Below are 109,396 nucleotides of genomic sequence, written 5' to 3' on the forward strand. Positions count from 1 at the left end.
CGTCAGTGATGGTCCACTTGCCGCCGCCGGCGTCCTTGATCGTCAGCTTCTCGCCCTGGACCGTGGTCAGCGTCGCCGTGCCGCCGTTCTTCTGGGCCTCGGCCGCGATATCCGCCGCCGTCAGGCGACCCGGTACGACGTGATAGGTCAGGATCTTGGTCAGGTCGGCCTTCTGGGCCGGCTGCATCAGGCCTTCACGCGTCGCGGCGGGAATTTTCTCGAAGGCCGCATTGTCGGGCGCGAAGACGGTGAACGGACCCGCGCCTTGCAGGGTGGTGGCCAGACCGGCGGCCTGAACCGCGGCGACCAGGGTCGTAAGGTTGGGCGCCTTGGAGGCGTTGGTGACGATGTTGTCCGCCGGGCTCATGGCCACGCCGCCGACCATGGGGTCGGTGGTGACCGGAGTCATGGCGGTCGTCTCGGCAGGCGTGGCCTCGGCCGGGGCCGTCTCGACCTTGTTGTCGTTGTTGCCGCATGCGGCCAGGGCCAGCAGGGCGGCGACGGATGCGGTGGCGAGGGTGGCGGTTCGGGTGATTTTCATGGCGTCTCTCCATCGACGTCCGCTCGGTTGGGGGGGGGGCGGCGTCGGGGAGAACTACGGGTGAGCCCGCCAAAAGGATGCGTCCTGCTTCAAATTATCCGGCGCGACCCGTGATCGGCTTCCGCTCCAGATAGGGCGCCAGAACGGACCAGGTCTGGCGTTTTTCCTCCAGCGGTCGTGCATGCGCCGGGCTCGAGGAGGGCAGGTCGATCAGGGCGACGTTGTCCAGTCCGGCGAGGATCCTGCGACCCATTCTGGCCGCCAGTCCGCCGTTGAAGGCCACGGCGCGCAGGCTTGTCAGGCGCGACGTCAGTCCTCGCAGATCGGCGGCTTCCGGCGACCGGATGGCGGCGTCCAGGCTGCCGGATCGCTCTGCGGATGCGATCACGTCCCACAGACCCACCCGACGGTCCTTGAGGCGGTTCAGGCGCGTCTCATAGGGCAGGGCGCCGAGGTCTTCCTCCAACACGCCGCCGATCAGAGGCCAGAAGGCGTTTCGCGGGTGCGCATAATACTGCGCCGCCTTCAGCGAGGCGTCGCCCGGCAGGCTGCCGAGGACGAGCACGCGCGTATGGTCGTCGACGATGGGAAGAAAGGCGGACTTGGGGTCGCTCACTTGACCGGCGGATTGACCCCGCGGCCAAGCCGAGGGGTCAGGCGGATGGCGCGCGCGGTCATGACGTCAGCTTCCGAAGACGCGCTTGAACACCACGTCGACGTTCTTGGTGTGGTAGCCGAGGTCGAAGAGAGCTTCCAACTGGTCTGTGGGCAGGGTGACGCGGGCGTCGGCCTTGAGGAAGTCGAGGAAGGCGCCTTCGCCGCGCCAGACCTTCATGGCGTTCTCCTGGACCGCGGCATAGGCGTCTTCGCGCGACACGCCGGCCTGGGTCAGGGCCAGCATGACCCGTTGCGAGTGCACCAGACCGCCCAGGCGGTCGATGTTCTTCTGCATGTTCTCGGGATAGACGTTCAGGCGCTCGATCACGCCCGCCATACGGTGCAGGGCGAAGTCGAGGTGGACCGTGGCGTCGGGGCCGATGCCGCGCTCGACCGAGGAGTGGCTGATGTCCCGCTCGTGCCACAGGGCGACGTTCTCCATCGCCGGGGTCACGGCCGAACGCACCAGACGGGCCAGGCCGGTCAGGTTCTCGGTCAGGATCGGGTTGCGCTTGTGCGGCATGGCCGACGAGCCCTTCTGGCCCTTGTCGAAGAACTCCTCGGCTTCGAGGACTTCGGTGCGCTGCAGGTGACGGATTTCCACGGCCAGGCGCTCGATCGACGAGGCGACGACGCCCAGGGCGGCGAAGTAGGCGGCGTGGCGGTCGCGCGGGATGACCTGGGTCGAGACCGGCTCGACGGCCAGACCCATCTGGTCGGCGACGTATTGCTCAACCGCCGGATCAACATTGGCGAAGGTGCCGACGGCGCCCGAGATGGCGCAGGTGGCGATCTCTTCCCGGGCGGTGATAAGGCGGCGCTTGGCGCGCTGGAACTCGGCGTGATAGCCGGCCAGCTTCAGGCCGAAGGTCACGGGCTCGGCGTGGATGCCGTGCGAGCGACCCACAGTCGGGGTGTATTTGTGTTCCTTGGCGCGGACTTCCAGTGCGGCCAGGACGCGGTCGACGCCGCCCAGCAGCAGGTCGGTCGAGCGGGCCAGCTGCACTGCGAAACAGGTGTCCAGCACGTCCGAGGAGGTCATGCCCTGGTGCAGGAAGCGGGCTTCCTCGCCGACGATTTCCGACACGTGGGTCAGGAAGGCGATGACGTCGTGCTTGGTGGTGCGCTCGATCTCGTCGATGCGGTCGGCATCGAACACGACGTCCTTGCCCTTGGCCCAGATAGCCTCGGCCGATTCCTTCGGGATCACGCCCAACTCGGCCATCTTGGTGGCGGCGTGGGCCTCGATCTCGAACCAGATCCTGTATTTGGTCTCTTGCGACCAGATGGCGACGGCTTCGGGGCGGGTATAGCGCGTGATCATGGATCGGTCGTGTCGTTCGCGACGGCCTGCGAGTCAAGGTTCGCCATTGACTTCGCATCCGCTTGTCCCAGATAGGAGCTTCAGAGGACGACCTCTCCCTTCATTGGGCATGACCGCCGGGACGACCCGGCTCGCCATGCAAGGGAGACTGTCATGGCCTGGATTTTCCTTCTTCTCGCCGGCGTGCTCGAGGTCGTCTGGGCCTTCCTGCTGAAGGCTTCCGACGGCTTCAGCAAGCCTTGGCCGACGGTCGGGATGATCGCCTTCATGATTCTCAGCTTCGGTTTGCTGTCGATGGCGATGAAGACCCTGCCGCTGGGCACGGCCTACGCCATCTGGACCGGGATCGGCGCGGTCGGCGCCTTCATCGTCGGGGTCGTGGTGCTGGGCGAGGCCCTGACGCCGATGCGCATCGGCGGGGTGGTCCTGATCGTGTCGGGCCTGGTTGTGCTGAAGCTGTCCTCCAGCCATTGATGGGGGGATAGTCCAACAGGAGCAACGACCATGGAACTGGTGATCGGCGACAAGCTCTACTCCACCTGGTCGTTGCGACCCTGGCTGGTGCTTAAGCGCTGCGGCGCGGACTTCACCGAGACGGTGGTGCGCCTGAACCGGCCCGATACGGCCGAACAGATCGCCCGCCACTCTCCCGCCGGTCGGGTGCCTGTGCTGAAGGTTGATGGTGAGACCATCTGGGACAGCCTGGCCATTTCGGTCTGGTGCGCGGAACGCTATCCCGAGGCTCGCCTCTGGCCGGTGGACGCTCACGCGCGCTGGCACGCCCGTTCCGCGGTCTGCGAGATGCATTCCGGCTTCATGGCGCTGCGTAACGAGTGCGCCATGGCGCCGGATCACGCCATGGTCGGCCCCGACCGCAGCGCCCCGCCGACGGGCGCAGACACCGCCGCCGACATTCGTCGTCTGGTGCAGATCTTCCGGGAGGCGCGCACCCGTTTTGGCGCAGGCGGCGACTATCTTTACGGCGAGTGGTCGATCGCCGACGCCTTCTTCACCCCTGTGGCGGCGCGCTTCCGGCATTTCCAGATCGATCTGGCGGCGCATGGCGACGTGGACGGCGTGGCCGGCGCCTATGTCGAGGCCCTGCTGGCCCAACCCGACTTCATCGCCTGGGGCGATCAGGCACTGGCTAATGCCGCTTAACCGAAGCGGAAAACCGGCGATTAACGAGTGACGTTCATTGTGTCCTCACGGCGGGGAGCCGTGGGGGATGGGCGATGCGGACGATCAGCAGAAACACGGACTGGGCCAAGACGGCGCGGGGCTATTTCCTCGCAGGTCTGGCCTTCGCCTTCGTCTGGGCCATGCTGCTGTCCAGCGTGGTCTGACGAGGACTAGCGCGTCCCGGCCACCGCAGCGGCCTCGGCCACCTGCATGGGGGCTGATGGCGGCGCGACGTAATCCAGCCTGATCGGCACGGCCTTGGCCCCGGACGCCACGGCGTCCAGCGTATTCAAAGGCGCGCCCATCATGCGCTGATAGATCCAGTAGGCGGCGACGACCTTTTCGACGTAGTCGCGGGCCTGCGGCACGTCGATGGTTTCGATCAGCAACAGCGGATCGGCGTCCGGCCCCAGTTTACGGATCGCCGCCAGCATCGGCCCGGGACCGGCGTTATAGGAGGCCACGGCCTTCAGGATGTCGCCCTGGAAGGACTCGATCTGGAACAGACGGTTCACGTAGTCCTGACCCAGCTTCATGTTGGTCGACGCCGACAACAGCCGCTCGGGGTTGCGGACATAGCCCTGATCCCCGGTCATATAGGCGGCGGTCGCCGGCATGACCTGCATCATGCCATAGGCGCCGGCCCCCGAACGGGCGCTGGGGTTGAAGTCGGTTTCCTTGCGCGCGATCGCATAGACCAGCGCCTTCTCGATCGTGAAGCCGCCCTCGGGCTCCAGCATGGGCATGGGATAGCGGGTGGCGTCGATGCGGCTGGCCTCGGCCTGGGCCGCGCGGTTCGGCGCTACGGTGCGATAAAGGCCCGCCCACAGGCGGCGGGCGGCGTCGCCGTCGGCGCTGCGCATGCCGGTTCGGGCGGATTCCTCGGCCTCGTTGCGGCGGCCGACTTCATAGAGGGCGACGGTGCGGCGCGCGGTTTCGTCGGATCGGATGAAGGCGTTCAGTTCACGTGCGTCCACGCCCGTCGGCTCGGGCGACAGGCTGGCGCGTTGCAGCGTCGTCCCATAGGCGCGCGGTCCCATGTTCTCGATCACCGGCTCTTCGCCCAACTGACGCAGGGCGACCTGACCATAGAAGGTCGCGGGCCATCGTGCGGCGAGGCGCAGGTTTTCGACCACCTTGTCCTGGCGACCCGACCGGCCGGCGGCGCGGGCGGTCCAGAAGGCGGCGCCGGCGCGGACCCAGGGGTCTTCGGTCGGGTCCTGGGCCACGCGCTCGAAGGCGCGATAGGCGTCGGAGAATTCGTTCAGACGCCAGGCGGCCAAACCGGCGCTCCACCAGTCGCCCATCTCGGCGCCGGTGCGATAGGCGCCCGCCAGGTCATCATTGTTCAGGGCCACGCGCGCGGCCTTGGCGGGATCGGTCACGCCGCCGTCGCCTGCGCCGGTGACGCTGGCCCAGGTGCGCTCCAGCAGATTTCCGGGACGTTTCGGCTCGGCGGCGCCGTCCGGGAGGCGGCGCATCGCGAGCGTATAGACCCGCTGGGCCATGGGCAGGTCGGAATAGGTCTCCAGCCAGGCCGCCAGTTCGTCATAGGTGGCGACGTGCGTTGGGTGGAACAGTCGCTCGAACTCGACCTGACCGAGAAGGATCCGATCCTGGGCCTGCCGAGCGGCGCTGCGGGCCAGCTCCAGATCGCCGCGCCGGAGGGCGTCGAAAGCGGTGGTGTAGCTGAGCCGGTCGGAACTGCTCAGCGCCGTCGGGGTTCTGTCAGAGTCGTTCGCCGTATAGGCGACCCCGCCGTCATCAGCCGCCAGGGCGGCAGGCGCAATCGTCGCGCAGAGCACAGCAGCGAGCAGGGGCGCGAAGGACGCGCGGCGGAAAAGGTACATACGCGGCGGCCCCCTTCGTCGGCGCCGCTCCCGTCTCGACTCGGGATTGTCAGCGCTCTGTGGACTGGTCGTCAGCAGACCAACATGCCCGAGTCAGGCGTTCGGCTCAACCTGGGCCGTATCCAGATGCGCGGCGAGATCCAGTAAATCGGCCCACACGACCCGCTTGGCCTGGGGCTGGCGCAGCAGGAAGGCGGGATGCAGGGTCGCAATCACAGGCGCGGACACGCCCCCCTCCGACAGCCGCCATTCGCGCCATTGGCCGCGAATTTTCATCAGACCTTCGTCCGTATTCAAGATCGCCTTCGCCGCCGCTGCGCCGACCAGAAGCACCGCTTTGGGCTGCATCAGGGCGAAGGCGCGCTCCAGGAAGGGGGCGCAGGCGGCCTGCTCCTGAGGTGTCGGCAGACGATTGCCGGGCGGCTTCCAGAAGACGGTGTTGGTCATGAAGACCTGATCGGCCAGTCCCGCCGCCGCCAGCATCCGGTCGGTCAGTTGCCCGGCCTGACCGACGAAGGGCTCGCCGCGCAGATCTTCGGTCTCGCCCGGCGCTTCGCCGACCAGCAGAACCGACCCCTTGGGATTGCCCCGCGCGAATACCGCCTGTTTGGCTCCCATGGCCCGCAACGGGCAGCCGCCGAAGGCGGCGATCGCCTCGGCCAACTCATCCATCGACGAGGCGGCGGCTGCGAGGCGACGAGCGTCGTCGACCGCCTCTGCGCCCGACATCCCGCCGTGAAGGGCCGTGACCTTGGCCGAGGCCTTCTGCACCATCTGGGCCGGGGGCGGCGCGACGAAGACCGTCCGGTCGACCGGAGCGTCCAGATAGCAGGCGTCCACGCCTGCATCGCGCCAGAAGGCGAGCAGGGCTTCGGTTGCGGCGGCGTCGAGGGGCTGGGGCGTCATTCCGTGACAGGGATAAGCCTTGACCGCCGCTGCGTCACCTCACGATAAGACAGATAACCACGACGACAACGAGGATTCAGGGGAAGATGGCAGAGCAAGCGATCGAAGGCGGCGCGATCAACGCCTGGCAGGAAGCCGTCATCGACAAGCTGCCGCCGCTGGAGGCCCTGGCCGGCGTCGAGCGCGAGGTCATGGAATACGATGTCGTCATCGTCGGCGGCGGTCCCGCCGGCCTGTCCGCCGCCATCCGCCTGAAGCAGCGCGCCGAGAAGGACGGGAAAGAGATTTCCGTCGCCGTTCTGGAGAAGTCGGCCGAGATCGGCGGCCACATTCTGTCGGGCGCCGTGATTGATCCCAAGGCGCTGAACGAGCTGTTTCCTGACTGGAAGGAACGCGGCGCGCCGCTGGAGACTCCGGTCAAGACGGACAAGTTCCTGGTGCTGGGTCCGGCCGGGCAGGCCTCGCTGCCGATGTTCGCCATGCCGCCCTTCATGCATAACCACGGCTGCTACATCGCCTCCCTGGGCAATGTCGCGCGCTGGCTGGCCGAGCAGGCCGAGGCCCTGGGCGTCGAGGTCTATCCCGGCATGGCCGCCAGCCATGTCGTCTGGGACGAACCTTCCGGCCGGGTGAAGGGCGTGGTCGCCGGCGTCTTCGGCATCGACCGCGAGGGCAGGCCGACGGGCGAATTCCAGCCGGGCCTGGAACTGCACGGCAAATATGTCTTCATCGCCGAGGGCGTGCGCGGTTCTCTGGCCAAGACCATCATGGCCCGCCACGACCTGACCGCTCACTCGGACCCGCAGAAGTTCGGCATCGGCCTGAAGGAGCTGTGGCAGATCCCGGCCGAGAAACACCAGCCCGGCCTGGTCCAGCACACGACCGGCTGGCCGCTGGACGACAAGACCGGCGGCGGGTCCTTCCTCTATCACTTCGGCGACCGCTATGTGTCGGTCGGCTTCGTCGTGCACCTGAACTATCAGAACCCCTATCTGTCGCCGTTCGACGAGTTCCAGCAGTTCAAGCACCACCCGGCCATCGCCGAGCATCTGGAGGGCGGCACGCGCATCTCCTACGGCGCTCGCGCCATCACCGAGGGCGGCTTCCAGTCGGTGCCCAAGCTGGCCTTCCCCGGCGGCGCCCTGATCGGCTGCTCGGCCGGATTTGTGAACGTGCCGCGCATCAAGGGCAGCCACAACGCCATGAAGACCGGCATGCTGGCCGCCGACGCTGCCTATGAGGCCGTGGTCGCGGGCCGCGAGGGCGACGTGCTGGAGGCCTACGAGGAGGCCTACAAGGCGTCGTGGGTCTACAAGGAACTGAAGGTCGTCCGTAACGCCAAGCCCATGCTTTCAAAGCTCGGCACCATGATGGGCGGCGCGGTTTCCATGTTCGACATGTGGGTCAACCACCTGACCGGCGGCTTCTCCTTCTTCGGCACGATGAAGCACACCAAGACGGACGCCGCCTCGACCGGTCTGGCCAAGGACTTCAAGCCGATCACCTATCCCAAGCCGGACGGCAAGCTGTCGTTCGACAAGCTGTCCAGCGTCTTCATCTCGAACACCAACCACGCCGAGGAGCAGCCGGCCCACCTGAAGCTGCTGGACCCGTCGGTGCCCATTATGGTCAACCTGCCCAGGTACGGCGAACCGGCCCGGCTCTATTGCCCGGCTGGCGTCTATGAGGTGCTGACCGACGAGCAGGGCCAGAACCCGCGCTTCCAGATCAACGCCCAGAACTGCGTCCACTGCAAAACCTGCGACATCAAGGACCCGTCGCAGAACATCGTCTGGACCACGCCGGAGGGCGGCGGCGGCCCCAACTACCCGAACATGTAAGCCTGAGGGGTTTCAGCCTCTTGCGGGCGGAGGGGAAAGCGTGAAGGGTCCGCCCATGCGCTTCCCCTTCCGTCGCTCCGCCCTGTTCGCCGCCGCCTCGCTGATCGCGTTGGGTCTGGCCACGCCGTCACTGGCGCAAGAGACGCCGCCCGCCGACGCCGCCCCCGTTCAGGTCGAACCTGGGGTCGAGGCTGAGCCGTCGCCCGAGGCCGATCCCGCGACGCCGGATACCGAAGGTCAGGATCCCGAGGTCATTATCGCCGAGGCGCCGACAACGCCGGAGGCTCCGCCCATTCCTGCGGTCTGGGCCCCGATCCCGACCGACGCCGAGGGCGGCAGCGCCTACGGCTACTACCTCGCAGGCCGCAACGCGCTGACCAGTGGCGAGAGCGAAACGGGCGCCGACTATCTGGCGCGGGTCGAGGCTCTGACCCCCGAGCAGCCGCGCGTGCGCGAACAGGCTTTCACCGCCTCGCTGCTGGCGGGCGACCTCGACGTCGCCGCCCGCATCGCGCCGGAAGGCGAGGAGGTCACGCCGGTCATCGTCCAGGCCGGTCGCCTGGTCGCGGCGGTGCAGACCTTTGTTCATGGCGATGCGCGCCGGGCGGACGCTCTGCTGAAGACCGCTCCGATCGGTCCGCCGCATGATCGCGCGGGCCTCTATCTTCACCCATGGATTGCGGCGGCGGCCGGCGACTGGGAACGCGCCTTGGCTGCGCCTCCGGCGGGCCTGGATCCGGTCAGCACCCTGGTGGCGCGCGCCAATCGCGCCCGGCTTCTCGAACTGCGTCGTCGTTATGATGAAGCCGACGCCGAATGGCGCGATCTGACCAGCCACGCCCTGGCCTCGCGCCTGTTCCGCCTGCCCTATGGCGAATTCCTGGAGCGCCGCCGCAAGCGCGACGAAGCCCTGGTCCAGTATGATGCCGCCGTCGCCGCAGGGGCGACCGATCGCGCCACGATGTCGGCGCGGGCCCGCGTGCTGGCCAAGGGGCGACCGCCGGCCGCGCCGACCTGGCGTCAGGGCGCGGCGCTGGCGCTGAAGACCGCCGCCGACCAGGCCATCGCCCAGCGCGCGCTGGAGTTCGGCGTGGTGTATCTGCGTCTGGCCCTGAACCTCGATCCCACGGACGAGAACCGTTTCCTGATCGGACAGACCTTACAGCAGGCGGAACTGGAGCCGGCGGCCCGCGCCGCTCTGGCCCAGGTCGGTCGTCAGGACATCGAGCTCTACGCCGCCGCCCGCGTTCAGAGCGCGCTGAGTTTCGAGAAGGACGGGCAGGCGGAGCAGGCCCTCGCCGAACTGAACCGCGCCGTCGAGGCGCGCCCGAACGAGGCCAGCATCGCCTATCTGCTGGCGGGGCAACTGGTGCAGATGAGCCGGTTCCAAGAGGCGGTGACGGTGCTGAACGGTCCGCTGCTGGCCACCGCCGACCAGGGCTTCGAGGTCAATTTCCTGCGCGGCGCCGCCTACGAGGCGCTGGACCGCAAGCCCGAGGCCGAGGCCGAGCTGTGGGCCGCCCTGCAGAAGCAACCCAACAATCCGACGGTGCTGAATTATCTCGGCTATCTGTGGGTCGACAGCGGAACCCGGGTGGAGCAGGGGGCCGAAATGATCGCCCGCGCCTTCGCCGCCGATCCGTCGGACGGCAATATCCAGGACTCCCTGGGCTGGGCCCAGTATCGCCGGGGTCAGTTCGACGTCGCCGTCGAGACCCTGGAGCAGGCCGTGGCCAAGGAGCCGGCCAACGCCGAGATCAACGACCATCTGGGCGACGCCTACTGGGCCGTGGGCCGTCAGCGCGAGGCGGGCTTCCAGTGGAACCGCGTCCTGACGCTGGACGTCGAGGCCGAGCGCAAGGCCGAGGTCGAGGCCAAGCTGCGAGACAAACTGGGCCAGGCGCCGACCGATGACACTGGCGCCGGCGCTGCGGACTGACCAGGTGATGCTGAGCGGCCTCGCGCCGGCCAAGATCAACCTCTTTTTGCACGTCGGGCCGGTGGTGGCCGATGGCTATCATCCGTTGGCGAGTCTGGTCGCCTTCGCCGACGTGGGCGACCGCGTGACCGTGATCCGCGCGGACGCCCTGTCTCTGACCGTGACCGGACCGTTCGGCGGCGCGCTGGCGGGGGAGGGCGACAACCTGATCCTGCGAGGGCTCAGGGCGCTGGGCGAGGCGGCCGGGATCGGCGTCCCGTCAGTCGCCGTGACGCTGGACAAGCAGCTTCCCATCGCGGCCGGTCTGGGCGGCGGATCAGCCGATGCCGGAACGGCCATCCGGCTGGCGGCGCAACTGCTGGATCTCGATCTGGACGAGGCGGCGCTCGAAGCCGTGGCGGCCGTGGTCGGGGCGGACGGACCCATGTGCCTGCGCGCCCGCACGGCCTGGGCGACGGGCCGGGGCGACGTCCTGCGCGACGAGCCGCGCCTGCCGCCGCTGCATGCTGTCCTGCTCAACCCCGGCCTGCCGTCGCCGACGGGAGCGGTATACCGCGCCTATGACGATGCGCCCGGTGGCGGGGCCGACTGTCCTGATGCTCCGGGCGGTTGGTCGCCTGTCGCCGTGATCGACTGGCTGTCGGCGCAGCGCAATGATCTGGAAGCGCCCGCCCTGCGCGTCACGCCTGGCATAGGCGAGGCGTTGTCAGCCATGCAGAGCGTGCCCGGCTGTCGTATGACGCGGATGTCCGGCTCGGGCGCGACGGTCTTTGGCCTGTTCGACGACGCGGCGGCGGCGAAGGCGGCGGCGACCGCGCTGCAACGCCCCGGCTGGTGGGTGCGCCCTTGCCTGTTGGGACATCCCACGTCCGGTTGAGTTTCCGGCCCGCGCGCCCTAGGGTCCGCGCTCAAATTTTGCGCTGCGAAAACGAGCCGTCGTGACGACCGAACCCCTATCCTTCCAGGACCTGATCCTGACCCTGCACAAATACTGGGGCGACCAGGGCTGCGCCATTCTGCAGCCCTATGACATCGAGGTCGGCGCCGGGACCCTGCACCCCGCCACGGTGCTGCGCGCGCTCGGTCCCAAGCCGTGGAAGGCCGCCTATGTCCAGCCGTCGCGTCGTCCGGGCGACGGCCGCTATGGCGAGAACCCCAACCGGCTGCAGCACTATTATCAGTATCAGGTCATCCTGAAGCCGAACCCGGACAACCTGCAGGAGCTGTACCTCGGCTCGCTGGCCGCCATCGGCATCGACCCCAAGCTGCACGACATCCGCTTCGTCGAGGACGACTGGGAAAACCCGACCGTCGGCGCTTGGGGGCTGGGCTGGGAGGTCTGGTGCGACGGCATGGAAGTGACGCAGTTCACCTATTTCCAGGGCGTCGGCGGCATCGAGGTCGACGTGGTCTCGGGCGAGCTGACCTACGGGCTGGAGCGTCTGGCCATGTATGTTCAGGGCGTCGACAACGTCTATGACCTGAAGTTCAACAAGGAAGGCCTGACCTACGGCGAGGTGTTCCTGGAGAACGAGCGCCAGCAGTCCGAAGCCAACTTCCATGGCTATGACGTCGCCGCGCTGAAGCGCCGCTTCGAGGACATGGAGCGCGAAGCCGCCCACTTCCTGACGCTGAAGGGACCGCAGGGCCAGCCTCTGGTCCTGCCCGCCTACGACCAGGTGCTGAAGGCCTCGCACCTGTTCAACCTGATGGACGCCCGCGGCGCCATCGCCGTCGCCGAACGCCAGAGCTACATCGGCCGCATCCGCGACCTCTGCAAAGCCTGCGCCCTCGCTCAAGTCGAACACGAGAAGGCGACGGCGTGAGCACTGTCTCCCTGCCGTCATTCCGGGGCGGCGCAGCCGAACCCGGAACCCAGGCGCCGGCGCTCCGCACGGCTCTTTCCGCTTTGAACTCCGCCGTCTGGGTCCCCGGATCGGCGTCGCTCCGCGACTTGTCCGGGGATGACGGAATTTAATCGAATGCCTCAGCTTCTCCTCGAAATCTTCTCCGAAGAAATCCCCGCCCGTATGCAGCAGGGGGCCGCGCGCGACCTGGAACGCATGGTCTCCGACCGTCTGAAGGCCGCCGGCCTGACCTGGGAGGCGCTGAACGTCTTCGCCGGTCCGCGTCGCCTGACCCTGGTGATCGACGGCCTGCCGACCGCCGCCGAAGACCGCAACGAAGAGGTCAAGGGACCCAAGACCTCGGCCCCCGCTCAGGCGCTGGAAGGCTTCCTGCGCAAGACCGGCCTGACGCCTGACCAGCTGGTCGAGCGCGACGGCGTCTGGTTCGCCGAGATCAGCAGCAAGGGCCGTCAGACGACCGAGGTCTTCGCCGAGGCTGTCGACCAGATCATCCGCAGCTTCCCCTGGCCCAAGTCGATGCGCTGGGGCACGGGAAGCCTGCGCTGGGTGCGCCCGATCAAGCGCATCATCGCCCTGTTCGACGGGGCGGTGGTCCCGTTCGAGATCGACGGGATCCACTCGGGCGACGTGACCGAGGGCCATCGCTTCCTCGGCTCGGGCAAGCCGTTCGCGGTCAAGGATTTCGCCGACTATCGCGCCAAGCTCGAGAAGGAATACGTCCTGCTGGACGTGGCCGACCGCAAGCTGCGCATCCTTGAAGCCGCCAAGGCCGCCTGCGCCGCGCGCGGTCTGGCTCTGGTCGATGACGACGGCCTGCTGGACGAGGTCGCCGGTCTGGCCGAATGGCCGACGCCGATCCTGGGCGACATGGACCCGCAGTTCCTGTCCCTGCCGCCCGAAGTGGTCCGCCTGTCGATGAAGGTGCACCAGAAGTATTTTGCCGTCCGCGACCCGGCCAAGGACGGCCTCGCCCCCAACTTCCTGGTCGTCGCTAACGTCGAGGCGACCGACGGCGGTCAGGCTCTGGCCGCTGGCAACAGCCGCGTCCTCTCGGCCCGCCTGAACGACGCCCGCTTCTTCTGGGAAGAGGACCAGAAGGTCGGTTTCGACGCCTGGAACGACAAGCTGAAGGGCGTCACCTTCCACGCCAAGCTGGGCACCCTGGCCGAGCGCGTCGACCGCATTGCGGCTCTGGCCCGCGAGATCGCCCCTCTGGTCGGCGCCGACGCCGATCAGGCCGAACAGGCCGCGCGTCTGTCCAAGGCTGATCTGGCCTCGGGCATGGTCAGCGAGTTCCCGGAACTGCAGGGGATCATGGGCGGCTACTACGCCCGTCTGGCCGGCTACCCCGACGCCGTCGCCGACGCCGTGCGCGACCACTACAAGCCGCAAGGTCCGGGCGACAGCGTCCCGACCGCCCCGGTCACGGTCGCCGTGGCTCTTGCCGATAAGCTGGACACTCTCGTTGGCTTCTTCGCCATCGACGAAAAGCCTACGGGGTCGAAGGATCCCTATGCCCTGCGCCGTGCGACGCTTGGCTTTACTCGCTCCGTTCTCGAGACCGGAAAGAGACTGTCGCTTGACCAGCTTGTTTGGAGTGCAGCGGCCAATTTGATCCGTCAGATGGCGGAGAGGCCCAACTTCTTGCTGACCGAAAAGGTGTCAGAGGAACAAACACAGTTGCTTCGCGACGCAGCCCTAGGCCGCGGATACGGTTTTGCCGATGAACTGGCTGCAAGCGAAGGGGTGAGGGCGGTTGAATTCGACTTGGAGAAGTGGCGACTAGGCTTTGCCAAAGCATGGCTTACGGTCGATCCCCTTCCTACCGGAAAGGAATGGCTTGCGGTCGATCTCGACCCTCAACTCGAGGTTTCATTCTCGAGCTGGAAAGCGCTCACGGGAACTTTGGTGCCATTCTTCGCCGACCGCCTAACCGTCCTGCTGCGCGATCAGGGCCAGCGCCACGACCTCGTGGCCGCCGTCTTCGCTCTGGGCGACGACGATCTGGTGCGGATCGTGCGTCGGGTGGAGGCGCTGGCCGCCTTCCTCGCCACGGACGACGGGGCCAACCTGCTGGCCGGCTACAAGCGCGCGTCCAACATCCTCAAGGCCGAGGAAAAGAAAGGCCCGCTGCCCGAGGGCGCCGTCGCCACCGGCCTGCCGAACCAGCCGGCGGAAGAAACCGCCCTGGCCTTCGCCGCCGCCGCCGCCGAGACCGCCGTGGACGCCGCGCTGGAGACCGAAGACTTCGCCGCGGCCATGACGGCGCTTGCCGCCCTGCGGGGCCCGGTGGACGCCTTCTTCACCAGCGTCATGGTCAACTCCGACGTGGCCGAGGAGCGGGAGAATCGCCTGAAGCTTCTGGGTCAGGTCCGCGCCGTCATGGGCCGCGTCGCCGACTTCGGCCAGATCGCGGGTTAATTTCTGACCCTTCTCCCCTTGTGGGAGAAGGTGGCTCGCGGAGCGAGACGGATGAGGGGTTGCGCGACGTCAAAGTCTCGCAACCCCTTTTTGTGTCGAGAGACCCCTCATCCGACCCTGCCGGGCCACCTTCTCCCGCAAGGGGAGAAGGCAACCGCGGGCTGGCGCCCAAACTCTACAAACCGTAGACCAACTCCATGACTGCACCGCTTCCGACGCCTCAGAAAGCCCGCGCCTGGGTCTGCGCGCCCGGCGTGCTGAAGGTGCCCTTCCTGGCGGCCTTCCTGCCGGATTATGACCTGTCGGCCCTGCCGGGGGCGCAGACCGAGGCCGTGCTGGGGTGGGGCATGAAGCCGACGGCGGCGACGGGACGACGCTGGGCGGAGAAGCACGGCAAACCCTACATCGCGCTGGAGGACGGCTTCCTGCGCTCGGTCGGCATAGGCGAGAGCGGGGCGACCAGCCTCAGCCTGATCGTCGACGACATCGGCGTCTATTACGACGCCACCCGGCCCAGTCGGCTGGAACACCTGATTGCGACCGCGCCCGGCTGGTGCGATGCCGCCATGAAGGCCCGCGCGCGCGATCTGATCGACCGTATCGTGGCCTCCGGCCTGTCCAAGACCAATATGGGCGGGGCGCTGGACCCGGCCCTGCTCAAGCCCGGTCGTCGGGTGCTGATCGTGGATCAGACCTTCGGCGACGCCTCCATCGGCTATGGGCTGGCCAGCGAACAAAGCTTCTCGGACATGCTGGTGACGGCGCGGCGGGACGAGCCGGACGCCCAGTTGATCGTCAAGCGCCACCCGGCCGTGGCGGCGGGGCGCAAGTCGGGATGCATTCCGGCCGGCGAGTTGAACGGCGTCACCCTGATCGACACCGACGTGCGGCCCGCTGACCTGCTGGCGGCGGTGGATGCGGTCTATGTCGTGACCTCGGCCCTGGGGTTCGAGGCCCTGCTGCGCGGTCTGCCGGTGCGCTGCTTCGGCGCCCCCTTCTATTCGGGCTGGGGCCTGACCACGGATGCGGTTTCGACCGGGCGGCGCGGCGCGGCGCGCGATCTGGAGCAGATCGCGGCGGCGGCCCTGATCGCCTATACTCGCTATGTCGATCCGGTGACGGGCCAACGGTGCGAGGCTGAGCAGGCGCTGGAGCGGCTGATCGCCCTGCGCGACCGCGCCGACCGTCTGGCGGGCGACTGGGCCGCCGTCGGCTTTGCTCCGGCCAAGCGCCCGCCGGTGCGCCGACTGCTGAACTCGCCCAAGGGCCGGGTGCGCTATTTTTGGCGTTCGTCCGCCGCCGTTGCCAATGCGCGGGCGACGGGCGGCAAGCTGATCTGGTGGGCCGGCAAGGAGACACCGCAGATTCGCGCCGCCGCCGACGCCTTCGAAGGGCCGGTCGTGCGGATGGAGGACGGCTTCATCCGCTCGCGGGGTCTGGGCTCCGACTTCTTCGGCGCCCTGTCCGTCGCCCTGGACGATCAGGGCGTCTACTACGATCCGACCCGGCCCAGCCGACTGGAAAGCCTGATCGAGGCGGGCGAACCCGAGCCGGATCAGGCCGCGCGGGCCGAACGCTTGCGCGCTCGCGTGGTCGATGCGGGCCTGTCGAAATACAATCTGAAGGGGGCGGGCGTCCCCGCCCACTGGCCGAAAGACCGACCGATCCTGCTGGTCGTGGGCCAGGTCGAGAACGACCGCTCGATCATGATGGGCTGCGGGCCCGACCTGCGGACCAACTCCGGTCTGGTGAAGGCGGCGCGGGCGGATCATCCCGAGGCCTTCCTCATCTATCGCAACCACCCGGACGTGACGGCGGGCAACCGCCCCGGCCTGCTGGACTATGCGGCGATGGAGGGGGTCGACGCCTCGGCCGACGACCTCGACATCATCGACTGCCTGAACGCCTGCGACCGGCTGGCGACCCTGACCTCGCTGACGGGGTTCGAGGCCCTGATGCGCGGCAAGGCGGTCAGCGTCTATGGCCGGCCCTTCTACGCGGGCTGGGGCCTGACCGACGACCGGCTGACCTTCGAGCGGCGCACCCGTCGCGCTTCCTTGCAGGGCGTAATCCACGCCGCCCTGATCGGCTATCCGGTCTATGTCACGCCCGATGGCTGGCCGTGCGAGGCCGAGGACCTGGTCGAGGCCCTGATCGCCGCCCGTGATCATCCCTTGCCCGCCCCGCCGCGCGGCCGGGTCAACAGATGGTGGCGCGGCGTCAAGGCCAGTCTCGACCGGAGCCTTCCACCGGCCTATTGAGGACGTTCGTCATCGCAACGGACTCGTCCGTGCGCAGGGTGCCCGAACTTCGCCGCGAGGCGCCGACATAATAGGCTTGTCGAGCGCCGGGAACCTGATGTTCCCTCACGCAGCGAGGTGCCGCGCGCCGAGCGTTAGGGAACTACACAGTGCAAAAAGCCGTCATTTCCGCCACCGGCCTGTTTACGCCGGAGCAGTCGATCTCGAACGCCGAACTGGTCGCCGCCTACAACGCCTGGGCCGAGGCCTGGAATGCTGAGAACGCCGAAGCCATCGCCGCCGGCGAGCTGGAGCTGAAGACGCCGTCCTCGGAAGCCTTCATCGAGAAAGCCTCGGGCATCAAGGCGCGCTTTGTCATGGACAAGTCGGGCATCATCGACCCCGAGCGGATGCTGCCGCACCTGGCCGCGCGCGGCGACGACGAACTGTCCATCCTGGCCGAGATGGCCGTGAAGGCCGCCCAGGACGCCATCAAGGCCTGGGGCAAGCCGGTCAGCGAGATCGGCGCCGTCATCTGCGCCGCGTCCAACATGCAGCGCCCCTATCCGGCCATGGCCATCGAGGTGCAGCAGGCTCTGGGGATCGAAGGCTTCGCCTTCGACATGAACGTGGCCTGTTCCTCGGCCACCTTCGGCATCAAGACGGCGGCGGACTTCGTGGCCTCGGGCTCGGTCAAGGCCGTGCTGATGGTCAACCCGGAGATCTGCTCGGCCCACCTGAACTTCAAGGATCGCGACAGTCACTTCATCTTCGGCGACGTGGCCACCGCCGTTATCATCGAAGCTGAGGATCAGGCCGGGCCGGGCGGCTGGGACATCGTCGGCACGAAACTGAAGACCAGCTTCTCGAACAATATCCGCAACAACTTCGGCTTCCTGAACCGCGCCGCCCTGCCGACCGGGGCAAGCGAGCCGATCTCGTCCGACGGCCTCAGCGACAAGATGTTCGTCCAGCAGGGCCGAAAGGTCTTCAAGGAGGTGGTGCCCATGGTCTCGGACATGATCCTGGACCACGCCGCCGAACTGAACCTCGATCCGCACGGCCTGAAGCGGATGTGGCTGCACCAGGCCAACATCAACATGAACACCCTGATCGGCAAGAAGGTGCTGGGCCGCGAGCCTGAGCCGGAAGAGAACGTCATCATTCTGGACGACTACGCCAACACCTCTTCGGCCGGGTCGATCATCGCCTTCCACCTGAAGCATGAAGGCTTCGCTCCGGGCGATCTCGGGCTGATCTGCAGTTTCGGCGCAGGCTATTCTGCGGGAACGGTTTTTGTTCGGAAGCGCCCCTGATTTGAGATAACGGGAATCATTATTTCCCGCGGCGCTTGCACTGTTCGCGTTTTTTTGCAAACCGTTACAGGTGTCGAGAACAAAGGGGGATGGCGCCCGAATGACTCAGACTGTTTCACCCTGGGCAGAAGAGCTCAGCGATCCGTTGGCCCATGACGTGGCGACGGTGCTGAAACATATGGGCGGCTCCGCCCACATGGACATCGTGGTCAACTGCGTGGCGGCGCTCAAACGCCAGCGCGGCGAGTCCGTTGCGCAGGATCTGAAAGCCCGGATCGTGGAAGTGTTCGAACGCTATCGGGACTTCTTCATCAAGCCGTTCGGCGAGAACTCGCTGCGTTGGGCGCTCGCTCCCGGCGTCGCCTGATTCTTTCCGGCCAACGAAAAGGCCCGCTCCTTCCGGAGCGGGCCTTCGTCGTATTCAGCGCCAGACTGTGAAGCGCAGGCCTTAGAAGCGACGCACGTAGCTGACCGAGTAGGCGTCGGCCTCGCCGGCGTTGTCGCGGAAGTCGCGGCGGGTCCAGTCGGCGCGGACGCCATTGACGCCATCGACGTAATAGTTGGCGCCGACGCCGTAGTTCCAGCTGTCGCCGCCCACGTCGGTGTTGGCGCCGGGGAACTCCTGCTTCAGTTCGGTGTGGCCGTAGCCGCCGCGCGCGAACAACTCCAGCTTGTCGCTGACCGGATACTTGCCCACGACGTAGCCTGCGGCGTCCCACTCATGCTTGGTCGAGCCATCCACGCCGCCGACCGTGAAGTCGTCGTCCTTGACGCCGACCGAAGCCTCGGTCTCGACGGCCAGGTACCGGTTGAGGTTGACGCCCAGGCGGCCGGTCACGGCGCCCGTCGTGGCGGAGTCGCCTTCAAGATGCGTGTAGCCCAGCGAGCCGTATCCACGGGCGTCCGGACCGGATTGCGCGAACGCCGGAGCGGCGATTGCAGAAATTGCGGCGGTGGCGAGAAGAATGTTACGCATTGTTTCTTTAACTCCTAGTATTACTAGATGCGGTGACTTCTTCGGCCACCGGCCCCATCCAGCGAGGAGTTAAATGGGTGTGCGGCCAAGCCGTTCCAGTGTTGATCAAATACTGAGGTTGATCTGTGTGCGCGCGGACACATACGGCGTTATGTTGATCGTGACCTTCTCCGGGCATGAAAAAGGCGGCCCCGAAGGGCCGCCTTTGCACGTTCAGTTCTGAACCAGGGTTCAGCGGTCTTTTTCGCGCTCCTCGCCCGAGCGGGCTGCCAGGGCCGCCTGGGCCGCCGCCAGACGGGCGATCGGCACGCGGTAGGGCGAGCAGGAGACGTAGTCGAGACCCACGCTCTCGCAGAAGGCGATGGAGGACGGATCGCCGCCATGCTCGCCGCAAATGCCCATCTTCATGCCTGGCTTGACGCCGCGACCGCGCTCGGCGGCGATGCGGATCAGGTCGCCCACGCCGTCCTGGTCCAGACGCACGAAGGGGTCGGTCTCGAAGATGCCCTTGTCCAGATAGGCCTGCAGGAAGTGACCCGAGTCGTCGCGGCTGATTCCGAACGTGGTCTGGGTCAGGTCGTTGGTGCCGAAGCTGAAGAACTCGGCGTGCGCCGCCAGATCGGCGGCGCGCAGGGCGGCGCGGGGCAGTTCGATCATGGTGCCGACCAGATAGTCCACGCTGTCGCCCGCGTCCGCGAACACAGCCTTGGCGGTGCGGTCGGTCAGTTCACGCAGGAACTTCATCTCCAGACCCAGGGCGACCAGCGGGTGCATGATCTCCGGGATCGGGGCCAGGCCCGACGCCTTCTTCACTTCCAGCGCCGCCTCGAGAATGGCGCGGACCTGCATCTCGTAGATCTCTGGATAGGCGACGCCCAGACGGCAGCCGCGGTGGCCCAGCATGGGGTTGGTCTCGTGCAGTTCCCGCGCGCGACGCTTCAGCTTGGCGGCGTCCAGACCCGAACCGGCGGCCAGGGCGTCGATGTCGGCGTCGGTGTGCGGGATGAACTCGTGCAGCGGCGGGTCCAGCAGGCGGATCGTGACCGGCAGGCCGGCCATGATGGTGAACAGGTCGGCGAAGTCGGCCTTCTGGAAGGGCGCGATCTTGGCCAGGGCCACGCGGCGGCCTTGCTCGTCATCGGCCAGGATCATCTCGCGCACGGCGGCGATGCGGGCCTCGTCGAAGAACATATGCTCGGTGCGCGACAGGCCGATGCCCTCGGCGCCGAAGCCGCGCGCGGTCTTGGCGTCCAGCGGGGTCTCGGCGTTGGCGCGGACCTTCAGACGACGCACGCCGTCGGCCCAAGCCATCAGGGTCTGGAAGTCGCCGGTCAGTTCAGGCTCGATCATGGCAACGGCTCCGTCGAGGACCTCGCCCTTGCCGCCGTCGATGGTGATGACCTCGCCGGCCTTGAAGGTGCGGCCGCGTGCGGTGAAGGTCCCGGCCTTCTCGTTGATCGAGATTTCACCGGCGCCGGAGACGCAAGGGCGCCCCATGCCGCGCGCCACGACGGCCGCGTGGCTGGTCATGCCGCCGCGCGCCGTGACGATGCCGCGCGCTGCGTGCATGCCGTGGATGTCTTCCGGGCTGGTTTCCTCGCGCACCAGGATGACGGCGTCGCCGATCTGCGACAGGCGCTCGGCCTCGTCGGCGTCGAAGACGATCTTGCCCGTGGCCGCGCCGGGCGAGGCCGGCAGGCCTGCTGCGATCACGGTGCGGGCGGCGTTGGGATCCAGCGTCGGGTGCAGCAACTGGTCCAGGGCGGCGGGCTCGACCCGCGACACGGCTTCTTCCTGCGAGATGACGCCTTCGGAGGCCAGGTCGACGGCGATCTTCAGCGCCGACTTGGCGGTGCGCTTGCCGTTGCGGGTCTGCAGCATCCACAGACGGCCCTGTTCGACCGTGAATTCGATGTCCTGCATGTCGCGATAGTGGCTTTCCAGCCGGTTCACGACTTCGACGAACTGGCCGAAGACTTCGGGCATGGCTTCTTCCATCGAGGGAGCGGTCTCGCCCATCTCCTCGCGGCCCGCCTTGGTCAGGGACTGCGGCGTGCGGATGCCCGCGACCACGTCCTCGCCCTGGGCGTTGATCAGGAACTCGCCGTACAGGCGCGCCTCGCCGGTCGAGGGGTTGCGGGTGAAGGCGACGCCGGTGGCGCTGGTTTCGCCCATGTTGCCGAACACCATGGACTGGATGTTGACGGCGGTGCCCCAGCTTTCCGGGATGTCGTGCATGCGGCGATAGAATTTCGCGCGGTCGTTCATCCAACTGGCGAAGACGGCCGAGACGGCGCCCCACAACTGGTCATGCGGGTCCTGCGGGAAGGGCTGGCCCAGCTCGCGCTCGACCAGGAGCTTGTAGTCGGCGACGACCTTTTCCCAGTTTTCGGCTGTCAGCTCGGTGTCGACCGAGACGCCCAGGCGATCCTTATGGTCGTCCAGAACTTCTTCGAACTGATCGTGGCCGATGCCCAGGACCACGTTGGAATACATGGTGATGAAACGACGATAGGAGTCGAAGGCGAAGCGGCGGTCGCCCGACAGCTTGGCCAGACCCTCGACCGTCTGGTCGTTCAGGCCCAGGTTCAGCACCGTGTCCATCATGCCCGGCATCGAGGCCCGCGCGCCCGAGCGCACCGAGACCAGCAGGGGATTGGACGCATCGCCGAAGGTCTTGCCGACGATGCCCTCGACCGTCTTCAGACCGGCGGCGGCCTGCGCGGCCAACTCGGCCGGATAGGTTTCGCCGTTGGAATAGTAGTGGACGCAGGCTTCCGTCGTGATCGTAAAGCCGGGCGGCACGGGCAGGCCGAGGGAGGACATCTCGGCGAGGTTCGCGCCCTTGCCGCCGAGAAGGTTCTTCATCGACGCATCACCGTCGGCGGAGCCTCCGCCGAAGCCGTACACCCACTTGGTCATCTTGCAGTCCCTGAGCCGTGGTCGTTGCGCGAGACTTTCATTGAGTCCCGCGTCCGGCAGCCTGACTAGCGCGCTGCAGGTGCGAAGGCCATGCCGGGGCCGTAACAATCCGTGAGACGATGTGTCGTTCCAGGCGGTCGTCCTTCTCTCTTTTCGGTCGAGAGACGTTAGATGCCCGCCAATAGCTCCTGCGCGGCCTGGAGGTGCAGTCGTTCCACCATCTCGCCTTTGACGCGGATCACCCCCAGGCCCGCGGCCTCAGGCGCGGCGAAGGCGGCCACCACTGACCTGGCCCAGGCGACTTCCTCCTGCGACGGCCCGAACGCCGCGTGGGCTTGGGCGATCTGCGTCGGGTGGATCAGACTCTTGCCGTCGAAACCGTAGAGCCGGCCCTGGGCGCACTCCGCCGCAAAGCCCGCCTCATCCGCGATGCGATTGAAGACGCCGTCGATCGCCGCCAGACCGTTTGCGCGGGCATGGGCCACGACCGCCGCCAGCCAGGGCTTCAGGGGTTCGCGGTCAGGTGCGGCGCCGGTCTTCAGGTCCTTGGCCAGATCATTGACGCCCAGCATCAGGCCACGGAGCGCGCCGTCCGCCTCGGCGATGTCACGCAGGTCCACCAGAGCGCGCGGCGTCTCGATCATGGCCCACAGTGCGACGCCCGGCTTCACGTCGCGCGACAGGGCGTGGACCATGGCGGCGCTCTCCACCTTGGGCGCAACGACCAGGTCGACCGGCGCATCCCGCAGGGCAGCCAGGTCGTCAGCTCCCCAGGGGGTGTCCAGGCCATTGATCCTGACGCCCAGCCGCGGGCCGAAGCCGCCCTGGTGCGCGGCCGCGACGGCGGCCTTCCGCGCTTCGGCCTTCATCTCCGGCGCGACGGCGTCCTCCAGGTCCAGGATCGCCACGTCGCACGACAGCGTCCGGGCCTTCTCGACCGCTCGCGCGTTGGAGGCCGGCAGATAGAGGACGCTGCGTATCGGCATCAGACCCGGCCCGTGACGGGCAGCAGGGCGCCGGTGATCGCCCGCGCCTGCGGCGAGGCCAGAAACAGGATGGTGGCCGCCAGATCGGCGGGCGCGACCCAGGCTCTCGGGTCGGCGTCGGGCATGTCCGCCCGGTTGGCCGCCGTGTCGATGATCGAGGGCAGCACGGCGTTGACCGTGACCGAGCTCGATTTCAGTTCTTCGGCGAGGGCTTCCGTCAGGCGATGCACCGCCGATTTCGACGCCGCATAGGCGCCCATGCCCGACGCAGCCTTCAACGCGCCGTTGGCGCCGACATTGACGATCCGGCCCTCGTCCGAGGCTTTCAGGTGGGGCAGGGCGGCGCGGCTGGCGTTCAGGGCCGTGGTCAGGTTCAGCGCGAACATCCGGCCCCATTCATTCTCGCCGTCTTCGACGGTGCGCCAGACGAAGCCGCCTGCGATGTTCAGCAGGGCGTCCAGGCGTCCGAAATGGGTCACGACCGCCGCGATCGCCTCCGCCGCCTCGGCCGGATCGGTCAGATCGACGCCGCCGACTTCCAGCACGCTATCGGGGGCGGCGTGGCCGGAGGCGTGGTCGATGACGGCGACCTTCAGCCCCTGGGCCAGCGCGGCCTCGACCACGGCCTGGCCCAGCGCGCCGTGTCCCCCGGTGATCGCTACGACCCGTTCGCTCATTGTCCCGCTCCCTGAAGATATGGCGCGGACCATAGCGGGGTGCGTGGCGCGATCAATCGTTCCAGAGCCGCGCGGCGCCCCGCACCCCCGATGAATCGCCCCACCGGGCCGCCACGATCCGGCCGTCCCAGTGATCGGCAAAGGCGTGCCGCGCGACAATGTCCGGCAGGCGGTCATACAGCTCGCTCACGTTCGACATGCCGCCGCCCAGAACGAAGACCTCGGGATCGACCAGATTGACCACCATGGCCAGCGCCCGTCCCAGCCGGTCGATGTAGCGGTCCAACGCCGTGGCGGCGTCCTCATCGCCGTCGCGCGCCGCCGCGACCACGGCCTGGGCGGTCCAGGCGCGCCCGGTGGTCGCTTCGTGATCGCGCTGGAAGCCCGAGCCGGAAACCCAGGTCTCCAGGCAGCCGCGCAGACCGCACCAGCAGGCCGGGCCGGGCGCCTCGTCAACAGAAGGCCAGGGCAGGGAGACGTGGCCGATCTCGGCCGCCACGCCATGGGCGCCCTCGACCAGTTCGCCCCCGACCACCAGTCCGCCGCCGCAACCCGTGCCCACAATGACGCCACACACGCTGGCGGCGCCGTTGCCCGCGCCGTCGAGGGCTTCCGACAGGGCCAGGCAGTTGGCGTCGTTGGCGAGGCGGACCGGCCGCCCGAGCGCGAGCGCAAGATCCTCGCCAAACCGGCGGTCGTTCAGATAGGTCGAGTTGGCGTTGCGGATCAGTCCGGTGCGCGGCGACGGCGATCCCGGTATCGCCAGTCCTACGGACCGGGCCGGGCCGGCTTCGGCCTCCACTCGGGCGATCAGTTGCGCGACGAGCGCCAGAGCCGCGTCATAGCTTCCCGGGTTGGGCTCGCGGATCCGGGCGACGAAAACGCCCGTGTCATCCAGCGCGGCGGCTTCGATCTTGGTGCCGCCGAAGTCGATCCCGATCCGCATCAGCTGGCGAACACCCTGGCCATCAGACGTTCCAGCGCCTCGGCGTCGACGGCGTCGAAGGCGGCGATCTCGGTGGCGTCCACGTCCAGCACGGCGATCAGGTCGCCCCGCGCGTCCAGCACAGGCGTGACGATCTCGCTGGCCGAGCGGCTGTCGCAGGCGATGTGCCCGGGGAAGGCGTGAACATCCGCCACCACCTGGGTTTCACGCGTCCGCGCCGCCGCGCCGCAAACGCCGCGCCCGAACGGAATCCTCAGGCAGCCGAGCGTGCCCTGATACGGGCCGACCACCAGTTCCTCGGGCTTGCTCGGGTCAACGACGTAGAAGCCGGTCCAGAAAAAGACGGGGAAGGCGTCGGCCAGCATGGACGCCACCGTCGCCATTCGCGCCGTCAGGTTCGGCTCGCCGTCCAGCACGGCCAGAATCTCCGCCTCGACCTCGGCATAGCATTCAGCCTTGTCGGCGGGGCGGTCGTTTCGGGCGACGTAGGACATGGCGGCTCTCCTTCAGGTTTGGCCATATAGGGCCAAGCCTCGCCCGACATAAGGGAGCAATGATCGGACGTTAGAACAAAAAGAGAACAATTGGCTTGAGGCGCCGTGGTCGGGCGCAGTAGGCTGGGCGCCGACAATCAGGGAGGATGAGGATGGAAGATCGGACGCAGGCGGACGAGCGTTTTGCGCGACAGCTGGCGTGGCTGGATCACGAGCTCGCCCGCAGGGTGGAGGAGGCGCGCGCGGGCGAACCGGGCAATCGCGCCCTGGCTGTGGGCCTGCTGATCGGCCTGGTCGCCGGCATGGCGCGCGGCGAGACGACGGCGTGACGCCGCTCGTTCATTCCGCGCAGGATATGAGCCGCCTGCTGGACAGCATCGATTGGACACGGTGCTCGGGCCGTGACCTGCATCGCCTCGCCGAGGGCGCGGTGCAGGCGACGTTACGGGGCAGGGACGGGGTGTCGGGACCACTTAAGAGTGGCTCATCGCGGCCTGAAAAACCGCGCGATTTTCCCACCCACCACTTAGCTGACCACCTAAGGGCGCCTCAATCGCATCCTGCACCATTGCGTGAGGGCCGAATGTCTGGTTCCCGGCCGACAGCCTGAGACGGTCTTCGACCCATGACGGACACTCAGTAGACCTGCGCGTTTGCCTCTACGACCAGAGTTATCCGGTTCCCGGCGCACCAACTCTGAAGCTCCATATGAAGCTGCGGCCATAGCTCCTGCGCCCAGCGGGGCACGCGGGCTCGCCAAACCGGTTCGGTCGGGAGGTAAACCGTTGCGGGGTTGCCGACTATCTCAAGCATGAACGACCCCTCTGTGCCGCCTACAATCTCGACAATCAGCTCTTCTTTCCAGCGTGGCTGAAACCTAAACATCTGGCTGGCCTCAGACTCGGCGATCCGCGCCGAAGGCCGCTTTGGCTGCTTTCGTCCAAACCAACCAAACATGCGTGGCGTCTCCGCGTTTAGGGCTTAGCGGCCCGACCCGACGTTAGCGTTCTGTGGAACGCCCGCCAACGTCCGCTAACCACCCTGAAACGACGCTTGAAGGGTCCGCTTTCGGCTGATCCCCGAACGCCAAGAGAGATGACTGCTCGGCGCCAATAGCCGACATTAGCGCACCGCCAGAAAGCAGACTGTCAGGCGCCCAGCTTTGAAGTCATCGCTGCCAGCCCCTTCTAGTTCGTTCGGAGGGCCCGTTGTCAGCGCCGCTTGGGCAGCGGCGCTGACTCACGGCGACCTGGGTTAGTCGACGGCCATCGCGGCGGCAGCCAGTTTCTCGAGATCGAGATACTGCTCCTTCTCGACCGTGACGCCGACGCCCCAGATGCGGCCGCTCTTGAACTCGCCGGGGGTCCGGTAGTCCTCGCTCACCGCGTCGCCGCTGTCGCGCCCGATGCACAGGCCGTCGCCGGCCAGAGTGAACTTCCCGAACTGGGTCTTCATATCACCGGAGGCGACTGGCTCCTCGTTCACGTAAAGCGTCGTCTTGCCGTGGGATTCGCCGTACTCGCCCGCCTTCTCGCGGATGAACTCCATGCCCAGCGTGTGCTTGCCCACGCCGAGCGGCTTGGAAATGAACTTCTGCTCCGGCTTTATGCCAAGGAAGTTGTACACGTAGTGCAGCTTGCGATCCTTGATGAACAGGGCGTGCCCGCCGAAGCGCGAGCCGTGAGCGAAGATCACGCCCTCGCTCTCGGCGGTCAGTTCGACATCGGCGATGATCTTGTACGAACGCCCGCGCACATTGGCCGCCACGCCTTCGGGAACCGGAGCGGTGCCAGGATAATAGACGTAGCGTTGGCGCGGCCCTTCGGTCGTGGGTCGCTCGGTGGTGAGCACCTCGGCCGCTGTCCTGTCGTCGAGCGGCAGCACGTTGTTGGCCTCGGCGTCCTCGAACCAGGCGTCGATAAGCGCCTTGAGCTTGTCAGGATGCTCCTTGGCCAGATTGATCGATTCCGACCGGTCCTTCTCGACGTGGTAGAGTTCCCACTCGTCCTTGTCGAAATGGCCCTTGCCAGTCAGCGGGGCGTGGATCGCGGCGGCCTTCCAGCCATCCATCCACATGCCCCGCGTGCCGAGCATGGCGTAGTACTGGCGCTTCTTCTGCGTCGGACCGTCCTTTTCGAAGCTGTACTTCATCGAGACGCCGGACAGCGGGCGCTGCTTCACACCCCGGAAGGTGTCGGGCATTTCGATGCCGATGCATTCCAGGATCGTCGGCACCAGGTCCACCGCGTGGTGGTACTGGTTGCGCACCTCGCCCCGCGCCTTGATGCCCTTGGGCCAGGAGATGATCATCGGGCAGGCGGTGCCGCCGGCGTATTCCGAATAGCGCTTGAACATCTTGTACGGGGCCGAGAAGGCCGCCGCCCAACCGGTCGGATAGTGGTTGTAGGTTTCTGGCCCACCGAGCACGTCGAGGTACTTGAGGTTCTCTTCCAACTCGTCGGGGTAGTTGTTGAAGAACTTGTTCTCGTTGACCGAGCCGTTCGGCCCGCCCTCGCCCGAGGCCCCGTTGTCGGCGCAGTACATGACGATGGTGTTCTCGAGCTGGCCGCTGTGTTCGAGATACTCGACGATCCTGCCGACCTGCTCATCGGCATATTCCGACATGCCGGCATAGACCTCGGCCATGCGGCTGAAGAGCTGGCGTTCCTTGTCGTTCAGCTCTTCCCACGGGCGGACGTAATCGCCTGGATTGGCCATGTTCTCGGGAATGGGATTGAAGTCCTCGAGCTTCGTATCCGCTGGCAGCATGCCCTTCTCGATCATGCGCGGCACGACCCATTTGCGATAGGCGTCGTAGCCGTCGTCGAACTTGCCCTTGTAGCGGTCGGCGTATTCCTTCGGCGTATGGTGCGGGGCGTGGTTGGCGCCGGGGCAGAACCACATGAACCACGGCTTGGAGGGGTTGCTGGCCTTCTGGTCGCGGATCATCTGCAGCGCCTGGTCAGCCAGATCCTTCGAAAGGTGATAGCCTTCTTCAGGACTGTAGGGCTGGTCGATGAAGTGGTTGTCCTCGGTCAGGTCGGGATACCAGTTGTTGGTCTCGCCGCCGAGGAAGCCGTAGAACCGGTCGAAGCCCTGCTGCAGCGGCCATTCGGAACGTACGCCGCCGCCGCAGATGTCCTGCTCGGGCACATTGTGCTCCTTGCCCAGCCAGAAGGTGCTGTAGCCGTTCTCCTGCAGCATGTAGCCGATCGACATGACGTCGTGGGGCAGCCGGCCGCTCCAGCCAGGGAAGCCGTTGGCGCCCTCGGTGATGCACGACATGGCGTTAAGGTGGTGATTGCGCCCCGTCAGGAAGCAGGAGCGCGTCGGCGAGCACAGCGCCGTCGTGTGCCAATGGGTATAGGTCAGGCCGTTGTCGGCCAGCTTCTGCAGGGTCGGCATGTTGACCCGCCCGCCGTAAGGCTGCCAGGCCGCTTGGCCCGTGTCGTCGTAGAGGACGATCAGCACGTTGGGCGCGTCCTTGGGCGCCTTGGGCGGCAGGAACGGCTCCCAGTCCGGTTTTGAATCGCGAATATCCAGCTTGATGACGCCATTAAACGGTTTCGTGGCCACGGGCTTGCTCCGCTAGGTTGTATGTCATGGCGGCAGGACAGGGCGCCGCTGCCCCAACCATCGACGAGCGAGGGTCTGAAACAATCAGGTCAATCCCCCAGGCTCGCGCCGAAAAACTGACGACGTCCGCGGCGTTGACCCCTCCACACAATGCATCTCCGGCTGACCTGAAGTTTGGGTGCGGGTTTCGCCCGATGCCGCCGAAATCACGCGGCTTCTATGGTCGGGGCGCTTTTAAAATGGAGCCGCGACGATGCCCGACCGCAAGCCCGAGTTCCCCGTCCATATCGACCGCAATCATCTGCCAGAACCGGAGTGGGGTTTCCCGAACGCCAAGATCGGGGTGTTCGCCACCGACTCTACGCCCGACTTCCCGCCGGTGAAGACGGCGCCGGAGGGGGCTCCCAACATCTTGCTGGTGTTGCTCGACGATGTCGGCTTCGGCTGGCCGAGCGTCAACGGCGGACTGGTGCGGATGCCGGTCGCGGAAAAGCTGGCCAAGCGCGGCCTCTTCTACAACCAGTTTCACACCACGGCCCTGTGTTCACCGACGCGGGCGGCCATGCTGACCGGGCGCAACCATCATTCCGTCGCGTCCGGCGTGATCCAGGAGATGGCCACAGGCTTTCCCGGCTATTGCGGCATCATTCCGAAAAGCTGCGCCACCTTCGCCGAGATGCTCAAGCAGACCGGCTACACCAACGCCTGGTTCGGCAAGAACCACAATGTGCCGGATAATCTGACGAGCCCCGCCGGCCCATTCGACAACTGGCCGACCAATCAGGGCTTCGACTATTTCTACGGCTTCATCTCGGGCGAGACCGACCAGTTCTATCCGTCGCTGCTGGAGAACACGACGCCGATCCAGGCGCCGAAGACGCCCGACGAGGGCTACCAGCTTACTCGCGACCTGGCCGACAAATGCATGGGCTGGATCCGGCAGCAGAAGGCGATCGCGCCGGATCGGCCGTTCTGCGCCTATCTGTCGACAGGCTCGGCCCACGCCCCGCACCAGCCGCCGCTCGACTGGCGCGGCCGAAACAAGGGCCGGTTCGACATGGGCTGGGACGAGTACCGCAAGATCGTCCACGCCAACCAGCTGAAGATGGGGATCATCCCCAAGGGCACGAAGCTGACCGAGCGTCCGGAGCAGATTCCCTCCTGGGACAGTCACCCGGAGGACCAGCGCGACCTGTTCGCGGTCCAGGCGGAAAACTACGCCGACTTCCTCGAACACGCGGACTATGAGGTCGGCCGCGTGGTCGACGCGATCGAGGGCCTGGGCGAGCTCGAGAACACCCTGATCATCTACATCCTTGGCGACAATGGTTCGAGCGGCGAGGGCTCACTGGTCGGCACGCCCAACGAGATCATGAGCCTGAACGGCCGCCAGCCCAGCATCGAGGAGGCCATCGGCTTCAAGGACCGCTGGGGCATGCCCGGCACGTCCCCGCACTATGCGGTTGGCTGGGCCTGGGCCGGCGACTGCCCGTTCCAGTGGACCAAGCAGGTCGCCTCCCACTTCGGCGGCACCCGCAACGCCATGATCGCGTCCTGGCCTGATCGCATCAAGGAACATGGCGTCGTCCGTTCGCAGTTCCACCACGTCATCGATCTGATGCCGACCCTGATGGAGGTGGCCGGCATCGCCGAAGCCAGGGAGGTCAATGGCCACATCCAGCGTCCGATCGAGGGCGTCAGCTTCGCCTACACCTTCGCCAAGGGCGGCGGCGATGCGCCGAGCACCCGGACCCAGCAGTATTTCGAGATGCTGGGCAACCGCGCCATGTACGCAGACGGCTGGATCGCCTCATGCCGTCATGGGCGCCTGCCTTGGGAAACCTCGGGGTCGTTCAGCTTCGACGACGACAAGTGGGAGCTCTACAACCTGAACGACGACTTCAGCCAGGCGGTCGATCTCGCCGACAAGCATCCCGAGAAGGTCGATTTCCTGAGGATGCTCTTCATGGGCGACGCTGCGAAATACAATGTGCTGCCCATCGACGACCGGTTCTCCGAACGGCTCGATACGACGCTGCGGCCCAGCTATTTCCACGGCCGCAAGCAGGTGACCTTCTATCCTGGACTGACGCGCCTGCCGGAAGGAAGCGGCCCGCGCCTGATCGGCATTCCCTTTACGCTGACGGCGCCGGTCGTCATCCCGGAAGGCGGCGCCGAAGGCGTGATCTTCGCCCTCGGCGGCGACGCGGCCGGCTTCTCGCTGTTCCTGTGGGAGGGAAAGGCGCGCTTCCATTACAACTTCTTCGGCATGAAGCGGCATGACGCTGTCTCGCCCGATCCGCTGGACCCGGGCGAGCACGAGATCAAGGTCACCTTTCTGCCTCACGGTACAGAAGCCGGAGGCCCCGCCACCGCGGTGCTGTCGGTCGACGGCAAGGCCGTGGCGCGGTGTGAGATCGACGAGCAGGTGCCCCAGCGCTGCGGGACCGAGACCATGGACGTCGGCATGGACTGCGTTTCACCGGTCTGCGCCGACTATGAGGACCGCGGCCTGTTCCCGTTCACCGGAGAGATCAGACACGTGGCCTTCGACTTCGAAGACGTCAAACAGCCTTCGGGAATGGATCGCCTGAAGATGGCCACGGCGATGGACTGAAAAGCGAGGATTTGGGCTCGCCCTATGACGGGGCCGCGTCTCAGTGGAGATCTCTGGTGAGGTCCAAAACCGGAGAAGGTCCGGCCAGTATGGATCGGGCCAATACAGGGGGTCCGGCCTGATCAGGCCGGACCCTTACTGTTGACGCGAAGCCTTCTTAGCGTGGTCGGCCGTCTTTAGCTGACATTCAGCTGGTCTGAACGCTGTCCGAGCTAGAAACCGTCCAGGCCTCATCAAAGAGTGATAATGTCAGGATATCCACCGGCAGGCGCGCCTCCGGTACTGAGGAGCAATCTTTAAGCCCCGGCCTGAGGCAGCATTATAGAACTACCAATCACGGATTCCCGTCCCGAAGCGGACATTCCAAACCGTCGCCTTGAGTCAAAGTCCGACACTTCAAGGCGAGCTCGATTGGGTGTAATCGGCGCGTGAGCCACTCTTAGCTGGTTTTGAGCCAGTTCTAAGTGGTCTCGACAGACAACGGGGTGGTAGGCCTGGAGGGACTCGAACCCCCAACCAGACCGTTATGAGCGGTCGGCTCTAACCATTGAGCTACAGGCCCCCGATGCGGGAGACGCTGCCTAGCAGGCGTCGGGCCTGCTGCAAAGACGCCCCGTACCTGTCGCGCTTTTCATGCCGATGAACGGAACCTGCACGGGGGCCTTCCGCGTTCGTTCAGCTTCAAACGGCCAAGTTGGGCCGTGGCTGGCGAACACGCCCGCCGATCGATTTCGACGGAGACTATGATGACCCGCACCGCACGCGCCCTGATGTTGGGCACGGCCCTGATGACGTTGACGGCGCCGGCCGTCGCGTCGGCACAATCACAACCCGGCGGCTCTTCGCCGATGCAGGTGCACGCCATGGCTCAACAACCCGCTCTGAACCTGTCCGCCTATGGCGAGGTCAAGGTCGTTCCCGATCAGGCCACCATCAACTTCGGCGTGGTCACCGAGGCCGCGACCGCCCAGGAGGCCATGGCTCAGAACGCCCAGCAGATGACCCGCGTGGTCGCCGCCCTGCGCCGCGCCGGGATCGCCGAGCGCGACATCCAGACCTCGGGCCTGAACCTGTCGGCGCAGTACGACTATCAGCAGAACGAACCGCCCAAGCTGCGCGGTTATCAGGCCCAGAACCGCGTCACGGTGATTATCAACGACCTGACCAAGGTCGGCTCGACCGCAGACGCTGTGGTGACGGCCGGCGTCAATCAGATCGACGGCATCGCCTTCGGCCTGAAGGACCCCAAGGCGGCCGAGGATCAGGCCCGTCAACAGGCCGTGCGCGCCCTGCAGGACAAGGCGCGGCTCTACGCCCAGGCCCTGGGCGTCCAGTTGGGCGGCGTCCGCTCGCTGACCGAGGGTGGCGGCTTCACGCCCGAACCGCCGCGTCCGATGTATGCTCGCGCCATGGCCATGGACGCCGGCGCGGCCTCGACCCCGGTGTCGGCGGGCGAGCTGACGGTCCGCATCGACATCACCGGAACCTACGACATCGTCCGCTGATCGAACGAGCTGAACTCCAGGAAGGGCCTGCCGGCGACGGCGGGCCCTTTTCCGCCCCTCATTACCGGGGCTTCATTTGACGGCGGCTCGCTGCGCCCTATGCTCGCGGCAGGCCGCGTTTGGCCACTGACGGGACGGCCGCCTTTTTCATGAAACAGTTCTTCCTGACCATGCTCGGCGTTTTCGCCGGGCTCGTGGCCTTCTTCATCGTCCTGCCGATCGTGGCCCTGCTGTTCTTCGCCGCCGCCGCCGGCGCCTCCAAGCCGACCACGCCCGCCAATTCCGTGCTGGAGCTGGACCTGCGCGAAGGGCTCAGCGATCAGCAACCGACCAATCCGTTTGCAGCGTTCGGCGGGTCGGGCCTGTCGGTGATCCATATCGTCGACACCCTGGCCCAGGCCGAGAAGGACGACAGCGTCAAGGTTCTGCTGGTGCGCGCGCCCGAGGCCGGGATGACCCCCGCCGCCGCCGACGAGGTGCGTCAGGCGATCAATCGGTTCCGCGCCTCCGGCAAGACCGTCATCGCCCACAGCCAGGGCTTCATGCCCGTCGGGGCGGTGGTGTCCAGCTACATGGTCGCGGCCAGCGCCGACCAGCTGTGGCTGCAGAACACAGCCAACTTCCAGGCGACCGGCCTGTCCAGCGACAGCGTCTTCCTGGGCCGCGCCTTCCAGAAATACGGCGTCCAGCCCGAGTTCGAGCAGCGCTACGAGTACAAGAACGCGGTCAACGAATATACGCAGAGCGACTACACCGCCCCGCACCGCGAGGCGATGCTGGCCTGGATGACCTCCATCTACGACAGCGCCCTGGCCAATACGGCGCGCGACCGCAAGACCACGCCCGAGGCGTTGAAGGCGACCCTTGAGGCCGGTCCCTATTCCGCAGAACAGGCCCTGTCGCTGAAGCTGGTCGACAAGATCGGCCAGGTCGAGGAGGCCGAAGCCGCCGCCAAGGCCAAGGCCGGCAAGGACGCCAGGATCATCGCCTTCGGCGACTACGCCTCGATGCAGGGCGCTCGCACCGGCTCGGGCAAGTCGGCCATCGCCATCGTCGGCGGCGAGGGCGCGATCATGACCGGGCGCGGCCAGAGCGCCTCGCCGTTCGGCTCGGGCTCGGACATCCGCTCGGACGACACGGCCAAGGCCATCTATGACGCCATCGAGGACAAGGCGGTGAAGGCCATCGTCTTCCGAGTCTCCTCGCCGGGCGGTTCGCCCGAAGCTTCGGAACAGATCCTGGCCGCCGTGCGCGCCGCCAAGGCCGCGGGCAAGCCGGTGGTGGTCTCCATGGGCGCCTATGCGGCCTCGGGCGGCTACTGGATCAGTTCGGAGGCCGACTGGATCGTGGCCCAGCCCTCCACCCTGACCGGCTCCATCGGCGTCTTCGGCGGCAAGTTCGTCCTGGCCGACGCCCTGGGCCGCTTCGGCGTCGACATGCGCGGCCTGTCGGTCGGCGGGGACTACGCCGACGCCTTCTCGCCGGCGCAGGGCTTTGATCAGGGCCAGCGCGCCGCCTTCGCCGCCTCGATGGATCGCGTCTACGAGGAGTTCGTCGCGCGCGTCTCGACGGGGCGCAAACTGCCGGTCGAGCGCGTGCGCGAGATCGCCAAGGGGCGGGTCTGGACCGGCGCCCAGGCCAAGGCCCTGGGTCTGGTCGATGAGTTGGGCGGTCTGAACGAGGCCATCATCAAGGCGCGCAAGCTGGCCAATATCCCGACCAGCGAGTCGGTGCGCTTCAAGCGCTTCCCGACGCCTCAGTCGCCGTGGGAAGCCCTGGCTTCGGCCTTCGGCGCTTCCGGTCAAGCCGCCGAGGCCATGGTCTCGGTCGGTCAGGTCATGGGCGATCCGGCGGCCCAGGCCATGCTGAATCGCGTCGAGGCCGAACGTCTTCGCAGCCGCGGGGCGGTGGTGCTGGCCGACCAGCCGGCTTTTTGAAGGCGGCCGGCCTGACTGATGCGTGATGTCGCACTCCATTGACCGTTCAGGTCGATGGACCGACATTGAGGTTCAGGCGTTCCTTCATCGGCGCGCCATGAAAGGCAGTTCCATGATCCAGTCCGACCCCTTCGCCCAGATCGAGTTCAACGCCCGGCGCCGCACCGGCGGCGGCCTGTTGACGCCGATCGTCTGGCTCGGCGGTCTGATCGCAACGGCCCTGGCCGTCACCGTGGGCGCCGTTCTGGCCGTCCTGACCGCCGCTGCGGTCGCCGTGATCGCCCTGATCGCAGGCGTGGTCGTCTTCTTCGCCGGTTTCGCCTTCCGTGCGCGCCGGGCCCGCAGCGCCCGCGCTCGCCAGGACGAAGGCGTGATCGACGCGCACAAGGTGGGCGACACCTGGGTCGCCTACGGCTGGGAACGCGAAGGGCGCTGATCGAGCGCCATGCTGAACTTCACCGACGCCCCGTCGCCTAATTTCAACGCCCGGCGCGGCCCGCCGGACATGCTGGTGCTGCACTACACCGGGATGAAGACGGCTGACGAAGCCGTCGCCCGGTTGCGCGATCCGGCGGCCGAGGTTTCGGCCCACTACGTCGTCAATGAGAACGGCGTGATCCTTCGCCTGGTGCCGGAGGAACGCCGCGCCTGGCACGCTGGTCGCGGCGTCTGGCAGGGCGAGACCGACTTGAACGCCGCCTCCATCGGGATCGAGATCGTCAATCCGGGTCACGAGTTCGGCTATCGCGCCTTTCCCGAGCCCCAGATCGCTGCGGTCATCGCCCTGATCACCGACATCCGTTCGCGCTGGTCCATTCCGGACGCCCGCATCATCGGTCACGCTGACGCCGCCCCCGATCGCAAGCAGGATCCGGGCGAGCTGTTTCCCTGGAAGCGCCTGGCCGAGGCCGGGCACGGGCTATGGTTCGATCCCGCCCCGGAACGCGTCGCCGCGCTCGGCGCCGATCTCTCGCCGGGTGATGAAGGGCTGGGCGTCATCGTCCTGCGCTCGGGCCTGCACCGGCTGGGCTACGGGCTGAAGCCGGGCGGTGACTATGATGACGAGACCCGCCTGACCGTCGAGGCCTTCCAGCGCCACTGGCGGCCTGACCGCGTTGACGGCGTGGCCGACGGCGAGACTCGCGCTCGCCTGGTCGGTCTGCTGCAACTGGCCTCGGTCGAGAGCGTCACCGGGGTTCTGGATTGACGGACGCGCCTTTCGCGCGCACTTAGCCCCCGCCAGACGGCCGGGCGGTCGCGGCGAGAGCTTGCTCTTGTCGAGGAAAGTCCGGGCTCCACGGTGAAGAGGCGGCGGGTAACTCCCGCCCGGGGCGACCCGAGGGATAGCGCCACAGAAAGCAAACCGCCTGGGCTCCGGCCCGGGGAAGGGTGAAAGGGTGGGGTAAGAGCCCACCGCGTCGGCGGCAACGTCGGCGGCATGGCAAGCCCCGCCTGGAGCAAGACCGAATAGGGACGTCGCGCGGGCTCGCTCGCAGGGTTCACCGCCCGAGGCGTCCGGGTAGGTCGCGAGAACCGCTCAGCAATGGGCGGTCCAGAGGAATGATCGTCGCCGCCTTTCGGGGCGGAACAGAACCCGGCTTACAGGCCGTCTGGCATTTTTTGAGGGCCTATCGCCCTTCGGGCTACTTGAGGCCCGCCATACTTCTCCCTCTCCCGGCGGGAGAGGGCTTGAGCCTCCAAGAGCGAAGCGATTGGTCAGGCGAAAGGGTGGGGGGTTAGGCTGTCAGTCGGCGGAAGCCGCAGTGCGACGGCTCGCGCCGACGACGCGCCCGGGGAACCCTCATCCGGTCCTGCGAACCGCCTTCTCCCATCGGGATAAGGGGCGAAGCGTTGCCTTCAGGCCTTGCCATTAACCCCTGCGTTGAAAACATGGCGGAAAATGCGGTCCGCAGGCTGTGAATACTCTTGATGTTGCCTGTATGTTCTCATTCTTGACTGTGTGAACCGTTCGGCGAACTGCAAATTTGGTTAAAGGGTGTCAACTAATCCCATTGAGGCCCATTTGATCCCATGCTATCCCACAACCTCATGAGTAGGGGCTGTGGCCCGGCGCGTGGTGTCATCAACGGATTTTCAGGGGCGGGCCGAGGGGCTCGATGGGGCAGGGCGTGTTTCTCTCGACCTACGAGAAGCAGCTGGACGGCAAGCGCCGTCTCTTGATCCCCCAGGAATTCCGCACGGCTGAAAACGGCGCCGAGCACGGCGTCTTCTGCTTCCCCTCCATTGAAGCCGACTGCCTGGAAGCGGGCGGCGACAAGCTGTTCGCCGAATATCGCGCCGTCATCGAAAGCCTGCCTTTCGGCGATCCCTATCGCTCGGCGCTGGAGGCTTCGATCTTCGGCGAGCAGAAGCCGCTGTCCTACGACTCGGCTGGTCGCATCACCCTGCCGGAACATCTCTGCGCCGAGGTCGATCTGTCCGAAACGGTCGTCATCTACGGCGTCGGCGAGCGCTTCCAGATCTGGAACAAGGACAAGTGGGCCGCGCACCGCGCCGAGCAGCGACGTATGGCGCGCGAGGGCCTGAAGCAGTTCGGCGAGATGCGCCGCCAGGCCTCGGCGGCGAAAGCCGGAGGCGCGGCATGACCTCGCCACACGCCCCCGTCCTGTTGGCTGAAGTCCTTGAGGCCCTGAACCCGCAGCCGGGCGACGTCGTCATTGACGCCACCTTCGGCGCCGGCGGCTACACCCGCGCCATTCTGGAGCGCGGCGCCCAGGTTATCGGTCTGGATCGGGATCCGACCGTCCAGCCGCACGCCGATGCGGTCGCCGCCGCCTACCCGGATCAGTTCCAGCTGATCCGCACCCCATTCTCGGGCCTGTCCGAAGCCTTCGCCGAAACCGGCAAGGCCCAGCTGAACGGCGCCGTCTTCGACATCGGCGTCTCGTCGATGCAGCTGGATCAGGCCGAGCGCGGCTTCTCCTTCATGCGCGACGGGCCGCTGGACATGCGCATGGGCGATACGGGGCCGACTGCCGCCGACATCGTCAACACCTGGGATCACGGGCCGCTGGCCCACATCTTCAAGCAGTACGGCGATGAGCGTCAGTCGGGCCGGGTCGCAACCGCCATCCTGCGCCGCCGCCTCGAGCAGCCGTTCAGCCGCACCCTGGATTTGGCCGAGGTGGTGGAGAAGGCTTTGGGCGGGCGCCGCGGCGCGCCGATCCATCCGGCCACCCGCGTGTTCCAGGCTCTGCGCATCGCCGTCAACGACGAACTGGGTCAGTTGGAGCGCGGTCTGGAAGCGGCCGAGGCGACCTTGGCGCCGGGTGGGCGTCTGGTCGTCGTCACCTTCCACTCGCTGGAAGACCGTATCGTCAAAGCCTTCATGACCGAGCGTACCGGCAATGCCCCGGGCGGTTCGCGCCACGCCCCGGTGGCCGTGGAAACCCGCAAACCCAGCTTCGATCTGATGTTCAAGGGCGCTCGGGAAGCGGGCGAGGCCGAGCTGGCCGCCAACCCCCGCGCCCGATCCGCCCGCCTGCGCGCGGCGGTCCGCACCACGGCTCCGGCCTGGGGCGCGATTGAAGGCCGGTCTGGCGGAGGGAGGCGCGCATGATCGCCGTTCCCGTTCCGGTGAAGCGCCTGTTCGACTGGAAGGTCCGCGGCGTGCGCTGCGTCGAGATCATCGGCGTGGTCTGCGTCGCCGCCCTGGTCTTCTCGGTCTACATCGCCAAGGCCGCCGCCGCCCGCGAAAGCGCCGAGATCAGCCGTATCGAGAGCGAGATCCGCGAGAACCGCCAGCGTGTCCGCCTGTTGCGCGCCGAGGCGACCCGGCTGGAGCAGCCGGCGCGGCTTGAGGCCCTGTCGCGCGGGATCGGCCTTGGGCCGGTCGACGTGCACCGTCAGGCGGTCGAGACGGGCTTGCCCGCCATCGCTCCGCCGCCCGCCGCCGCTGTGTCGCCGGCGCCAGCGCCCGCCGCCGTTGCGCCTGCCGCGCCTGTTGTTGAGCCGAACGCCGAGGAGAGCCTGCATTGAGCGTGCATGATCACCACGGCATGGACTATCGTCGTCCGGCTCCGGGCCGGCCGCAGTCAGGGTCGCAAGGCCCGTCGGTCGGCGGCCTGTTCGCCGCCTGGGGGCGCTGGGTCGCCAGCCGCGTCTGGTGGATGGAGCATTCGTTCGAGCGCGCCCGCGCTGACGGCCGCCCCGAGGAAGACACCCGCGTCCGCATCTTCCTGATCCTGGCGGTCTTCTCCGCTGTCTTTGCCTGCCTGGCCTTGGGCGCGGCCCACGCCGCCCTGTTCGCGCCGCGCGGCGGGGCCGGTGTAGGCTTCAATCCGAACGCCCTCACGCGCGCCGATCTGGTGGATCGCAATGGTCAGCTGCTGGCCACCAACATCACCCACTACGGCCTCTACATTGACCCGCGCGAGATCTGGGATCCGGCCACCGCCAAGGCGCAGTTGCGCCGCGCCTTGCCGCGGGTTTCCGCCGCACGCCTGGACCGCGTTCTGCGCGGCGAACGTCGACTGCTGGTGCTGAACGGCCTGACGCCGTCCGAACGCGGCGCGGTTCACGCCTTGGCTCTGGGCGGCGTCTCATTCGAGCCCGAGGACCGCCGCGTCTATCCGCTGGGCACCTCGGCCGCTCACCTGATCGGCCGGGCCGACACGGGCGGCGAGGGCGTGTCCGGCACGGAGCTGGCCTTCAACCAGGAAATCCGCGCGGCCGGCGCCGCCGGCGAGGACTTCCAGCTGTCGATCGACCTGCGCGTTCAGGGCGTGGTCGAGAATGAACTGGCCATCGCCGCCGAAGAGCATAAGGCCAAGGGCGCTGTCGCCGTGGTGGCCGACGCCCAGACCGGCGAGATTCTGGCCATGGCGTCCTGGCCGACCTATGACGCAAACCGTCGCAACAGCGCGCCCGAAGAGGCGCTGATGAACCGCGTCACCTCGGCCCACTATGAAATGGGCTCGGTATTCAAGAGCTTCACCGTCGCCGCCGGCATCGACACCGGCCGGGCCGACATGAACACCCTGTTCGACGCTTCTCAGGCCCTCCAGATCGGCAAGCGCCGCATCACCGACTTCCACGCCACCAACAAGGTGCTGACGCTGGAGGAGGTCTATCTGCACTCGTCCAACATCGGCACGTCGCGTCTGGCGGTCGAGATGGGCGGCGACGTCATGCGCGACTATTTCCGTCGCCTGGGCCTGCTGGACGCTGCTCCGATCGAACTGAAGGAATCGGCCAGCCCGCCCCGGGTGCGCAAGTGGGACGACACCACCCTGGCGTCGCTGTCCTTCGGCTATGGCATCATGATCACCCCGATCCAGTATGTCGCCGCCTATGGCGCGCTGGTGAACGGCGGCCGCTATGTGCAGCCGACCCTGCGCAAGGGCGGGCGACCCAATGCGCCGACCCATCAGGTCGTCTCGCCCGAGACCTCCGCCACCATGCTTGACCTGATGCGCCGCAATGTGACGCGCGGCTCGGGCGGCTTCGCCAACGCGCCGGGCCTGCGCATGGGCGGCAAGACGGGATCGGCCAACAAGCTGGTCAACGGGCGCTACAATCCGGCCGTGGCCGTGGGTTCTTTCGCCGGGGTCTTCCCCGCCGACGGTCCGGTGACGGCCAAGCGCTACACGGTCTTCGTGCTGATGGACGAGCCGGGCGTCTTCCCGCGCACCGGCGGCTATGTGGCGGCGCCGGCCGTCGGCCGGATCGCCGACCGCATCGCCCCCTTCCTCGGCGTCGAGCGCAAGGCCGACCGCTGGTCCACCGCCCTGGGCGAGAAGATCCCGCAGTATCAGGATGTCGAAGGGGACGGCCGATGAGCGCCCTTCGCCTGTCCGAACTGCTGCGTCGCGACCTTAGCTCGGATCCCGAGATCACCGCCGTGACCGCCGACAGCCGCAAGGTCGTTCCTGGCGCCCTTTTCGTGGCTCTGCCGGGGTCCAGCGCCGATGGCCGCGCCTTTATCCCGCAGGCCCTCGCCAAGGGCGCCGCCGCCATCCTGGCCCCGGCCGACACCCCGGCGGGCGCCGCGCCCCTGCTGGTCGCCTCGGGTGACGTGCACCGCGCCTACGCCCTGGCGGCGCGCAGCTTCTACGGCGCCCAGCCCAAGACCTGCGTCGCCATCACCGGCACCAACGGCAAGACCTCGGTCGCCAACTTCTGCCGCCAGATCTGGGCGGGGCTCGGCCTGAAGTCGGCCAGCATGGGCACGCTGGGCGTCGTCGGTCAGAAGGGCGACAAGACCTACGCCCTGACCGGCCCCGGCCTGACCAGTCCTGACGCCGCCGACGCCGCCCGCCTGCTGGCCGAGCTGGCCGCCAAGGAGGTGACCCACCTGGCGCTGGAAGCCTCGTCGCACGGCATCGAGCAGCGGCGTCTGGACGGCGTGGCCATTCGCGCCGCCGGTTTCACCAACCTGACCCAGGACCACCTCGACTATCACGGCACGATGGAGAGCTATCGCGCCGCCAAGCTGCGCTTGTTCGAGGCCCTGCTGCCGCGTGGCCGCACCGCCGTCCTGAACGCCGACTCCGACGCCTATTCGGCCTTCGCCTCGGCCTCGATCATGGCCGGTCTCGGCGTCATGGGCGTGGGCGAACGGGGGCGCGACCTGACGCTGCTGGCGCGCCGGGCGACGCCCGAAGGCCAGCGCCTGACCATCGACGCGCGCGGCCGCATCCATGACATCCTGCTGCCTCTGGCCGGGGCCTTCCAGGCCTCGAACGCCCTGGTCGCGGCGGGCCTCTGCATCGCCGGCGGCGAAGACCCCGACCGCGTCATCCTGGCCATGGAGCTCATCCAGGGCGCCCAGGGCCGCCTGCAGCGCATCCCTGGCGAAGGCTCGCGCGGTGGCGAGGTCTATGTCGACTACGCCCACACCCCCGACGGTCTGGAAACGGTGCTCAACGCGCTTCGTCCCCACGCGACGGGCAAGCTGATCGTCGTCTTCGGCGCCGGCGGCGACCGCGACCGCGCCAAGCGGCCGATGATGGGCGAGATCGCTGGCCGTCTGGCCGACGTGGCCATCGTCACCGACGACAATCCGCGCTCGGAAGACCCCGCCGCCATCCGCGCCCAGGTCCGCGCCGGCTGCCCCGACGCGCTCGAGATCGGCGACCGCCGCGAAGCCATCCGTCACGCCGTATCGCTGATGCGCGAAGGAGATGTGGTGGTGATCGCCGGAAAAGGGCATGAACAGGGACAGATCGTCGCCGGGGTGACCCACCCCTTCGACGACGCCACCGAAGCGACCGAAGCCCTGCGCGATCATGCCTGACACCCAAACGCCGCTCTGGACCGCCGAAGCCATCGCCTCGGCGACCGGCGGCCAGCTCCACGGACCCGATGCCGATGTCACGGGCCTGACCTACAACAGCCGCGAAATCCAGTCCGGCGACCTCTTCCTGGCCCTGCACGGCGCCCGCGACGGGCATGAGTTCGCCGCCGCCGCCTTCGCTGCGGGCGCGACCGTCGCCCTGGTCGACCGACCCATTGAGGGCGGGCCCTATGTTCTGGTCCCCGACACCCTGAAGGGGCTGGAGGCCATGGGCGTCGCCGCCCGTGAGCGCGCGCGCCTGCGCGGCGCCGTCACCGGCAGCGTCGGCAAGACCAGCGTGACCCAGGCGATCAAGGCGGGCCTTGATCTGGCCGGAACGGCTCACGCCTCGATCAAGAGCTACAACAACCATATCGGCGTGCCGCTGACGCTGGCGCGGATGCCACATGGCACGGACCGCGCCGTGTTCGAGATCGGCATGAACCATCCGGGCGAGATCGGGCCTCTGTCGGCCTTCGTCCGCCCCCACGCCGCCTGCGTCACCACGGTCGGCCCCGTCCACATCGAAGCCTTCGCCGACGGCGAGGCGGGCGTGGCGCGCGAAAAGGCCGCGATCTTTGAGGGTCTGGTCCCCGGCGGGATCGCCGTGGTCAACGCCGCCGACGCCCATGCGGACATCGTGCGTCAGGGCGCGCTGGACACCGGGGCGACGTTGCGCACCTTCGGCCATGACGCCGACTGCGACGCCCGCCTGTTGAGCTTCACGCCCGACAGCGAGGGCGCGACGGTCGTCGCCGAACTGGACGGTCAACGGATCGAATACCGCCTGGCCCAGTCGGGCGTGCATTGGGGCCTGAACAGCCTGTGCGTCATCCTGATGCTGCAGGCGCTGGACGTGTGTCTGGACACGGCGTTGCAGGCCCTGGCCGGCTTCCAGCCTCTGGCGGGACGCGGCCAGATGAAGACGGTCGCCATCCCCGGCGGCACCTTCACCCTGATCGACGAGAGCTACAACGCCAATCCGCTGTCGATGAAGGCCGGTTTCGTCAGCCTGGGCGCCAAGCCCGTGGGGCAGGGCGGTCGCCGCGTCGTCGTCCTGACCGACATGCTGGAGCTGGGCGAGCACAGCCGCGCCCTGCACGAAGGTCTGGCGCCCGCCATCGAAGCGGCGGGTCTGGACGTGGTCCACGCCGCCGGACCGCAGATGCGCCAGCTTTACGACATCCTTCCCCCGTCGCTGCGGGGCCAATGGCGCGAAACCGCCGCAGAATTGGCCGCAGAGGCCGTCGCCTTGGTCCAGCCCGGCGACGTGGTCATGGTCAAGGGATCGAACGGGTCGCGCGCCTCGCTGGTCGCGGCGGCCCTGGCTGGATTGCATGACGCCGAGCGCGGATCGATAGAGAAATGAGGAGAGACCCCCTCAAGCAGGACCGCGCCGCGCGCGGTCCGATAGGGGACTAAAAAGCCAATGTTCTACCTGCTCTATCTCTACTACGCGGACATCGCTCAGGAATATCCGCTGCTGCACCTGATCCAGTATCAGACGGTGCGCGTCGCCCTGGCCATGGCCACGGCCATGATCGTCGCGGTCGCCATGGGCAGCCGCTTCATCAACTGGATTCGCGCCAAGCAGGGCCGCGGCCAGCCGATCCGCGAGGACGGCCCGGTGTCGCACCTGTCCAAGGTCGGCACCCCGACCATGGGCGGCCTGATGATCCTGGCGGGCATCGGCGTGGCGGTCTTCCTCTGGGGCGACCTGACCAATCCCTATATCTGGATTGTCTCGGGCGTTACGGCGGCCTTCGGCGTCCTGGGCTTCATCGACGACTACGCCAAGGTGACCAAGCAGACCTCGGCGGGCCTGACCTCGAAACAGAAGCTGGCGGCCCAGGCGGTCGTGGCCGTGATCGCGGGCGTCCTGACCGTGGTCTGGATGACCTATTCTCCGACCTCGCCGGGTCTCGAAACCTCGATCGCCTTCCCCTTCCTGAAGGCCATCCTGCTCAACATCGGCTGGTTCTATGTGGCCTTTGCGGCCTTCACGATCATCGGCTTCTCCAACGCCGTGAACCTGACCGACGGTCTGGACGGCTTGGCCATCGTGCCGGTGATGATGGCGGCCGGCGCCTTCGGCATCATCTCCTACCTGGTCGGCAACTTCGTCTTCGCCGAGTATCTGCAGGTCCACCACGTGCCTGGCTCGGGCGAGCTGGCCATCTTCTGCGCCGCCATGATCGGCGGCGGCATGGGCTTCCTCTGGTACAACGCCCCTCCGGCCAAGATCTTCATGGGCGACACCGGCTCGCTGGCTCTGGGCGGCGCGCTGGGCTCGATCGCCGTGGCCACCAAGCACGAGCTGGTGCTGGGCATCGTCGGCGGCCTGTTCGTGGTCGAGGCGGCCTCGGTCATGATCCAGGTCGGCTACTTCAAGCTGACCGGCAAGCGCATCTTCCTGATGGCGCCCATCCACCACCATTTCGAGAAGATGGGCTGGCCGGAATCGACCGTGGTCATCCGCTTCTGGATCGTCGCCGCCATGCTGGCGCTGCTCGGTCTGGCCACGCTGAAGCTGCGCTGATCCCATGATCCCGGTTCCCGGCTTCGAGGGCAGACGCGTCGCGGTCTTCGGCCTGGGCCGGTCCGGGATCACCGCCGCGCGCGCGCTTCAGGCCGGCGGAGCCACCCCGATCCTGTGGGACGACGGCGTCTCGGGCCGGATGCAGGCCGAGGCCGAGGGCTTCGTGGTCGAGGACCTGACCCGCGCCGACTGGTCGGGCTTCGCCGCCCTGGTCCTGTCGCCCGGCGCGCCCCTGACCCACCCCAAGCCCCACTGGACCGTTGAGCGCGCCCATGCGGCGGGCGTCCCGGTCATCGGCGACGTGGAACTGTTCGCTCGCGCCCTTCACGCCTTGCCTGAAGGCCGGCGCCCCCGCGTCGTCGCCATCACCGGCACCAACGGCAAGTCCACCACCACGGCCCTGATCGGCTGGGTGCTGAAGTCGACGGGTCTGAGCGTCCACATCGGCGGCAACATCGGCATCGGCGTCCTGGCCCTGCCGGCCCCGACGCCGGACGCCGTCTATGTCATCGAGGTCTCGTCCTACCAACTGGACCTGACCACGACCTTCGCGCCCGACGTGGCCATCCTGACCAACATCAGCCCCGACCATCTGGACCGCCACGGCGGCATGGAGGGCTATGTCGCCGCCAAGCAGCGGATCTTCCAGACGCAGGGCGACGCCGCGCTGGCCTTGGTCGGCGTGGACGAAATCTGGGGGCGGGGGATCGCGGCGGACCTGCGCGGGCGGGGACGGCGCGTTTGCGCGGTTTCCACTCTTTCAGTCATCCCGGGGGCGGACGCGCAGCGTTCGGAGCCCGGGATCCAGACGGCTGCTCATGTCACCGAGGCCTGGGTTCAGGGTTCGGGTACGCCGCCCCGGAATGACGGCATTGAAGCGGCGCCCGGCTCTTTGACCTCCAACGGTCAGCTCGTCGCCGACCTCTCCACCGCCCGCTCGCTCCCCGGCCGCCACAACGCCCAGAACGCCGCCTTCGCCTACGCCGCCGCCCGCGCCCTGGGCGTGTCGCACGAGGCGGCGGTCGAGGGCCTGCTGACCTTCCCCGGTCTGGCGCACCGCATGGAGGCCGTGGGCCGTCTCGGGTCCGTCCGCTTCATCAACGACTCCAAGGGCACCAACGCCGACGCCGCGCGTCAGGCCCTGGCCTCCTATCCTTCCGTCTTCTGGATCGCGGGCGGCAAGGCCAAGGAGGGCGGCATCGACAGTCTCCGCGACCTCTTCCCCCACGTCGCCAAGGCCTATCTGATCGGCGAAGCTGCCGATGCCTTCTCTGTCACCCTGGCCGACACCCCCCACATCGTGGCCCACACCATGGAGCGCGCTGTCGAACTGGCGGCGGCCGACGCGGCTGCGGCCGGCGGCGAGCAGGTGGTCCTCTTGTCCCCCGCCTGCGCCAGCTTCGACCAGTTCCCTGACTTCGAGGTGCGGGGCGAAGCCTTCCGCGCCGCCGTCCTGGCGCTCGGCGCCAAGCCTGAGCCCGCCGCATGAGCCAGAGCTACAGCCACCCCTTTTCGCGCAATGATCAGAGCCTGATCGCGCGCTGGTTCTGGACCGTGGATCGCGGCCTCTTGGGCGCGGCCCTGACCCTGGTGGCGCTGGGCGTGTCGCTCAGCTTCGCCTCCAGCCCCGCCGCCATTCTGGCCGATGAATCGATCACCGATCCCTTCCACTATTCCTGGCGGATGATCGTCTGGGCCTCGATGGGCACGGGCCTGATGCTGACCACGTCCCTGCTATCGCCGCGCGGGGTGAGGCGGATCGCGGTCCTGGCCCTGTTCGGGGCCATTGTGGTCATGGCGGCCCTGCCCTTCATCGGCGACACGGTGAAGGGCGCCGCGCGCTGGATCAACCTCGGTCCGTTCAGCCTGCAACCGTCCGAGTTCGCCAAGCCCGGCCTGATCGTCTTCGCCGCCTGGATGTTCGCCGAGGCGCAGAAAGGGCAGGGCGTTCCGGGCGTCAGCATCGCTTTCGGCTTCTGGGCCCTGACCGTCGGCCTGCTGCTGATCCAGCCCGACATCGGCCAGACCCTGCTGATCACCACCACCTTCATGGCCGTCTTCTTCATGGCCGGGGTGCCGCTGAAGTGGGTGGCCGTCATCGCCGCCATGGGCGCGGGCGGGGTGGTGTCGCTGTATTTCACCTTCAGCCACATGCGCGACCGCCTCAGCCGTTTCCTGTCGCCCGAGACGACCGACACCCACCAGATCGACCGCGCTTCCGAGGCCATCCGCGCCGGCGGCCTGGTCGGGCGCGGCATCGGCGAGGGCGTCATGAAGCGCCGCGTGCCCGACCTGCACACCGACTTCATCTATTCGGTCGGCGCCGAGGAGTTCGGCCTGATCCTCAGCCTCTTCATGATCGGCCTCTACGCCTTCATCGTCATCCGCGGGATGAAGAAGGCGATGAAGCTGAACGACCCGTTCGAGCAGACGGCGGCGGCGGGCCTGTTCATGCTGATCGGGCTGCAGGCCTGCATCAATGTGGCGGTGAACCTGAACCTGATCCCGACCAAGGGCATGACGCTTCCCTTCATCAGCTATGGCGGATCGTCGATGATGGCCATGGGCCTGACCATGGGCTTTGCGCTGGCCCTGACGCGCCGTCGTCCGGGCGCCTATGAGCCGGGCTCCAACATCTCCCCGCCGCGTCGTCGCCTGCTGCCGTAAGAGAGTATCCGCCATGAACAAGGTCTGCGTCGTCGCCGCCGGGGGCACTGGCGGTCACATGTTCCCCGCCGAGGCTCTGGCCCGTGAGCTGGCCTCGCGCGGCTGGCGCGTGGTGCTGGCGACCGACACGCGTGGCGAACAATACGCTCACGCCTTTCCCGCCGAGGAACGTCTGGCGCTGGACGCCGCCACTGGCGCCGGCCCCGTCGGCCTGCTGAAAGCCGGTCTGGCGATCTGGCGCGGCGTAGGGCAGGCCAAGTCGGCCTTTGACCGCACCGGCGCGGATGTGGTCGTCGGCTTCGGCGGCTACCCTTCCGCTCCGGCCCTGGTCGCCGCCATCCTGCAAAAGCGCCCGACCCTGATCCACGAACAGAACGCGGTCCTGGGCCGCACCAACCGGATGCTCGCCCCGCGCGTCGGCGCCGTGGCCTCGGCCTTCCCGACGCTGGGCCGCGCGCCCGAGGCGGTGAAGGCCCGCGCCCAGGTCGTCGGCAACCCGGTCCGCCCCGACATCCGCGCCCTGTTCGATCGCGCCTATGTCGCGCCCGCACGCGACGGCCCGATCCACGTCCTCGTCACCGGCGGCAGCCAGGGCGCCCGCATCCTGTCCGAGACCGCGCCGCGCGCGCTGGCGGCTCTGCCTGAGGCCATCCGCAGCCGCCTGCACGTTCAGCAGCAGTCCCGCCCCGAAACCCTGGAAAGCGCCCGCCAGATCTATCTGGAGGCCGGTATCAACGCCGAGGTCGCCCCCTTCTTCCGCGACATGGCCGACCGCCTGTCGAAGGCCCATCTGGTCATCGGTCGCGCTGGCGCTTCGACCTGCTCGGAGTTGGCCGTCGCGGCCCTGCCGTCCGTCCTGATCCCTCTGAAGATCGCCATGGACGATCACCAGACCCTGAACGCCCGGGCTCTGTCCCAGGCCGGCGCCGCCCGCGTCATCGCCGAGGATGATCTGACGGTGGACAGTCTGACAGCCGCGCTGGCCGAGGTGCTGTCCGATCCGGCCGGGCTGGCGGCGATGTCCGCCGCCGCGCGTTCGGTCGCCATCCCCGACGCCGCCGCGCGTCTGGCCGATATGGTGGAGGCGGCGGCGCGCTGAAGCGACGCATGGCCTTGGGTCGCGGGGCGAAGGTGGCTAGGCTGACCTCATGCCCCAGTTCGTCATCAATCTGACCAACGATGTCTTCGCCCTGTGGGCGCAGTTTCACTGGCTGCCCGAATGGGCCGTGGTCACCATCATCACCGCCGTCTTCGTCTTCATCGGCTGGGCGGCCAACCAGGTCGTCTTCGCCCTGCTGAAGCTGGCGGTGCGCAAGCGCGACCTGTTCTGGAAGGGCATGGTCGGTCGCGCGCGGCTGAAGGTGCGGATCGCAGTGATGATCATCGCCCTGGCCCTGGCGGTGACAGTGTCTCCGCTGGACCCTGAACCCTCGCTCCTCATCCGGCGCACCCTGTTGTTCGGCTTCATCCTGGTCTGCGGCTGGATGATTGCGGGCGCGGTGGACATGGGCGCGATCGTCCATCTGCGTAAATTCAACATGGAGGCCGAGGACAACCTCTATGCGAGGAAGCACGTCACCCAGACGCGCATCCTGCAACGTGTCGCCGCCATCCTGATCGGGCTGATCACCCTGGGCCTGGCGCTGCTGACCATCCCGGGCGTGCGACAGTGGGGCATGTCGCTGCTGGCCTCCGCCGGTGTGGTCGGCATCGTCGCCGGTCTGGCCCTGCAACCCTTCCTGACCAATCTGATCGCCGGCATCCAGATCGCCACCGCCCAGCCGATCCGGCTGGACGACGCGGTCATCGTCGAGGGCGAATGGGGGCGGGTGGAGGAGATCACCTCCACCTATGTGGTGGTCAAGCTGTGGGACTGGCGGCGGATGATCCTGCCGCTGACCTACTTCATCCAGAAGCCGTTCCAGAACTGGACCCGCGACAACGCCAGCCTGATCGGGGTCGCCTTCCTCTATGTGGACTACGAGGCCCCGATCGACCGCCTGCGCGTCAGGCTCGAGGCCATCGCCCACGCCTCGCCCCTATGGGACGGCGACGTGGTGTCCCTGCAGGTCACCGACATCACCGACCGTGTGGCCCAGGTCCGCTGCCTGACCAGCGCCAAGAACGCCTCGATCGCCTTCGACCTTCGCTGCGAGGTGCGCGAGAAGATGCTGGTCTTTATGCGGGACGAATGCCCGCAGGCTCTGCCGCGTGACCGTTTCGACCTGAATCGCATCGACGATCAGCGCGGGCCGTCGATCTCGCCCCTCAGCAAGGCCTGACCCAGCTTGACGGCCTCGGCGACGGCCGCAGTATCCGCGGCGGGCGTATCTGAAGCGCAGGCGACAGCCGCCAGCTCCGCTGCGTCGCCGCCGGGACTGATGGCGTAGGGCGGCGAGGGCTCCGGCGTGATCGGCCCCTCGACGCCGTCGGCGCGCAGCGAGGCGAAGTCCAGCCGGTCTGCCGTTTGCGCTGCGCAGTCGAACCGCCACCACGACCAGCCGCCGGAATAGGCGATGTCGCCGATGACCAGGTCCGCCTCGCTGACTTGCAGGGATCGCATGCGCACGCCGTCGCCATCGGGCGTGACCGACGCGGCGTCGGCGAAGATGGCGAAGCGCCCGACGCCGGTCAGGACCAGGGCGTGATCCTGGGCCATCGCCGACGGCGCCGTCAGCATGGCGAGGGCGATCATCGTCGTCATGAGGGCTGGTTTCATCTCGGCGTCCCGTGCTTCGTTAACCGCATCCGCAAACCACGTGTTGAGACGCCGCGTCTATAGCCAAGCCATGTATCAAGAGCCGCTAGGAGCCGATCTCGCCAACGCCCCGCCCGACCGGCGGGCGCGGCCGCGTCGTCCGTTCCGGCAGAGGCGCAGACCTGAGGAACGCGTCCGCATCCTGGGCGAGACCGTGGACCTGATGCGCCCCGAGGAGGTCCTGCTGCATATCGAGCGCTGCGTCGAGGCGTGCGCGCGCAGCATCATCGCCAACCACAACCTGCACAGCCTCTACCTGCTGCCGCGCACGCCGGGGATGCGGCGGCTCTACGATATGGCGGACGTGGTCGAGCTGGATTCCACGCCGCTGATCCACTTCACGCGGCTGCTGGGCCTGCACAGCCGCCCCTTCCATCGCTGCACCTATCTGGACTGGCGCGATCAGTTCTGGAGCATGGCGAACCGCAAGGGCTGGCGTGTCCTCTATGTAGGGGGCGCAGAGGGCGTGGCGACGAGCGCCGCCGAACGGCTGAGCGCACGTTATCCGGGCGCGGTGATCAAGGGATTGTCCGGCTATTTCGACGCTACGCCGGGCTCGGCGGGCAATGCTGCGGTTCTGGCCGACGCGCGCGACTTCCAGCCCAGCATTCTCTTTGTCGGCATGGGCATGCCGCGACAGGAGCTGTGGATCGCCGACAACATCGAGGCCCTACCCGAAGCCGTCATCCTGCCGGTCGGCGCCGCCTTTGATTATGAGGCTGGCGTCCAGCAGGCGGCGCCACGCTGGATGGGGCGGATGGGCGTCGAATGGCTGTTCCGCCTGTTCGCCGACCCGAAACGCCTGTTCACCCGCTACTGCGTCGAGCCCTGGTTCCTGATCGGCCCAGCCATGGGCGACGTGCGCGCAGCGATGCAGCGACGCAAGCGCTGATATTTTTCCTCCTCACGCGTGGGGAGGGGGACCGCGGAGCGGTGGAGGGGCGATGCGCTAGGCTCAACCGAGCCCCTCCGTCTCGTCGGCTTCGCCGCCGATCCACCTCCCCATGAAGTGAGGAGGAGAAACCCGTTCTACGCCGCCACGATCTGCTCGGCCTGGTTCAGGTTGACGCTGACCAGCTGGCTCATGCCGCGCTCGGGCATGGTGACGCCGTACAGGCGGTCCATCCGGCTCATGGTCACCGGGTTGTGGGTGATGACGATGAAGCGGGTGTCGGTGCGGCTGCGCATCTCGTGCAGCATCCGGCAGAAGCGGTCCACGTTGGCGTCGTCCAGCGGCGCGTCCACCTCGTCCAGCACGCAGACGGGCGCCGGATTGGCCAGGAAGACGCCGAAGATCAGCGCCGCCGCCGTCAGGGCCTGCTCGCCGCCCGACATCAGGCTCATGACCGACAGGCGCTTGCCGGGCGGGCAGGCGTAGATTTCCAGACCGGCCTCCAGGGGATCGTCGCTCTCGACCAGCTTCAGCTCGGCCTGACCGCCGCCGAACAGGGCTTCGAACAGGGCCTTGAAGTTGGCGTTGATGACGTCGAACGCCGCCACCAGCCGCTCGCGGCCCTCAGCGTTCAATTCGTCGATGCCGTCGCGCAGCTTGGCGATCGCCTGGGTCAGGTCGATGCGCTCCGACTTCATGGCGCCCAGGCGCTCGTCATATTCAGCGGCCTCCTCCTCGGCGCGCAGGTTGACGGCGCCCAGAGCCTCGCGCTCGCGCTCCAGCCCCGTCAGCAGGCTTTCGGCGCCGGCGGTGTCCGGTGGGCGGGCGATGGCGTCGTCGATCAGCTTCTGGCCCAGTTCGTCCGGCGACATCTGCGCCGTCTCGCGGACGTTGGCCTCGGCCTCGGCCAGACGCTCGCTCGCGGCCTCGGCGCGGGCGGCGAGCCCAGCGCGGGCCTCGCGCGCGGCTCCGGCGGCGGCCTCGGCGGCGCGGCTGGCGCGGTCGCTTTCGCCAGCTGTGCTTTCGGCCAACGACAGGGCTTCTGCCGAGGCGCTCTTGCGCGCCTCGGCGGCGATCAGGGCGTCCATCAAGGTCCCGCGCTGCTCGGCGAAGCCCTGCGGCGCGATCTCGGCCTGTTTCAACAGGGCGGCGGTCTTGTCGGCGTCCTTGCCCAGGGCGGCGACGCGGGCGGCGCTCTCTTTCGACCGACCGGCCCAGCCCTCGTGGGCGCGGCTCAGGCTGCCTAGCCGCTGTTCGCGTCCGGCGCGGTCGCGGGCTTCCTCGTCCCGGGTCGAGCGGGCGGTCTGGGCCGCCTGCCGCGCGGCGTCAGCTGAGACACGGGCGGCGGCCAGTTCGTCGCGTAGCCCGGCGATGGTTTCCGACGGCGCCTCGACCGACTGCGCGGCCTCCAGCGCGGCCTTGGCTTCGGCCACCTCGCCGTCCAGCCGGGCGACGGTCTCGTCCAGCGCCTGGGCGCGGGCTTCGCGTCGGGTCTGGTCGCGCATCAGGCTTTCGACCCGATCACGAGCAGCGGTCACCGCCTTGTCGGCGGCGAAGGGCTTGAGGCGGGCGGTCTTCACCGTCTCTTCCGACGCACGGAAGGCTTCGGTCGCGGTCTTCAGAGCCGTCTGTGCAGCCTCCAGCGCGGGCTTGCCGGTGTCGATCTCGGCTTCCAGCTCGGCCAACCGCCTGCGCTGGGCCAGACGTACGGCGGCGGGACGCGGGGCCTCGGCGCGGCTGACGAAGCCGTCCCAGCGATAGAGATCGCCCTCCACCGTCACCAGGCGGGCGCCGGTCGGCAGGGCCTTGGCGAGGGCTGCGATCCGCTCTTTGGGCGCAACGCCGCACAGGGCCAGACGCGCGGCCAGTTCAGCGGGCGCGGTCACATGGGCGGCCAGCGGCGTCACGCCTTCTGGCCAGACTGGGGAGGGCGCGTCGGCCCCGGCCCAGTGGGCGGCGGCGCGGGCGTCCAGCGCGGCGTCCAGATCGTCGCCCAGAGCCGCAGCCAGCGCGGCCTCAAAACCCTTGGCCGCAGACACCTTGTCCAGAGCGGGCGGGTGGTCGCGCTTGCCGGTGACCAGCAGTTGCGCCAGTCCCCGCGCCTCGGTCTGCAACCGACCCAGACGGTCCTCAGCGGCGCGAGCCGCCGTGCGGGCCTCGGCCTCGACGCGGGCCAGATCGCCGCGCGCGGCCTCGGCGGCCTCGACGGCTTCGCGGGCGGCGACCAGTTCCGCCTGAGCCGCCTCAAGCGCGGTGCGGGCCTGGGCCAGTTCCGGGGTCTCGATGGGGCCGAGAGCCTCGCGTTCGCGTTTGGCCTGATCGTGCTGACCGACGACGCGGGCCAGACGCGCCTCGGCGTCGCGCTTCCTCGCGCTCTCGGCGTTGGCGCGGGCCTCGACGGCGGCCAGGGTCCCGGCAAGGCGTTCGACCTCGGCGTCGGCTGCCTTTCGGGCGTCCTCGGCGGTCAGCAGGGCCTTTTCCAGTTCCGGGCCGCGCTCGGGCGCGGCGGCGATCTCGGCCTTCAGCTTCGTCAGTTCGTGGTCCAGCCGGTCCAGTTCGCGTTTCGCGTCGGCGGCCATCCGCTCTTCACGCTCGACGTCGGCGGCTATCCGGGCTGCCTCGGCCTTCAGCCGGTCGACTTCGGCGCGGGCGGCCTGTTCCGCCATGTCGAGGCGGTCGCGCTCCAGCGTGGCTCGGTGCAGCAGGGCGCCGGCCACGGCGTCTTCCTCGCGCGCCGGCTTCATCGCCTCCTGCGCCTTCATGGCGTCGGCCTCGGCCTTGCCCGCTGCGGCGCCGGCCTCGGCTACCGCGCGGTCGGCGTCGCGCAGTTCCTGGGCCGCGACTTCCGCCGCAGTCTTGGCGTCGTTCCAGCGCACATAGAGCAGGGCGGCCTGCAGGGCGCGGATCTCGGCCGAAATCTTCTTGTACTTCTCGGCCTGCCGCGCCTCGCGCTTCAGCCGGTTCAGCGCCGTCTCCAGTTCCCGTCCGATGTCGTCCAGCCGGTCCAGATTGGTCTCGGCGGCTTTCAGGCGCAGTTCGGCCTCATGACGGCGGGTGTGCAGGCCGGCCACGCCGCCGGCCTCTTCCAGAATCCGGCGTCGGTTCTGCGGCTTGGCTGCGATCAGTTCCGAAATCTGGCCCTGACGCACCAGGGCCGGACTGTTGGCTCCGGTCGAGGCGTCGGCGAACAGCAGCTGGACGTCGCGGGCGCGGACCTCCTTGCCGTTGATCCGATAGGTCGAGCCCTGACCCCGGTCGATGCGGCGCGAGACCTCTAGAACGGGGCTGTCTGTAAAGGGCTGGGGCGCGCGCTTCTGGGCGTTGTCGATGGTCAGCACGACTTCGGCGTGGCTGCGCGGCGGACGCCCCGCAGCGCCGGCGAAGATGACGTCGTCCATGCCCTGGCCGCGCATGGCCTTGGCCGAGTTGGCGCCCATGACCCAACGCAGGCTTTCCAGCACGTTGGACTTGCCGCAACCGTTCGGCCCGACCACCCCGGTCAGGCCGGACTCGATCTGGACTTCCGCCGCGTCGACGAAGGATTTGAAGCCGACGAGCTTCAGTCTCTGAAATTGCATTGGCGGGGTGTCAGCGGCCCTTGATCAGCGGGTCGATGGCCGCCGACAGGGTTTCCAGCGAGTGGTCGGCCATGCGCCGGCCGTTGACGAAGAAGGTCGGCGTGCCGTCGACGCCGGCGGCGATGGCGCTCTCCACGTCCTCTTGCAGGGCCTTCTGCGTCTGGGGATCAGCGAGGCAGGCGTCGATCTGCGCCTCGGTGCGGCCGCTGACGCCGACGGCGCCCACGTACCAATCGCGCGCATTTCCGCTGGCGAAGGCGGCGGCCTGACCCGCCATGAAGTGACGCGCGACGTCGAAGAAGCGGTCCGGCGCCGCGCAGCGCGCGATGGCGGCGGCGGTGGCGGCGACCTGGGCCGGCTGTGTCGGCAGATCGCGGAACACCAGCTTGACCTTGCCGGTGTCGATGTAGCGCGCCTTGAACGTCGGCATGACGTCGTTCGTCCAAGCGGCGCAGTGGCTGCAGGTGAAGGAGGCGTACTCGATCACCGTGACCGGCGCGTCGGCGCTGCCTAGCACCCGGTCTGCGGCGGTCACCACCGGCACGGCGGCCACCGTTGAGGTGGTCGCCATGGCGGACGGGGTGTCGGCGGCGAAGGCGGCAGGCGCGGCGGCCAGAACAGCCCCGCTCATGGCCAGGGTCGTCAGGGTTCTGAACATGTCCGATCGCGCCTGCATCGTCGTTTACTTGGCCAGTTCGGCGTCGATGGCTTCAGACAGGCCCGACAGGCTGCTGTCCAGCACCTTGGTGCCATTGACCAGGAAGGTCGGGGTGCCGGTCACGCCGGCGTCGATGCCGGCCTTGATACGGTTGCTCATTTCCTCGATGGCGGCCTTGTCGCTGATGCAGGCCTCGGTCTGCTCCTGGCTCAGGCCTGCGGCGGCGGCGGCGCGGAACAGGGTGGTGCGCGGCGCGACGCCCGCCACCCACTCCTTCTGGCTGGCCATGATGTCGTGGACGACGTCGAAATACTTGTCGGGGCCGGCGCAGCGCGCGATCAGGAAGCCGGCGACGGCGATGTCCTGTGGCGGGGTCGGGAATTCGCGGAAGACGTAGCGGACCTTCTTGGTGTCCACATACTTGGTCTTGAACTCGGGCCAGACCTCCTCGTTCCAGACGGCGCAGTGGCCGCAGGTGACCGAGGCGTACTCGATGACCGTGACCTTGGCGTCTTCGCCAGCGCCCATGCCCATGTCGCCCTGGGCGGCGGCGCCGCCCTTGGCGGTGCAGCCGGCGACGGTGGCCATCGCGGCCAGCGCGGCGGCGGTCAGGGCCGCGCGGCGGCTCATCGAAGCGTAACGGAACGTAGCCATGGATCGTCCTTGGGCGAGAGTGTGACTCAAAAGGATGGCGCGATTCCCTGAGGCGCGCGCGATCCGCTTAGTTGTCGAGAACAGGTGCGGCGAAGGTTTGTCAACGGCGCTGGCTTTCCGGAGGCTGCGACAGCACCGCGCGTCCGAGCTTGCGCAAGGCGGCTTTCAGCCCATCCGGCGCGTTTTCGACGGAGGCGGCCAACTCCGTTTCGACCGAGGCCGGCAGGGGAGGCAGGACCATCTTGCCGCGCGCCCGGGGCTTGGCGCCGGCCACGGGCAGGGGCTTCACCGGCCCTTGGGCGATGCGCAGCCGCTCGACCGATCCGGCGCCGAGAAACAGGTTCACCCGCTGAATGATGTCTTCCGACTGATGCTGCACCAGCAGGGCGGCGGGACCGGCCACGCGCAGCTCCAGCGTGCCGCCGGCGGTCCCCCGGCCCTTGGTCAGCTTCTGGGGGCGGGTGACGCGCGCCAGGCGCTCGCCGACAATCTCGACCCAGCGCGGCTCCAGGGCGCCGGCGCCGCGTCCGAACTGGGCGTCCAGCTTCTTGATCAGCGGGGCCAGTGACCGGCCAGCCGGGGGCGGCGGGCGCAATTGCGGGCGCGTCCGGCGTCTGGCCAGGATTTCGCGGGCTTCGCTTTCGGTGGGCAGAGGACGACGCATTCGTCCTATATACCGCGACCCATGCCTGACGTCTCTTCCCTCCGCGCCGCCCTGCTTGATTGGTACGACGCCCATGCGCGGAGCCTGCCGTGGCGCGCGCCGCCGGGAAGCGCGACCCGCACGGACCCCTACCGGGTCTGGCTGTCCGAGGTCATGCTGCAACAGACGACAGTGCCGCACGCCGCCCCCTATTTCGAACGCTTCACGACGCGCTGGCCGACGGTCAGCGATCTGGCGGCGGTCGAGGACGGCGACCTGATGGCCGCCTGGGCGGGGCTGGGCTACTACGCCCGCGCGCGCAACCTGCTGGCCTGCGCCCGCGCCGTGGCCCGCGATCATGGCGGGGTGTTTCCCGATCAGGAGGCGGCGCTGCTGGCCCTGCCGGGGGTGGGCGCCTACACCGCCGCCGCCGTGGCGGCCATCGCCTTTGACCGACCGGCGAATGTCGTCGACGGCAATGTCGAGCGGGTCATGAGCCGCCTGTTCGCCGTCGAGACGCCGCTACCCGCCGCCAGGCCGGAACTGACGCGTCTGGCGGCCCTTTTCGTCAGCGATGACCGCCCCGGCGACTGGCCTCAGGCCCTGATGGACCTTGGCTCGGGCGTCTGCCGCCCCAAGTCGCCGTCCTGCGACCTCTGTCCGCTGGCGTTCGGCTGCGAGGCGTTGAAGACCGGCGAACCGGGCCGCTATCCGCTGAAGGCGAAGAAGGCCGAGCGCCCGCACCGTCTGGGCCACGCCTTCGTCCTGCGCGACGCCAGAGGGCGGATTGGTCTGGTGCGCCGACCGGACAAGGGGCTTCTGGGCGGCATGGTCGGGTTGCCCACCTCGGACTGGAGCGCATCGCCTGCGTTTCAGCCTCCGGTCGCCGCCGACTGGACCCAGGCGGGCGCGGTCGATCACGTCTTCACCCATTTCACGCTGACCCTGACCGTTCACGCCGGCGTGGGGGAAGGCGACTTCCTGTGGATGGACGCGCAGGAAGCGCTGGCCGCCCTGCCGACGGTGTTCAGGAAGGCGCTTGAGCGCGGCCTGGCGATCTAGCCCGTCACCCTCAGATTGACGATGCCGCTGCGTTCACGCGGCATGACGACGACCTGGCCGTCCAGCCTCTGGAAATGCAGGTCGATGATCCCGTCGCCGACCTGCAGCCGCGTGACGGACAGGCGATCCACGCCCGGCGGCAGGGTGGGGTCGGCCACCTCAACCAACTGCTCGTTGGCGTCGATCGACAGACCCAGCGCGGCCTGCAACATCAGGAAGACCGAGCCCGCCGCCCAGGCCTGGGGCAGGCAGGCGACCGGATAGGCGATGGGCGGCTCGCCCGTCTCGCGGATGAAGCCGCAGAACAGCTCCGGCAGGCGCAGCTGGAAATGGGCGGCCGCGCCATAAATCTCGCCCAGCAGCATGGCCACCGCCCGCCGCTCGCCGTAGCCCGCCATGCCCGCCGCCGCCATCGCCGTGTCGTGCGGCCAGACCGAGCCGTTGTGATAGCTCATCGGATTGAAGCGGGCCTGCCCCTTGGCCAGGGTCCGCAGCCCCCAGCCTGAGCGGAACTCCGCCGTCAGCATCCGGCGGGTCACCAGCCGGGCCCGTTCGGGCGACGGCAGACCGCTGAACAACAGGTGCCCGGCGTTTGAGCCGACCGCACGCATCTGTTTGCCGTCGCCGTCCAGCGCCACGGCGTAGAAGTTCTGATCCTCCATCCAGAACCGGTCCTCGACCAGCTTGCGCACGGTTTCGGCTCGCGCCCGCCAGTGGTCGGCCCGGTCGTCGCCCATGCGCCCGCCCATCTCGGCCAGGGCCGTCCAGGCGGCGAAGGCGTAGCCCTGCACCTCCAGCAGCGCGACAGGGCCCTTGGGAAAGCGGCCGTCGGTGTCGAAGATGGAGTCCTCGCTGTCCTTCCATCCCTGATTGGAAAGCCCGGTTTCGGCGCCCCGCGCATAGTCGATCAGGCCGTCGCCGTTGCTGTCGCCATAGTCGCTCATCCACCCCGCGGCCGCGATCAGGTTGGGCCATAGGGCGCGGATCGTGTCGAAATCCCCTGTGCGTCTGGCGTAGGCGCCCGCCAGGGCGATGAACAGGCAGGTGGTGTCGACCCCGCCGTAGTAAAGGCCGAAGGGCACCTCGCCGAGGACCGACATCTCGCCGCCGCGCGTCTCGTGCATGATCTTGCCGGGCGCGGAATCCATGAAGGCGTCGACCTCGGTCGCCTGCCGCGAGGCCAGGTAGGTCAGGACGCCGCGGGCCAGGCTGGGGTCGACCCACAGCATCTGCCAGGCGGTGATGATCCCGTCTCGCCCGAACGGGGTCGAGAACCATGGCACCCCGGCATAGGGATAAGGGCCGGTCGGCAGGTCGGTGGTCAGCAGCGCGACGTCCGTCCGCGATTGGGTCAGCCAGTCGTTGATCCGCGGATCGCGGGGCGCTCGCACGCTGGCGCCGCGTCGCAGCCTGCGACGAATGGCCAGTCGCGCCTGGACGGCGTTCAGCCGCCAGCGGTCCTTGTCCGGCGTGTCGCAAACATCGACGCTGCATTCGATGTAGAGGTCCAGCTTCTTGCTTTTGGGCAGGCTGAACATGAACTCGGCCCGGTTTTCGCTCAGTCGCGCAGGGGGCTCCGAAAACGAAAGGCAACTGGTCCGCACGGTGTCGTCCAGCCCGGTATAGCGAAACGTGACGCGGCGACCGTCCATGACCGGCGGGTGAATGGTCCCGCGGCGCTTTCGGGGCGTGCCGCGCACCTGAAAGATGTCGGCGAAGTCGGCCCCGAATTCAAAGGCCAGCGGCAGCAGGATGTCCTCGATGCCGTGGTTGACCATGCGCACCCGCTCGAACAGCCGCTTGTCCCAGAGGAAACGCCTGCGCTCCAGATGCAGCACGCCCGCCGGCGCCGAGCGTCCGCCCATCGGCGGCAGCGGGCGATTGGTCGAGTGGCAGGTGAAGAAGACATTGTCTTCCGTCACGCCGGAACTGAGCCGCGACGGCCGCGCCCGCCCGACGGTCAGGACGAAATGCGACAACAGTCGGGTGTCGCGGTCGAACAGTCCGTCGGCCCCGCTTTTCACGTCGCCCCAGTGGTCCGCCACCAGAAAGGTGTCGGCGTCCTTCAGGGCCATCAGCGTTTCGAGACCGTCCTGGTCGTTGGTATCGGCGGCCGTGGTCTGGACCGAATAGGCGTCGTCCATGGTCTGCCTCGTTTCAGCGCGCTTATCCCCCCCTGAGAGAAATGGTCGAAGGCAGGAAGGGTTCAGCGGGAATACCTCCCGCAATCGCAAAGCTGCGCTCCTCGTTGGCGACGCGGGGCGGCGCCCGAACCCCGTCGAGGACGTGGGCGGCGTAAGGCCGTCGGGCCAGCAGGTCGCCGTAGACGTCGAGATAGCGTCGCGCCATCGCCGTGGCGGAGAAGCGCAGGTCGAACCGCGCCCGGATCGCTTCTCGGTCCAGACGGTGCGCCTGCTCGGCGGCGGCGACCGCCTGTTCCACCGTATCGACCAGGAAGCCGGTCGCGCCGTCTTCAATGATCTCGGGCGTCGATCCGCAGCGGAATGCGACCACGGGCGTGCCGCAGGCGATCGCCTCGATCATCACCAGGCCGAACGGCTCGGGCCAGTCGATGGGGAAGAGCAAAGCCTCCGCGCCGCCCAGGAAGGCGGACTTCTGATCGTCGCCGATCTCGCCGATGTATTCGACCAGGGGATGAGCGTCGATCATCGGCTTGATGACCGTGTCCCAATAGGCCTTGTCGGCAGCATCGACCTTGGCCGCCATCTTCAACGGCTTGCCGAGCCGCTTGGCGATCTCGATGGCGCGGTCAGGCCGCTTCTCCGGCGAGATGCGGCCGAGAAAGGCGAGGTAGCCCTGCGACGTCGGCGAAAACCGGTAGAGATCGCCGGGCATCCCATGATGCACCGTGGCCTTCCAGTTGGCGTACGGCAACGGGCGACGCTGGTCGTCGGAGATGGAGACCAGTCCGAACTCCGACCAGCGCTCATAGACGCCCGGCAGGTCCTTCAGGTCGAGCCGTCCATGCAGGGTGGTGAGGGTCTTGTCCGCCAAATCCCGGAAGAAGGGGAACTGGATCAGGTCGGTGTGGAAATGGATGACGTCGAAGTCGTCGGCGCGATCCAGAACCTCGGCCAGCAGGGTCATGTGCGCGGCCATGTCGGATTTGAGCGGCGCCGGGTCCAGCCGGATGGCCTGATCCCGCACGGCGACCAGCCTCGCCCGCGTCTCGGCGTCGGCGCTGGCGAACAGGGTGACGTCGTGACCCAGTTCGACCAGGGCGTCGGTCAGGTGGGCGACCACCCTTTCCGTTCCGCCGTAGAGGCGCGGGGGCACCGCCTCGTACAAGGGGGTCACCTGTGCGATCTTCATGTGCTGGCTCCAGCGCCCCCGATGGAGCACTGGAGTCGTCAACACGGGCTGCCGGTCGAAGTTCCAGCGTTGCCGGAACGATAAAATATCAGCTCGGCCGACGGCTTACCGCAGGTGCGAACGGGCGCGCCCTATTGCATCCCGGCGCGGATTTCGGTGCGCAGGGCGTCGATGGGTTTCAGGCCGGTGTCGGTCTTGAAGCGCCAGTAGGTCCAGCCGTTGCAGGCCGGGGCGTTTTCCAGCAGGGCGCCCAGCTTGTGGATCGAGCCGGTCATGGACCCGGACACCAGCGAGCCGTCGGCGCGGACACGGGCCTCGTGGTCGCCCTTGGGGCAGTAGAGCTTGTCGCCGGGGGCCAGCAGGCCCGCTTCGACCAGGGCGCCGAACGGCACCTTGGGTTCGGCCCGCTTGGAAGTCGTGACGACCAGGTCCTCGGGCGCGGCGGGGATGACCGCCTTGATGCGCTTCTCGGCGACCTTGGCGTAGCCCTCGTCGCGCTCGATGCCGATGAAGCGACGGCCCAGACGCTTGGCCGCGGCGCCCGTGGTGCCGGTGCCGAAGAAGGGATCCAGAATGACGTCGCCGACGCGGCTGGCCGACAGGATGACCCGGTGCAGCAGGGCTTCGGGCTTCTGGGTGGGGTGAGCCTTGTCGCCGTTCTCGTCCTTCAGGCGCTCGGCGCCGGTGCACAGGGCCAGGGTCCAGTCCGAACGCATCTGGGTGTCTTCATTGAAGGCCTTCAGCGCGTCGTAGTTGAAGGTGTACCGCTTCTGCTCGCGCGACTTGGCGGCCCAGATCAGGGTCTCATGGGCGTTGGTGAAGCGGGTGCCCTTGAAGTTCGGCATCGGGTTGGACTTGCGCCAGATGATGTCGTTCAGCACCCAGAAACCCAGGTCCTGCATCGCCGAGCCAAGTCGGAAGATGTTGTGGTAGCTGCCGATGACCCAGAGCGAGCCCTCGTCCTTCAGCACGCGGCGGCACTCGGTCAGCCAGGCGCGGGTGAAGGCGTCATAGGCGGCGAAGCTGTCGAACTTGTCCCATTCGTCATCGACCGCGTCGACCTTGGAATTGTCGGGACGCAGCAGGTCGCCGCCCAGCTGCAGGTTATAGGGCGGGTCGGCGAAGACCATGTCCACCGACTTGTCCGGCAGGCCTTTCAGCACCTCGATGCAGTCGCCACGCAGGATGACGTCGGTCTTCAACTCGGACATGGAATAAGCGGCCCCGGACAGATGAGGCGCTTATGGTGAATCCTTACGGTTAAGGCGGAGTAACCAGACTTAAGAACCCGACGGACCGAGAGAATCTCTCGGTCGGCAAAGATGGTGCAAATCGCAGGCTGTCTGAGCTATGAGGCGAAGATGATCGCACGCCTTCGCCCCGTTCCGTTCGCCCTAGGGCCTGTCCACTTCGTCGGTATCGGCGGCATCGGCATGAGCGGCATCGCCGAGATCATGCTGAAGATCGGCTATCAGGTGTCCGGATCGGACGCCAAGGCCAGCGCCAACACCGAGCGGCTGGAGCGCCTGGGCGCCCGCATCTACATCGGCCACGACGCCGCCCATGTGACCGAGGGCGTCTCTGCGGTGGTGTATTCCACCGCGGTCAAGGCGGCGAACCCCGAACTGGTCGTGGCGCGAGAGCGCCGCATCCCCCTGGTCCGCCGGGCCGAGATGCTGGCCGAGCTGATGCGTCTGCAGTTCTCGATCGGCGTGGGCGGCACCCACGGCAAGACCACGACGACCTCGATGGTTGCGGCCCTGCTGGACGCGGCGGGTCTGGACCCTACGGTGGTCAACGGCGGCATCATCAACGCCTACGGCACCAACGCCAAGGTGGGCGAGGGCGACTGGATCGTGGTCGAGGCCGACGAGAGCGACGGCAGCTTCCTGCGCCTGAAGTGCACGGTCGCCATCATCACCAATATCGACCCGGAACACCTGGATCACTACGGCGACTTTGACGCGGTCAAGAAGGCCTTCTGCGACTTCATCGAGGACATCCCCTTCTACGGTTTCGGCGTGGTCTGCCTGGACCATCCGGAAGTGCAGAAGCTGGCGGCCCAGATCGATAACCGCCGCCTTGTGACCTACGGCTTGAACCCGCAGGCCATGGTTCGCGCCGAGAACGTGCAGATGTCGCCCGACGGCGCCCGCTTCGACGTGGTGGTGCAGGGGCAGGGTTTGGCTGCGCTGGACGAGCCGACGCGGATCGAGGGCCTCTATCTGCCCATGGCCGGCTGGCACAATGTCTCCAATTCGCTGGCCGCCATTGCTGTGGCGCGGGAGCTGGGCGTGGACGACGACGCCCTGCGCGCCGGTCTGGCCGGCTTCGGCGGGGTAAAGCGCCGCTTCACCACCACGGGCGTGGTCGGCGGCGTGCGCGTCATCGACGACTACGGCCACCATCCTGTCGAGATCGCCGCCGTGCTGAAAGCCGCGCGCCAAGTCGTCCAGTCCGCCGAGAACCCCGGCCGCGTCATCGCCGTGGTCCAGCCGCACCGCTACACCCGACTGCGCGACCTGATGGAGGACTTCTCCACCTGCTTCGCCGACGCTGACAGCGTTCTGGTCGCCGACGTCTATCCGGCGGGCGAACAGCCGATCGAGGGCGTCGACAAGCACGCCCTGGCCGAGGGCATCCGCCGCTACGGTCATCGTCAGGTCGCCGCCCTGGAAAACGCCGCCGTCCTGCCGCGCGTCATCAAGGATGAAGCCAGGCCGGGCGATTTGGTCGTCCTGCTGGGCGCCGGCGACATCACCAGCTGGGCCTACGCCCTGCCGGCGCAACTTGAGGCCCTGGGTTGATCGACGCACCGTCGCTGCCTGATTTCTGCGCCGAGATGCAGCGGCTGGCCGGGGTCATCGGGGCCAGGCCGGAATTGCTTCCCGATTACGGCGCTCATGATCGAGGGGGGCTTCGGATCGAACTGGAAGGCGGCGTCTTTTTGCTCACCTATAGCGAGAAGGGCGTGACGGATGTCCTTGCTCGGAGCGCTGACGCGGACGCCGTTATGGAGCAGGTGTTTGTGCAAATCACAGAGCGCATGGCGGTTGAGGACCGATCGTCCGAAGCGCCAGTCATGGAGCCCCAGAACTTCAGCACGCCTTCAATTGGCGAGGTGCGAGCAGCTGCCATGCAACTCCAGAACGACAGCGGACTGATCAAGCTTAGATTGATGGCTCTGCTCAATGCTGAATGGGGCCGTCGGCAAGCCGAGCGGAATGCTGCGCGTGCACTGGAAATCCAACACTTCTTCAACGGGAGCCGCCCTTGACCATCACCCTCCCGACCGTGCGCGGCAAGCTGCTGCTGAATGAGCCGCTGGGGCCCTACACCTGGTTCCGCGTCGGAGGGGCGGCGGACGCCCTGTTCATTCCGGCGGACGCCGAGGATCTGGCTGACTTCCTGAAGGTCCTGCCGGAAAGCGTGCCTGTCACCATCATCGGCGTCGGCTCCAACCTGATCGTGCGCGACGGCGGGGTCGAGGGCGTGGTCATTCGTCTGGCCGGGCGCGCGTTCGCCGCCATCACGACCGAGGGCGAGACCATCACCACGGGCGCGGGCGCGCTGGACTCCATGGTGGCCAAGGCCTCGGCCAAGGCGGGCATCGCAGGACTGGAGTTCTACGCCGGCATCCCCGGCACCATCGGCGGCGCCCTGACCATGAACGCTGGCTGCTATGGTTCGGAGACGAAGGATGTTCTGGTCTCGGCCTGGGGCCTGACGCGTCAGGGTGAGCGGATCGAGCTGACGCTGGCCGACTTCGGCTACACCTATCGCCATTCCAACGCCCCGGCGGGCGTCATCTGGATGGAGGCGACCTATCGCGGGACATCTGACGCGCCCGAGGCCGTGGCCGCCCGCATCAACGAGATCACCAGCCGCCGCGAAACGACCCAGCCGATCCGTGAAAAGACCGGCGGCTCGACCTTTAAGAACCCCGAAGGCCATTCCTCGTGGAAGCTGGTCGACGAGGCCGGCTGGCGCGGCAAGCTGCACGCCGAAACCGGGGGCGGGGCCAAGTTCAGCGAGTTGCACTCCAACTTCATGATCAACCCGGGCGAGGCCACCGCCGCCGACATCGAAGGTCTGGGCGAGGCCGTCCGCGCCGACGTGCTGGCCAAGACCGGCGTCCAACTGGACTGGGAAATCAAGCGCATCGGCCGCAAGTAAGGCCCTTCTTCCCTTGTGGGAGGAGGTGGCCCGTCAGGGCCGGATGAGGGGTGTCGGCGTGACATTTCCATCCAATCGACAACCCAGCATCCGCGCACACCTTATCCGTCTTGCTCCGCAGCCCCCTTCTCCCTCAAGGGGATGGAGAAAGGGCGACGAATTCCCCGCCCGTCCCGCTATCGTTTCCAACCGGTTAACCGTATTCAGGGCATAGGGGCGGGCTAGTAGTCGGATCGTCCCATGCGCGCGCCCCTGAACACCCTTCATGTCGCTGTCCTGATGGGCGGCCTGTCGTCGGAACGCGAGGTCTCGCTGTCGTCCGGTCGCGGCTGCGCCGATGCTCTGGAGGGGCAGGTCGCCAAGGTCACGCGCGTCGACGCCGGCCGCGATCTGGCCCAGGTCCTGACCGCCCTGAAACCCGACGTCGTCTTCAACGCCCTGCACGGCGAATGGGGCGAAGACGGTTGCGTCCAGGGCATCCTCGAGACCCTGCGCCTTCCCTATACCCACTCTGGCGTCCTGGCCTCTGCCCTGGCCATGGACAAGGACAAGTCCAAGGCCGTGCTGCGCGCGGCGGGCGTGGTCGTTCCCGGCGGCGGCCTGTTCGACCGCAAGGCGGTGGCGGCGGGCCACGTCATTGCGCCCCCCTATGTCATCAAGCCGAACGCCGAAGGATCATCCGTCGGCGTCTATGTCATCCAGCCGGGCGACGCCCCCTGCGCCATCGTCGGCGACGACAGCTGGACCTATGGCGATCTTGTCATGGTCGAACCCTTCATCGCGGGCAAGGAACTGGCCGTCACGGTTCTGGGCGAAGCTGGCGGCCCGCGCGCCCTGACTGTCACCGACATCACCCCGACCAAGGGCTTCTACGACTATGAGGCCAAGTATGCGCCGGGCGGCTCCAAGCACGTCCTGCCTGCCGAACTGCCCGCCCACGTCTTCGAGAAGGCCCTGCGTCAGTCTGAACTGGCCCACACGGCCATGGGCTGCCGCGGCGTGTCGCGATCCGACTTCCGTTATGACGATGTTAACGACGTTCTCGTTCTTCTGGAGGTCAACACCCAGCCCGGCATGACGCCGACCTCACTCAGTCCCGAGCAGGCGGCCTATGTCGGAATGGCGTATCGTGATCTGGTTCGGTGGATGGTGGAGGACGCCTCATGCCCGCGGTAGTGCGTGGCGGTCGGCGACAAGGTTCGACGAAGGGCAGGGGCCCCCAGAAGGGCTCGCGGAACGCCCCGGCCACGCCGGGCAAGGTCGCCGCTATCGGTCGACTGGACCTGTCGCCACGGGCCGTCATGATCTCGATCGTGGCGGGCGTCGTGGTGCTGGGCGGGGTCCTGGCCACCGGGGCGCGGGCCGAGCGCATCTCCAGTTCGGTGTCCAGTCGCTTCGACAGCGTGACCTCCAGCATGGGGCTGAAGGTCAAGCAGGTCCACGTCACCGGGGCATCGCCGGAGGCCAAGGGGGCGATCCAGCAGGCCGTCGGCGTCAGCGCCGACCAGCCCATCGTCAGTCTGGATCTGAACGCTGTGCGCGACCGGGTGCAGGCGGTCGGCTGGGTCAAGGAGGCGCGTGTGGTGCGCCTGTTGCCCGACACCCTGATCGTCGACGTCAAGGAACACGATCGTCTGGCCGTCTGGCAGACCGCCGGCCACGCCTATGTCATCGACAGCGGCGGCAAGGTCATTCAGGGCGCCGACGCCGGCCGCTATCCCAAGCTGCCGCTGGTGGTGGGCAAGGGCGCGGACCAGACCGCGTCTGAAATCCTGCCGCTTCTGGCCCAGCGCCCGCGCCTGATGGCGCGCATCGAGGCCCTGGTCCGGGTGGACGAGCGCCGCTGGGACCTGCGTCTCAAGGATGGCAGCCTGATCCAGTTGCCCGCCGTCGATCAGGACAGCGCCCTGATCCGCCTCGACGCGCTGGACCAGCGCGAACGCCTTCTCGATCTGGGCTTCGCCCGGGTCGATCTCCGCACGCCCGAGGAGGTCGCCGTCCGGCCCTCCGAAGGCGCCGTCTGAACCGAACACCCAGGACACGATCAACATGGCCGGACGCAGCCGAGACACGAACACGGATCAAGCCAAGGGCGCCCCGCGCGCTCCGGCCGTGGCCGCGCTCGACCTGGGCCAGTCCAAGGTCGCCTGCTTCATCATGAAGCCCGAGGGCGTGCGCCATGCCGACCGCACCATCCGCGTCGCGGGCGCCAGCCACGTCCAGTCGCGCGGCGTGCGCGGCGGGGCCATCGTCAACATGGACGAGGCGGCCCAGGCCATCGGTCATGCGGTTGAGCGCGCCGAACGCGCCGCCGGCTCCCCCGTCTCCGGCGTCATCGTCACCACGGCCATCGGTCAGATGGCCAGCCACCGGGTCCAGGCCCGCGTCTCGCTCGGCGCCCATCCGATCAGCGACGGCGACCTGGCCCGCGCCATCGGCATGGCCTTGGCCCAGATCCGTCTGCCTAACCGCCGCCCCATCCACGTCCTGCCCATCGCCTGGTCGGTGGACGGGGCGCGCGGCGTCCATGATCCGCGCTCGATGCGTGGCGGCTCTCTGGGGCTGGACCTGCTGGTCGTCTCCATGTCCGAAGGCTCGTTCGGCGCCCTCAGCCATTGCCTCGAACTGGCTCACCTTGATCTGCAAGGCGTCGCCGCCGCCCCCGTCGTCTCATCGCTCGCCGCGCTGGAAGAGGACGAGATGGAGCTGGGCAGCGTCTGCATCGACATGGGCGGCGGTTCGACCTCGGCGGCCGTCTGGGGCGGGCGCAGCCTGCTGCACATCGAATCGCTGAACGTCGGCGGCGATCACGTCACCGCCGACATCGCGCGCGGCCTGTCGACCTCCAAGGTCGGCGCCGAACGCCTGAAGACCCTGCACGGCTCGGCCATGGCCTCGGCTAACGAGGACCGCGAGATGCTGGAGGCCCCGCCGCGCGGCGAGGACCCGTCCGCCGGCCCCGTCATCGTCCCGCGCGCCATGCTCAAGACCGTCATCGCTCCGCGCGTCGAGGAAACCCTTGAACTGCTGCGCGACCGGCTCAAGCACGCGGGCGTCGGCATGGACCCGGGGGCGGGCATCGTCCTGACCGGCGGCGCCAGCCAGTTGAACGGCGTGCGTGAACTGGCTGTGCGCGTCTTCGACCGCCCGGTCCGCCTGGGCAAGCCGCAACGTGCGCCCCACCTGGCCGACGCCGCCTCCGGCCCGGCCTTCTGCTCGGCCTCGGGCGTCCTGCTGCGCGCCGCCTACGGCCCGCGCGAAGCGGTCTCCGCCCGCAAGCTGATGTCCCGTCAGATCACCGCCGCCGACGCCCCCAAGGTGCACCGCGGCGGCATGGTGGCCCGCGCCGCCGGCTGGTTGCGCGACAACCTCTGAGTGTCGACGAGAGCGCTGTCGCCTGCGACAAGGCGAAGCGCCCCGGCTCATTTGAGCCCGATTTCGCCACACAATGTCCGATAAGCCGTTGTGGAAATGTCGCGTTTCCTCGCCTATTGCGCATGATTTGTGCGCCACACGGGGAAATAACGGAATGATCTGTGATCGAAGAACGCTCGTCGGTCATGTGTGACCTTAGTGTGGCCTCATTGTTACAGGTCTGACGCATGATGGCCCGATTTGGGTCACAAAGGTTGCCCCAGCGACATTATCGACTAGACGAGGTCTTCTGACATGCGGGCGTCTCCGGACGATTCCGCTGTGCTGTTAGTTCAAACTAGGCTGGGGGCCCTCCACATGCACTTGAAGCGCAACTATCTTTTCGGGACGACGATCCTGGCAGGCATGATCGCCATGTCGGCTCCGGCCTTCGCTCAGACGGCGCCGGCGGCGCAGGATGATCAGACAACTCAGGTCGAAGAGGTCGTGGTTACCGGTTCGCGCATTCGCCGCGATCCGAGCACCGTGGCCGCGCCGATCATCCAGATCGACGGCGCAGCGCTGCTGCAGACCGGTCTGCCGACGGTGATCGACTATCTCGCGACGATCCCTGCATTGTCCAACTCGCTGGTTCCCTCGGACACGACCGGTTCGGGTCTGAACGACGGCGGCCTTGAGTTCGCCAACCTGCGCTCGCTCGGGTCGGGCCGTACCCTGACGCTCGTCGATGGGCGTCGTCACGTCGGTTCTTCGGCAGGCTCGCTGTCGGTTGACGTCTCGATCATCCCGCGTCTTCTGATCCAGAACATCGAAATCATCACCGGCGGCGCCTCGTCGGTTTACGGCGCTGACGCTGTTTCGGGCGTGATCAACTACAGCCTGCGCAAGGATTTCGAAGGCCTCGAAATCGACGGCAACTACGGCCAGTTGGTGAAGGGCGGCGACGCCGCTACGCGTCGTCTGTCGGTTCTGGGCGGTATCAATCTGCTGGACGACCGTCTGAACCTCTATGCTCACGCCGAGTATGAAAAGGCCGATCAGGTTCGTTCTGACCAGATCGATTGGCTGCGTCGCGGTCGCGTGTCGCTCGGCATCGACGCCGACCCGACCAACGTGAACATTGGGCCGGCGGCCGACGGCTTCGTCGACGTGGGTGAGTTCTACAGCGCCCGTCGCCTGGATCGTCCGCTCTGGGGTTCGACCACCCTGGCCAACATGCAGCGTCCGAGCCCCTTCGGTGATCCCGATATTCCGGTCGCCGCCTGCCGCAGCTTCTCGACCTCGTCCAACTGCTTCAACGTTGATCCGGGCTACACCTACTGGTTCGACGGTACGACCGCCCGCCTGGCGAACTTCGGTCAGCGGATCGGCAACACCGGCGCCAGCCGCCCCTGGAACATCGGCGGCGACGGCGAACCGGCAAACCTGACGGCCTTCGACGCCTTGTCGCGCTTCCCTGAACAGGAATCGCAGCGGTATCAGGTCGGCGCCAACTTCACCGTCAACGACAATGTCCGCGCGTCGCTTGAAGCCAAGTACACGACCGAGGACGCCTACGACCAAGGTCAGTACTCCTTCTGGGACATCTTTATCGTCGACTCGGGGCTCGCCTGCGGCGGCACGCCCTTCGGCGGCGCCTCGCGGACCTGCAACAACGGGATGTCGCCTGGCCTGATTTCCGGCACCAGCTCGTTCGCGACGCGCACGGACAACGCCTTCCTGCCCGCCAACCTGGCCGCTGCGATCCGTGGCAACACCTTCATCCCTTATGCAGACCCGACGAACACCGCGCCGGGCGCTCCGGGAGCTGTTGTTTCGGCGCCGATCGCCTTGCACCGTGGCTTTGGCATCCCCCGCGATCAGACCAACAATCGTGAAGTGCAGCGTTATGTCGCCGCGATCGAGGGCAACTACGATCGTCTCGGCTTCATCACCAACGCCAACTGGGACCTGTCGGTCGTCTACGGCGAGATGAACAACCGGAACCGTGAAACCGGCCCGGACGCGATCCGCTTTGCTCATGCCATGGACGCGGTTGTCGACACCGCCGGTCTTGTCGCCGGGCGTCCCGGTCAGGTTGTTTGCCGGGTTCAACTGCTCGCCGCTCAAGGCATCACGATCCAGGAGCAGAACCCCAACACCGCCGCCACCGTCTACGCCGACCCGAAGACCAATCCGGAAATCGCGGGCTGCGTGCCTTTGAACGTGTTCGGCAATGGCAATCAGTCGCCTGAGGCGCTGGAGTACATCTCGGCTTCTGTGACGGTTCTTGAAAAGAACATTCAGGAAAGCGCGGTCGCGACCTTCAGCGGCGAGCTGGGCGACTTCTGGGGCGCGGGCCAAATCGGCTTCTCGCTGGGCGCCGAGTACCGTCGCGAATACACCGAAGGCATTGGTCGCAGCCGCGACACGGCCAACCGCTTGCTGCAGCTAAACACCGGCGCTGACTTCCTGGGCGCAGAGTATGAAACCAAGGAACTGTTCGCTGAAGTCGCCGTCCCGCTCTTCCGCGACAGCTGGATGGGCGAGTTCGCCGAAATCAGCGGTTCGTATCGTACCTTCGACTACACGACGTCGGGCACCGGTGACGTTTACGGCGTCAGCCTGGTCTATCGTCCGATCCCGGACATCACGTTCAAGTCCAGCTTCAACACGTCCTTCCGTGCACCGAACCTGAGCGAGAACTTCCGTCCGTACGCGCAGACCTTCGTGAACCCGCCGTTCTCGGATCCTTGCGATACGCGCGTCATCGCCGCATTCGCCGGCGCCAATGCGACGGAGATCAAGGCTAACCGTATCGCCAACTGCACCACCATGGCTGCAGCGCGCGGTCTGACCTATGACTTCAGCCAAGCGACGACCTCGATCGCCGACGACTATCGTCCGAACTATGCGTCGGGTATCGCCAGCGTCCTGGGGGGCAACCCGGACCTGCGTCCTGAAACGTCGGAATCCTTCACCTTCTCGACGGTGCTGCGTCCGCGCTTCATCCCGAACTTCAGCCTGGTTCTCGACTACTACGAGATCACGATTGATGACGTGATCGTCACGCCCAGCGGCCAGCAGGTTGCTGACCAGTGCGTGAACGGCCCGGAACTGGACGCCCTGGCTTGCAGCCTGGTCTTCCGCAACAATCCGAACAACGACGCGGATCCCTTCAATGTCTTCAAGATTGGTGCTCCGGTCGGCGATCCGATCGGCGGCTTCATCCTGCAGACGCTGAACTTCGCCAAGCTTGAAACCCGCGGCCTGGACATCTCGGTCAACTATCGTGTGGACACCGAAGAACTCTTCGGCGTCAACTGGGGCCGGTTTGACTATTCGCTCGGCGCTCTCTGGCTGATCGAGCAGAAGCAGTACACCAGCCTGACCAACCGCGAAACGTTTACGGATCTGGCGACGAACGTCTTCTACCCCCGTCTGGAAGGGACCTCGCGTCTTACCTGGTCGCCCAACGATCGCTTGAGCGTGAGCTGGTTGGCCGACTGGATGGCCTCGCAAGACCTCGTCAAGACTCGTGACGTCATGGTCAGCGGCAACTTCGACGGGCAGCCGACGGATTGGTACACGACGGGCAACTTCGTCCGCCACGACGTGAGCGCCAACTATCGCGTGAACGACGAAGTCACCTTCCGCGCAGGCGTCACGAACCTCACGAATGTCGAGCCGCCTGCATACCTGGGCTTTGCTTCGACCTTCGACCCCTACGGTCGTCGCTTCTTCGTGGGCTTCAACTACCGTCCCTGGTAAGTTGGGTTCGAACTGATACGGAAAGGGCGGCTCGCAAGAGCCGCCCTTTTTGTTTGCGCGAGAGCCTTTGCAGCAGAAAGTTCGGGAAAATCTGCGGCCAAGCTCAAGTCTCGGGCTTTTTTTCGTTCCGACTCATAGTAGGCCGGTAACCATCCGTTAACGCAGACAGGGTTTTCCTTAACGCGCTCATAACCAATGCGATTCGGCGGGGATTTCGCATTGGGGATAACGGGCAGGGTCGGAAGGTCGGAACAAGAAAATGTCTCTCTCGCTGGTGAAGCCGCAACACACAGAACTCAAGCCCCGGATCGTCGTCTTCGGCGTCGGCGGAGCGGGCGGAAACGCTGTGAACAACATGATCGACGCCGGCCTTGAAGGGGTCGAGTTCGTCGTCGCCAACACCGACGCCCAGCACCTGAGCTTCGCCAAGACCGACCGCCGCATCCAGCTGGGCGAGACCATCACCCAGGGCCTCGGCGCGGGCGCCCACCCCGAAGTCGGCATGAACGCCGCCGAGGAGAGCGCTGACGAGATTCACGCGCACCTGGACGGCGCGCACATGGTCTTCATCACCTGCGGCATGGGCGGCGGCACCGGCACCGGCGCAGCCCCCGTCATCGCCAAGTGCGCGCGCGACCGCGGCATCCTGACCGTCGGCGTTGTGACCAAGCCCTTCACCTTCGAAGGCCGTCACCGCATGCGTCTGGCCGACTCCGGCGTCGCCGAGCTGCAACGTTACGTCGACACCCTGATCGTCATCCCGAACCAGAACCTGTTCCGCGTCGCCAACGAGCGCACGACCTTCGCCGACGCCTTCGGCATGGCTGATCAGGTCCTGCACTCGGGCGTCCGTTCGATCACCGACCTGATGATCCTGCCGGGCCTGATCAACCTCGACTTCGCCGACGTCCGCGCCGTCATGTCCGAGATGGGCAAGGCGATGATGGGCACGGGCGAGGCCACGGGCGACGACCGCGCCCTGCTGGCCGCGCAGAACGCTATCGCCAACCCGCTGCTGGACGAGACCAGCCTCAAGGGCGCCAAGGCCGTGCTGGTGAACATCACCGGCGGTCTGGATATGACCCTGCTGGAAGTGGACGAGGCCGCCAACGCCATCGCCGCCGAGGTGGACGGCGACGCCAACATCATCTTCGGCGCCGCCTTCGACCCGGCTCTGGACGGCAAGATCCGCGTCTCGGTCGTCGCCACCGGCATGGACGAGGCGGTCATCCAGAAGATCGAGCCGCAGGGTTCGGCCTTCGCCGACCGCCGCCCGACCACGGCCGCCCCCGCCCCGCGTCAGCCGGAAGTCCGCATCGACCCGGTTCGCGAGCCCGTCCGCGCGCCTGAGCCGGCCCCGGCCTATGAGGCGCCGGCCGCTCGCGTCGCGCCTGAGCCGCGTCCGGAGCCCGTGATCCACGACGCGCCGCGCAATCTGGAACCGATCGTCGATCCCTGGGTCGAGGAGTACGAGTCCGGCGCCGTTCGCGCCGAGCCCGCCGCCGCCTCGCAGGGCGATCTCTACTTCGACCGCGGTCAGCAGCAACAGCCGCAAGCCCGTCCGGCCCCGCGTCGCGAAGAGCCGGTGGCTGAAGAAGAATACTACGACGACCGCGATCACCGCCGCAGCGGCTGGAGCCTGTTCGGCAAGAAGCGCCAGCAGCCGCAACAGCAGCAGCCGTCCTATGCGCCGCCGCCGTCGTCGAACCGCACCACCCAGCAACTGCGCCAAACGCAGGCGACCCAGCCGACCCAGGAGTATCAAGCGGGTCATGCTGAAGACGACGACCTGGAAATCCCTTCCTTTCTTCGCCGCCTCGCGAACTGATCGGACGAAGCGCTGATTGAACGCCCCGGAGCCTGGCTCCGGGGCGTTTCTCGTTGCCCGAGCCGGGCGTGACTTCGCGCCGTACCGAAACATTTCGAAACCCATCTTTCATTTCGGGCTTGAGCCGTCGTGGTTAAACGACAGGCGAGGCGAACTCCGCGCGACCATGCGGAGCCGTGCAACACAGAGAGTTTCCAGCTTGTCGGTCCGTCACGACCATCACGAACAGACCATCGTCGCTCCGGCCATCACGGCTGGCGTGGGCGTTCATACCGGCCAGCGGGTCAAGCTGGTCGTGCGCCCCGCTGCGCCCGGCGCAGGCGTCACCTTCGTGCGCACCGACATCACCGACCGCGACAACCGCATCCCCGTCTCGGGCGAGGCCGTGGTTGACGCGCGCCTGAACACCATGATCGAGAACGCGGCGGGCGTGCGCCTGTCGACCATCGAGCACCTGATGGCCGCGCTGTGCGCGCTGGGCGTCTCCAACGCCGTGATCGAGGTCGACGGCCCCGAGCTGCCGATCCTGGACGGCTCGGCCCTGCCGTTCGTCCAACTGCTGGATCGTGCCGGCTTCCGTCGTCAGGAGGCTCCGGTCCGCTACATCGAGATCCTGAAGCCGATCCGGGTGGAGGAGGGCGACAAGTCCGCCGTCCTCCTGCCCTGCGACCGCTACGAGATGCGCTTCGAGATCGACTTCCCCACGCCGGTCATCGGCAATCAGGTGGTGGATTTCGTCGTGGACGAGGCGACCTTCCGTTCGGACATCATGGCCGCCCGCACCTTCGGTTTCGCCCACGAGGTCGAGGCCCTGCGTCAGGCCGGCCTGGCTCGCGGCGGTTCGCTGGAGAACGCCGTGGTCATCGACGGCGACGAAATCCTGAACCCCGGCGGCCTGCGCATGGAACGCGAGTTCGTGCGCCACAAGGCCCTGGACGCCATCGGCGACCTCTACGTCCTCGGCGCGCCCCTGCTGGGTCGCTACGAAGGCGTCAAGGCAGGCCACGCCCTGAACAACAAGCTGGTCCGCGCCCTGCTGGCCCAGCCCGACGCCTGGCGCGTCACCACCCGCGTCCCCGACATGGCGATGGCGGGCTGATCTAGACTAGGCTGATCGTCGAGATCAGCCGCCCGAAATCCGGCTCTCCCGCCAGAAACGCGCGACGGTTCGAGTAGAAGCGCGTCGCGTCCGCGCGCGTGTCGTGACCGGTCCAGGCGGCATCGCCGACCCCCGCCTGCTCCAGCCGCCACAGCACAAAGCCGGGCAGGTTGAACAGGCGTTTGTCCTCCGTCGCGCCGGGGCCGAAGAAGCGTTCGCTGCCGGGGTCGTGGTGCGCGAAGCGCTCCTGATAATCGGCGCCCACCTCATAGCTGGCCTGGGCGATGCAGGGGCCGATGACGGCGACCATGCGCGCAGACCTGGCGCCAAGGGCCTCCATGGCCGTGACCGTCGAGTGGATGACCCCGCCCAGCGCTCCCTTCCAGCCGGCATGGGCCGCACCGACCACGCCCGCCTCAGCGTCGGCGAACAGGACCGGCGCGCAGTCGGCGGTCAGGATGGAAGCGATCGGGCCGCGCACGGCCGCGACCACGGCGTCGCCCTCGGGCCGTTCGCCCTTCCAGCCGGCCTCGGCTACGCGGGCCACGGCGGAGTGAATCTGATAGCAGCCGCACAGGTCATCCAGCCCGCCGCCCATCCATTCGGCCACGCGGCGACGGTTCTCGGCCACGGCCGCTGGATCATCCTTTGAGCCGACCCCGGTGTTCAGGCCGGCGTAGACGCCTTCCGATACGCCGCCCTCGCGGGTGAAGAAGCCGTGGCGAACCCCAATCTTGTCGAGCAGGGGGTGGGTGATCGGATTCAGGCTCATGCATCAAACCCCGGCAGGGCCAGCGAACGGGGAGAGAAGATCGCCGCCGCCTTGAACAACTCGCCCATCTGGTCCGGCGCGGTCAGTCGGTCCAGCTGGCGCTGGATGACCGGGGCGGCGTCGGGGCGGGCCTGCATCAACCGTTGGGCGCGGGCTTCGATCCCCAGGGCCTTCAGGAAGGCGCCTTGGCCGACGCAGCCGGTCACGTCGGCGCCGCTGCGCACAGCGGCCTCCAGCACCAGGGGGTAGTCGGCCCACTGCGTCAGGTCGGCTTCGCCCGGCGTCGTCAGCGGATCGACTTTCCGGTGTCGACGCAGGCCCTGCAGGGTGTCGCCCGCGCCCGGTTGGCTGCGGCCGTAGTCGATTAACAGGGCGGCGCCCGAGGCCGCCTTGACCAGCACGGCCAGATCGCGCGCGAAGGCGGCCTGCTGTTCCGAAATCTCGACCACCTGTCCCGCCTCAACCTCGTACTCCGGCCGCTCGAAGCCGCCGGAGATGGCGACCAGACCGAAGGTCAGTTCGTTGTCGTCGGTGACGCCGACCCGGCGCTCGGCCCAGCCGCCTTCGGTCTTCATGAACTGGCGGGCGGGCATACAGTCCAGCACCTCGTTGCCGATCAGGATGACCGGGGCGTCGGTCTCTATCTGATGCAGGGCGCTGAGCCAGCGCGGGTGAACGTCGGCGTCGGCCAGCCGCCGCGCCTGCTCGGCCCGCAGCGGGGCGCTTGGCTCGATCAGGATCAGGTCGACGGCCTCCAGAAAGCCGGGGACCAGCCGCGCGGCCCTCAGGGCGTCCGAGATCAGGGTCCCGTCGCCGGGGCCGACCTCGACCAGCCGCACCCGCTCCGGCGCGCCCAGACGGCTCCAGACCTCGATGGCCCACAGGCCGATCAACTCGCCGAACATCTGGCTGACCAGAGGCGCGGTGATGAAGTCGCCGCCTTCCCCCAGCGCCGGCCGGGTGGCGTAATAGCCGCCCTTCGGATCATGCAGGCAGCGGGTGACATAGTCCGCGATCGTCATCGGCCCGGTCAGCACGATCTCGCGGACCAGCCGGTCCTTGAGGGTCTCGGTCATGACGCCCTAGGCCTCCGAGACGGCCGGCTTCCTCAGCGCCCGCCAGATCAGCCAGGCGCCGACCAGCATCATCGGAATCGACAGGATCATGCCCATGGTCAGGCCTAGCGGCAGGTTCTCCAACCCGGCGTCAGGCTGGCGCACGTTTTCCAGTGCGGCGCGGCAGACGCCGTAGCCCAGCAGGAACAAGCCGGTGACAAAGCCCGGACGCTTGAGCATCTTCCATTTCCAGATGGCGAGCGACAGGATGACGAACAGCAGAAGGCCCTCAAGCCCCGCCTCGTATAGCTGGCTCGGGTGGCGCGGTTCGTTGCCGGCGGGGCAGAAGCCGTACATCTGTTCAATGCGGGCGTTGCAGAAGCGGATTGCCCAGGGGACGGTCGTCTCGCGGCCCCAAAGCTCGCCGTTGATGAAGTTGGCGATGCGGCCGAAGAACAGCCCCAGCGGCGCCACAGGCGCGATCAGGTCGCCCAGGCTCAGCGGATTGATCTTCTGACGGTTGGCGTAAAGCGCGAGGGCGATCACGACGCCCAGGAAGCCGCCGTGGAAGCTCATGCCGCCGGTCCAGAGCTGCAGCAGCTCCAGCCGCTCGCCCCAGCTGTCGCCGGTGAACAACTGGGCGAACATGGCCGGCTTGTAGAAGAGGGCGTAGCCGAAGCGGCCGCCCAGAATGACGCCCAGGGTGATCCACAGCACCAGGTCGTCCAACTGCGGTCCCGTCACTGGCGGTTTGCCGCCGCTCCACAGGCGCTCCGTCTTGGCCAGACGCGAGGCGTACCACCAGCCCAACACGATCCCCGCGACATAGGCCAGGGCGTACCAGCGGATGGGCAGCGGCCCGAGATGGATCAGGACAGGATCGAATTCGGGGAAGGGCACAGGGCCTCCGTCAGCGCCGTTTGGGACCCCAAATCATCTAGCAAGCGAGACTGCATTCGTCGCGCGCTTTTCCAGCGAAGCAGTTTATAGCCGGTTCGGACGGAAAGATTTTGTTCACCCAATTTACGACGCCATTAACCATATACTGGTGTGGCCAAGAGGCGAGATTTCATCATGCAGACGCGCAATCCGATCCTCGACGAGTTCGCCAAGCTGACCACCGGCGCCATGGGCCTGGCTCAGGCTGCGGGCGACGAAGCCAAGGCCGCCTGGCGCGCCCAGACCGACCGTTTCGTCGCCGAGATGGATCTGGTCCGCCGCGACGAGTTCGACGTGCTGAAGGACGAGATCGCCGCCCTGCGCGCCGAGTTGGCTGAGCTTAAGGCTCAGAAATCGCCCGCGAAAAAGACGTCTTCCGGAACGTCCACAGCCGCGAAGCCGGACGTCGATACAGCCGGTTGAGCCGAATCTGCGAACACGTTTACCGTTCGTTTGCAGGTCGTGAGTCGCGACCCTCGAGTAAGAATGTGAACCCCTGATGGATGCAGCCCGGCCCGAAGAGGTCGACGTTCCCTACGACCCCCTGGATGTCGTGGAGCACGTCCTCAACGCGGAGAACCTGCCGTTCGACCGCACGGACGACGGCGACCTCGCCTTCGCCCTCGCGGGCGACTGGAAGGACTATGAGCTGTGGTTCGCCTGGCGTCCCGAAGGCGACTGTCTTCAGCTGTGCTGTGCGCTTGACCTGCGGGTCATGAAGACGCGCCGCGCCGCCGCCTACGAACTGGTGTCGATGATCAACCAGCGCACCTGGTTGGGCCACTTCGAAGTCTGGCCGGACGAAGGCGAAATCGTCTTCCGTCATTCGTTGGCCCTGCCGCACAGCGAACGTCCGACCCTGGCCCAGGCGGCGTCCATGATCGACGCCGCGATCGAGGCGGCTGACCGCTACTATCCCGCCTTCGACTTCATGGTGCGCGGCTCCAAGAAGGCGCAGGAAGCCATCGACGCCTGCCTGTTCGAAACCGTCGGCACCGCCTGATGAGCCGCCCTGTCGTCCTGCAAGGCGTGGGGCGACTGGGCTCGGCCATCCTGGAGGGCTGGCTGAAGACCGGGGCGGTCGATCCCGCCGATCTCATTATCCTGACCCCGTCCGAGAAGCCCGCCGCCGAGGCGGCGCGAGCCTTGGGCGCGCGGATCAACCCGCCGCTGGAGGTGCTGGCCGACGCCCGCGCCTTCGTCATCGGCGTCAAGCCGGCCAAGTGGTCCGAGGCCTCTCGCCCCGCCCTGCCGCATCTGGCCCCTGACGCCGTGATCGTTTCGGTCATGGCCGGGGTGCGGGGTGACACGATTTCCGTGGGGTTCGACGGCCGTTCCGTTGTGCGCATCATGCCGACGACCGGCGTGGCCCAGGCTCAGGGCGTGGCGACCATCTGGGCCGCTGACGCCGCCGCCCGCGCCGTGGGCGAGGCCCTGTTCGCCCCCATCGCCGAGACCGTCCATCTGGACGACGAGGCCGCCATGCACGCTGCGACCGCCGTATCCGGCTGCGGTCCCGCCTATTATTTCGCCTTCACCCGCGCCCTTGCCCAGGCCGGGATCGAGGAGGGTTTGTCGCCCGAGGCGGCCGTGCGGCTGGCCCGCGCCACCCTGCGGTCCGCAGCGGCGGGGGTGGAGGGGGCTGAGGCGCTGGACGCCCTGATCGACCGCGTGGCCTCGCCCGGCGGCGTGACTCAGGCCGGCCTTGTGGCCCTGAACGCAGACGGCGCCCTCGACCGGGCGGTCGAGAGCGCCGTTCAGGCCGCGGTGGCCAAGTCCACTGAACTCAGTGGCTGATCCTCAACGTTTGACGTAGCGACCTTCGGCCAGGTTTCGCGACAGCCGATCGAAGGCGGTGCGCGCGTCCTGCCAGGTGCCGAAGCCGCGCACGTCGGCCAAGCTGGAGGAATAGTAGTCATACTTGACGGCCTGGGTGTCACCCGAGGCGGTCGTAATCGTGCCTTCAATCGCGGCGCCGCCGATCGAAACGCTGCGCATGGGGTCCAGGCCCGGCTTGTCCGAAATCTGCTGCATCGTCGGTCGATTGGGCTTGAGGTCAGTGATGACCAGTTCGATCCGGGCTTCAGACAGGGCGTGACGCTCCGTCAGGACGCGCTCGACCGTGCGGGTCAGGTCGTCGATCTGCTGCTGGACGTCTCGCTGGCCCAGTTCCTGGGCGGTCTTGGCGAAGTCGGGGCTGATGGTGACGACGACGGCGGAAGGCTGGGCCGCGACGCCGCCCGCGAGGGCGAGGGCGGCGACGAGCGGTGCGAAAAATGCGTAACGACGCATGAGGCGGACTCCTGATCCAGGCCCCCCTGGAACGGTTGCAAGATGGCGTCGTTCCACTGGCAAAGCTAGGGGGTGCGACGCTCGATCATCCCGGCAGACGAATCGACGCCTTCAGGCCGCCGAGGTCGCTTCGGCCCAGGGTGATGTCGCCGCCGTGGCCGCGCGCCACGTCGCGGGCGATGGCCAGGCCCAAACCGACGCCCTTGCTATTCTGGTTGCGCGAGGCGTCTAGCCGGGAAAAGGGACGGAAAGCCTCTTCGTGCATATCCTCGGGAATGCCGGGACCGTCATCCTCGACCGCGATCTCGATCCCGCCTGAGGGCAGGGGGCGGGCCGACAGCCGCACGTGCTCGCCGTGCACTGCGGCGTTGCCGGCCAGATTGTTCAACGCCCGGCGGAAGGCGAGGGGGCGGAGTTGGGCGTCCAGATCGTCCGGCGTCTCGACCGTGACCTCGGCGCCGGCGCGACGGGCGTCCTCCGCGGCGCGGCGCAGCATTTCAGGAACCGAGATCGTCTGCATCGGTTCGCCGGCCTCGCCCCGTGCAAAGGCCAGGTACTCGTCGATCATATGCTCCATCTCGTCCAGGTCGCCCTTCATCGCCTCGGCGCGCTTGAAGGGGGGCGCCAGCGCCAGTTCCAGCCGCAGGCGGGTCAGGGGCGTGCGCAGGTCGTGGCTGACCGAGGCGAGCAGAGCTGTGCGCTGTTCGATATGGCGCTGGATCCGGGCGCGCATGTCGAGGAAGGCGGAGGCCGCGGCCCGGACTTCACGCGCGCCGTGCGGCTTGAAACGGGGCACGCTCTCGCCCCGGCCGAAAGCTTCTGCGGCGTCGGCCAGTCGCTCGATCGCGCGCACCTGGTTGCGGATGAACAGGACCGCCACCCCCAACAGCAGGACGGTGGCGATCATCAGCCACAGGACGAAGATGTGGGCCTGGGTCGCCACGGCGCGTTCGCGCGGGGCGATGACGCGCAGCACGCCGTCGGGCTCCTGCACGCGGATGTCGACATAGGCGGGGTAGCGGGTGGTGTCGAACCAGAAGGGCTGATCCAGGCGCGACGCCAGGGCCTTCTCCATGGCGCGATCAACCACGCCGATGGCCCCGCGCCGCTGTTCCTTGGGCAGGCTGGCGCCCTCCTGGAAGGCGACGGACAACTGCATCGACCGTTCGGCCCGATCAGCGATGACGCTCAGGTTCTGCGGCGTCGGCTGGTCGCGATAGCTTTCCGCCGCCCAGGCCACGTCGCCGGCCAGCCCCTCCGAAAGGCGCGCGGTCACCGCCTGCCAGTGGGCGTCGAAAAAGGCCCAGGTCACCGCCCCCTGCATGATCAGCACGGGCAGGACGATGATCAGCAGCGACCGGCCCCAGAGCGAGGTCGGCAGTCGGCGCTTGATCATCCGCGCCCAGAGGGGAAGGGGCAGAAGCCGCATCGCTGGATCAGTCCGGGGCCAGCATATAGCCGATCCCGCGCACCGTCTGGAGATAGCGCGGGTTCTTGGGGTCGGCCTCCAGCTTGCGGCGCAGGCGCGTCACCTGGACGTCCACGGCCCGCCCGGTGATGTCGGCGGTGTCGGGCGACAGGTTCATGCGCTCGACCGGCGAATGGGCGTGGATGGCCAGGGTCTTCAGCAGTTGCGCCTCGGCTTCGGTCAGGCGTTGCAGGGCGCCGTCGCGGGTCAGCTCGAGCCGCTCCATGTCGAACACCGCCGGCCCCATACGGATCTCGCGCGGGGTCATCGGCTTGCCCCCGGTGCGGCGCAGGATGGCCTCGATCCGCAGGGCCAGTTCGCGGGGATCGAACGGCTTGGACATATAGTCGTCAGCGCCGCGTGACAGGCCCTCGATCCGATCGTCGGGATCGCCCTTGGCGGTCAGCAGCAGGACAGGCGTCCTGGACAGAGCCGCCTGGCTGCGGATCCAGGTCGTCAGGTCAAAACCGCTCTCGCCCGGCATCATGACGTCCAGCACGATCAGATCGAACTCGATCAGCTCGACCAGACGGCGCGCCGCGCCCGCATGGGCGGCGCCGGTGACGCGATAGCCTTCGCGCGCCAGGAACTCTTTCAGCAGTTCGCGGATTCTGTCGTCGTCGTCGACGACCAGCAAATGGCGGCCGGCGCCGGGTGCAGCGATGGGGCCGGAGCGGCCGTTCGAGCGCGTATCAGTCATGCTTTAGGCGATCCTGCCGAACGCAAGGCGTTGACGGCGGCGGGAGAGAAGAGTGTAACCGGACCACATCCCCGGGAGACGTTATTCAATGGCCTTCGTTCCTTTCGACGATCGTGACGGCTGGATCTGGTTTGACGGCGCGTTCGTGCCCTGGCGGGACGCGAAAACGCACGTTCTGACCCATGGCCTCCACTACGGCTCGTCGGTCTTCGAGGGTGAGCGTATGTACGGCGGCGAAATCTTCAAGCTGACGGCGCACAGCCAACGGCTGAAGCGCTCGGCCGAGCTGCTGGACTTCGACATTCCCTACAGCGTGGCCGAGATCGACGCCGCCTGCAAGGAAACCTGTGAAAAGAACGGTCTGACCGACTGCTACATCCGTCCGGTGGCCTATCTGGGCGCCGAGCAACTCAGCGTGTCCTCGCTGAACAGCAAGGTCCACCTGGCCATCGCCGCCTGGGAATGGCCCAGCTATTTCGATCCCGAGGTCAAGAAGAAGGGCATTCGCCTGGAGTGGGCCAAATGGCGCCGCCCCGACCCCGCCACCGCCCCGTCGACGGCCAAGGCCGGCGGCCTCTACATGATCTGCACCATGTCCAAGACGGCGGCCGAGAAGCGCGGCTACGCCGACGCCATGATGCTGGACTGGCGCGGCTATATCGCCGAGGCGACGGGCGCCAACGTCTTCTTCGTCCAGAACGGCGCCCTGCACACCCCGCGCGTCGACCACATCCTGGACGGCATCACCCGCCAGACGGTGATCGAGATGGCCCAGGCCAAGGGCATCGAGGTCGTGATCCGCGACATCCTGCCGGAAGAACTGTCGAACTTCTCGGAATGCTTCCTCACCGGCTCGGCCGCTGAGGTCACTCCGGTCAGCGAGATCGGCGACTACCGCTTCACGCCGGGCGAGCTGTCGCTGACCCTGATGGACGACTACGGCAAGCTGGTCCGCGGCCAGCTCTGATCGGATCAGGCGGAGGGATCACCCTCCGCCTTTTTCTTGCGCGCGGCTTCGGCGGCCCGGCGTTGCGCCGCGCGTTTCTGACGCCAGCGCCATCCCAGCCACGCCAGCGGCGCGACCACGAGGAGCAGGGGCAGGGCCCCTGCCAGCAGCATGATCAGTGCACCCAAGGTCGACATGAACAGATAGGCCGCCTGGCTCAGGGCGTCGGTCACGGGGCGCAGGGCGCTGTCGGGCGCCAACTGCCCTGCCGCGCGATAGGTCACGTCCAGCTTTGAGGTCTGCACCCGGGTCCGCATGACGGCCAGGGCCGAGCGCGTCGCGTCCAGTTCGCCCTGCACCCGCGCCAGTTCCCGCTCGACCTGAAGCAGTTGCTCGAGTGGGCCGCTGCGGGTGGCCAGAAGCTGTTGCAGCCGGTCGCGCAGGGTCTCCATCGCCCGCATCCGCGCCTCGGTGTCGACCAGTTGCCGGGTCAGGTCCTCGCTCTCGACCGATTGTTGCGCCACGCGCCCGCCCGCGCCCTTGGCCTCTCCGTCCAGCGCCGCCCGGAAACGGGCGACATAGGCGGGCGTGGCCCGCATCTCCAGGCTGGCCTCGACAGCGTCGCGGCCCACGCGGCTGGAGTTCGCGCCGATCACCTGACAGACCGACGGCCCAGCGGCGATGCAGGCCTGTTCATGCCGTCCCATCACGGCCGGCACGGCGTCCGCCGGAAGCTCCAGCCCGAACCGGTAGGCATAGGCGATGCTGGGCGCGACGACCGGGGTTGCGGCGCGGCCCGGCGCGGACGCGGCCTCGGCGGGCCGCGCCGGTTCCATCAGGACCATGTCCACAGACTCCTCGAGGTGCTGGGGCGACGCGTCCTGACATCCCGCGAGCAGCGCGCTCGCCGCCGCCGCCAAAACCAGACCCTTGCGCATCCGACCGCTCCCCGCTGATTGCGTAACGACGATTGGCGGCTCGCATAACGGCAAAGTTTAGACCGAGCCGAGGCCGTGGCGCGGCAGGACGCCGCATGCGCTCTTGACCAGCAGGCGCAGGGTAGCGTTCAAGCAGATTTTAAAGACGGTCCTCGGCCGTCGGCCGGTCGCGGAGCCGCCTTTTCCATGTTCAGCCTTCTGAACCTCCAGAGCCTTTTCGGCCTGATCGTCATCGTCGGCGTCTGCTGGGCCATATCCGAGAACCGCAAGGTCTTCCCCTGGCGGCTGGCCATAGGCGCGGTGCTGGTGCAAGCCGCCCTGGTGCTGGCGACCTTCGCCATACCCGGCTCGCAGGTGGTGCTGGACGGCATCAATAATGCGGTGAAGGGGCTCGAGCTGGCGACCGAGGAGGGCACCAAGTTCGTCTTCGGTTATCTGGCGGGCGGAGATCAGCCCTACGCCGTGGCCAATGAGGGGGCGTTGTTCACCTTCGCCTTCAAGGTCCTGCCGCTGATCCTGGTCATCTCGGCCCTGTCGGCCCTGCTGTGGCACTGGAAGATCCTGAAGTGGATCACGCTCGGCTTCGGCTTCCTGTTCCAGCGCACCATGGGTCTGGGCGGCGCCTCGGCCCTGGCGGTGGCGGCCAACGTCTTCCTGGGCATGATCGAAAGCCCCATCGTCATCCGCGCCTATCTGGACAAGCTGACCCGTTCGGAGCTGTTCCTGATGATGGTGGTGGGCCTGGCCACCGTCGCCGGCTCGACCATGGTGGCCTACGCCACCATTCTGGCGCCCGTCCTGACCAATGCGGCGGGCCATGTTCTGGTGGCCTCCATCGTCTCGGCTCCGGCGGGTGTCCTTCTGGCCCGCGTCATCATCCCCGAGAAGCCGGGCGAGGGCGGGGCGGTGGCCGACTACAACTCGGCGCTGAAATACGACAGCTCCATCGACGCCATCGTCAAGGGCACGTCGGACGGCCTGATGGTCGTGCTGAACATCTCGGCGGTGCTGATCGTCTTTGTGGCGCTTGTGGCCCTGGCCAACGTCATGCTGGGCGCCTTCTGGATTGGCGGCGAGGCGCTGAGCGTCGAGCGCATCCTGGGCGTGATCTTCGCGCCGGTCGCTTGGCTGACGGGCGTCGAATGGGCCGACGCCCACACGGCCGGCTGGCTGCTGGGCGTCAAGCTGACCCTGACCGAGTTCGTCGCCTTCATCCGGCTCGGCGAGGTTCCGGCGGGCGAAATGACCGAGCGCACCCGGATGCTGATGACCTACGCCCTGTGCGGCTTCGCCAACATCGGCTCGGTGGGCATTACGGTCACTGGCCTGTCCGTCCTGATGCCCGAGCGCCGGGAAGAGGTTCTGGGTCTGGTGTGGAAGGCGCTGTTCGCAGGCTTCCTGGCCACGCTGATGACCGCCTGCATCGTCGGGGCCATGCCGGCCTCTGTCTTCGGCCAGTAGCGGAAGCGTCTTTTCACGAACTGAGGGGTATCGTCCGATGAAGCTCTACACCTCGTATCGCGCGCCCAATCCGCGCCGGGTCCGCTGGGTCATGGCCGAGAAGGGCATCGACAATGTCGAGTTCGTCGAGATCGACCTGTTGTCCGGCCAGCACCGCACGGCCGAGTATCGCGCCCGGGTCGGCGTGCCGCACGTCCCGGCGCTGGAACTGGACGACGGGACCTGCCTCTCGGAATCCGTCGCCATCTGCCGCTATCTGGAGGCGCTGTATCCGGAGCCGAACCTGTTCGGTCATGATCCGAAGGAGCAGGCGCTGATCGAGATGTGGACGCGTCGCTGCGAAATCTATCTGGCCAACCCGATGATGCTGAACGTGCGCTTCAGCCATCCGGCTCTGGCCGCGCTGGAAGCGCCCCAGCCCCAGGTGGCCGAGTACAGCCGTGTGGGCGCCGAGAAGTTCATGCGTCTGCTGGACCGGCAATTGGCCGAACATCCCTTCATCGCCGCAGACCGCTTCACCATCGCTGACATTGTCGCGGCGGTGGGCCTGGATTTCGCCCGCCTGGTCAAATACCGCCCGCCCGAAGAGTTCACCCATCTGGCGCGCTGGATGGAGGATTGTCGCGCGCGCCCTGCGGCGAAGGCCGGGGTGTAAGGTGGCTTTTCCGCCGCCCGTCCTCGTGCCAAGCTGCACGGCATGAACAAAGTCGTCACGATCACTCTCGTCCTTGGCCTCGCCGCGTCGGCCGCCGCCTGTACGGACAGCCGTCGCGCGCGCAATGACGCCACCTGGAGCGACCGTCCCGCCGACATCACCTGCTGGACCTATGGCGTCGAGACCTTCAAGGGCCGCTCGACCGGCAAGGTCGAATACAACGACGGCGGCCGCATCGCCTTCGTGGACGCCGCCAACAACCGCTACACCACGGTCGATGGCGAATGCCGCGTGGTCTACGCAGCGCCGTCCAAATAGGCCGGGTCAGTCTCGTGGCGTGAACTTCCGGATCACGCCCGAGAAGGTCATCAGCAGCCGCTCGCCGGTGTTGATCTGGCCGCGCACGAAGATCAGGCTCTTGCCCGCCTTGGTCACCTGACCCGTCGCCTCGATCAGTTCGCCGACATAGGCCCCGTCGATGAAGGTGGAGTCCAGTTGCACCGTCACGCCCGACGCGCCTTCCATTTCCTGATAGGCGATCTGGAACATGGCGATGTCGGCGAAGGTCATCAGGCAGCCCCCGTGCATCCGGCCGCCGGCGTTCATGTGTTTCTGCTCGGCGCGGAAGGCGCAGCGCATGTGGCCGTCGGGATCCAGCTTGCCGTAGAAGGGGCCGACCACCACGTCAAAGGTGTCATGCAGGTCATAGGTCTGCCAGCCGGCGAACTCGCCTTCGGTGACTGTGATTTTCGCGACCATGCCGATTACGCCTTCTTTCCGATCTTGCGGTGCAGCATATAGACCCGATGAGCGATCCAATCGAAGCGGCCATTTTTGAAAAACTGGCCAAGGCCGACCCCAAGAACGTCGGCGGCAAGAGCATTGAACCTTCGGACGTGGCCAAGGAGCTGCAGCCCGAGCAATGGCAGCGGATGCTGCCCAAGGTGCGCGCCGTGGCGCTCGGCCTGATGCGTCAGGGCAAGCTGACCATCACCAAGAAGGGCAAGGCCGTCGATCCGAACGCCTTCAAGGGCGTGATCCGGTTGCGTCTGCCGACAGAGGCCGAAACGGCCGCAGCCCTGGCGGCTCTGCCGCCCGTCGAAGCCTCGGATGACGATTTCGACTGAGCCCGAGACCGGCCTAGACGCCGTCCTGGCCGACATCCGCGCCTGCCGGGCCTGCCTGGGACACCTGCCCCACACGCCGCGCCCGGTGGTCATGGTCGCGCCGGAGACGCGCCTGTTGATCTGCGGCCAGGCGCCGGGGCGACGGGTGCATGAAAGCGGTCTGCCCTTCACGGACCCGTCCGGCGTTCGTCTGCGCGGCTGGATGGGCGTGGACGAGGCGACCTTCTACGGCGATCCGCGTCTGGGCGTCGCGGCTCAGGCCTTCTGTTTTCCCGGCACGGACCCCAAGGGCGGAGACTATCCGCCCCCGCGCCGTTGCGCCGAGCTGTGGCGGCCCCGCCTGCTGGCCGAACTGCCCAAGGTCGAGCTGACCCTGCTGGTCGGCGGCTACGCCCAGGCCTGGGCCCTGGGCGACCGCGCCCGATCCACCATGACCGAGACGGTCCGCGCCTGGCGCGATTACGCTCCCGCCATCCTGCCCCTGCCGCACCCGTCCTGGCGCAATACGGCCTGGCTGCGGAAAAATCCGTGGTTCGAGGCCGAGGTTCTGCCCTACCTTCGCCAGAGGACAGCGGAGATTCTGGCGTGAGCATCGGACGAAGCGGACTGACGGCGGGCCTTCTGACGCTTTCCCTGGCCCTGTCCGCCTGCGCCACGCCGCATCTGCAGGGCCCACAGACGCCGCCGGCCGATTTCAGCGGTCCGCGCATCGAGGCTGGAACCGAAGGTCGTGGGGCCTTCGTGGTTCAGGACGGCGCCAGGCTGCCCTATCTGCGCTGGAGCCCTGAAAACGGCGAGCAACCCTGGGCCGTCATCGTCGCCCTGCACGGCTTCAACGACCACTACGCCTCCTTCCGCCTGGCCGGCCCGTGGTGGGCGACGCGCGGCATCGAGACCTGGGCTTACGACCAGCGCGGTTTCGGCCTGTCGCCCCATCGCGGAGAGTTCGCACCCGAAAGCCTGACCAGCGCCGACCTGCGCACCATCGTCGCGCTGGTCCGCGCCGAGCGTCCGGGCGCTCTGATCGTGGTGGCGGGGGAAAGCATGGGCGGATCCTCGACCATCGCCGCCTTCGGGGGCGAGAGCCCGCCCGACGCCGACCGCGTGGTTCTGCTGGCGCCCGGTGTCTGGGGGTGGTCAAGCCAGAGCCCCTTCAATCGCGCAGGCCTCTGGGCCGCCGCCCGGCTGATGGGGGACAGGGCGGTCGAGCCGCCGGCCTTCGCCGTCCGCAATATTCGCGCTTCCGACAACACGCTGGAATTGATCCGCAACGGACGTGATCCGGTCAGCATCATCTCCACCCGGTTCGATTCCATGAATGGTCTGGTCGACCTGATGGAGGCGGCGTCGGTGCGTCTTGGCGCTGTCGAGAAGCCGACCCTGCTGCTGTACGGGGCGCACGACCAGATCGTGCGCAAGGGGCCGATGCGCCTGGCCCTGGAGCGGGCGGGCGAGCGGCCGAACCTGAAGACGGCCTACTATCCCGACGGCTGGCACATCCTGAACCGGGACTTGCAGGGCGAGGTCATCTATCGCGATGTCGAGGCCTGGTTGCGCGACGCGGCGGCGCCCCTGCCATCCGGCGCCGGACCCGTGCTGCCGGTTCTGCAGGCCGACCCTCGCGCGCGCTGATCCGCCCAACCCCACCCTTTTCCTGACGCGAAACCGTCATGCTTGCCGTTTAGGCGGACGCGGCGTATCTCCTCGCGCAATAAAAAATACCCCAGGAAAGGCCTGTCATGGGCAAGACGCTGTTTGATTCCCCCTCTTTCGCGAACCATGAAGGCGTCCACGCCTTCCATGACGAGAAAACGGGCCTGAAGGCCATTGTCGCGGTTCACTCGACCGCGCGCGGCCCCGCCGTCGGCGGCACCCGTATGTGGAACTACGCCTCGTCCGCCGAAGCGCTGGAAGACGTGCTGCGCCTGTCCAAGGGCATGAGCTACAAGAACGCCGTGGCGGATCTGGAAATGGGCGGCGGCAAGTCGGTCATCATCGGCGACAGCCGCACCCAGAAGTCGCCGGAACTGTTCCGCGCCTTCGGTCGCGCCCTGAACGGCCTCGGCGGAAACTACTACGCCGCCGAAGACGTCGGCGTCTCGGTCGAGGATATCGCCGAGGCCCGCAAGGCGACCGAATACGTCCTGGGCCTGAAGGACGGCCCGGAGGCCTCGGGCGATCCCAGCCCCGTCACTGCTGAAGGCGTCTATCGTTCGACCCTGGCCGTCGCGCGCCGTCTGTGGAAGCAGGACGATCTGACCGGCCTGACCGTCGCTGTGCAAGGCGTCGGCCACGTCGGCGGCTACCTGGCTGACAAGCTGCACAAGGCCGGCGCCAAGCTGATCATGACCGACGTCAACACCGCCGTCCTGGCCGAGGTCGCCGCCCGCACGGACGCCGAAATCGTGGCCCCTGACGCCATCTATGACGTCAAGGCCGACATCTATGCGCCTTGCGCCCTCGGCGCGACGCTGAACCTGCAGACCCTGGATCGCATCACCGCCAAGGCCGTGGTCGGCGCTGCCAACAACCAGCTGGCCACCCCCGACATCGGCCAGATCCTGTTCGAGCGCGGCGTGCTTTATGCGCCCGACTACGTCGTCAACGGCGGCGGCATCATCAACGTCGCTTCCGAAATGAACGCCCGCCAGTCGGGCGGCGCCTATGACGCCTCATGGGTCGAAGGCAAGCTGTCGCGCCTGATGGAGACCTTCGAGGAAATCCTCGAGCGTTCGGTCTCCGAGAACAAGCCGACCCACCTGATCGCCGACGCCATCGCCGAAGCCCGCATCAAGGCGGCTGGCGACCTGAAGGCCGAGCTGCTGAAGGCGGCCTAAGGCGAAAGAGGGCCCTTCTCCCCTTGCGGGAGAAGGTGGGCGCCGCAGGCGCTCGGATGAGGGGTGTGGGCGCTGCCGTTTCCGGCGGGGCCGCACCCCTTTTTCGTGCTTCGCCGTCGGCGGTCGCGCCATCATCCCCTCATCCGTCTCGCCGCGCGAGCCGCCTTCACCCGCAGGGGGAGAAGGCAGGGGAGATTCCCCCAATCTTTAACGCCTCTTAACGCGGCGTTTACCATCCACGCGGCACTTTCTGCCTAGCGGGGCCAGTTCGACCCGCCAGTGGATGGGCGGGACGCGTGGGCGGCTTCACGGCGGCGTTGCAGAAGTTTGGGATCGGTCGTCTGGCCGCGGTGCTCGGCGTCGCCGCCGGCGTGGCCGCCGTGCTGGTCGCCGTCATGCTGCGAGTGGGTCAGGCCCCCGACGCTCTGCTCTATTCCAACCTTGATCTGCGTGAAGCCTCCGAGATCAGCGCCGCCCTGGATCAGGCGGGCATCAAGTATTCCTCCAAGGGCGACGGCTCGACCATCTTCGTCAGCCGCGACGAAGTCGGCACGGCGCGCCTGATGCTGGCGGGCAAGGGGCTCGTGACCTCGGGCAGCGTCGGCTACGAGATCTTCGACAACCAGTCGGTGCTGGGCCAGACCGAGTTCCAGCAGAACCTGAACGAGCAGCGCGCCCTGCAGGGCGAACTGTCGCGCACCATCATGTCGATGCGCGGCATCACCTCGGCCCGCGTCCACATCACCATGCCGCGCCGCGAAATGTTCCAGGCCGCCGCCACAGACCCCACCGCCGCCGTGGTCGTGGGCGTGGGCGGTCGCGACCTCAGCGCCGATCAGGTCCGCGCGATCCGCAACGTCGTCGCCTCCTCGGTGCCGAACCTGAAGCCGGACAAGGTCACGGTCACCGACCAGTCCAACCGCACCCTGGCCGCCGGCTCGGAAGACACCGGCTTCACCTCGGCCAACGCTGAGGCCGCCAAGGCGACGACCGAAGCCCAGCTTCAGACTCGCATCCAGGACATCGTCGAGGGCGTTGTCGGCGCGGGCGCGGCGCGGGTTCAGGTCACCGCCGACATCGACCACAGCCGCTCGACCACCCAGGAGCAGAGGTTCGACCCCGACGGCCAGGTCGTCCGCTCGACCTCGACCAACGGTTCGCAGTCTCAGGACACGACGGGCCAGGCCGACGGCGGCGTGACCGCCACCAACAACATCCCCGGCGGTCAGGCGCCGAACACGACCCCGGTCGGCTCGACCAACTCGGAAAACACCGAGACGACCAACTACGAGATCTCCAACACGACCACCACGACGGTGAAGGAGCCGGGCGAGGTCAAGAAGCTGTCGGTCTCGGTCGCCGTCGACGGCAAGTACACTCCGGCTGCTGACGGCAAGGGCGAGCCCACCTACGCTCCGCGCACCGCCGAGGAAGTCCAGCAGATCAAGACCCTGGTGGCCGCCGCCGTCGGTATCGATGAGACGCGTGGCGACAAGATCGAGGTGATCAACGTCCGCTTCAACCGTGAGCCCTCGGCCGCGCCGGGCGCGGATGAAGGCTCGTCGATGTTCAACTTCGACAAGAACGACATCATGCGCGGGGTCGAGCTGCTGGTGCTCCTGATCACCGGCCTGCTGCTGATCTTCTTCGTCGTGCGGCCCTTGTTGAAGACGGCTTCGGGCGGTGGGGGCGTGCCCGCTCTGGCCGGCGCCAACGGCACGCCGGTCACGCCGCTGGACACGCAACTGGTCGGCGGCGTCCTGCCCGGCGCGCCGCAGATGCTGGCTGGCCCCAGCGAGATGGACCAGCGCCTCGACATCGCGCGCATCGAGGGACAGGTGAAGGCGTCGTCGATCAAGAAGGTCGCCGACTTCGTCGACACCCATCCGGAGGAATCCACCGCGATCCTCCGCTCCTGGGTGCATGAAAGCTAATGACCCGTCTGGTGAGCAAGAAGGGGCCGGTCGACGACATCCGCAAGCTGACGGGGCCTGAGCGCGCGGCCGTCGTCCTGCTGTCGCTGGGCGAAGAGCACACCATCCTGTGGCAGCAGCTCGACGAGGAGGAGATCAAGGAGGTCTCCCAGGCCATGGCCGGTCTCGGCACCGTGGCGGCCTCGGTGGTCGAGGAAGTTTTGGTCGAGTTTGTTTCGGGCATCGGCGGCGCGGGCGCCCTGATGGGCAGCTACGAGCAGACCCAGCGCCTGCTGGCCTCCTTCATGCCGGGCGATCGCGTCGACGCCCTGATGGAGGAAATCCGCGGCCCTGCCGGCCGGACCATGTGGGACAAGCTCGGCAATGTGAACGAGGCCGTCCTCGCCAACTATCTGAAGAACGAATATCCGCAGACGGTGGCCGTGGTCCTGTCCAAGGTGAAGCCGGACCACGCCTCGCGCGTGCTGACGGCCCTGCCTGAGGATTTCGCCCTGGAGTGCGTCCAGCGCATGCTGCGCATGGAGCCGGTGCAGCGCGACATCCTCGACAAGATCGAGCAGACCCTGCGCACCGAGTTCATGTCCAACCTGGCGCGCACGTCCAAACGCGACAGCCATGAACTGATGGCCGACATCTTCAACAGCTTCGACCGCCAGACAGAGGCCCGGTTCATCGGCGCCCTGGAGGAACGCAGCCGCGATTCCGCCGAGCGAATCCGCTCGCTGATGTTCGTCTTCGAGGATCTGTTCAAGCTGGACCCCGGCGGCGTGCAGACCCTGCTGCGCGCGGTCGAGAAGGACCAGCTGGGTCTGGCTCTGAAAGGCGCCTCGGACTCCCTGCGCGAAATGTTCTTCTCCAACATGTCCGAGCGCGCCTCGAAGATCATGCGCGAGGACATGGAGTCGATGGGGCCGGTGCGCCTCAAGGACGTCGACGCCGCCCAGATGACCATGGTCCAGGTGGCCAAGGATCTGGCCGCGCGCGGCGACATCATGCTGGCCGGCCAGAGCGGCGACGACGAGTTGATCTACTGACATGACCGGCATCCCCTCCACCGCGCGTCCCTTCATCTTCGACACCGAGTTCGACGCTCAGGGCGACGTGGTGCGCCCCTCGGCCTGGCAGCCGGTCAAGCGGTCCTTCGCCCCCGCCGAGGTCGACGCCCTGGTCGCCCAGGCGCGCCTCGAGGCCCGCCAGCAGGCCCTGGCCGAGGTCGAGGCCCTGCGCGCCGACGCCCTGTCGACCCTGGCCCAGACGGTGGCCCACGCCGCCGGCGCCCTGAGCACGGTCGCCGAGGCCCACCGCCACCAGTCCGCCGAGCTGTCGGTCGCCGCCGCCCGAGTCCTGGCCTCCGCCGCCTTCGACCGTTTCCCGCGCCGCCCGCTGGAGGCCGCCATCGAGCAGTTGGGGCAGGAGATCGACGCCTCGCCTCGTCTGCTGGTTCGCGCCTCGGGTCTGGACACCGAGACGCGCGCCCATGTCGAGGCCCTGTGCGCCGACGCCGGCTTCACCGGCCTGATCGCCTTCCGCGAGGATGCGGGCGCCCCTGTCGCCGCCTTCGCCCTGGAATGGGCCGACGGTCGCGCCGAGTTCGATCCCGAGGGCGTCGCCGCCCGCGTTTCCGCCGCCCTTGAAGCCGCCCTCGCGGCTGAGGCCGGCCATGCTGAATCTCTCGACAGGAGCGCCTTCTGATGGCCACCGATGATCTCGCCCTGGAAGAATTCGGCGACTCCACCGCTCTGAACTTGGCGGACGAAGGCGGCGACAAGTCCGCCGCCGATCTGGCCACCGTCTTCGACGTCCCGGTCAACATCTCGGCCGTTCTGGGCAAGGCCCACATGTCGGTCGCCCAACTGCTGAAGCTGAACCGCGGCTCGGTGCTGGAGCTGGACCGCAAGGTCGGCGAGGCCATCGACATTTTCGTCAACAACCGTCTGGTCGCCCGCGGGGAGGTCGTCGTCGTCGAGGATCGCCTGGGCGTGACCATGACGGAAATCATCAAGACCGAGGACTCGGGCGCCTAAGCAATGCCGCGCAGGCATTGCGCAGCAAAGTGACGGCACGCCCGGTTTTCGCAGTAGAGATCTAGAGGAGAAGACCCATGCGGCTTCTGGTGGTTGGCAGGCTCAGCGGACAGCTGGCGACGGCGGTGAAGATGGCCATGGCGCACGGCGCCAAGGTCCAGCACGTCGAGCGCGCCGATCAGGCGACTGAGCAGCTGCGGCGCGGGCAGGGGGCCGACCTGATGATGGTCGACTACCGCATCGACATCGCCGCCCTGATCGCCGCCAACGACGCCGAGCGCATTCACGTCCCCGTCGTGGCCTGTGGCGTTGACGCCGACGCCCGCGAAGCCGCCGACGCCATCCGCGCCGGCGCCAAGGAGTTCATCCCTCTGCCGCCCGAGGCGGACCTGATCGCCGCCGTCCTGTCCGCCGTGGCCGACGACGAGCGTCCGATGATCTCGGCCGACCCGGCGATGAAGGCCGTCATCGGCCTGGCCGACCAGGTGGCGCGTTCCGACGCCTCCATCCTGATCACCGGTGAGAGCGGCGTCGGCAAGGAGGTGATGGCCCGCCACCTGCACACGGGTTCGAAGCGCGCCGACAAGCCCTTCATCAGCGTCAACTGCGCCGCCATTCCCGACAACCTGCTGGAATCCGAGCTGTTCGGCCACGAGAAGGGCGCCTTCACCGGCGCCGTGGCCCGCCGGATCGGCAAGTTCGAGGAAGCAGACGGCGGCACCCTGCTGCTGGACGAAATCAGCGAGATGGACGCCCGCCTGCAGGCCAAGCTGCTGCGCGCCATCCAGGAACGGGTCATCGACCGCGTCGGCGGCTCCAAGCCCGTGCCGGTCAACATCCGCATCATCGCCACCTCGAACCGCGACCTGGCCAAGGCCGTGGCCGAGGGCACGTTCCGCGAAGACCTGCTGTATCGTCTGAACGTGGTGAACCTGCGCCTGCCGTCCCTGCGCGAGCGTCCGGGCGACATCGCCGTCCTGTGCGACCACTTCATCCGCAAGTACGCCGCCGCCAACGGCGTGCCGCCGCGCCCCATTTCGTCGGACGCCCGCCGCGCCCTGGTCGGCCATCGCTGGCCCGGCAACGTGCGCGAGCTGGAAAACGCCATGCACCGCGCCGTCCTGCTGGCGACCGGCGCCGAGATCGACGTCGACGCCATCCGCCTGCCGGACGGCCGCCCCCTGCTGGAAGGCGGCTCGACCGCCCCGTCGCCGACCGCCTCGGTCTATGACGCCGGCGTCGCCGGTCATGCGGCCCAGATGGCGGACGCCATGACCCGCAGCTTCGTCGGTCAGACCGTGGCCGAGATGGAGAAGACCCTGATCCTCGACACCCTGAACCACTGCCTCGGCAACCGCACCCATGCGGCCACCATCCTGGGCATCTCCATCCGCACCCTGCGCAACAAGCTGAATGAATACGCCGACGAGGGCACGGCGATCCCGGCCCCGCAATCGGGCGTCGCCGCCGCCTACGGCGCGGCGGGCTAGGCCCATGCGCGCCGACCGCCGGACCGTTCTGCTGGGCGCAGCGGCTCTGACGCTGGCGGCTTGCTCGCGCGACGTGAAGTCGGCCGAGGCGGATCTGCACGCCGATATCGAGGACGCGGGAGCCCTGGATCTGGACCTGTCGGATCTGGAAGCCCGCCACGGCGGACGTCTGGGTCTGGCCATCGCCTCGGGCGCGATCAACGCCGCCTGGCGCGGCGACGAACGTTTCGTCTATTGCTCGACCTTCAAGATGTATCTGGCCGCCGCCACCTTGTTGCGGGTCCAGGCGGGGCAGGAGCGGCTGGACCGCGCCATCCCGATCACCCCCGCCGACATGATCAGCCACGCCCCGACCACGGAAAAGGCCGTGGGCTCGACCCTGACCGTCGAGCAGTTGATGCAGGCCACGGTCGAACTGAGCGACAACCCCGCCGCCAACATCCTGATCCGCGAGATGGGCGGGCTGGACGCTATGCGCGCCTTCTATCGGGGCATTGGCGACGACAGCACCCGCGTCGATCGTCTCGAGCCCGAAATGAACCGTCTCGACGGCGACAAGGACACCATCACCCCGATCCAGTCGGTGCAGAACATCAGCCGCCTGCTGGTCTCGCCCGAGACCCCGCTGAATGCGGCCTCCAAGGCCCTGCTGATGCGCTGGATGACCAATACGCCTACGGGTCAGGGCCGCATCAAGGCCGGCGTCCCCGCTGGCTGGACCGTGGCGCACAAGACCGGCACCGGCGGTTATGGCCCGACCAATGATATCGGCCTGATCCAGCCCCCCGAGGGCGCGCCCATCGTCATCGCCGTCTATTTCCACGCCACGCGGGATTCGACGGACGAGCAACGCGAAGCCGTCATCGCCGACGCCACCCGTCTGGCGCTGAAAGCCCTCGGCCATGGCTGAGACCGCGCGAATCCTGTCATCAGGCGGGATGCACTTCGTTCGCCGCCATGGTTGATGCGCCGATCCTGATGAAGGACGGCTACGCGCGCCCCACCGGGCGCGACGCGCTCGGCTGGCTGCTGCGCGGCGACGTGGGGCTGGCGGTCGGCGTGATCGCGGTCATCATGCTGCTGATCCTGCCGATCCCGAAGATGCTTCTGGATCTGCTGCTGGCCATCTCCCTGGTGTCCAGCGTGCTGATCCTGATGACCGCCGTGATGATGAAGCGGCCGCTGGACTTCGCCATCTTCCCGACGGTGCTGCTGGTCTCAACCCTGTTTCGTCTGGGCCTCAACCTGGCCTCGACGCGCCTGATCCTGACCCACGGCCAGGAAGGCCACGACAGCGCCGGTCAGGTCATCAACGCCTTCGGCGAACTGATGATGGGCGGCAACTTCATCATCGGGGTGATCATCTTCGCCATCATCCTGGTGGTGAACTTCGTCGTCATCACCAAGGGCTCGACCCGTATCGCCGAGGTCTCGGCCCGCTTCACCCTGGACTCCATGCCGGGCAAGCAGATGGCCATCGACGCCGACCTGTCGTCGGGCCTGATCACCGAGGACCAGGCCAAGCTGCGCCGCAAGGAGCTGGAGCAGGAATCCACCTTCTTCGGGGCCATGGACGGCGCCTCGAAGTTTGTGCGCGGCGACGCCGTGGCCGGCCTGATCATCACCTTCATCAACGCCATCGGCGGCCTGCTGATCGGCGTGATGCAGCACGGCATGCCGGTAGGCGAGGCGGCCAACACCTATGTTCAACTGACCGTCGGCGACGGTCTGGTGACCCAGATCCCCGCCATTATCGTCTCGGTCGCCGCCGGCTTCCTGGTGTCGAAGGCGGGCGTCGAGGGTTCTGCGGACAAGGCCCTGGTCAGCCAGTTGGCCAGCAACCCGGTCAGCCTGGGCGTCGTCTCCGGCGCGGCGGGCCTGATCGGGCTGATCCCCGGGATGCCGTTGATCCCCTTCGCAGCCCTGGCCCTGGGCTCGGGCTTCATGGCGTGGAAGCTGGGGCGTGACCGTCTGAAGCCGGCCGTGATCGAGCCTGTGGACCTGGGCAAGCCCAAGGAGGACGTCGAGGAGCCGATCTCCACCGCCCTGACCATCGACGAGGTGAAGATCGAGCTGGGCTACGCCCTGCTGTCGCTGATCAACGATCTGGAGGGCCGGCGCCTGACCGATCAGATCCGCGCCCTGCGCCGTTCGCTGGCTCAGGAGTACGGCTTCGTTATGCCCAGCGTGCGCATCCTCGACAATATGCGCCTGCCCAATCAGGGCTACGCCATCCGCATCAAGGAGATGGAGGCCGGGGCCGGCGAGGTGCGTCTGTCCTCGCTGATGGCCATGGATCCGGCGGGCCGTCAGGTCGAGCTGCCGGGCGAGCACACGCGTGAACCCGCCTTCGGTCTGCCCGCCACCTGGATCGACGAGAACCTGCGCGAAGAGGCCACCTTCCGCGGCTACACCCTGGTCGATCCCTCGACGGTGCTGACCACGCACCTGACCGAGATCCTCAAGGAGAACATGGCCGAGCTTCTGTCCTACGCCGAGGTGCAGAAACTGCTGAACGAACTGACCGGCGAAGAGAAGAAGCTGGTCGAGGAGTTGATCCCGACCGTCGTCACCGTCACCACCCTGCAGCGCGTGCTGCAGAGCCTGCTTCGCGAAAAGGTCTCGATCCGCGACCTGCCGGCCATCCTCGAAGGTCTGGCCGAGGCCGCGCCGCACACCACCAGCGTCACCACCCTGGTCGAGCACGTCCGCACCCGTCTGGCGCGCCAGCTGTGCTGGTCCAATCGCGGCGACGACGGCGCCCTGCCCATCGTCACCCTGTCGCCGGACTGGGAGCAGGCCTTCGCCGAGAGCCTGATCGGCCCGGGCGAGGACAAGCAGTTGGCCATGGCCCCCAGTCGCTTGCAGGACTTCATCCGCAACGTCCGCGACGTCTTCGAGCGCGCCGCCATGGCGGGTGAGAACCCGGTCCTGCTGACGGGACCCCAGGTCCGCCCCTATGTCCGCTCCATCATCGAGCGCTTCCGCGGCCAGACGGTGGTGATGAGCCAGAACGAGGTCCACCCCAAGGCTCGTCTGCGGACCGTCGGCACGGTCTGACCGGCGGCGAGGTTAACGACTGGACTCAAGGGGTTCGGGCGATAAGCTGGCGGACATGAAACGCATCCGGCCGGCCCTGCGCACCTTTGGCGCCTTCCTGCGCACGCCGACCCTCAGTCGTTCGATCATCGCCTTGCTGGCGCTGGCCATCCTGCTGCTGCTGGCGGTGAACGCCGCCACCTTCGTCATGATCCAGCGCACGACCGCCTATAACGACACGGTCGATCACAGCCAGCAGGTTCGTCTGGCGGCCAAGGACGTGCTGAGCCTGCTGATCGACGCCGAGACGGGTCAGCGAGGCTTCATGCTGACCGCGCGAACCGAATATCTGAACGTCCACGATCGGGCTGTCGCCGCCTTGCCCGATGTCCTGGCGCGGCTGGACGGTCTGATCGGAGACGACCCGGAACTTACGCCCCGGGTGGCGCGGGTGCAGACCTACTATCAGGAGCGTATGGCGCTGATGGATCGGACCATCGACCTGACGCGCACCGGGCGGATCGGCGAGGCGGTCTCCCTGATCCGCGGGGGGCGGGGCAAGGCGCTGATGGACGCCATGCGCGTCGAGCTGACGGCCATCGACGCTGTTCAGGCGCAGCGGCTGGTGGAGCGCACGCGTCAGTCGGAATGGGCGTCGGCGGTGACCGTGTCCGTCAACGCCCTCGCCGGCTTGTTGATCCTGATCCTGGCGGGGATCAGTGTCTGGCTGGTGCGCCGCTACGTCGAGGAAATCCAGACGGCGCATTTCGAACTCGATCGCGTCAACGCCGGTCTGGAAAACAAGGTGCGCGACCGCACCGCCGAACTGACCCGCGCCAACGAGGAGATCCAGCGCTTCGCCTATATCGTCAGCCATGACCTGCGGTCGCCTCTGGTCAATGTCATGGGCTACACCTCGGAACTCGAGCAGGTCGGTAAGGCGGTAGACGAAGAGCTGACCAGGCTGGATCAGTCTCATCCCGGCGCCATCGACCCGGAATCCATTCGCGCCGTGCGCGAGGACGTGCCGGAAGCCGTGAACTTCATCCGCGCGTCGACGACCAAGATGGACGGTCTGATCAAGGCGATCCTGCGTCTGTCGCGCGAGGGGCGCAGGGGCCTCGTGCCCGAGGTCCTGCCCATGACCGAACTGGTGCACGCCATCGCCGACAGCGTCAGCCACCAGGTCGTCGAAGTCGGCGGCTCCATCACGGTGCAGACCCTGCCGGAACTGGAAAGCGACCGCCTGTCGATCGAACAGATCTTCGGCAACCTGATCGACAACGCCGTCAAGTATCAGCAGCCGGGCCGCCCGATCCAGATCGTGGTCGAGGGCGAGGAGACGCCGGGCGGATGGATATCCTATCGCATCATCGACAACGGCCGCGGCGTGTCGGCGCGCGATCACGAGCGCATCTTCGAGCTGTTCCGACGCGCCGGGCGGCAGGACCAGCCCGGCGAGGGCCTCGGTCTGGCCTTCGTGCGCAACAGCGTGCGTCGCCTCGGCGGCTCCATCGAAGTCGAGTCAGAACTTGGACAAGGCTCGACTTTCCATCTGAAATTCCCCACACGACTGATCACGCTGGGCGACCAAGGAGACCGTTTGTGAGCCACTCGGTGAAGATCGTCATGGTCGAGGACGACCACGGCCACGCCAAGCTGATCGAGAAGAACATCCGGCGCGCCAATATCGGCAACGACATCGCCCACTTCGATCACGGCGACGCCGCGCTGGACTATCTGTTCAGCGAGGAGGTTCGCGCCAATGGTCCGCTGCTGATCCTGCTCGACCTGAACTTGCCCGATATGTCGGGCACGGACATCCTGGAAAAGGTCAAGTCGGACGAGCGGCTGCGGCGTGCGCCGGTCGTGGTCCTGACCACCACCGACGACCGGGCCGAGATCCAGCGCTGCTACGACCTCGGCTGCAATGTCTACATCACCAAGCCGGTCGACTACGAAGCCTTCGCGGGGGCGATCCGCCAGCTGGGCCTGTTCCTGTCCGTGATGCAGGCGCCGGAGATCTGAGCGGCGTGACCGAAGCGGCTGCTCCCATTCGCCTGCTCTATATCGACGACGACCGCGGACTGTCCCGGCTCGTCCAGAAGGAGCTGGGCCGTCACGGCTACACGGTGACCTGCGCGCCGGACGCCGACGCCGGCTATGAGGCCCTTCAGGCGGGGCAGTTCGACATCTGCGCCCTGGATCACTACATGCCGGGGCGCGAGGGGCTGGACGTCCTGCCGGACATCCTGGCCCTGCCGACGCCGCCGCCGGTGGTCTATGTCACCGGGGCTCAGGACGGGCGCATCGCCGTGGCCGCCCTGCGCGCCGGCGCGGCCGACTACGTCATCAAGGACGTGTCCGAGGACTTCACCGCCCTGCTGCGATCGGCGGTCGAGGACGCCCTTCTGCGCCGCCGCCTGGAGCGTGAGAACGAGGCGGTCCAGGAAGAGGTCCGCCTGGCCCGCGACCGCGCCGAGGCCATGCTGCGCGAGGTCAATCACCGGGTCGGCAACTCCCTGCAACTGGTGTCCAGCTTCATCTCCCTGCAGCTGCGCCAGCTGGCGGACGAGGGGGCCCGTTCGGCCCTGCGCGAGGCCCAGGTTCGCATCGAGGCCGTGGCCCACGTCCACCGTCGTCTCTACACATCGTCCGATCTCGGGACCGTGGCGATGGATGAGTATCTGGCGGGGCTGGTCGAGGAGCTGGGCAAGTCCGTCGGGCCCGGCGACGGCTCGCCGCGGCTGGCGCTGCGGGCCGAGCCGATGCGCGTCACCACCGATCAGGCCGTGTCCCTCGGCGTCATCGTCACCGAACTGGTCACCAACGCCGTCAAATACGCCTACGCGCCGGGCGAGGGCGGTGAAATCCGTGTGGTGCTGGAGGGCGCCGTCGAAGGGCGGGCTATCCTGACGGTCGAGGACGACGGTCCCGGTCTGGGCGACGGTACGCCAAAGGGCACTGGCCTGGGCTCGAAGATCGTATCGGCCATGGCCGGGGGGCTGCGTTCGGCGGTTGAGTTCGACGCCGATCATCCGGGCGTGCGAGCGCGACTGGTCTTTGATCTTTAGGGTCTTTCGCACCCTCGGACAGACGCGTTAGTCTGCCGCGATGAAGCTTCAGTTTGGAACGGCCCGTCCGGGCCTCGATTACATTCATCGCCCCGCCGCCTTTGGTCTGGCTGAGCGTGAAGGGCGACTGGCCTGCGTCCGCGTGGACCGGGGCGAGGGCAGCTACTTCGATCTGCCTGGCGGCGCCGTCGATGGCGAGGAAAGCGAGCAGCAGGCCCTGGTCCGCGAGTTTGCAGAAGAGACGGGGCTGATTATCCAACCCGAGGATCGTCTGGTCGAAGCCGCCCAGTATTTCCGTAAGACGGACGGTTCTCCGGTCAACAACGCTGGCGGGTTCTGGACCGCGCGCATCACCGGCTTCGACGCCTCGGCGCAATGCGAAGCCGACCATGAGCTGGTCTGGCTGGACCCGTTGGAGGCCGTGTCGCGCCTGCGCCACGAAGCGCACGCCTGGGCGGTGGCCAGATGGCTGAGGTCGAAAATCTAGGGAACCTGGACGGCGGCGAACGGTTGTTTCTGTCGAGCGCCGTCAGGTGGGCGGCGTCCCAACATGGAGTTTCCTATGCCGGATCAAGACCGTATCGAGGGCGCCGCCAAGAACATGGGCGGCAAGATCAAGGAAGCCGCCGGCAAGGTGACCGGCGACGAAAAACTGAAGGCCGAAGGCCGCGCCGATCAGGTCGAAGGCAAGGTCCAGAACGCCGTGGGCGGCCTCAAGGACACCCTGCGCGACGGCAAACACTAAACGCCCGTTTGCACCGATCAGGCCGTCGCCCGAAAAGGGCGACGGCTTTTTCATGCGCGGATCAGTCGCCGCCCAGGCGGATACGCAGGCCCTCCGGCTCACGCTGTTCGCCCGCCGCCGGGCGACAGTCGCTGTTGAAGGCGAGTGCGCCGCTGGGCGTGCGCTGGGGACGGCTGTCGCAGACCTTTTCCTGCGGCGCGGGCGTGCCGAGCGCGGCGACCGGCCGGGGCCCGCACTGCATGGCATAGCCGTTCGCCGCCGTGCCGGGCGTGCAGTTTTCCAGCGCCGCAGAGGGGCGCAGACCATCAGGCAGGCGATCGCCCATGGCGGCGGCCAACGTCACCCTGACCCGCGCCTGGCAATGCTCCAGCGGTTCATCCTTGCGAATGAAGGGGCTGCACTGGGACCGCTCCCAACCATAGGGGTCGGCCAGGGCGTGGGCGGTCAGGACGGGGGCGGGGGTCGCCTCGGCGATCTCTTCGACGGGGGCGGGGGGATCGTCGGACCAGATCACGACCGGCGTGGCCTGTTGCAGCGCCAGAGCGAAAAGCAGAGCCGTCGTCATCGCGTCCCTCCTTGATGTGAAGCCTTCCCGGCTCAGACCTCTACCGTGTCAGCGCCCGCATGGCCTTGTCCAGCCCGTCCAGCGTCAGGGGATACATTCGTTGGTCCATGACCTCCCGGATCAGGCCGACCGACTGGGTATAGCTCCAGTAGCGCTCGGTGACGGGGTTCAGCCAGACCGACTTGTCCCATTGCTGGCGGGCGCGTTTCAGCCAGACGGCGCCGGCCTCCTCGTTCCAGTGCTCGACCGAACCGCCCGGCATGGTGATCTCATAGGGGCTCATGGTGGCGTCGCCGACGAAGATGGCGCGCCAGTCGCCGGGATATTTGTTCAGCACGTCCCAGGTCGGGATCTTCTCGCTGTGCCGCCGCCGATTGTCCTTCCACACCCCTTCATAGAGGCAGTTGTGGAAGTAGAAGAACTCCAGGTTCTTGAACTCGGTCTTGGCCGCCGAGAACAGCTCCTCGCACAGCTTGATATGGCCATCCATCGAGCCGCCGATGTCGAGGAACAGCAGGACCTTGATCGTATTGCGCCGCTCGGGCCGCATCTGGATATCCAGCCAGCCCTGACGCGCCGTGCCGTCGATGGTGCCGTCCATGTCCAGCTCGTCGGCCGCGCCTTCACGCGCGAACCGGCGTAGACGGCGCAGGGCGACCTTGATGTTGCGGGTGCCCAGTTCGACCGTGTCGTCCAGGTTCCTGTATTCGCGCTTCTCCCAGACCTTGACCGCGCGGCCCTGCTTGCCGGGCCCGCCGATGCGCACGCCTTCAGGATTATAGCCGCCGTGGCCGAAGGGGCTGGTCCCGCCCGTGCCGATCCAGCGGTTGCCGCCTTCGTGGCGGCCCTTCTGCTCCTCCAGGCGCTGCTTCAGCGTCTCCATCAGCTTGTCGAAGCCGCCCAGCGCCTCGATCTGGGCCTTTTCCTCGTCGGTCAGGAACTTCTCGGTCAGCAGCCGCAGCCAGTCCTCGGGAATGTCGGTGGTCAGGTCCTCGCCCGCGCCGACCGTCTCCAACCCCTTGAACACCTTGCCGAAGACCTGATCGAACCGATCATAGTGCTTCTCGTCCTTGACCAGCACCGCCCGCGACAGGTGGTAGAAGGCCTCGACGTCCCGCCCCGCCACGTCCTTGTCCATGGCCTCCATCAGATGGAGCCATTCCTTCAGCGAAACCGGAACACGGGCTTCGCGCAGGGCGGTGAAGAAGGGCAGGAGCATAGGCTCAGACTGGGCCGCGATCAGCCGCGCCGCAAGATGAACTCGTGGTCGTTCCAGGCGCCGACCGGGTAATCGTACTCGCCCGCCTTCTCGAAGCCGTAGGCGGCGTAGAGCTTCCGGGCCTTTTCGTTGCCGCTCCACACGCCGATCCACAGGGGGCCGTCGGTATTGGCCTCCATCCATTCCAGCGCCAGCTTCAGCAGCTTCGTTCCCAGGCCCAGACCCTGCGCGTCGCGGCTGATGTAGAGGCGGCGCAGCTCGACGTCGCCCGAATGGGCGTCGGGATGGGGCAGGGTGTTCGGCCCGGTGTTGGCGAAACCCAGAATCTCGCCGTCGCGGTCGGCCACCCACCAGGCGGCGCCGGGTTCGGCCAGTTTGGTCTGGAGGGTCTCGACGCTGAAGCTCTTGTCGAGGAAGGCGGCCAGGTCGTCGGCGGGGTAGGGGATGCCGAAACCCTCGACAAAGGTGTCCACAAAGGTCTGTCGACCCAGCGCGGCCAGGGCGGCGGCGTCGTCGGGTCGGGCGGGGCGGATCACGGGCTCGGTCATGTCCCGGCCATAGCGCCGAGCGACCCGGCGGTCGAGAGCGGGCAGGGCGCTCGCGAGGCTGTCATCGCTTGGTGGTTGCAGGGGCGCGCGCCGGGGGCTACGACCATAGTCCAAGGGGTCGACAAAACGCTGGCCTCGTCAACCGCAATCGGGGGGATTGAGGGACGCCAAAGCCTTGATTTCACAGGCCGCTCCCCGTGCTATGACGTCTCCCGCTCTCATGACCCACACCGAATCCGTTGCATCCACGCCTTCTGAGGCGCCCCGCGCCGTTCAGGCGGAGCCGGTGTTCGGCGCGATCATTCTGGCGCGCCATGGCGAGCCCGCCCTGTCGCGTAAATGCCTGATCAGTTCGGACGAATATCGCGACTGGTGGGGACGCTACGAAGTCGGCGGCTTGCGCGCCGGCCAGACGCCGCCGCAGACCCTGTTGAGCGCCGCCGAGGGCGCGGGCGCCATCTACGCCTCGTCGCGTCGGCGCGCCCAGGAAACGGCTCGCGCCGTGGCCCGCGACCGCGAGGTCCTGGTCGACGCCCTGTTTATCGAGGCCCCTCTGCCGCCGCCGCATTTCCCGTCGTGGATCAAGCTGTCGCCACGCTACTGGGGCGTGATTTCGCGCTTCTGGTGGCATGTCTTCAACCACCACGAAGGCCAGGAAACCCGCGCCGAGGCCGAGGTTCGGGCCGATCAGGCCGCTCGCATCCTGATCGCCCGAGCGTCGGAGGGGCACGACGTCCTGGTGCTGGCCCACGGCTACTTCAACCACATGGTCGGCCAGAAGCTGAAGCTGCACGGCTGGCGTCTGGCCCACAACCAGGGCTTCAAATACTGGTCACAACGTCGCTACGAGAAGCGCTGACGCCTTTCGTCGTTGATGCGCCGCGCGGGCGTCTCTAGGTTGCCCGCATCATGACCGACGCCTCCGCCTCCCCCGCCGTTTCCGCCGATCTCAGCTTCGAGGACGCCCTGTCCCGTCTGGAGGGCATCGTCTCGCGACTGGAGTCGGGTCAGGCCCCCCTGGAAGAATCCATCGCCCTGTATGAAGAGGGGGCGCGTCTCAAGGCGCATTGCGAGGCTCGGCTCAAGGCCGCCCAACTGCGCGTCGAGAAGATCGTCGTCGGCGCCGACGGTCAGGCCAAGGGCGTCGAACCGGCCGAGTTCGGCTGACGGCCAGACTGTGACCCTGCTCGCCGCCAACTCTCCGGAACAGGCCGTCATCGACCGGGTGGCCGAAATCGCCGATCTGGTCACTGTCGCCCTCGACGAACTGCTGCCCCGCGCCGACGGCCCCGAGGCCCGGCTGACCGAGGCCATGCGCTATGCGGCGCTCGGACCGGGCAAGCGCCTGCGTCCCTTCTTCGCCATCGAGGCCGGCCGGATGCTGGAGGTCGATGAGCGCGCCGTCCTGCGCGCGGCCTGCGCCCTGGAATGCGTCCACGCCTATTCCCTGGTGCATGACGATCTGCCGGCCATGGACGACGACGACGTGCGGCGCGGCCGTCCGACTCTGCACATCGCCTATGATGAGGCGACCGCGATTCTGGCCGGCGACGCGCTTCAGACCGCCGCCTTCGACATCATCCTGGACGAAGACACCCACGACGACGCTGGCGTGCGCTGCGAGCTGGCGCGGCGGCTGTCCTTCGCCTCCGGGGCGCGCGGCATGGCTGGCGGCCAGATGATCGACCTCCTGGGCGTGCGCGACGACCTTGGCGGCGTCGCCCGGATGCAGCGCCTGAAGACCGGCGCCCTGTTCGCCTACGCCTTCGAGATCCCGTTGATCATCTCGCGCGGGGGCGAGGACGCCTGGCACGCCCTGACCAGCTTCGCCCATGATGTTGGCCTGGCCTATCAGATCATCGACGATGTTCTGGACGCGGAAGGTTCGGCCGAGGAGATGGGCAAGGCCGCGGGCGGCAAGGACGCCGCGCTGGGCAAGACCAACTTCGTCACCCTGTTGGGCGTCGATGCGGCGCGACAGAGGGTCGCGCACCTGGCCGATCAGGCCCGCTCGCACCTTGACCTGTTCGGCCATGAGGCCGAAATCCTCAAGGCCAGCGTGGACTTTGTGCTCAAACGCCGGTCCTGATAGGAAACGCGCCCGCCGCCCGCGGGTTACTGAATGACGTCCTGCGTCAAAGGCCCCCGATCCCTATGCCCGACACCCCCGTTCTCGACACCGTCACCGTTCCCGCCGACATGCGCGGGTTCGACATCGCGCGGCTGAAGCAGTTGGCCGACGACGTGCGGACCGAGACCATCGACGCCGTCTCCGTCACCGGCGGCCACCTGGGCTCGGCGCTGGGCGTGGTCGAGCTGACGGTCGCCCTGCACCATGTGTTCGAGACGCCGAAGGACATCCTGATCTGGGACGTCGGCCATCAGTGCTATCCGCACAAGATCCTGACCGGGCGCCGCGACCGCATCCGCACCCTGCGCCAGGGCGGCGGCCTGTCGGGCTTCACCAAGCGGGCCGAGAGCGAATACGACCCCTTCGGCGCGGCCCACGCCTCGACCTCGATTTCGGCGGCGCTGGGCTTCGCCGCCGCCCGCGACGCCAAGGGCGAGAAGAACCGCGTCGTGGCCGTCATCGGCGACGGCTCCATGTCGGCGGGCATGGCCTATGAGGCGATGAACAACGCCGCCGAGGCCACCAACGGCCAGTTGATGGTCATCCTGAACGACAACGACATGTCGATCGCCCCGCCCGTCGGCGGCATGAGCGCCTATCTGGCCAAACAGGTCTCGGGCGGCGCCTATCAGAACATCCGCAAGGTCGGAAAGAAGTTCGTCGACCACATGCCGCGCCCCTTCCGCGACGCGGCGCGCAAGGCCGAGGAATACGCCCGCGGCATGATCGTCGGCGGCACCTTCTTCGAGGAGCTGGGCTTCTACTACATCGGGCCGATCGACGGTCACGACATGGAGAATCTGGTCCCGATCCTGAAGAATGCGGCCGCTATCACCGACCGTCCGGTGCTGGTCCACGTCGTCACGCAGAAGGGCAAGGGCTACGCCCCGGCCGAGAACAGCGCCGACAAGTATCACGGCGTGGTCAAGTTCGACGTGGTCTCGGGCAAGCAGGCCAAGTCGGTCTCCAACGCCCCCAGCTACACCAAGGTCTTCGGCACAGAGCTGATCAAGCACGCGCAGATCGATCCCAGCATCGTGGCCATCACCGCCGCCATGCCGACCGGCACCGGGCTGGACCTGTTCGGTCAGGCCTTCCCGGACCGCACCTTCGACGTCGGCATCGCCGAGCAGCACGCCGTTACCTTCGCCGCCGGTCTGGCGGCTGACGGGATGAAGCCGGTCTGCGCCATCTATTCGACCTTCCTGCAGCGCGGCTATGACCAGGTCGTCCACGACGTGGCCATCCAGTCCCTGCCGGTGCGCTTCGCCATGGACCGGGCAGGTCTGGTCGGCGCCGACGGCGCGACCCATGCGGGCAGCTTCGACATCGGTTTCATGGGGGCTCTGCCCGGCATGGTGCTGATGGCCGCCGCTGACGAGGCCGAACTGGCCGCCATGATCTCGACCTCCCTGGCCATCGACGACCGCCCTTCGGCGTTCAGATATCCGCGCGGCGACGGCGTCGGCGTGGAGATTCCCGAACTGGCCGCCCCGCTGGAAATCGGCAAGGGGCGCATCGTCCGCGAAGGCACGTCGGTCGCCATCCTGTCGCTGGGCACCCGCCTGCAGGAATCGCTGAAAGCCGCCGACCTGCTGGCCGCACGCGGCGTCTCGGCCACCGTCGCGGACGCCCGCTTCGCCAAACCGCTGGACGCCGACATGATCCTGCGCCTGGCGCGCGAGCACGAATGCCTGGTCACGGTGGAAGAGGGGGCGATGGGCGGCTTCGGCGCCTTCGTCCTGCAACTGCTGGCCGAGAAGGGCGCGCTGGATTCGGGTCTGAAAATCCGCACGCTGACCCTGCCCGACGTCTTCCAGGACCAGGACAAGCCCGAGATCATGTACGCCCAGGCCGGCCTCGACGCCGATCACATCGCGGCGACCGCCCTGACCGCCCTCGGCGTAGACGCCAGCCGGGCGGTGCGGGCGTAACCTTGATGGCCTTCTCCCCTTGCGGGAGAAGGTGGCAGCCGGAGGCTGACGGATGAGGGGTCTCGCGACGCCTGCCGACCACCGGCTCTCATCCAGCCGCCAGCACCCCCTCATCCGAGCCCTTCGGGCCCACCTTTTCCCGCAAGGGGAGAAGGGAACAGTGCGCGCATCACCCGTCGCCAATCCCTGAAAATCAGCGGCATTGACCGGCGCCGGCCCCAATCCACGCGCCGCACCCTCGACATCCCCCATGCTAATCCCGTCCCGTCGCAAGGGAGGGCTCGCTCGGCCGGCGAACCGAAGCGGCGACGGGGGCGGAGAGAACGGGGGTCTTGTCGAACTGCTCGTCTTCCATCGCGCGCGCCGGACAAGGGCAGGAGCCCAGCGGAAGGCGGCGACGGAGCGCGGACGGTTCTCCATGCGACGTCTCAGGACAGCGCATGACGTGGTCTCAAGCAGCGCGAACGCGCGTT

General features: G+C 67.5%; 96 protein-coding genes, 1 tRNA gene and 1 other RNA gene (1 of these 98 running past the window's edge). 66 read left to right on the forward strand and 32 right to left on the reverse strand.

Going from position 1 to position 109,396, the window contains the following annotated elements:
- The 3 genes from B4A39_RS02225 to purB all read right to left on the reverse strand — a co-directional run.
- Window positions 1-541: the 5' portion of a fasciclin domain-containing protein gene (locus tag B4A39_RS02225; protein WP_292032807.1), read on the reverse strand. The gene continues 92 nt to the left of window position 1, outside the view; the window shows 541 of its 633 coding nt (coding positions 1-541); the start codon lies at window positions 539-541; the stop codon falls past the left edge of the window.
- Between the two features lie 94 nt (window positions 542-635).
- The gene (locus B4A39_RS02230; protein WP_292032809.1) at window positions 636-1,157 is read right to left on the reverse strand and encodes a DNA-deoxyinosine glycosylase; all 522 of its coding nucleotides are present in this window, start codon (window positions 1,155-1,157) and stop codon (window positions 636-638) included.
- 66 nt (window positions 1,158-1,223) lie between these two features.
- Window positions 1,224-2,522: an adenylosuccinate lyase gene (purB, locus tag B4A39_RS02235; protein ID WP_292032811.1), complete on the reverse strand. Its 1,299-nt coding sequence runs from the start codon at window positions 2,520-2,522 to the stop codon at window positions 1,224-1,226.
- A gap of 153 nt (window positions 2,523-2,675) precedes the next feature.
- Here purB and B4A39_RS02240 point away from each other — a divergent pair, with 153 nt between their 5' ends.
- Both B4A39_RS02240 and B4A39_RS02245 read left to right on the forward strand, forming a co-directional pair.
- Window positions 2,676-2,996 (forward strand): DMT family transporter, encoded by a 321-nt coding sequence (locus B4A39_RS02240; protein WP_292032813.1) that lies wholly within the window; start codon window positions 2,676-2,678, stop codon window positions 2,994-2,996.
- Window positions 2,997-3,026: 30 nt separating this feature from the next.
- Window positions 3,027-3,683: a glutathione S-transferase family protein gene (locus tag B4A39_RS02245; RefSeq protein WP_292032815.1), complete on the forward strand. Its 657-nt coding sequence runs from the start codon at window positions 3,027-3,029 to the stop codon at window positions 3,681-3,683.
- A 191-nt stretch (window positions 3,684-3,874) separates the two neighbouring features.
- Here B4A39_RS02245 and B4A39_RS02250 read toward each other — a convergent pair whose 3' ends face one another.
- Together B4A39_RS02250 and B4A39_RS02255 are read right to left on the reverse strand one after the other, a co-directional pair.
- Complete coding sequence (locus B4A39_RS02250; protein WP_292032817.1) at window positions 3,875-5,554, reverse strand: lytic transglycosylase domain-containing protein; 1,680 nt, start codon at window positions 5,552-5,554, stop codon at window positions 3,875-3,877.
- A 93-nt stretch (window positions 5,555-5,647) separates the two neighbouring features.
- The gene (locus B4A39_RS02255) at window positions 5,648-6,460 is read right to left on the reverse strand and encodes a uracil-DNA glycosylase (RefSeq protein ID WP_292032819.1); all 813 of its coding nucleotides are present in this window, start codon (window positions 6,458-6,460) and stop codon (window positions 5,648-5,650) included.
- 191 nt (window positions 6,461-6,651) lie between these two features.
- Between B4A39_RS02255 and B4A39_RS02260 the strand changes: the two genes are divergently transcribed.
- The 8 genes from B4A39_RS02260 to B4A39_RS02295 all read left to right on the forward strand — a co-directional run bounded on the left by B4A39_RS02260 (window position 6,652) and on the right by B4A39_RS02295 (window position 18,452).
- A complete protein-coding gene (locus B4A39_RS02260; protein WP_292033303.1) occupies window positions 6,652-8,301 on the forward strand; it encodes an electron transfer flavoprotein-ubiquinone oxidoreductase in 1,650 nt (549 codons plus the stop codon).
- 55 nt (window positions 8,302-8,356) lie between these two features.
- Window positions 8,357-10,240 carry a tetratricopeptide repeat protein gene (locus B4A39_RS02265; RefSeq protein WP_292032820.1) on the forward strand — a complete coding sequence of 628 codons (1,884 nt, stop codon included), beginning with the start codon at window positions 8,357-8,359 and terminating at the stop codon, window positions 10,238-10,240.
- A gap of 4 nt (window positions 10,241-10,244) precedes the next feature.
- A complete protein-coding gene (locus B4A39_RS02270) occupies window positions 10,245-11,117 on the forward strand; it encodes a 4-(cytidine 5'-diphospho)-2-C-methyl-D-erythritol kinase (RefSeq protein ID WP_409449587.1) in 873 nt (290 codons plus the stop codon).
- A gap of 61 nt (window positions 11,118-11,178) precedes the next feature.
- Complete coding sequence (locus B4A39_RS02275) at window positions 11,179-12,066, forward strand: glycine--tRNA ligase subunit alpha (protein ID WP_409449584.1); 888 nt, start codon at window positions 11,179-11,181, stop codon at window positions 12,064-12,066.
- Between the two features lie 156 nt (window positions 12,067-12,222).
- Entirely contained in the window at window positions 12,223-14,529 is a 2,307-nt protein-coding gene (gene glyS / locus B4A39_RS02280) for a glycine--tRNA ligase subunit beta (RefSeq protein ID WP_292032824.1), read from the forward strand.
- Window positions 14,530-14,726: 197 nt separating this feature from the next.
- Window positions 14,727-16,790 (forward strand): capsular polysaccharide biosynthesis protein, encoded by a 2,064-nt coding sequence (locus B4A39_RS02285; protein ID WP_292032826.1) that lies wholly within the window; start codon window positions 14,727-14,729, stop codon window positions 16,788-16,790.
- 149 nt (window positions 16,791-16,939) lie between these two features.
- Complete coding sequence (locus B4A39_RS02290) at window positions 16,940-18,085, forward strand: beta-ketoacyl-ACP synthase III (protein WP_292032828.1); 1,146 nt, start codon at window positions 16,940-16,942, stop codon at window positions 18,083-18,085.
- A gap of 145 nt (window positions 18,086-18,230) precedes the next feature.
- Window positions 18,231-18,452, forward strand: coding sequence for a hypothetical protein (locus B4A39_RS02295; RefSeq protein WP_292032830.1), 222 nt, complete (start codon window positions 18,231-18,233; stop codon window positions 18,450-18,452).
- Window positions 18,453-18,533: 81 nt separating this feature from the next.
- Here B4A39_RS02295 and B4A39_RS02300 read toward each other — a convergent pair whose 3' ends face one another.
- From B4A39_RS02300 to B4A39_RS02325, 6 genes are all read right to left on the reverse strand, one after another.
- Window positions 18,534-19,061, reverse strand: coding sequence for a porin family protein (locus B4A39_RS02300; RefSeq protein ID WP_292032833.1), 528 nt, complete (start codon window positions 19,059-19,061; stop codon window positions 18,534-18,536).
- A gap of 231 nt (window positions 19,062-19,292) precedes the next feature.
- A complete protein-coding gene (gene ppdK, locus B4A39_RS02305) occupies window positions 19,293-21,983 on the reverse strand; it encodes a pyruvate, phosphate dikinase (RefSeq protein ID WP_292032835.1) in 2,691 nt (896 codons plus the stop codon).
- Between the two features lie 167 nt (window positions 21,984-22,150).
- Entirely contained in the window at window positions 22,151-22,969 is an 819-nt protein-coding gene (locus B4A39_RS02310) for an HpcH/HpaI aldolase/citrate lyase family protein (protein ID WP_292032837.1), read from the reverse strand.
- Window positions 22,969-23,646 (reverse strand): SDR family NAD(P)-dependent oxidoreductase, encoded by a 678-nt coding sequence (locus B4A39_RS02315; protein WP_292032839.1) that lies wholly within the window; start codon window positions 23,644-23,646, stop codon window positions 22,969-22,971. Before B4A39_RS02315 ends, B4A39_RS02310 begins: the two co-directional genes overlap by 1 nt.
- A 52-nt stretch (window positions 23,647-23,698) precedes the next feature.
- Window positions 23,699-24,595 (reverse strand): ROK family protein, encoded by an 897-nt coding sequence (locus tag B4A39_RS02320; RefSeq protein WP_292033308.1) that lies wholly within the window; start codon window positions 24,593-24,595, stop codon window positions 23,699-23,701.
- The gene (locus B4A39_RS02325) at window positions 24,592-25,086 is read right to left on the reverse strand and encodes a GAF domain-containing protein (RefSeq protein WP_292032841.1); all 495 of its coding nucleotides are present in this window, start codon (window positions 25,084-25,086) and stop codon (window positions 24,592-24,594) included. Before B4A39_RS02325 ends, B4A39_RS02320 begins: the two co-directional genes overlap by 4 nt.
- Window positions 25,087-25,238: 152 nt before the next feature.
- Between B4A39_RS02325 and B4A39_RS02330 the strand changes: the two genes are divergently transcribed.
- A complete protein-coding gene (locus B4A39_RS02330; protein WP_292032844.1) occupies window positions 25,239-25,415 on the forward strand; it encodes a hypothetical protein in 177 nt (58 codons plus the stop codon).
- Window positions 25,416-26,340: 925 nt separating this feature from the next.
- Here B4A39_RS02330 and B4A39_RS02335 read toward each other — a convergent pair.
- Complete coding sequence (locus B4A39_RS02335; protein WP_292032846.1) at window positions 26,341-28,662, reverse strand: arylsulfatase; 2,322 nt, start codon at window positions 28,660-28,662, stop codon at window positions 26,341-26,343.
- A 253-nt stretch (window positions 28,663-28,915) separates the two neighbouring features.
- Here B4A39_RS02335 and B4A39_RS02340 point away from each other — a divergent pair, with 253 nt between their 5' ends.
- On the forward strand, window positions 28,916-31,279 hold the full coding sequence (locus B4A39_RS02340; protein WP_292032848.1) for an arylsulfatase: 2,364 nt from the start codon (window positions 28,916-28,918) through the stop codon (window positions 31,277-31,279).
- A 486-nt stretch (window positions 31,280-31,765) separates the two neighbouring features.
- On the opposite strand, the gene B4A39_RS02345 is transcribed toward B4A39_RS02340, so the two are convergent.
- A tRNA-Ile gene (locus tag B4A39_RS02345) sits at window positions 31,766-31,841 on the reverse strand.
- 184 nt (window positions 31,842-32,025) lie between these two features.
- On the opposite strand from B4A39_RS02345, the gene B4A39_RS02350 reads away from it, so the two are divergent.
- The 16 genes from B4A39_RS02350 to B4A39_RS02425 all read left to right on the forward strand — a co-directional run bounded on the left by B4A39_RS02350 (window position 32,026) and on the right by B4A39_RS02425 (window position 49,506).
- Entirely contained in the window at window positions 32,026-32,784 is a 759-nt protein-coding gene (locus B4A39_RS02350; protein WP_292032850.1) for an SIMPL domain-containing protein, read from the forward strand.
- A gap of 149 nt (window positions 32,785-32,933) precedes the next feature.
- Window positions 32,934-34,721 carry a signal peptide peptidase SppA gene (sppA, locus tag B4A39_RS02355; RefSeq protein ID WP_292032852.1) on the forward strand — a complete coding sequence of 596 codons (1,788 nt, stop codon included), beginning with the start codon at window positions 32,934-32,936 and terminating at the stop codon, window positions 34,719-34,721.
- Window positions 34,722-34,833: 112 nt separating this feature from the next.
- Window positions 34,834-35,157 (forward strand): hypothetical protein, encoded by a 324-nt coding sequence (locus B4A39_RS02360; protein WP_292032854.1) that lies wholly within the window; start codon window positions 34,834-34,836, stop codon window positions 35,155-35,157.
- A 9-nt stretch (window positions 35,158-35,166) separates the two neighbouring features.
- Complete coding sequence (locus tag B4A39_RS02365) at window positions 35,167-35,928, forward strand: peptidoglycan recognition protein family protein (protein WP_292032856.1); 762 nt, start codon at window positions 35,167-35,169, stop codon at window positions 35,926-35,928.
- Between the two features lie 32 nt (window positions 35,929-35,960).
- An RNA gene (gene rnpB, locus B4A39_RS02370) (RNase P RNA component class A) lies at window positions 35,961-36,339 on the forward strand.
- A gap of 511 nt (window positions 36,340-36,850) precedes the next feature.
- Entirely contained in the window at window positions 36,851-37,327 is a 477-nt protein-coding gene (locus tag B4A39_RS02375; RefSeq protein ID WP_292032858.1) for a division/cell wall cluster transcriptional repressor MraZ, read from the forward strand.
- A complete protein-coding gene (gene rsmH, locus B4A39_RS02380; RefSeq protein WP_292032860.1) occupies window positions 37,324-38,301 on the forward strand; it encodes a 16S rRNA (cytosine(1402)-N(4))-methyltransferase RsmH in 978 nt (325 codons plus the stop codon). Before B4A39_RS02375 ends, rsmH begins: the two co-directional genes overlap by 4 nt.
- The gene (ftsL, locus tag B4A39_RS02385; protein WP_292032862.1) at window positions 38,298-38,720 is read left to right on the forward strand and encodes a cell division protein FtsL; all 423 of its coding nucleotides are present in this window, start codon (window positions 38,298-38,300) and stop codon (window positions 38,718-38,720) included. Before rsmH ends, ftsL begins: the two co-directional genes overlap by 4 nt.
- 20 nt (window positions 38,721-38,740) lie before the next feature.
- A complete protein-coding gene (locus B4A39_RS02390; protein WP_292033310.1) occupies window positions 38,741-40,522 on the forward strand; it encodes a peptidoglycan D,D-transpeptidase FtsI family protein in 1,782 nt (593 codons plus the stop codon).
- Complete coding sequence (locus B4A39_RS02395) at window positions 40,519-41,979, forward strand: UDP-N-acetylmuramoyl-L-alanyl-D-glutamate--2,6-diaminopimelate ligase (RefSeq protein ID WP_292032863.1); 1,461 nt, start codon at window positions 40,519-40,521, stop codon at window positions 41,977-41,979. The genes B4A39_RS02390 and B4A39_RS02395 overlap by 4 nt, the downstream gene beginning before the upstream one ends.
- Entirely contained in the window at window positions 41,972-43,387 is a 1,416-nt protein-coding gene (locus B4A39_RS02400) for a UDP-N-acetylmuramoyl-tripeptide--D-alanyl-D-alanine ligase (protein ID WP_292032865.1), read from the forward strand. The genes B4A39_RS02395 and B4A39_RS02400 overlap by 8 nt, the downstream gene beginning before the upstream one ends.
- 60 nt (window positions 43,388-43,447) lie before the next feature.
- Window positions 43,448-44,557: a phospho-N-acetylmuramoyl-pentapeptide-transferase gene (gene mraY / locus B4A39_RS02405; protein WP_207822593.1), complete on the forward strand. Its 1,110-nt coding sequence runs from the start codon at window positions 43,448-43,450 to the stop codon at window positions 44,555-44,557.
- Between the two features lie 4 nt (window positions 44,558-44,561).
- Complete coding sequence (gene murD / locus B4A39_RS02410; RefSeq protein WP_292032871.1) at window positions 44,562-46,046, forward strand: UDP-N-acetylmuramoyl-L-alanine--D-glutamate ligase; 1,485 nt, start codon at window positions 44,562-44,564, stop codon at window positions 46,044-46,046.
- Window positions 46,043-47,224, forward strand: coding sequence for a putative lipid II flippase FtsW (ftsW, locus tag B4A39_RS02415; RefSeq protein ID WP_292032873.1), 1,182 nt, complete (start codon window positions 46,043-46,045; stop codon window positions 47,222-47,224). The genes murD and ftsW overlap by 4 nt, the downstream gene beginning before the upstream one ends.
- A 13-nt stretch (window positions 47,225-47,237) precedes the next feature.
- Window positions 47,238-48,323, forward strand: a complete 1,086-nt coding sequence (murG, locus tag B4A39_RS02420) for an undecaprenyldiphospho-muramoylpentapeptide beta-N-acetylglucosaminyltransferase (RefSeq protein ID WP_292032874.1) — start codon at window positions 47,238-47,240, stop codon at window positions 48,321-48,323.
- Window positions 48,324-48,372: 49 nt separating this feature from the next.
- Window positions 48,373-49,506 carry a mechanosensitive ion channel family protein gene (locus B4A39_RS02425; RefSeq protein WP_292032876.1) on the forward strand — a complete coding sequence of 378 codons (1,134 nt, stop codon included), beginning with the start codon at window positions 48,373-48,375 and terminating at the stop codon, window positions 49,504-49,506.
- Here B4A39_RS02425 and B4A39_RS02430 read toward each other — a convergent pair.
- A complete protein-coding gene (locus tag B4A39_RS02430; RefSeq protein ID WP_292032878.1) occupies window positions 49,467-49,943 on the reverse strand; it encodes a hypothetical protein in 477 nt (158 codons plus the stop codon). The two genes, B4A39_RS02425 and B4A39_RS02430, sit on opposite strands and share 40 nt — an antisense overlap.
- 40 nt (window positions 49,944-49,983) lie before the next feature.
- On the opposite strand from B4A39_RS02430, the gene B4A39_RS02435 reads away from it, so the two are divergent.
- Window positions 49,984-50,874, forward strand: coding sequence for a WecB/TagA/CpsF family glycosyltransferase (locus B4A39_RS02435; RefSeq protein ID WP_292032880.1), 891 nt, complete (start codon window positions 49,984-49,986; stop codon window positions 50,872-50,874).
- 137 nt (window positions 50,875-51,011) lie between these two features.
- Here B4A39_RS02435 and smc read toward each other — a convergent pair whose 3' ends face one another.
- From smc to B4A39_RS02455, 4 genes are all read right to left on the reverse strand, one after another.
- Complete coding sequence (gene smc / locus B4A39_RS02440; RefSeq protein ID WP_292032882.1) at window positions 51,012-54,452, reverse strand: chromosome segregation protein SMC; 3,441 nt, start codon at window positions 54,450-54,452, stop codon at window positions 51,012-51,014.
- Window positions 54,453-54,462: 10 nt separating this feature from the next.
- Window positions 54,463-55,110: a thioredoxin domain-containing protein gene (locus B4A39_RS02445; protein ID WP_292032884.1), complete on the reverse strand. Its 648-nt coding sequence runs from the start codon at window positions 55,108-55,110 to the stop codon at window positions 54,463-54,465.
- Window positions 55,111-55,134: 24 nt separating this feature from the next.
- The gene (locus B4A39_RS02450) at window positions 55,135-55,764 is read right to left on the reverse strand and encodes a DsbA family protein (RefSeq protein ID WP_292032886.1); all 630 of its coding nucleotides are present in this window, start codon (window positions 55,762-55,764) and stop codon (window positions 55,135-55,137) included.
- 100 nt (window positions 55,765-55,864) lie between these two features.
- Complete coding sequence (locus tag B4A39_RS02455; RefSeq protein WP_292032888.1) at window positions 55,865-56,428, reverse strand: DUF721 domain-containing protein; 564 nt, start codon at window positions 56,426-56,428, stop codon at window positions 55,865-55,867.
- 21 nt (window positions 56,429-56,449) lie between these two features.
- Here B4A39_RS02455 and mutY point away from each other — a divergent pair, with 21 nt between their 5' ends.
- Window positions 56,450-57,469: an A/G-specific adenine glycosylase gene (gene mutY, locus B4A39_RS02460; RefSeq protein WP_292032890.1), complete on the forward strand. Its 1,020-nt coding sequence runs from the start codon at window positions 56,450-56,452 to the stop codon at window positions 57,467-57,469.
- Here the strand turns inward: mutY and B4A39_RS02465 are convergent.
- The 3 genes from B4A39_RS02465 to B4A39_RS02475 all read right to left on the reverse strand — a co-directional run bounded on the left by B4A39_RS02465 (window position 57,466) and on the right by B4A39_RS02475 (window position 62,013).
- Window positions 57,466-59,613 carry an amylo-alpha-1,6-glucosidase gene (locus B4A39_RS02465; protein ID WP_292032891.1) on the reverse strand — a complete coding sequence of 716 codons (2,148 nt, stop codon included), beginning with the start codon at window positions 59,611-59,613 and terminating at the stop codon, window positions 57,466-57,468. The two genes, mutY and B4A39_RS02465, sit on opposite strands and share 4 nt — an antisense overlap.
- Window positions 59,614-59,635: 22 nt before the next feature.
- The gene (locus B4A39_RS02470; protein WP_292032892.1) at window positions 59,636-60,802 is read right to left on the reverse strand and encodes a glycosyltransferase family 4 protein; all 1,167 of its coding nucleotides are present in this window, start codon (window positions 60,800-60,802) and stop codon (window positions 59,636-59,638) included.
- A 131-nt stretch (window positions 60,803-60,933) separates the two neighbouring features.
- Entirely contained in the window at window positions 60,934-62,013 is a 1,080-nt protein-coding gene (locus B4A39_RS02475; protein WP_292032893.1) for a site-specific DNA-methyltransferase, read from the reverse strand.
- 150 nt (window positions 62,014-62,163) lie between these two features.
- Here B4A39_RS02475 and murC point away from each other — a divergent pair, with 150 nt between their 5' ends.
- The 9 genes from murC to lpxC all read left to right on the forward strand — a co-directional run bounded on the left by murC (window position 62,164) and on the right by lpxC (window position 75,030).
- Entirely contained in the window at window positions 62,164-63,609 is a 1,446-nt protein-coding gene (gene murC, locus B4A39_RS02480) for a UDP-N-acetylmuramate--L-alanine ligase (RefSeq protein WP_292032896.1), read from the forward strand.
- Window positions 63,606-64,079 carry a hypothetical protein gene (locus tag B4A39_RS02485; protein ID WP_292032898.1) on the forward strand — a complete coding sequence of 158 codons (474 nt, stop codon included), beginning with the start codon at window positions 63,606-63,608 and terminating at the stop codon, window positions 64,077-64,079. The genes murC and B4A39_RS02485 overlap by 4 nt, the downstream gene beginning before the upstream one ends.
- Window positions 64,076-64,978, forward strand: coding sequence for a UDP-N-acetylmuramate dehydrogenase (gene murB / locus B4A39_RS02490; protein ID WP_292032900.1), 903 nt, complete (start codon window positions 64,076-64,078; stop codon window positions 64,976-64,978). The genes B4A39_RS02485 and murB overlap by 4 nt, the downstream gene beginning before the upstream one ends.
- 240 nt (window positions 64,979-65,218) lie before the next feature.
- Window positions 65,219-66,154, forward strand: coding sequence for a D-alanine--D-alanine ligase (locus B4A39_RS02495; protein ID WP_292032902.1), 936 nt, complete (start codon window positions 65,219-65,221; stop codon window positions 66,152-66,154).
- The gene (locus B4A39_RS02500) at window positions 66,142-67,002 is read left to right on the forward strand and encodes a cell division protein FtsQ/DivIB (RefSeq protein WP_292032904.1); all 861 of its coding nucleotides are present in this window, start codon (window positions 66,142-66,144) and stop codon (window positions 67,000-67,002) included. Before B4A39_RS02495 ends, B4A39_RS02500 begins: the two co-directional genes overlap by 13 nt.
- 25 nt (window positions 67,003-67,027) lie before the next feature.
- Window positions 67,028-68,353 carry a cell division protein FtsA gene (ftsA, locus tag B4A39_RS02505; RefSeq protein WP_105563928.1) on the forward strand — a complete coding sequence of 442 codons (1,326 nt, stop codon included), beginning with the start codon at window positions 67,028-67,030 and terminating at the stop codon, window positions 68,351-68,353.
- A gap of 357 nt (window positions 68,354-68,710) precedes the next feature.
- Window positions 68,711-72,103 carry a TonB-dependent receptor domain-containing protein gene (locus tag B4A39_RS02510; RefSeq protein WP_292032912.1) on the forward strand — a complete coding sequence of 1,131 codons (3,393 nt, stop codon included), beginning with the start codon at window positions 68,711-68,713 and terminating at the stop codon, window positions 72,101-72,103.
- A 259-nt stretch (window positions 72,104-72,362) separates the two neighbouring features.
- Window positions 72,363-73,931, forward strand: a complete 1,569-nt coding sequence (gene ftsZ, locus B4A39_RS02515) for a cell division protein FtsZ (protein WP_292032915.1) — start codon at window positions 72,363-72,365, stop codon at window positions 73,929-73,931.
- 199 nt (window positions 73,932-74,130) lie between these two features.
- Window positions 74,131-75,030, forward strand: a complete 900-nt coding sequence (gene lpxC / locus B4A39_RS02520; RefSeq protein WP_292032918.1) for a UDP-3-O-acyl-N-acetylglucosamine deacetylase — start codon at window positions 74,131-74,133, stop codon at window positions 75,028-75,030.
- Between the two features lies 1 nt (window position 75,031).
- Here the strand turns inward: lpxC and B4A39_RS02525 are convergent, their stop codons facing one another.
- Genes B4A39_RS02525 through lgt form a run of 3 tightly spaced genes read right to left on the reverse strand, consistent with a single transcriptional unit; the run spans window position 75,032 to window position 77,757 of the window.
- Window positions 75,032-75,802, reverse strand: coding sequence for a polyphenol oxidase family protein (locus B4A39_RS02525; protein WP_292032919.1), 771 nt, complete (start codon window positions 75,800-75,802; stop codon window positions 75,032-75,034).
- On the reverse strand, window positions 75,799-76,878 hold the full coding sequence (locus B4A39_RS02530) for a class I SAM-dependent methyltransferase (protein ID WP_292032921.1): 1,080 nt from the start codon (window positions 76,876-76,878) through the stop codon (window positions 75,799-75,801). Before B4A39_RS02530 ends, B4A39_RS02525 begins: the two co-directional genes overlap by 4 nt.
- Window positions 76,879-76,884: 6 nt before the next feature.
- Window positions 76,885-77,757 (reverse strand): prolipoprotein diacylglyceryl transferase, encoded by an 873-nt coding sequence (gene lgt / locus B4A39_RS02535; RefSeq protein WP_292032924.1) that lies wholly within the window; start codon window positions 77,755-77,757, stop codon window positions 76,885-76,887.
- Window positions 77,758-77,931: 174 nt separating this feature from the next.
- Here lgt and B4A39_RS02540 point away from each other — a divergent pair, with 174 nt between their 5' ends.
- From B4A39_RS02540 to B4A39_RS02550, 3 genes are all read left to right on the forward strand, one after another.
- Window positions 77,932-78,219, forward strand: a complete 288-nt coding sequence (locus B4A39_RS02540) for an accessory factor UbiK family protein (RefSeq protein WP_292032927.1) — start codon at window positions 77,932-77,934, stop codon at window positions 78,217-78,219.
- A gap of 76 nt (window positions 78,220-78,295) precedes the next feature.
- Window positions 78,296-78,799 carry a YbjN domain-containing protein gene (locus tag B4A39_RS02545; RefSeq protein ID WP_292032930.1) on the forward strand — a complete coding sequence of 168 codons (504 nt, stop codon included), beginning with the start codon at window positions 78,296-78,298 and terminating at the stop codon, window positions 78,797-78,799.
- A complete protein-coding gene (locus B4A39_RS02550; RefSeq protein ID WP_292032932.1) occupies window positions 78,799-79,593 on the forward strand; it encodes a pyrroline-5-carboxylate reductase family protein in 795 nt (264 codons plus the stop codon). Before B4A39_RS02545 ends, B4A39_RS02550 begins: the two co-directional genes overlap by 1 nt.
- A gap of 3 nt (window positions 79,594-79,596) precedes the next feature.
- Here B4A39_RS02550 and B4A39_RS02555 read toward each other — a convergent pair whose 3' ends face one another.
- The 3 genes from B4A39_RS02555 to B4A39_RS02565 form a co-directional block, all read right to left on the reverse strand.
- Complete coding sequence (locus B4A39_RS02555) at window positions 79,597-80,088, reverse strand: hypothetical protein (protein WP_292032935.1); 492 nt, start codon at window positions 80,086-80,088, stop codon at window positions 79,597-79,599.
- 85 nt (window positions 80,089-80,173) lie between these two features.
- Window positions 80,174-81,517 (reverse strand): ATP-binding protein, encoded by a 1,344-nt coding sequence (locus tag B4A39_RS02560; protein ID WP_292032937.1) that lies wholly within the window; start codon window positions 81,515-81,517, stop codon window positions 80,174-80,176.
- 7 nt (window positions 81,518-81,524) lie between these two features.
- Complete coding sequence (locus B4A39_RS02565; protein WP_292032938.1) at window positions 81,525-82,256, reverse strand: response regulator; 732 nt, start codon at window positions 82,254-82,256, stop codon at window positions 81,525-81,527.
- Window positions 82,257-82,344: 88 nt separating this feature from the next.
- Here B4A39_RS02565 and B4A39_RS02570 point away from each other — a divergent pair, with 88 nt between their 5' ends.
- Window positions 82,345-83,223 (forward strand): branched-chain amino acid aminotransferase, encoded by an 879-nt coding sequence (locus B4A39_RS02570; protein WP_292032941.1) that lies wholly within the window; start codon window positions 82,345-82,347, stop codon window positions 83,221-83,223.
- Window positions 83,224-83,228: 5 nt separating this feature from the next.
- Here the strand turns inward: B4A39_RS02570 and B4A39_RS02575 are convergent, their stop codons facing one another.
- Window positions 83,229-84,140: a DUF4349 domain-containing protein gene (locus B4A39_RS02575; protein ID WP_292032943.1), complete on the reverse strand. Its 912-nt coding sequence runs from the start codon at window positions 84,138-84,140 to the stop codon at window positions 83,229-83,231.
- A gap of 186 nt (window positions 84,141-84,326) precedes the next feature.
- On the opposite strand from B4A39_RS02575, the gene B4A39_RS02580 reads away from it, so the two are divergent.
- Genes B4A39_RS02580 through B4A39_RS02590 form a run of 3 tightly spaced genes read left to right on the forward strand, consistent with a single transcriptional unit; the run spans window position 84,327 to window position 86,574 of the window.
- Window positions 84,327-85,601, forward strand: a complete 1,275-nt coding sequence (locus B4A39_RS02580; RefSeq protein WP_292032944.1) for a NupC/NupG family nucleoside CNT transporter — start codon at window positions 84,327-84,329, stop codon at window positions 85,599-85,601.
- A gap of 37 nt (window positions 85,602-85,638) precedes the next feature.
- Window positions 85,639-86,256 (forward strand): glutathione S-transferase family protein, encoded by a 618-nt coding sequence (locus B4A39_RS02585; RefSeq protein WP_292032946.1) that lies wholly within the window; start codon window positions 85,639-85,641, stop codon window positions 86,254-86,256.
- 42 nt (window positions 86,257-86,298) lie between these two features.
- Window positions 86,299-86,574 (forward strand): hypothetical protein, encoded by a 276-nt coding sequence (locus B4A39_RS02590; protein ID WP_292032947.1) that lies wholly within the window; start codon window positions 86,299-86,301, stop codon window positions 86,572-86,574.
- 6 nt (window positions 86,575-86,580) lie between these two features.
- Here the strand turns inward: B4A39_RS02590 and B4A39_RS02595 are convergent, their stop codons facing one another.
- Entirely contained in the window at window positions 86,581-87,015 is a 435-nt protein-coding gene (locus B4A39_RS02595) for a PaaI family thioesterase (protein WP_184270384.1), read from the reverse strand.
- Window positions 87,016-87,062: 47 nt separating this feature from the next.
- On the opposite strand from B4A39_RS02595, the gene B4A39_RS02600 reads away from it, so the two are divergent.
- The 16 genes from B4A39_RS02600 (at window position 87,063) to B4A39_RS02675 (ending at window position 102,526) form a co-directional block, all read left to right on the forward strand.
- Window positions 87,063-87,383 (forward strand): DUF3253 domain-containing protein, encoded by a 321-nt coding sequence (locus tag B4A39_RS02600; RefSeq protein WP_105563909.1) that lies wholly within the window; start codon window positions 87,063-87,065, stop codon window positions 87,381-87,383.
- Window positions 87,367-87,972 (forward strand): uracil-DNA glycosylase family protein, encoded by a 606-nt coding sequence (locus B4A39_RS02605; RefSeq protein WP_292032954.1) that lies wholly within the window; start codon window positions 87,367-87,369, stop codon window positions 87,970-87,972. The genes B4A39_RS02600 and B4A39_RS02605 overlap by 17 nt, the downstream gene beginning before the upstream one ends.
- A complete protein-coding gene (locus B4A39_RS02610) occupies window positions 87,969-89,015 on the forward strand; it encodes an alpha/beta fold hydrolase (RefSeq protein ID WP_292032956.1) in 1,047 nt (348 codons plus the stop codon). Before B4A39_RS02605 ends, B4A39_RS02610 begins: the two co-directional genes overlap by 4 nt.
- 107 nt (window positions 89,016-89,122) lie before the next feature.
- Entirely contained in the window at window positions 89,123-90,220 is a 1,098-nt protein-coding gene (locus B4A39_RS02615) for a Glu/Leu/Phe/Val family dehydrogenase (protein ID WP_292032957.1), read from the forward strand.
- A gap of 296 nt (window positions 90,221-90,516) precedes the next feature.
- Complete coding sequence (fliF, locus tag B4A39_RS02620; protein WP_292032959.1) at window positions 90,517-92,154, forward strand: flagellar basal-body MS-ring/collar protein FliF; 1,638 nt, start codon at window positions 90,517-90,519, stop codon at window positions 92,152-92,154.
- Complete coding sequence (gene fliG / locus B4A39_RS02625) at window positions 92,154-93,188, forward strand: flagellar motor switch protein FliG (protein WP_292032961.1); 1,035 nt, start codon at window positions 92,154-92,156, stop codon at window positions 93,186-93,188. Before fliF ends, fliG begins: the two co-directional genes overlap by 1 nt.
- Window position 93,189: 1 nt before the next feature.
- Window positions 93,190-93,846 carry a flagellar assembly protein FlbE gene (locus tag B4A39_RS02630; protein ID WP_292032964.1) on the forward strand — a complete coding sequence of 219 codons (657 nt, stop codon included), beginning with the start codon at window positions 93,190-93,192 and terminating at the stop codon, window positions 93,844-93,846.
- Window positions 93,846-94,178 (forward strand): flagellar motor switch protein FliN, encoded by a 333-nt coding sequence (fliN, locus tag B4A39_RS02635; RefSeq protein ID WP_114816195.1) that lies wholly within the window; start codon window positions 93,846-93,848, stop codon window positions 94,176-94,178. Before B4A39_RS02630 ends, fliN begins: the two co-directional genes overlap by 1 nt.
- Before the next feature lie 77 nt (window positions 94,179-94,255).
- Complete coding sequence (locus B4A39_RS02640; RefSeq protein WP_292032969.1) at window positions 94,256-95,668, forward strand: sigma-54 interaction domain-containing protein; 1,413 nt, start codon at window positions 94,256-94,258, stop codon at window positions 95,666-95,668.
- Between the two features lie 4 nt (window positions 95,669-95,672).
- Window positions 95,673-96,578 (forward strand): class A beta-lactamase, encoded by a 906-nt coding sequence (gene bla / locus B4A39_RS02645; RefSeq protein WP_292032971.1) that lies wholly within the window; start codon window positions 95,673-95,675, stop codon window positions 96,576-96,578.
- A 68-nt stretch (window positions 96,579-96,646) separates the two neighbouring features.
- Complete coding sequence (gene flhA / locus B4A39_RS02650) at window positions 96,647-98,728, forward strand: flagellar biosynthesis protein FlhA (RefSeq protein WP_292033312.1); 2,082 nt, start codon at window positions 96,647-96,649, stop codon at window positions 98,726-98,728.
- Between the two features lie 55 nt (window positions 98,729-98,783).
- Window positions 98,784-100,316 carry a sensor histidine kinase gene (locus B4A39_RS02655; protein ID WP_292032973.1) on the forward strand — a complete coding sequence of 511 codons (1,533 nt, stop codon included), beginning with the start codon at window positions 98,784-98,786 and terminating at the stop codon, window positions 100,314-100,316.
- Complete coding sequence (locus tag B4A39_RS02660; RefSeq protein ID WP_292032975.1) at window positions 100,313-100,735, forward strand: response regulator; 423 nt, start codon at window positions 100,313-100,315, stop codon at window positions 100,733-100,735. Before B4A39_RS02655 ends, B4A39_RS02660 begins: the two co-directional genes overlap by 4 nt.
- Window positions 100,736-100,740: 5 nt before the next feature.
- The gene (locus B4A39_RS02665; protein WP_292032977.1) at window positions 100,741-101,781 is read left to right on the forward strand and encodes a sensor histidine kinase; all 1,041 of its coding nucleotides are present in this window, start codon (window positions 100,741-100,743) and stop codon (window positions 101,779-101,781) included.
- A gap of 40 nt (window positions 101,782-101,821) precedes the next feature.
- On the forward strand, window positions 101,822-102,268 hold the full coding sequence (locus tag B4A39_RS02670) for an NUDIX domain-containing protein (protein ID WP_292032978.1): 447 nt from the start codon (window positions 101,822-101,824) through the stop codon (window positions 102,266-102,268).
- Between the two features lie 75 nt (window positions 102,269-102,343).
- Window positions 102,344-102,526: a CsbD family protein gene (locus B4A39_RS02675; RefSeq protein WP_292032979.1), complete on the forward strand. Its 183-nt coding sequence runs from the start codon at window positions 102,344-102,346 to the stop codon at window positions 102,524-102,526.
- A gap of 61 nt (window positions 102,527-102,587) precedes the next feature.
- On the opposite strand, the gene B4A39_RS02680 is transcribed toward B4A39_RS02675, so the two are convergent.
- The 3 genes from B4A39_RS02680 to B4A39_RS02690 are packed head-to-tail and all read right to left on the reverse strand — an operon-like array spanning window position 102,588 to window position 104,858.
- Window positions 102,588-103,091 carry a hypothetical protein gene (locus B4A39_RS02680; RefSeq protein ID WP_292032981.1) on the reverse strand — a complete coding sequence of 168 codons (504 nt, stop codon included), beginning with the start codon at window positions 103,089-103,091 and terminating at the stop codon, window positions 102,588-102,590.
- 40 nt (window positions 103,092-103,131) lie between these two features.
- Window positions 103,132-104,310, reverse strand: coding sequence for a vWA domain-containing protein (locus B4A39_RS02685; protein ID WP_292032983.1), 1,179 nt, complete (start codon window positions 104,308-104,310; stop codon window positions 103,132-103,134).
- A gap of 20 nt (window positions 104,311-104,330) precedes the next feature.
- Window positions 104,331-104,858 (reverse strand): GNAT family N-acetyltransferase, encoded by a 528-nt coding sequence (locus tag B4A39_RS02690; protein WP_292032985.1) that lies wholly within the window; start codon window positions 104,856-104,858, stop codon window positions 104,331-104,333.
- 220 nt (window positions 104,859-105,078) lie between these two features.
- On the opposite strand from B4A39_RS02690, the gene B4A39_RS02695 reads away from it, so the two are divergent.
- From B4A39_RS02695 to dxs, 4 genes are all read left to right on the forward strand, one after another.
- A complete protein-coding gene (locus tag B4A39_RS02695; protein ID WP_292032986.1) occupies window positions 105,079-105,717 on the forward strand; it encodes a histidine phosphatase family protein in 639 nt (212 codons plus the stop codon).
- Window positions 105,718-105,767: 50 nt separating this feature from the next.
- A complete protein-coding gene (locus tag B4A39_RS02700; protein ID WP_105563889.1) occupies window positions 105,768-106,025 on the forward strand; it encodes an exodeoxyribonuclease VII small subunit in 258 nt (85 codons plus the stop codon).
- Window positions 106,026-106,074: 49 nt separating this feature from the next.
- Complete coding sequence (locus B4A39_RS02705) at window positions 106,075-106,947, forward strand: polyprenyl synthetase family protein (RefSeq protein WP_292033315.1); 873 nt, start codon at window positions 106,075-106,077, stop codon at window positions 106,945-106,947.
- A gap of 65 nt (window positions 106,948-107,012) precedes the next feature.
- A complete protein-coding gene (gene dxs / locus B4A39_RS02710; protein WP_292032992.1) occupies window positions 107,013-108,923 on the forward strand; it encodes a 1-deoxy-D-xylulose-5-phosphate synthase in 1,911 nt (636 codons plus the stop codon).
- Window positions 108,924-109,396: the final 473 nt, after the last annotated feature.

The organism is Brevundimonas sp. UBA4553 (assembly GCF_002387245.1).
Lineage (GTDB): Bacteria > Pseudomonadota > Alphaproteobacteria > Caulobacterales > Caulobacteraceae > Brevundimonas.

What these genes read in the sequence shown, in the direction of transcription:
- fliN (WP_114816195.1), top strand. Translation starts at nt 93,846, where the DNA reads ATGGCCACCGATGATCTCGCCCTGGAAGAATTCGGCGACTCCACCGCT.
- B4A39_RS02255 (WP_292032819.1), bottom strand. Translation starts at nt 6,460, where the DNA reads ATGACGCCCCAGCCCCTCGACGCCGCCGCAACCGAAGCCCTGCTCGCC.
- B4A39_RS02350 (WP_292032850.1), top strand. Translation starts at nt 32,026, where the DNA reads ATGACCCGCACCGCACGCGCCCTGATGTTGGGCACGGCCCTGATGACG.
- B4A39_RS02240 (WP_292032813.1), top strand. Translation starts at nt 2,676, where the DNA reads ATGGCCTGGATTTTCCTTCTTCTCGCCGGCGTGCTCGAGGTCGTCTGG.
- B4A39_RS02365 (WP_292032856.1), top strand. Translation starts at nt 35,167, where the DNA reads ATGCTGAACTTCACCGACGCCCCGTCGCCTAATTTCAACGCCCGGCGC.
- B4A39_RS02465 (WP_292032891.1), bottom strand. Translation starts at nt 59,613, where the DNA reads ATGGACGACGCCTATTCGGTCCAGACCACGGCCGCCGATACCAACGAC.
- B4A39_RS02685 (WP_292032983.1), bottom strand. Translation starts at nt 104,310, where the DNA reads ATGCTCCTGCCCTTCTTCACCGCCCTGCGCGAAGCCCGTGTTCCGGTT.
- bla (WP_292032971.1), top strand. Translation starts at nt 95,673, where the DNA reads ATGCGCGCCGACCGCCGGACCGTTCTGCTGGGCGCAGCGGCTCTGACG.
- B4A39_RS02580 (WP_292032944.1), top strand. Translation starts at nt 84,327, where the DNA reads ATGTTCAGCCTTCTGAACCTCCAGAGCCTTTTCGGCCTGATCGTCATC.
- B4A39_RS02605 (WP_292032954.1), top strand. Translation starts at nt 87,367, where the DNA reads ATGACGATTTCGACTGAGCCCGAGACCGGCCTAGACGCCGTCCTGGCC.
- B4A39_RS02545 (WP_292032930.1), top strand. Translation starts at nt 78,296, where the DNA reads ATGGATGCAGCCCGGCCCGAAGAGGTCGACGTTCCCTACGACCCCCTG.
- B4A39_RS02695 (WP_292032986.1), top strand. Translation starts at nt 105,079, where the DNA reads ATGACCCACACCGAATCCGTTGCATCCACGCCTTCTGAGGCGCCCCGC.
- B4A39_RS02630 (WP_292032964.1), top strand. Translation starts at nt 93,190, where the DNA reads ATGACCGGCATCCCCTCCACCGCGCGTCCCTTCATCTTCGACACCGAG.
- B4A39_RS02560 (WP_292032937.1), bottom strand. Translation starts at nt 81,517, where the DNA reads ATGCGGCTTCTGCCCCTTCCCCTCTGGGCGCGGATGATCAAGCGCCGA.
- ftsL (WP_292032862.1), top strand. Translation starts at nt 38,298, where the DNA reads ATGATCGCCGTTCCCGTTCCGGTGAAGCGCCTGTTCGACTGGAAGGTC.
- fliG (WP_292032961.1), top strand. Translation starts at nt 92,154, where the DNA reads ATGACCCGTCTGGTGAGCAAGAAGGGGCCGGTCGACGACATCCGCAAG.
- B4A39_RS02690 (WP_292032985.1), bottom strand. Translation starts at nt 104,858, where the DNA reads ATGACCGAGCCCGTGATCCGCCCCGCCCGACCCGACGACGCCGCCGCC.
- B4A39_RS02245 (WP_292032815.1), top strand. Translation starts at nt 3,027, where the DNA reads ATGGAACTGGTGATCGGCGACAAGCTCTACTCCACCTGGTCGTTGCGA.
- B4A39_RS02430 (WP_292032878.1), bottom strand. Translation starts at nt 49,943, where the DNA reads ATGAAACCAGCCCTCATGACGACGATGATCGCCCTCGCCATGCTGACG.
- B4A39_RS02600 (WP_105563909.1), top strand. Translation starts at nt 87,063, where the DNA reads ATGAGCGATCCAATCGAAGCGGCCATTTTTGAAAAACTGGCCAAGGCC.
- B4A39_RS02500 (WP_292032904.1), top strand. Translation starts at nt 66,142, where the DNA reads ATGCCCGCGGTAGTGCGTGGCGGTCGGCGACAAGGTTCGACGAAGGGC.
- B4A39_RS02555 (WP_292032935.1), bottom strand. Translation starts at nt 80,088, where the DNA reads ATGCGTCGTTACGCATTTTTCGCACCGCTCGTCGCCGCCCTCGCCCTC.
- B4A39_RS02400 (WP_292032865.1), top strand. Translation starts at nt 41,972, where the DNA reads ATGCCTGACACCCAAACGCCGCTCTGGACCGCCGAAGCCATCGCCTCG.
- B4A39_RS02585 (WP_292032946.1), top strand. Translation starts at nt 85,639, where the DNA reads ATGAAGCTCTACACCTCGTATCGCGCGCCCAATCCGCGCCGGGTCCGC.
- B4A39_RS02595 (WP_184270384.1), bottom strand. Translation starts at nt 87,015, where the DNA reads ATGGTCGCGAAAATCACAGTCACCGAAGGCGAGTTCGCCGGCTGGCAG.
- B4A39_RS02670 (WP_292032978.1), top strand. Translation starts at nt 101,822, where the DNA reads ATGAAGCTTCAGTTTGGAACGGCCCGTCCGGGCCTCGATTACATTCAT.
- B4A39_RS02700 (WP_105563889.1), top strand. Translation starts at nt 105,768, where the DNA reads ATGACCGACGCCTCCGCCTCCCCCGCCGTTTCCGCCGATCTCAGCTTC.
- B4A39_RS02340 (WP_292032848.1), top strand. Translation starts at nt 28,916, where the DNA reads ATGCCCGACCGCAAGCCCGAGTTCCCCGTCCATATCGACCGCAATCAT.
- B4A39_RS02300 (WP_292032833.1), bottom strand. Translation starts at nt 19,061, where the DNA reads ATGCGTAACATTCTTCTCGCCACCGCCGCAATTTCTGCAATCGCCGCT.
- B4A39_RS02285 (WP_292032826.1), top strand. Translation starts at nt 14,727, where the DNA reads ATGACTGCACCGCTTCCGACGCCTCAGAAAGCCCGCGCCTGGGTCTGC.
- B4A39_RS02325 (WP_292032841.1), bottom strand. Translation starts at nt 25,086, where the DNA reads ATGTCCTACGTCGCCCGAAACGACCGCCCCGCCGACAAGGCTGAATGC.
- B4A39_RS02675 (WP_292032979.1), top strand. Translation starts at nt 102,344, where the DNA reads ATGCCGGATCAAGACCGTATCGAGGGCGCCGCCAAGAACATGGGCGGC.
- B4A39_RS02495 (WP_292032902.1), top strand. Translation starts at nt 65,219, where the DNA reads ATGCGCGCGCCCCTGAACACCCTTCATGTCGCTGTCCTGATGGGCGGC.
- B4A39_RS02680 (WP_292032981.1), bottom strand. Translation starts at nt 103,091, where the DNA reads ATGACGACGGCTCTGCTTTTCGCTCTGGCGCTGCAACAGGCCACGCCG.
- B4A39_RS02310 (WP_292032837.1), bottom strand. Translation starts at nt 22,969, where the DNA reads ATGCCGATACGCAGCGTCCTCTATCTGCCGGCCTCCAACGCGCGAGCG.
- B4A39_RS02550 (WP_292032932.1), top strand. Translation starts at nt 78,799, where the DNA reads ATGAGCCGCCCTGTCGTCCTGCAAGGCGTGGGGCGACTGGGCTCGGCC.
- purB (WP_292032811.1), bottom strand. Translation starts at nt 2,522, where the DNA reads ATGATCACGCGCTATACCCGCCCCGAAGCCGTCGCCATCTGGTCGCAA.
- B4A39_RS02475 (WP_292032893.1), bottom strand. Translation starts at nt 62,013, where the DNA reads ATGTCCGAGTTGAAGACCGACGTCATCCTGCGTGGCGACTGCATCGAG.
- dxs (WP_292032992.1), top strand. Translation starts at nt 107,013, where the DNA reads ATGCCCGACACCCCCGTTCTCGACACCGTCACCGTTCCCGCCGACATG.
- B4A39_RS02530 (WP_292032921.1), bottom strand. Translation starts at nt 76,878, where the DNA reads ATGACCGAGACCCTCAAGGACCGGCTGGTCCGCGAGATCGTGCTGACC.
- sppA (WP_292032852.1), top strand. Translation starts at nt 32,934, where the DNA reads ATGAAACAGTTCTTCCTGACCATGCTCGGCGTTTTCGCCGGGCTCGTG.
- flhA (WP_292033312.1), top strand. Translation starts at nt 96,647, where the DNA reads ATGAAGGACGGCTACGCGCGCCCCACCGGGCGCGACGCGCTCGGCTGG.
- B4A39_RS02575 (WP_292032943.1), bottom strand. Translation starts at nt 84,140, where the DNA reads ATGCGCAAGGGTCTGGTTTTGGCGGCGGCGGCGAGCGCGCTGCTCGCG.
- B4A39_RS02590 (WP_292032947.1), top strand. Translation starts at nt 86,299, where the DNA reads ATGAACAAAGTCGTCACGATCACTCTCGTCCTTGGCCTCGCCGCGTCG.
- murC (WP_292032896.1), top strand. Translation starts at nt 62,164, where the DNA reads ATGATCGCACGCCTTCGCCCCGTTCCGTTCGCCCTAGGGCCTGTCCAC.
- B4A39_RS02315 (WP_292032839.1), bottom strand. Translation starts at nt 23,646, where the DNA reads ATGAGCGAACGGGTCGTAGCGATCACCGGGGGACACGGCGCGCTGGGC.
- B4A39_RS02615 (WP_292032957.1), top strand. Translation starts at nt 89,123, where the DNA reads ATGGGCAAGACGCTGTTTGATTCCCCCTCTTTCGCGAACCATGAAGGC.
- B4A39_RS02250 (WP_292032817.1), bottom strand. Translation starts at nt 5,554, where the DNA reads ATGTACCTTTTCCGCCGCGCGTCCTTCGCGCCCCTGCTCGCTGCTGTG.
- murG (WP_292032874.1), top strand. Translation starts at nt 47,238, where the DNA reads ATGAACAAGGTCTGCGTCGTCGCCGCCGGGGGCACTGGCGGTCACATG.
- murD (WP_292032871.1), top strand. Translation starts at nt 44,562, where the DNA reads ATGATCCCGGTTCCCGGCTTCGAGGGCAGACGCGTCGCGGTCTTCGGC.
- B4A39_RS02425 (WP_292032876.1), top strand. Translation starts at nt 48,373, where the DNA reads ATGCCCCAGTTCGTCATCAATCTGACCAACGATGTCTTCGCCCTGTGG.
- glyS (WP_292032824.1), top strand. Translation starts at nt 12,223, where the DNA reads ATGCCTCAGCTTCTCCTCGAAATCTTCTCCGAAGAAATCCCCGCCCGT.
- B4A39_RS02450 (WP_292032886.1), bottom strand. Translation starts at nt 55,764, where the DNA reads ATGGCTACGTTCCGTTACGCTTCGATGAGCCGCCGCGCGGCCCTGACC.
- B4A39_RS02525 (WP_292032919.1), bottom strand. Translation starts at nt 75,802, where the DNA reads ATGAGCCTGAATCCGATCACCCACCCCCTGCTCGACAAGATTGGGGTT.
- B4A39_RS02265 (WP_292032820.1), top strand. Translation starts at nt 8,357, where the DNA reads ATGCGCTTCCCCTTCCGTCGCTCCGCCCTGTTCGCCGCCGCCTCGCTG.
- B4A39_RS02540 (WP_292032927.1), top strand. Translation starts at nt 77,932, where the DNA reads ATGCAGACGCGCAATCCGATCCTCGACGAGTTCGCCAAGCTGACCACC.
- ftsA (WP_105563928.1), top strand. Translation starts at nt 67,028, where the DNA reads ATGGCCGGACGCAGCCGAGACACGAACACGGATCAAGCCAAGGGCGCC.
- ftsW (WP_292032873.1), top strand. Translation starts at nt 46,043, where the DNA reads ATGAGCCAGAGCTACAGCCACCCCTTTTCGCGCAATGATCAGAGCCTG.
- B4A39_RS02510 (WP_292032912.1), top strand. Translation starts at nt 68,711, where the DNA reads ATGCACTTGAAGCGCAACTATCTTTTCGGGACGACGATCCTGGCAGGC.
- B4A39_RS02260 (WP_292033303.1), top strand. Translation starts at nt 6,652, where the DNA reads ATGGAATACGATGTCGTCATCGTCGGCGGCGGTCCCGCCGGCCTGTCC.
- B4A39_RS02390 (WP_292033310.1), top strand. Translation starts at nt 38,741, where the DNA reads ATGGACTATCGTCGTCCGGCTCCGGGCCGGCCGCAGTCAGGGTCGCAA.
- smc (WP_292032882.1), bottom strand. Translation starts at nt 54,452, where the DNA reads ATGCAATTTCAGAGACTGAAGCTCGTCGGCTTCAAATCCTTCGTCGAC.
- ppdK (WP_292032835.1), bottom strand. Translation starts at nt 21,983, where the DNA reads ATGACCAAGTGGGTGTACGGCTTCGGCGGAGGCTCCGCCGACGGTGAT.
- mutY (WP_292032890.1), top strand. Translation starts at nt 56,450, where the DNA reads ATGCCTGACGTCTCTTCCCTCCGCGCCGCCCTGCTTGATTGGTACGAC.
- B4A39_RS02655 (WP_292032973.1), top strand. Translation starts at nt 98,784, where the DNA reads ATGAAACGCATCCGGCCGGCCCTGCGCACCTTTGGCGCCTTCCTGCGC.
- B4A39_RS02395 (WP_292032863.1), top strand. Translation starts at nt 40,519, where the DNA reads ATGAGCGCCCTTCGCCTGTCCGAACTGCTGCGTCGCGACCTTAGCTCG.
- rsmH (WP_292032860.1), top strand. Translation starts at nt 37,324, where the DNA reads ATGACCTCGCCACACGCCCCCGTCCTGTTGGCTGAAGTCCTTGAGGCC.
- B4A39_RS02445 (WP_292032884.1), bottom strand. Translation starts at nt 55,110, where the DNA reads ATGTTCAGAACCCTGACGACCCTGGCCATGAGCGGGGCTGTTCTGGCC.
- B4A39_RS02470 (WP_292032892.1), bottom strand. Translation starts at nt 60,802, where the DNA reads ATGAAGATCGCACAGGTGACCCCCTTGTACGAGGCGGTGCCCCCGCGC.
- ftsZ (WP_292032915.1), top strand. Translation starts at nt 72,363, where the DNA reads ATGTCTCTCTCGCTGGTGAAGCCGCAACACACAGAACTCAAGCCCCGG.
- B4A39_RS02570 (WP_292032941.1), top strand. Translation starts at nt 82,345, where the DNA reads ATGGCCTTCGTTCCTTTCGACGATCGTGACGGCTGGATCTGGTTTGAC.
- B4A39_RS02640 (WP_292032969.1), top strand. Translation starts at nt 94,256, where the DNA reads ATGCGGCTTCTGGTGGTTGGCAGGCTCAGCGGACAGCTGGCGACGGCG.
- B4A39_RS02455 (WP_292032888.1), bottom strand. Translation starts at nt 56,428, where the DNA reads ATGCGTCGTCCTCTGCCCACCGAAAGCGAAGCCCGCGAAATCCTGGCC.
- mraY (WP_207822593.1), top strand. Translation starts at nt 43,448, where the DNA reads ATGTTCTACCTGCTCTATCTCTACTACGCGGACATCGCTCAGGAATAT.
- B4A39_RS02565 (WP_292032938.1), bottom strand. Translation starts at nt 82,256, where the DNA reads ATGACTGATACGCGCTCGAACGGCCGCTCCGGCCCCATCGCTGCACCC.
- B4A39_RS02330 (WP_292032844.1), top strand. Translation starts at nt 25,239, where the DNA reads ATGGAAGATCGGACGCAGGCGGACGAGCGTTTTGCGCGACAGCTGGCG.
- B4A39_RS02360 (WP_292032854.1), top strand. Translation starts at nt 34,834, where the DNA reads ATGATCCAGTCCGACCCCTTCGCCCAGATCGAGTTCAACGCCCGGCGC.